Source organism: Nitratireductor mangrovi, from assembly GCF_007922615.2.
In the GTDB taxonomy this organism is placed as follows: domain Bacteria; phylum Pseudomonadota; class Alphaproteobacteria; order Rhizobiales; family Rhizobiaceae; genus Mangrovimarina; species Mangrovimarina mangrovi.
Genome location: NZ_CP042301.2, coordinates 2980475 through 3094745, shown reverse-complemented (window position 1 = coordinate 3094745; position 114271 = coordinate 2980475). Strand labels below are relative to the sequence as shown.

Here is a 114271-nt window from a genome sequence, read left to right as displayed (position 1 = left end):
GGTTATGCCGTGCGCAGCCATCTCGTTGGCCAGGGCGCGGGTTATCCCGGCGATGCCGTGTTTGCTGGCGGTGTAGGAGGCGACGTTGATGCCGCCCTGGAAGGACAGCATCGAGGCAACGTTGATCAGGCGCCCGGCGCGTCTCGTCTCAACCATGTGCCGCGCCACGGCCTGTGACAGGAAGAACGCCGAGCGCAGGTTCACATTCGTCACCGCGTCCCAGTCTTCGATCCCGACATCGAGCGCGGGGCTGCGCCTGATGGTACCGGCGTTGTTGACGAGGATGTCGATGCCGCCGATCTCGGCGACCGCCTTGGCGACCGGCGCGGTCAGATCCTGGGCAATGGAAAGGTCGCAGCCGATCGTGAGGAACCTCCGGCCAAGCCTTGCGACCATGTCGGCGGTCTCCGGCATCGGCGACGAGCCCAGGCCGGCAATGTCGGCCCCGGCCGATGCCAGCGCCAAGGCCATCGCCTGGCCAAGGCCGCCACGCGCGCCCGTTACCAGCGCGACCTTGCCAGCAAGGTCGAAGAGCGAGCCGGCCGCCGCCATCTTCACGTGACTTTTCCGCGCGCCGCGACCGGCCAGACGACCTCGATCATGCCGTCGCGCACGCCATGCACTTCATCGACCATGTTGGAGACGACGCAGCAATGGTTGGGGATGATGCTGACGACGTCACCAACCTTCGGCTTGTCGCGGCAGGCCGAAAGGTCGAGCATGCCGTGTTCTTCCGACAGGTTGGCGACGACCGCGTCGGGGTACTCGGCGACCCGGCCGAAATTCTCGACGTAATATTGCTCGCGGGTGAGAACCTTGGAGCCGGCATCGACGATGGCGCGGTCTGCGGTCGGCCGGCTCACCACGGTCGTGCGCACGGTCATCGCGCAGTTGTCCCACCGCGCGGCGCCGGAATGAACCATCATGACGTCGTTGTAGACGTAGGTACCGGCGCGGTGCTCGGTCATCATCGGATAGTCTTCGAGGGCGTTGAGCGCGGGCGTGCCGCCGCCGGAGAGGATCGGAAGGGGCACGCCGGCGGCTTCGAATTTCGACACCGCGGCCTCGAAGAACCCCTTGGTTCGCGGCGCGGTGTTGGGAAAGACCAACAGCCCGTCGAAACGAAGGTTCGGAAGCTGGGCAGCGAGTTTGGCGAGGTCGAGCGCCTCGTCGGGCGTCTGCAGCCCGTTGCGGCCGAAGCCGGAATCGCATTCAAGCAGCACCGGCAGGTCGCGCCCGTGGCGGCGCGCCGCCTCCGACAGCCCGCGCAGCACGACCTCGTTGTCCGCCACGACGGCCAGGCGCTTCACCCGCGGCACCAGCGCCATCAGCCGTTCCGTCTTGAGGTCACCGACAATGTTGAAGGTGACCAGGATGTCGCCGGTGACGCCCGCCTCCACGAACGCCTCGACCTCGCCCAGTTTCTGGCAGGTGATGCCAACGGCGCCGGCATCGATCTGCTTCTGCGCGATCGCCGGTATCTTGTGTGTCTTGACATGTGGCCGGTTGACGAGGCCGCAACCTTCGATGCGCCGCTGCACACGGGCGATGTTCTCGTCGACCCGGTCGAGGTCGATGGTGACCGCCGGCGTGTCGAGATCGGCGACCGATGAGCGGGATTTCTGCGGCTTCATATCCATTGTGGCACCAGGAGTTGCGGGAGAATGAGAACGATGGCCGGCACCAGCGCGCACAGGAGCACGACCACAAGCAGGGCAAGCATCATCACAAGCAGTTGGACGAGGATGCGCGTCACCGGGATGCCGGCGACCGAGCACGCGGTGAGCGCGCAAAGGCCGTAGGGTGGTGTCAGCAGGCCGAGCGCCAGCGTCATGATGACGACGACACCGAGATGCACCGGATGGATGCCGACTTGGTCGGCGACCGGCTGGATGATCGGAACGAAGATCAGGATAGCGGGCAGCGCGTCCATGAACGTGCCCAGGAGCATGAAAAGCAGAAAGATCAGGATGATCACAACCCGCCAGTCCTGGGTGAACGTCAGGATGAATTCGGTAACCGCGTCCGGCGCGCGGCAATAGGAGAGGATCCAGCCGAAGATCGAGGCGCCGGCGACGCAGAACAGGATCTGCGAGAACTGCACCGCTGTTTCCGAGAAGATTTCCGAAAGCCGCCGAAAGTCGACCGCGCGATAGACGATCACCGTGACGAACAGCGCGTAGACGGCCGCGACGGAAGCAGCCTCCGTAGGGGTGAACACGCCGCCGACCATGCCGGCCACGATGATGACCGGGACGCCGAGCGGCCAGAGACTCGCCTTGAACCCGGACAGAACGGCGCGGGTCCCGAGAAATTCCGGGTGCTCGCGCGGGAAGTCGTAGCGAACCGCATAGATGTGCGACTGGGCCATCAGCGCCAGGCCCATGGCGATGCCGGGCAGCGCGCCGGCTATGAACAGCGCGCCGATCGACACGCCGCCGGTGGCGCCGTAGACGACCATCAGGATCGACGGCGGGATGACCACGCCCATGGTCGAGGCGCAGGCCGTCAGACTGACGGAAAACTTGTCGCTGTAGCCGCGTCGGCGCATCGCGGGGATGAACACGGCACCGATGCCGGCGGCTTCGGCCGTGCTCGATCCGGAAATGCCGGCGAAGAACATGCCGACAACGACATTGACATGGGCAAGGCCGCCGCGCAGGTGCCCGACCAGGGCCATCGCGAGCTTGATCAGCCGTTCCGAGATACCACCGGCATTCATCACGTTGCCGGCCAGGAAGAAGAACGGCAGCGCCAGCAACGTGAAACTGTTCACCCCGTTGAACATCTGCTGCGTCACGACAGCCAGCGGCAGCCCCTCGTAGAGGATGACGACGAAGGACGCCGCGAGCAGAGCGAACCCGATCGGCACGCCGAGAAGCAGCGCCAGCGAAAGTGTGGCGAAGAGCAGGGTCAGCGGGCCCATCTCAACCCTCCCTGCCGAGGAGGATCGCCGCGTTGCGCGCCATGTGGATGAGCACCGCGAGGATCATCAGGAAACTGGCCACCGGTATCGCCAGCGTCGGCACGAAAAGCGAAATGCCGAGTGCGGGCGACAGGCGCTTGATGCTGAGTTCCGAGAAAGCCAGCCCCTCGCGCAGGAGCACGAGGCAACAGGCCAGAACGATCGCATCGACGATGAGGCGCTGGACCGCACTCCAGCGTCCGGGAAGCAGGTCGGCGAAAAATTCGAAGGCGAAGTTGGACCGCCGGCGCACATTGAGCACCGCGCCGAGGAAAATACACCAGACGAAAGCGAAGACCGACAGTTCCTCCCCCCAGAGGAATGACGCGCCCGCTGCGTAGCGGAGCACCACCTGGACGAAGATGCCAAGAGTCACCAGCGCCAGGAGCACTGCCAGAAGTCGCAAGATCGCCTGGTCGACGATCACCAGGATACGGTCCATGCCGCCGCCCCCCTTCCTAGCCGGCGTGCGAGCGGATGAGCGCCAGCATGCCTTCCATGCCGAGGCTTGTTGCGACCTCGTCCTGGATTGGCGCCACCTTGGCGGCGAACGCTGCCTTGTCGGGCAGGACGATTTCGGCGCCGCGTTCCTTCATGCGTTCGATCGCCTCGGCATTCAGCTGGGCATCACGGTCGCGCTCGGCGGCAGAGGCATCGCTCGCCGCCGCCAGCAACTGCTCCTGCAAGTCCGGCGCCAAGGCGTCGAACTTCGCCTGGCTCATCAGCAGGAGCGCGATCGAGCGCTGATGCTCGGTGAGGATGATGGTGCCGGCGGCCTCGAAATGCTTGTTGGATTCGATTACCGCGGGCGCGTTCTCGGCCGCATCGAGCACGCCCGACTGGAGCGCCTGATAGACCTCGCCGAAATTCATCGGCGTCGGTATGGCGCCGATCGTGCCCCAGATCTTGGCCTCCACGGGATTGTTCATGACGCGCAGCTTCGTGCCCGCCAGTTCCTCCGGCGTCGTGGCCGGCCCCCGCCTCGTGTAGATGTTGCGCACGCCCGCGGAATAGAAGCCGAGCAGCTTCAGCCCGAGTTCCTTGCTTGCGATCAGTTCCTCTACCTTGGCGCGAAAGGCCGGATCTGCGATCACGCGCTCGAAATGGTCGCGGTCCTGGAACAGGTAGGAGACGCTGAAGAACGCCAGTTCCGGCACAACGGTCGCGGCGTTGGCGACATGCGAGACGGCACCGTCGACCGAACCGAGGCGCATGCCTTCGATCATCGCCACCTCGTTGCCGAGTTGCGCCGCCGGGAAGACCTCGATGGCCAGCTTGCCACCTGTCCTTTCCGCCACCGCGGCCTTCAGCGCCTGGTGACCTGCGTCATACATGCTGCCGAGCGGCTGGTCGTGGCCGAAACGGAGCGTTTCCATGGCCGAAGCCCGAGCCGCCGGCAGCAGCGCTGCGGTGGCCATCAGGGCCATCGCCTTCCTTCTGGTCAGGATCATCTCACACCTCTTATTTACATATTATATGATTAATATACGCACGCGGTTCCGGCAGATTTTCTCCGGGAAGGAACCATTGCCGGTCCCGCGCCCGCCTGTTCCGATGCGACCCCGAGAGCCCGGAGGCGCGTCACCGGCCGCTTGGTGCCGGCCAACTGACAGCCGCGACCGTCAGAATCCCTTGCCGAGCCATTGGTCGACGTTGCTGGCATCGACCTGATGTGTCGGCAGGATGATTTCCTGGTCGAAGGTTTCGCCCTTGGCGACCTTGTAACCGTACTGCACGCCCTCCGGCGCGACGAAGTGGTAGGTGAACGTCGCCACCATCTTGCCTTCCTTGATGGCGTCATAGGCGGCGTTTTCGCCGTCAATGCCAACCACCTTGACCTCTTCGAGGCGGCCGGCTGCTTCGAGCGCGGTGACGGCCCCGAGAGCCATGTCGTCATTGTGGGCGTAGACCAGATCGATTTCGCCAGCGCCGAAGCGTTGCAACATATCCTCCATGAACTTGATCGCCGGCTCGCGCACATAGTTGGCGACCTGGTCGGCGACCACCTTCACGTCCGGGCAGTTGGCGGCGAGCGCGGCGTGAAAGGCGTCGTGACGGTCGATGGTCGCCGAGGCGCCAGCCGTGCCCTGGATTTCGATCACGTTGCCCTTGCCGCCGAGTTCCTTGCAGACGAACTCGCCCGCCGTCTTGCCGATCAGCACGTTGTCGGCGCCGATATGCAGCGTGACGTCGGTGTTGACCTTGCGGTCCAGGGTGACGACCGGGATACCGGCCTCCATCGCCTGCTTGACCACGGGTGTCAGCGCGTCCGCCGTCACCGGGCTGATGATCAGCGTCTTGACGCCCTGCGCCATCAGGCTTTCGACGTCGGACACCTGTTTGGAGGCGTTGTTTTCGCCATTGGTGATCAACAGTTCGACGTCCGGCAGGTTGGCCTCGGCCCATTTGCGGTTGCCCTCGACCATGTTCACGCGCCACGAGCTTTCCATCGTGCCTTGCGAAAAGCCGATCTTGATCTTGTCCATGGCCAGCGCCGAAGAGGCCAGTCCAGCCGCGACTGCCAGTGTGCCTGCCCCGGCCAGCAAGTTCTTCATTCGTGTGTTCATTTCCGTCTCCTCCTTGTCGGGATTTGTCCCGTTTGCCCACGCCTCACGACGCGGAACCGTTGCGCCGCCGGCGCTGTGCCTCGAAGAGCACGGCCGCGACGATGATGGCGCCCTTGACGATCTGCTGCGTGAACGGCGAGACCCCGGCGAGATTGAGGATGTTGGCGATGACGGCGAAGATCGCCGCGCCGATGACCGTGCCGATCACGCCGCCTTCGCCGCCGAACAGGCTGGTGCCGCCAATGACGGTGATGGCGATCGCTTCGAGCTCAAGCCCCACGCCGGCCACCGGTTCGCCGACGGTAAGCCGCGAGATGAAGATGAGCGCCGTCAGCGCGGCAAGCGCGCCACTGATCACATAGACACTGAAGATCGTGAGACCGACATTGATGCCGGAAAGTCTGGCCGCCTCCGGATTGCTGCCGACGGCATAGATGTTGCGCCCGAACGGAGTGAAGCGCAGCACGAAATAGGCGAGCGCGGCTACCGTAACGAAGAGCCATACCGGAACGGGCAGGCCGAGCAGGTGGCCTTGGCCCAACCAGGCGAAGTCGTCGGATGCATCAGGAAAGCGGATGGGATGACCATCCGAGATGGTCATGGCCAGTCCGCGGCCCATCACCATCATGCCAAGCGTCATGATGAACGGCGGCAGGCGCCCGAGCGTGACGCCGAGACCGTTGACGGCACCCATCGCCATGCCGACGGCCAACCCGGCAAGGATAACGAGCGGAACCGGAATCCCGATCTGCAGGAGCAGCGCGGAACTCACCGCGACAACGGCCACGATCGATCCGACCGAGAGGTCGATGCCGGCCGTCAGGATGACGAAGGTCAGGCCGATCGACACGATGCCGAACAGGGCGACCTGGCGCAGCACATTGACGATGTTGAACGGGTTGAGGAAGGCCGGCGAGATCAGCGCCGCGGCAATGCACAGTGCGACCAGAACCCACAGCAAACCCGACGTGCGCCAGAAGCGCCCGAGGCGCATCTTCTTTGCTGCCGTTGGCATCTTGTCGACGATGTTGCTCATCCTGCCAGCCTTCGGCCCCGCCAGGTCATCCATGAAACAGGATCCGTTCGCGTGGACCGGTCGTCAGATAGACCGATTTGACGCTCGTGAATTCCTCAAGTCCGGCTTCGCCGAACTCGCGCCCGAAGCCGCTCTCACCGACGCCGCCGAACGGCATCTGAGGAGCGACTTCGACGATGGTGTTGACCCACACGACGCCGCTCCGGAGCGCGCCGGTCAGCCGCATCGCACGGTCGAGATCGCGGGTCCAGACGGCGTTTGCCAGCCCGTAGCGTGTGTCGTTGGCGATCGCGATGGCCTGCTCGGTGGTCGAGAAGCGGGTCACGCCCAGCACCGGACCAAATATCTCGTCACGAAAGACCGTCATTCCGCTCTCGACCCGGTCAAGCACTGTCGGACCGAGGAAGAAGCCGTCGTCGTAGCGATCGCCGACGAGGCGTTCGCCACCACACAAAACGTCCGCCCCTTCCTGACGGCCGATCTCGATGTAGTTTTCGACCCGTTTCAGATGTCCCTCGTGAATGAGGGCTCCGATGTCGGTTTCCTCGCTGAACGGATCGCCGACCTTCAACCGTCGCGCCGCATCGCAGAAGCGAGCCAGAAAGGTGTCGGCGATATCCTCATGGACAACGAGTCGCGAACCGGCGCAGCACACCTCGCCCTGGTGCAGGTAAATGCCGCAAAGCGCGCCATCGATCGCATCGTCGAGATCGGCGTCCGGAAAGACGATATTGGCCGACTTTCCGCCGAGTTCCAGCGCCACGCGCTTCACGGAGCTGACCGCGTTCTGCATCACCCGCCGCCCCGTGGCGGTCGAGCCGGTGAAAGAGACGAGGTCGACGTCGGGATGACTCGTCAGGGCCTCGCCTACGGGGTCGCCATAGCCGGTGACGACGTTGAGCGCGCCCGGCGGCACGCCCACCTCGACGGCCAGCCGCGCAAGTTCAAGCGCCGTGCCGGAGGTGAGTTCGGAAGGCTTCACCACTGCGGTGCAACCGGCAGCGAGTGCGAACGGCACCTTGTGGCAGAAGACGAAGGCGGGAAAGTTCCACGGGATGATCATGCCGACAACGCCCGTCGCCTCGCGCAGGACCAGGCCGGTCTGCCCCTGCCTCAGCCCCGGATAGGCGAAACCATGCATGTTGGCGGCAAGCCCGGCCGCGTAGCGGATAACGCGCGCGGCGCCTGAGATGTCCTTTCGCGCGAAGCGGATTGGCTTGCCGACCTCTTCGGCCTCGATCCGCGCCAGTTGCTCCAACTCGGCGTCCATGCGGTCGGCGAAGGCGCGCAACAGGTCCCCGCGCTCCATCCCGGACATGCGCGGCCATGGCCCAGCGTCGAAGGCTTCACGCGCCGCTTCCACTGCCAACGAAACATCGGCCGCCGTCCCCGCGGCGAAACGTGCGACCAGCCTGCCATTCGCCGGACAATGCCGGTCAATCTGGACGCCGCTTTCGCCCTGGGCGGAAATTCCGCCGATGAAATGCCCGTATTCCCTCAATTTGATGCTCCTCTCCAGGTCAAGCGCCGTCAGCGCCGCATTCTTCGGCTGCTGGCGCCGACGGCCCTATGCGGCCTTTGCCGCAGGCTCGCCGACGGCTGCGGCGACGATCAGTTCTTCGGTGGCTTCGTCGTGATCGAACCGCGCTGCCACCATGCCGTCGCGCATGACGACGACGCGGTCGCACAGGCCAAGTATTTCCGGCAGCTCGGACGAGACGATGATGATCGCCGTGTGCTGGCGATCCGCCAGCATCGCGAGCAACTGGTAGATTTCGCGCTTGGCGCCGACATCGACGCCACGTGTCGGTTCATCGATGAGCAGGATCGCGCAGTCGGCGTTCAGGCTGCGCGCCAGCATGCATTTCTGCTGGTTGCCGCCGCTCAGATTGCTGATCCGCGTGCCCGCCTCTGGCGTGCGAATACCGAGCTGCCGCACGAGTTGGCCAACGACATCCCGTTCGCGCGCTTCGTTGAGCATGCCGCGCTGCATCAGCACCGACAGCCGCGACACGGTGATATTGAACGCAACGCTTTGCGGCAGGAAGCAGCCTTCGGTCTTGCGGTCCTCCGGCAACAGCAAGATGCCGCGGGCGATGGCTGCGCGCGGGTTTGCGGGTCTGCCCTCTGTCCCGTTCAGCCGGTAGGATCGGCACGCCGCCGCGTCGGCACCGACGAGGGCGCGCAGCAACTCGGTGCGACCCGACCCGGCCATGCCGCAGACCCCGAGGATCTCGCCAGCGCGAACGTCGATGTCGATGTCCCGCAACACGCCGGGGCGCGTGAGCCCCCGCGCGGAAAGCACTGTGTCACCGGGCTGCCTGTTGCGTTCAGGAAAAACGTCGGAAAGCTGACGGCCCACCATCATGCGGATGATCGTGGCGGCGTCGATGTCGGCCACCGGGCGCGTTCCGACCACCGATCCATCACGCAAGACGGTCACGACGTCACAGACGGCGAAGACCTCATGCAGGCGATGCGAGATGTAGATGAGCGCCACGCCCGCGGCCGAAAGCCTGCGGATAACCGCGAAGAGCTTGTCGAGTTCGGAACCTCCGAGCACCGCGGACGGTTCGTCGAGGATGACCAGTCGGGCGTCGCGCGAAAGGGCCTTGGCGATTTCGACCATCTGCCGCTGCGCGACGCTGAGCGTATCCAGCCGCGCCCTCGGGTCGACCGCAAATCCCAACCGCGTCATCACCTCCGCGCTTTGGCGTACGGCGCTCTGCCAGTCGACGGTGCCAAGTCCGGTGCGCGGCAGGCGCCCGAGGAAGAGGTTCTCGGCGACCGTCAAATGCCGCGCCTGCATCATTTCCTGGTAGATGACCGCAACGCCACGCCCGATCATTCCGAGCGGGTTCGGCTTGGCGATGGTCTCGCCGTCGACCTGTATTTCGCCGGTATCGGCCTGGTAGGCGCCGGAGAGTATCTTCATCAGGGTCGATTTGCCGGCCCCGTTCTCGCCGACCAGCCCGTGAACCTCTCCTGGCCGGACATCGAGGTCGACCCCGGCAAGCGCAACGACGCCCGGAAACTGCTTGCCGATGCGCCGCATCCGCAGGATTGGCTCAACCGCGCCGGCTTTCGTTTGCGTCATTTCAGGGCCTCCCCAGACCCCCGCGATTTGTTCGAGGTCGAGATTTTGTTTCTTATTATCATTTTATATGATAAATAGAGATGCTGCCTTGTCAAGCCGCTTGTGTGCCCTCTAGATGCAGATGTCATGAACGATCAGATCGCAACCAGCCTCGCCCTCAAGCCCGGCCGCCGGCGCAACCTCTTTGCGCAAGTCGTCGAAGAACTCGGCCTCAGGATCGTGCGCGGTGATCTGGGCCCGGACGATCCTTTCCCCAAGGAAGCCGACCTGGAGGCCGAGTTCGGCGTCAGCCGATCGGTGATCCGCGAGGCGGTCAAGACGCTGGCGGCCAAGGGTTTGCTCGAATCGCGGACACGAACCGGTATCCGCGTGCACGCGCCGATGCACTGGAACCTGCTCGACGCCGAAGTCCTGAGCTGGCGCTACAGCGCGATGCCGCCCCGGCAGTTCTTTTCCGAGTTGTTCGAGGTGCGCATGATGATCGAGCCGGAGGCGGCCGCACTCGCGGCGACGCGCGCCACTCCCGCCGACCTTGTCGAGATCGAAGACGCGTTCCACGCCATGGCCGAGGCGAGCCAGGCCAACGTCCCGGGCATCGAGGCCGATCTGAGGTTTCACCGCGGTATCCTGGCGGCCGGGCGCAACGCGCTGCTTCTCCAGATGGGCAACCTGATTGGTGTCGGTCTTTTGATCAGCCACCGCTTCTCGCGCGAGGCCTTCGAGATTTTCCTGCCGCTGCACGGCATCGTTTTCGACGCGATCCGAGCACGTGACGCCGACGGCGCCCGGGCATCCATGCGCGATCTCCTCTCCCGCACGCGGGAATACATGAAGGACCATATACGCGACTGATCGGGTGATGCAGATCCGGACCTCGCGTGCACGAAGGGCTCCGAAGATGAGCACCGCAACCGGGAAACGGTCGGACATCCTGTTCGTCGGCTGCGCAGACGTCGTGGTCGTCGCGTTGCTTGTTGCGGCGGTTTCTTGCGCGCTGTCCTTGTCCGCGGTGCTTCTTGCGAGGCACTTTGTGCCGTCCATTGCCGGCCCGGGGAGCGCAGGCCGGCTCGGACCTTGCGCCGATCGTGCCCCAATTATCGTCCTGCCGATGTTCTGATATCCGCTGCCACCTGCCCTTGGCGATTCGCCGCCATCTCGTATCCCTCCAAAACGTGACTGCACTCGCTGTCCCGTTGGCACTACTTGGCCAAGGCCTCAAATGTCCGCATTCCGGCCACCCGGAGGAGTCATTTTTACGCGTTGCCGCGAAAGATTGCTTTGGAGAACAGCAAAGGGCGCCATCGAAGGTCGACTTTGGGCGGGTGGGGGAGGGCCCAGAACTGCTGGGCAGGATCACACCTTCGTCGAGGTCGTTGTAACGTTCCGCCCGATCCCTACGAGCTGATTCGATCCAGCTGATCGACATGCCGGCCGGCCTGTGCTGCTGATCGCCCCAACCAGAGACGGGATTGGGATTTGCACCTGCGGACGGTGCGCCGCCGGCCTTGTACGAGTTCTGGTCGCGTTGCGGCGAGCGGCAGCGCCGTTCCAAGGTGAGCGATCATTCCGCCGCCTGCGGATTGCCGGGAAGCGGCATGCGCATCCACATGGCCGCGATGGCAAACCCGGCCGAAAGGTGGACGACGCCCCAGAGGATGGAGGTGATCGCGACGCCCGCCAGGTCGGGGAAGAACGCCACCGCCAGGCCGATGGCGAGCGCGACGTTCTGGAACGCGACCTCGAGGGTGACCGCCCGACGGTCGGCGGCGACAAGGCCTGAAGCCCGGGCGAGACCCCAGCCCAGCAGGACGGCTATCGCGAAGGTGACGAGGACCGGGGGGAGTGCGATGCCGGCAAAGCTGCCGAGGACGCTGATATTGCCCAGCAGCAGAACCGCCACCACCACGGCGAATACGAGGCCGGCGATGCGGCGCACCCAAAGCCGGATCTTCTCGGCGGTGTCGGGTCGCCTTGCGCGGATGATCATTCCCGCCGCGACCGGAACGACCAGCATGATGAGCAGCACCATGACCACCCGTTGGGGGTCGATTTCGATCCGCGCAATCACCGCGCTGGTCGCCGGGTTCATCGAGGCCCAGAACGCGAACAGGAAGGGCGTGACGACGATGCTGAACAATGTGGAGATCGCCGTCATGCTGACCGAGGTGGCCACGCTCCCGCGCGCCACGCCGGTCAGGTAGTTCGACAGCGCCCCGGCGGGACAGCAGGCCACGAGCAGCAGGCCGAGCGCGATGCTCGGCGTCGACGCCATCAGCATGCCGATGCCGAAGGCGGCCGCCGGCAGGATGAGGTACTGCGCCAGAAGCCCGACGCCGGGCGCCCTGGGGCTCTTGAGAACCCTGCGGAACTGGCCCCGGGTCAGGTCCAGCGCCACGGCAAAAACCAGAAAGCCGACCATGACGGCGACGGCCAGCCCGGCCCTTGGGCTGAAGTTGAACAGGGCCTGATCGATCGGTTCCATGTGTTTCACCTCTGAATACGTTGCATGGGCCGGCAGCGGGCGGGCGCCCGCGCTTCAGCCTTTGCTGGCGGCGATCCAGCCCGCGACGCGCCGCGCATCGCGGCCGACGCCGGCGACCATCGTCGAGGACACCGCGTACTGGAAATGCAGCCCGGCGAAATAGAGCCCTTCGATATCGGTCGCCTTGCCGAACCGCTGGCGCGGGTCGCCGTGCTCGTCCAGGACCGGCAGGTCGATCCAGTCGAAGCCGGAATGGAAGCCGGTGCACCAGATCACGCTCCTGAATGGCACCGACTTGCCATCCTCGGAGACGGCCTTGCCGTCCCTGATGGCGGTGATCTTGCCGATGCGGCGCACGCCGGCGCGCTTGAGTTGCCCGGGCCGCGTCCGGATCAGGGGCATGCCGTGACCGTGCATCCTGGAGCGGAACTTGCGCCCCATCGGCGTGCGCATGGTGAGAAGGTGGTGGAACATGCCGCGGATCACCATGCGGATCAGGAGCTTTCGCGCCATGAAGCTGCCGATGTCGAACGGAATGTGGCCGACGTCGCGCCCCGACAGATAGACCTTGTGCGTTTTCGCCAGGTCCATCGCGATCTCGGCGCCCGAATTGCCCGCTCCGACCAGGAGCACCGGGCCGTCCGGGAGCTGGGCCGGGTTGCGGTATTCGTGCGAATGCATCCGGAAGACATCGCTAGCCAGTTCGTTGGCGAACGCCGGCAGGCGCGGCTTCTGGTAGCTTGCCGCCGCCACCACCACCCGGTCCGCCTCGTAGACGCCGTCCGCGGTTTCCACGCGAAAGCGGCCATTCGCCTTGTGCAGCCTCCGCACCGGCTCGTTGACGCGTACCGGCAGGTCGAACTTCGCGGCATAGGATTCGAGGTAGTCCGCCATCTCGTCCTTGGTGGGAAAGGTGTCCTTGTGCGCCGGGAAACGATAGCCGTCGAGCGAGTCGAACTTGGCCGGCGTGAAGAGGCGCAGCGAGTCCCAGCGGTTGCGCCAGACGTCGCCGACGCGGGGCGCGCCCTCAAGGATGACGTGGCCGATGCCCCGCCGCTTGAGGTGGTAGCCGACGGAGAGCCCGGCCTGTCCGGCGCCGATCACCACCACGTCGTGACGTTCGGGCCCGGCATCGGCCGGTCGGCGGGAAGGTTCCGCCGGGAAAGTGTCCGGTTGGGTCCTGAGCAGGTTGCCCGGCTCCACCAGGTCTGCGGGGTGGCGGCCGGTGCGGGCCCTGTCGGTCATATGTGTGTCGGCCATGCTTCTTCTCCCGTCGTCGTTGTCGGGAGAAGCCTAGCCGCACCGCCAAACCGCTTTCATCGTGAGGATGACCCACGCCGCATCTTTCCGGGAATGGGGTATTCTACCCATGCCCGCGCGCGCCGATCGAGCCGGACTGCAGGCCCTTCGCCACCGCTGCGGCGCGCGAGGAAACCCCGAGCTTGCCGAAAATGTTCTCGATGTGGCGGTTGACCGTCTTGGGGCTGAGATCGAGTTCGTCCGCGATCGCGCGGTTGGTGCCGCCCTCGGCGACCAGAGCCAGCACCTGCCGCTCGCGCGCCGTCAGCCCGTCGGCGGCCGCTTTCGACGCGGTGCGCAGTTCGAGGATGCGCGCGAGATCGGGCTCGGCGCCGAGTTCCTCGAAGATCTTCCCGGCGGCGTCGAACTCCCTTTCGGCGCTTTCGGCGTCGCCCAGTTGCGCGCAGGCGTGCGCGATGTCGGCGCGCAGGCGCGCAACGAGGTAGGGCGCGCCGAACTCCGACCAGTAGCGCCGGGCGCGGGTGAGCGCGGGCAGGGCGTCGCCGAACCGGCCGCGCGCCAGCGCCAGCGTGGCGTGTCCCTGGTCGGCCACGCGGGCGAGGATCTCCGTGCCGAAGCGTTCGGCGATCTCCGACATTTCACCGCAAAGCCGCGCTGCCTCGTCCAGGTCGCCGCATGCGATGAAGATCTCGATGCCCGCGGGCAGCAGCGCCGCCTTGCGGGGCAGGTCGCCGGCTGCCTCCAGCGCGCGCCGGATCCCCGCCACCGCGTCCTCGCGCCGGCCCTGGGCAAGGCGCAGCAGCGCCAGCCCGGGCTGCGGGTCCACCCCGATCTCTCCGGCCAGGCGGTATTCGGCGTCGGACCTGTCGTACGCGCCGCGCAGGCGCAGGATCTCGCCGCGCCGGTAGGCGGCGTTGGCCATGGCGGTGTGCTCGGTCGTGCCGGTCAGGCCGTCGCCGGCGCGTTCGGCCTCCGCGAAGGCTTCGGCCCAGTTTCCTTCGAGCTGCAACACCTCGGCCCGGTGCACCTGGCAGACGCCGTTGAAGGCCTTGGCCTGCGGGTTACGCCGGCACCAGTCGCTGAGGATCGCGGTCCATTCGCGCGCGCGCACCATCTCCAGCACGCGGCAGCAGGAGGCGACGATCTCGCAATAGACGACGCCGCACACGACCGGCGAGAGCCGCTGGCTGCTGGCCAGCAGCATCGCCTCGTCGATCGGGACATAGCCTTCGTCGATCCGTCCGAGCCGGAAGAGCATGCCGCCCTTGAGGCTGCCGGCCATGGCGATCAGGTCGGGGTCCCCGCCGCTCTCTCCGATCGCGATCGCCCGGTCGGCCATGTCGATCGCCGTTTCGTAGTCGCCCTTGCCCCGGTGCATGTAGACCCCGGGCAGGAGCAGGTAGCCGCGCTGCACGCAATCGGGCGCCGTCTGCTCGGCATGCCTGGCGGCGCGCTGGAGCCAGCCCGACCCCAGCCCGACCTCGCCCGTCATCATGTTGCGCAGTCCGCACCAGAAGGCCGTGCGCGCGCATTCCACATGGTTCCCGCCGGCGGCGTGGCGGGCGTAAAGACGTTCGAGCCCCTCGATCATCACGCGATCCCGCGCGGAGATGGCCGCGGCCCAGACCAGCGCCTCGAGGTCGTCGGTCCGCAGTTCCGACTCCGCGTCCGCCTTCAGGTAGAATTCGGCCGCGTCCGCCCAGGCGCCCCTGCCATAGGCGGCTCGCGCAGCCTGGATCGCTTCGAGCGGGTTCGGTGACATCGCGCCGGAAAGGGTACACCACGGCGCCGAATACGGAAACCTGACAGGGTTTCAGGCGCCTGCCGCGGGGCCGCGATGGCCGCTCATCCCGCGAGCGGCGCCGAAACAGCGCATCGGGACGGGCCGGCAGCGTCCCTCTGCCCCGCAAGCTACGGCACCACCGCTCGATGTCGGCGGATGGATGGTCACGGCCGGCGCGCCAGGAAGCGCCGCTCGCAACGCCCGCGCGGCCCACGGTCCTGCCTGCCTTCTCCGGCCGGCCGGACCGCCCTCGCTCCGCTGGCCGTTCGTCGCGTCAGATCTGCGGCTTCTGCTTGCGATATTCCCGGTAGCCGAAGTTCCATACCCACGCCGTGAGGATGGCGAAGATGACGCCTCCGAAACGGTCCCCCTGCAGCAGGTAGAGAATGGCGACGGCCGGCACGACCGTGCAGGCGATGGCGGCAAGTGTGATGCAAAACAGGCTGTGCAGCTTGTCCATGCCGGCAGTCTACCACGGCTGTTTTCGGCCGGACTGGAAACGTTTCGCTAACCTTAACGGCGCGACCTCGGGCCGGGCCTGTGGCGAGCAAGGGCACGCATCAACGTTAGCCGGTCGCATCCGAAGGGATGAGGGAGTTCGAGCTCAAATCGGCGGTCTTCGGCCTCATCGAACGGCTGGAAGGCGAGGGCACCCATGTCCACATCCCGCGCGCCGACCGCGACTATGCCGTCGGCGCCGGGCTCAGGATGCTCACCCTGCGCCACATGGTGGTGATGAACGACGAATGGCTCTACCGCGCCAATCCCGACGAACGCCTGCTTCTGACCTACTACGCCAACTCCATCGCGCATCTGTTGAAGTGAGAATCCGGCTGCTGCCCCTCCTCACTGGAGCCGACGGTGCGCCCTCGTTGCCGCCATTCATCAGGCCAGCAGCGAAAGTCCGCTCGGAGCCCAAAGTGCCGGATGTCCTGAGACCGTAGTCACCTGACAGTTGGGCCACCTTCCGCAGGCATGCGACCGCAAGGGACAAGCGCAGTCGCGGAGGTGCGGCGATGCCGCTTTCGGGTGGGTTTGATGGTGTCGCTGAACATCAACCAAACCCGAACGGAAGGCGATCATGACCATGAAAGACAAGATATGTACTTTGAGAACCCTTTGCGGCACGAGTCACCTAATTTAAGATGAACGACAGGAAGCCATCAGACCTATCCGGTGTGATGGTGAAACGAGCACTCCACTGACAGTATCTAGTGTGATAGGCTAAGCCTATTGCCATCGGGAGTGAGCCGCTTTGGGCATATATCTATACAAAGAGTTGGAATTTGGAGGGCAGCAATTTGCTTTTCCTATGCCCGCCATGGCGGAATTGCCCCTGGAGATACGCTTTCAGATGAAATCGCTTAAGGTATATCCTGGGCATGCACCCGTAGCCTTCTTCGAGTTTCCCAACTACAAAGGCAAAAGATTTCTTGTCGGTGAGGCTCCGACTTTTATTGGCGATTTAGGTGAGTGGGCTGGTCGATTGAATTCTTTCAGTACTTCTGGCTATTACCCTGCCGATGAATAGAGCCTCGCTGCAGTCATATTTGATATCTATTGGCAACTGCATTTTGCATGCTGCTTGCAGTAATTGAAATGTGCGTCGTAAATGGCATTTGTGCATACTGCTGCCTTGCCAACCTTACAGATTATGGAGCAACCTTTACAGGTTCCAATTGCTTTGGATGAGCACGACGACCTGAAGGCGACTTCCCCCTTTTCGTCGTTGCCTCGCTCCGTCGTAAGAACCGTACCTCCGATTTCGATGTTCTCGATCGTCTCCACGTTATCGAGCGGAGCGAGTTGCGCGATGGCAGGCAAGGAAAAGGCAATAAGAAAACACGCCAAAAGTGATGATATACGCATGAGTGAATCCTCACAATTCTGCCGGGGAGGCTATTGAAACTGCACGGAGGTTAATCTATTTGATTGATTTTTGGAAGTCCTAAACAATGTTCCAAGTATTGATCCCGTTGGATCATCGAGGGGTAGCCTAGCGCATCGCTTCGTTTGCGGCATTTGACATCCAAAGATATCAACGCGCCTTGGTTTTTCGCGGCCCGTCCCTAATCCCTGCAACACACAGGACGACCGATCGGTTGTCGGCACGCTCCGCGGTCGCGGCCGGCGGGCGGTGCACGTGGCTCGCGATGTGCGGCGCAAACTCGTGCCTGTCCTCGAACCTGTTCCTCACGCGATTGACCGGCCGTCCCGTTAGGTTTGCGCCCTTTGCTTGCGATATTCCCGATAGCCGAAGTTCCACACCCACGCCGTAAGGATTGCGAAGATGACGCCTCCGAAACGGTCCCCCTGCAGCAGGTAGAGAATGGCGACGGCCGGCACGACCGTGCAGGCGATGGCGGCAAGTGTGATGCAAAACAGGCTGTGCAGCTTGTCCATGCCGGCAGTCTACCACGGCTGTTTTCGGCCGGACTGGAAACGTTTCGCTAACCTTAACGGCGCGACCTCGGGCCGGTACGTGACGAGCAAACGCGCGCATCGGCGTCAGCCCGTCGCATCCGAAGGGTCTGGTCGCCGCCATCGTGCCGGTGCTGCCGGTGGCGCTGGCCTCGCATGTATTCCTGGAAAGCGGCGAGCGCTGGATGAGGGAGTTCGAGCTCAAATCGGCGGTCTTCGGCCTGATCGAACGGCTGGAAGGCGAGGCCACCGGTCCACATCCCGCGCGCCGTCGGCGCCGGCTCAGGCGGCACGCGTCGTCCGGCGCGGATGCCGAGGGTCCGTATAGCCTGGCCAGGAAGCCGGACCCTGGAATGTCATCCACTGATTTCTCTTGCGCGTTTCTGCGGGAAGGCGCAGCATCCGACGCGGTGCAATGGCATGGCCTGCGCTCATGGACGACACCACCGCCTTGTTTGACCTCTTGCGTGAGTGCACGGATCACGCTTTCGCGGATGCACTTCGAGAAACGGTGAAAGGTGCTGAGGATCGCAAGCTCAACAACGTAAATCCCCTCGCATTTGCCTCGTCGGCTGGTCTGAATACCGAAGCGACCATCTCTGGCTTTTTGCACGCCACCCGTCTCGGCATCTTCGACTTGTCATGGAACGTGTTGTGTCCCGGGTGCGGCGGCGTGCTGGATGCGAATACGTCGCTCAGAACCGTTGAAAGCGAGGCCTATACCTGCGCGCTCTGCGCGGCCGGGTATGAGCCGACGCTGGACGAGATGGTCGAAGTAACCTTCACGGTCAGCCCCCGGATTCGGCGTATCGCTGCCCACAATCCGCATCAGCTTCCCCCGTTGGAGTATTTTCGACAAATCTACTGGGGCTCTGGGATTGACCTTCCGGAAGACAACTACGAAGCCCTGGTGGATGAGTTCGTCCTTGAGGCGTTGGAGCTTCCTGCGGGCGAGAAAGCCGTCATCTCGCTGCAATTGCCAGAGGCTTTCATCATCGTTTTTGAACCGGTCACCCACGCCGCGCAATTCATTGATGTCAAAGGGGAGCCTACTCGAGAACGGCAGTCGTTGACGCTTGTGATCGACCGCGGCCATCGCCATCACGAGACACTTGTGATGCGGCCCGGGCCAGTACGCATATCGATCGAAAATCAGATCGACGTCCGGGCGGTGCCGTCGGTGTGCCTCGCAAATGACGCTCTTCACGACGTGCTTGGAAAAAGGCGGCCATTCCTGACAGCCAAGCGGATACTGTCAAACCAGACTTTCCGAAACATCTATCACACCGGCACGCTGGACGTGGACCAGCGGCTGAAGGTCACCAGCCTCACATTCCTCTTCACGGATCTCCGCGGGTCCACGGCTCTGTACGACAAGGTCGGCGACCTCGCTGCCTACGATCTGGTTCGCGTGCACTTCGGCGTGTTGACGCAGATCGTTGCAGAGGAGGGAGGCGCCGTTGTGAAGACAATTGGTGACGCGGTGATGGCCACCTTTCCACTGCCACAACAGGCTTTGAGCGCCGCAATACGCATGCGTCGGGGGATCGACGAACTGAACTCGAGAAACGAGAATTCGAACCTCGTCCTCAAGATCGGCATTCACGAAGGGCCCTGCATTGCGGTGAGCATGAACGACCGCCAGGACTACTTCGGCCAGGCAGTCAACATCGCGTCCCGCGTACAGAACCTTGCGACCCCCAACAACATATTCGCTACCAACAACGTGATCACCGCAGCGAAAGACATCATCGTTCGGTCAGGCCTTCAGGCTTCCCCTCATGCTTCCGCGCTGCGGGGTATCGACAAGCCGATCGAGATTTACGCGATTTCCTGAGTGTGCTCTTGCGCCACTTCGAACTCGATAAGGCATCGAACTTCAATCGTCCGTTGACCGGGCGGGTGGCGTAGGCCAGACCCGACAATGCACCCTTAGAATAAGGCGTGCGGATCGGAGATGTCCCCAGACCTGGTGACGATCATTGCCGCGGCCTCCGACGAAGAGTTTACCCGACAGCCGGCAGCGGGCCGCCGAGCTTCGATATCCCGCTCGTTCTCAAGCCATGCCGGCGGGCAGTACCGTTGACGCCGCCCTTGTCCGCTGCGCCACCATTATGCCGGCGACCAGCCCCACCAGCCCCAGCGGCACAAAGGCCAGGAACAGCCAGGTCGCGACACCGGCCGCGGCCCCGGCACTCAGCCCGTGCGCAAAGCCGCTGGCATTGGCGATGATGCCGGCGCCGGCGGCGCCGACGGCATAGCCGATGCGCTGCAGGGTCGGGATCGCCGAGGAGGTGATGGTGGTCTCGGCCGGCCGGGCGGCCGCGACGATGATGCGGGTGACGAAGGGCCAGGCGATGCCAAAACCGCCGCCCTGCAGCAGCGCGCAGGCCAGCACCGCCGGGATCGAGCCGGCCGGCACAGCCCAGGCGAAGCCGGCCACGCCGGCGGCGATCATCAGCGCGCCGGTGGTGATGATCGTCCGTTCGTGCCGCGGCGCGGCATTGGCGACCAGGATCGACAGCACCGACCACGCGATCGATTCGGCCGCCACGATGTAGCCGGCGGTGAGCGGCGAGATGCCGTGCAGGCTGGTCAAAAGCAGCGGGCCGTAGATGGTGAAGCTGATGGTGGCGATCGAGAAGGAGAACACCATGACCATGCCGGCGCCGAGCGTCGTGCGGCGGTCGAACAGGCGCTCGGGGAAAAGCCGCGAGGCCGGCCGCAGCGCGTCGAGCCGGAAGAACAGCACCAGCCCGGCGAGCCCGGCGGCGAGCAGCGGTGCCGACCACAGGATGCCGGAGGCGACGCCGGCCCAGGCGATCAGCGTCACCGCCACCGCCAGGCAGGCCAGCGCCGTGGCCGGGAAGGGCGGCGCGATCTCGTCGCGGCGCCTGGTGGCGGCGGGGCCGGACAGCACGACAAAGCTGATCGCGGCCATGGCGAAGCCGGCGACGGCGAAGATGCCGAAGGCCCAGCGCCACGACCAGGCGTCCGCGAGCAGCGCGCCGAGCAGCGGGCCGGAAAAGGCCGACACGCCCCAGACCACCGAAATGATGGCGAAAAGCTGCGGCCAGATCAGGCGCGGAAACAGGCGCTCGACCGAGACGAAGGCGAGCGCCACCAGCGCGCCGCCGCCGAGCCCCTCGACCAGGCGCCCGGCAAGCAGCCAGCCCATGCCGGGCGCCAGCGCGCAGATCAGCGCGCCGATTCCGTAGACGAGCGCAGCACCCGCCATGTTGGAGCGCAGCGGCAGGTAGGAGATCATGCGCCCGGCGGCGGCGCCCGCGGTGATCGAGCCGAGCTCGTACATGGCCAGCGTCCAGCCGACGAAGGTGACGCCGGAGATCTCGGCCACCATCGCCGGCATGATGGTGGCGACCATGGTCTCGTTGGTGGCGTGCAGCAGGATGCCGAGGCTGATGAAGATGAAGCGGGCGAGGTCGCCGCTCGCCCACAGCCTGCGCCAGTCGATCGCCGCCGTCTGCTCTTCAGGCGGCATCGTCGCCTCGCGGCCGGACCAGATAGGCGCAGCGGCGGCTGCCGGCAAGCATGTGCTCGGCGCGCTCGACCGAGGCGAGCGGCGCGAAGGCGCGGCGAAAGCTTTCCAGTTCGGAACGGCAGAAACCCTGGCAGGCGCGCGCGGCCGCGCAGATCGGGCAATGGTTTTCGACCAGCAGGTAACCGCCTCCGTCCGGCAGCCTCTCCCATTCGGCCAGGTAACCCTCCTCCGAACGCAGCGCCGCCATCCGGTCTAGCCGCGCCTCGATCCCGTCCGCCTCCTTCAGCGCCTCCGCGTAGCGGTCGTCGGTGCGGCGCTCGCGATCCTCGATCAGCCTGTCGAGACCGTCGGCGCCGAACAGCCGCCGCACCGAACCGATCATGTCGAGCGTCAGTTCGGCATGGGTGTCGGGAAACCGCGCCTCGGCCTTTGCGGCGAGAAGGAAGAAACGGCGCGGGCGGCCGACCGCGCCGGCCTCGTCTTCGAAATCGACCAGCCCGGCCGCCTTCATCCGGTCGAGATGTTTGCGGGCTCCGGGAACGGAAATGTCGAGATGGCGGGCGACCGTCTCGGCGGTCTGGCGGCCGCGAAACTTGAGGAAACGGAGGATGCGTTCCTCGCTGGAAACCGACATTGGAAGGCACCTTCATAAAGAAACTATATGGTTATTTTATTGAACGCCAAGGAGTCAAGGGTTTTGCGGGGGAACGCCGGATTTTCCGTGGGTTCGGCGGAAAAACCTGCGAAAAATCCATGAAAAGCGGGGGCGGTCCCGCGCCGATTTGCCAATCGCTTGCAGGTGGCGCACACTGCCGCTAGGGACAGACGGACGCGGCGTCAGGATCATTCGCGCCGCCGAACCGGGGGCGCGAAACCACGCCATGGAACTGCCCGACTATGTCACCACCTATCTGCAGCTGGGCCTGTTCGGCGCGGGCGTGGTGGCGTTCATCGAGAAGCTGTCGCCGGTCGGGCCGTCCTTCATCATCCTGGTTTTCCTGGGCATGACAGCCGCGACCACCGGCGCCGAAGCGGGGCTCCTGGTGCTGGTGACAGCGTTCGCGTCGATGGCCGGCGCCCTGTTCTGGTACGGGCTCGGTCGCGCCATCGGCGAAGTTCGCATCGGCGAAGTTGTTGAAAAATATGGCAAATACATCCTGCTCCACGAGCCGCTGTTCCGGCGCATGACCGAAGGCTATCGCGACAGCCAGTTCTGGTACACCTTCCTCGCCCACACTCTGCCGACGGTGCGCATCTATGTCGGGCTGCCGGCCGGCATGCTGCGGCTCGGCGTGCCGACCTTCCTGCTGGCCGGGGTGCTCGGGACGTTGTGCTGGAACACGCCGCTGATCGCGGCCGGCTATCTTCTGCGCGGCACCACGGGCGATCCGGTCACGGCCGGCCTCCTGGTGGTGGCGGGCGTGATGCTGGTGCAGTTCTCGCTTATGTGGGTCCGCCGCCGGCTGAAGAAAAGCGGTTATATGTCAACGACTTCCACGATCGCCGGCGAGGGTGATCCGGCGGTCAACCGCTGACGCGGGAAAGCCCGGCCTTGGCGGGCCCGTATTCGGGATCGAGCTTCAGCGCCTGGCGGTAGGAACGCGCCGCCTTTTGCTTTTCGCCGCGGCGCTCATAGACCAGAGCCTGGTTTGCCCAGCCTTCCGCGATGTCGCCGTCGAGCTTGATGGCGGTGTTGAAGTCGGAGAACGCATTCTCCTCGTCACCGAGGGCCAGGTAGGAGAGGCCGCGGCCGTTGTAAGGCTCGGCGGCGTCCGGGGCCAGCGAGATGGCGGTCGAGAAATCCTCGAGCGCGAAATTGTGCTGGCCCTGCGCTTGATAGAGCAAGCCGCGATTGTGGTAGGCGCGCGGGTCGGTGGTGTCGAGCTGGATGGCGCGCTGGAAATCGTCGAACGCCTCCCGCGTCCTGCCGTTCAGCCGGTAGAGATTGCCTCGGCCTATATAGGCGGCGTCGTAGCTGGCGTTGAGCTGGATGGCGCGATTGTAGTCTGAAACCGCCTTGCCGCTCTCGCCGAGATAGCGATGGATCAGGGCGCGGTTGGCATAGGCCTGGAAATAGCTGGGGTTGAGGCGGATCGCGGTGTCGAAATCCTCGAGCGCCTCGCGATAGCGCCCGGCGCGGCCGAAGGCCGAACCACGGACGTTGTAGGCTTGCGGATCACGCGGGTTGCGCTCGATGACCGCGGTCAGCGAGGCGATGTTTTCTTCCGAGCCCTGCGCGGTATCGATCGCGGTGATATCGGTGCCCGATCCGGCGGTCTGGCATGCGGCCAGGGCGAGGCAGGCGAACAGCGCTGCCGCCGGCGCGAAGGGCCGCATGTTGCCCGAAAAGAACTGCATCGATACCCGGTCCCTCATTCTGGCTGTGATTCCGGCGCCGTTCACGACTGCCCGGCGCCACCAATACAAAAAGGTGGCGCGATTCGCATCGCCCCACCCTCGCTAACTGTCGAAATCGACGAAATAGCGGCGCGTCAGCGCGCCGTGGCGCCCTTCGGGCCGGCCAGCAGACCTTCGCGCTGGGCGCGCTTGCGCGCCAGCTTGCGCGCGCGGCGAACCGCTTCCGCCTTTTCGCGGGCACGCTTTTCGGAAGGCTTCTCGTAGTGTCCGCGCATCTTCATCTCGCGGAAAATGCCTTCGCGCTGCATCTTTTTCTTGAGCGCGCGAAGCGCCTGATCAACGTTGTTGTCGCGGACGAGTACCTGCACGGCCGTTCCTGTCAGTCGGGTTGTGATGATCGAGGCGTAGCCAATACTCTCCGCCTCTGCAGCGACGCCGCTGCAAATTGGAGCGGCTGATAGCAGAATCACCAAGTATTGTCTACTGCGAAACAGCGGCCCGAAGACCGGCCTGGCCTCGCCTCTTGCGGCAGGCGCAGTGAGAGCCGGCGAACTACTTGGTTGCGGCGATGATCAGGGACGGCATGGCGAATGCGATCCGGCCGTCTGCGTCCGTGAACGGCCGGAGCGCACGTTCGCTTTCCCGCCGCAGCAGCTCGAACTGGCCTTCGTCGAGGACGCCGCCCAGCGTCCAGACGCAGGCGCGTTCGGTCGAGACCAGTTCCGCAATGGAGTCGAAACGCACGCTGCCAGTGCGGCTGACGATGCGAGCGCCGGCAAGACCGGCCTTTTCGCAGATGGCAGCCAGTTTCTCCGCGTCCCCCAGCACGAAGGGTGCGCGAAATGCGTTGCCAACATCTTCACCGAAGAGATCGTCGAGAAGGCTTGCGAAGACAGCATAACCGGGCGAATCTTCCACCGCGCCACAGACGGCGACCGCGAGCCGACCGCCGGGCCGGAGCACGCGGTGCATCTCGCCGAGCGCCAGCGCCTGATCGTCGAAGAACATGAAACCGAACTGGCTTAGCACGGCGTCGAAAGCGGCGTCTGCGAAAGGCAGCCTCTCGGCCGGCGCCTCGATCCATTCCACAGCCAGCGGCTTGGCACGCGCGACCGCGAGCATCTGCGGGTTGATGTCGAGCCCGGTGACCCGCCCTTCCGGCCCTACCTTTTCCGCGACAACGGCCGTCAGGGCTCCGGTTCCGCAGGCAACGTCGAGCACCTTTTCACCCGGGCCGATGCCGGCCAGCTCGGCGACGATCGCGCCCCAAGGCGCGAAAAGGGCGGGCACAAACTTCTCGTCGTAGATTTCCGCGGGGTTGCGATCGGTGGTTTCGAGCATCATCATCATCGACCTCCGGGGCGGTTTCGTTCGCATTTGGGCGCGGCGAGGATAGGTGGCGAGATGAGCGCGGCCCATGACCGCAAGTCCGGAACTCTTGACGACGCGTCCCGAAACGGCGCGGCGAGGCCGTGGCGTGCGGCACTCGGGGAGACGGCACCGCCGCTCTACACGCGCGCGGCCAACGATCCGCTATCCGATGTGCTTCGAGCGGTGAGGTTGAGCGGCGCGCTGTTCTTCATGGTCGAAGCCACGTCGCCCTGGGGCGTGGCCGTGCCGCACGCCAGGAGGTTTGCGCCGATCATCCTGCCGCGCGCGCGGCACGTGGTTTCATACCACATCGTCATCGAAGGCGAGGGCTGGGCGAGCATCCCAGACGTCGCGCCGACCCGTTTCGAGGCCGGCGACGTGCTCGTCTTCCCGCACGCCGACCCCTATGCGATGCTTGGCGTCCACGACGGGACACCGGAACTCGGCGAAGAGGATTCGATGCTGTTCTTCCGCGAGATGGCGTCCGGCAAGCTGCCTTTCGTCGTCGAGGAAGGCGGTGGCGGCTTGCCACGTGCACGATATGTATGCGGTTTCCTCGGTTGCGACCTGCAGCCCTTCAATCCGGTACTGGCGGCGCTACCGCGCTTCATGCATGTCCGCCGTCCCGCAACGGGCGACATGCTCGACAAGCTGATCGGCCTGACGCTCGACCAGACGCGCAGACCGGACGCGGGCTGGGAGGGTGTACGCCTGCGGCTCAGCGAGTTGATCTTCGCGGAGGTGCTCTCCCGTTATCTGTCGACGTTTCCCGACGGACAGACCGGCTGGTTCGCCGGCCTGCGCGATCCTGCGGTCGGGCGCGCTTTGTCGTGCCTCCATGCGGAGCCGGTGCGGGCGTGGACGCTGGGCGAGCTTGCCGCCGAGGCCAACGTCTCGCGCACGGTGCTCGCGGCCCGCTTTGCCAAGCTCATCGGCTGTCCGCCGATGCAATATCTGACGCAGTGGCGTCTGCAGAAGGCGGCGCGCCTTCTGTCCGACGGCCACCAGAAGGTCGCCGTCGTGGCCCATGAAGCCGGCTACGAATCCGAGGCGGCATTCAGCCGTGCGTTCAAACGCTTTGCCGGAGCATCGCCGGCTGCCTGGCGCCTTCAAAACAACGCGGCGCCTTGAGGGCGCCGCGGCCGAAACCCGCTCAGGTCAGGTTGATGGAAACGCCGCCATCGGCCAGCATGGCCGTGCCGGTCACGAAACTCGACGCGTCGGAGGCGAGATAGAGCGCGGCCCGGGCGATTTCTTCCGGCTGGGCGATGCGTTTCAACGCGTGCAGACCTTCCACGAATCGCCGCTGCTCGTCGGTCTCGAAGGTCGCCATCGCGGTCTCAGTGCCGCCTGGAAGAAGCGCGTTGACGCGAATGCCGGCGGTACCCAAGTCGGCGGCCAATGCCTTGGCCAGGCCAACGACCCCCGCCTTGGCCGCGGCATAGGCGGCCATGCCTGGCATACCGGCGGTCTCGTAGCCGACGAAGCTCGAGGTGAAGATCAACGCTCCACCGCCGCGACGGCGCAGCGCGGGAACCTGATGGCGGGCGGCGGCGAAGGCCGCGTCCAGATTGGTCGCGACGGTCTCATCCCAATCTTCCTCCCGCAGTTCGTCCACCTGTGCGAGGCGGCCAACTGTGCCAGCATTGTTGAAGGCGATGTCGAGGCCGCCAAAACGTTCCTCGCAGAGCGCGACCAGAATCTCATTGTGCTTGTGGTCGCGAACATCACCGGCTAGCGCGACGGCATCGCCGCCTTCTTCGGTGATTTCGGCCACGAGCACGTCGAGCTCGGCCTGGCGGCGTGCGGTGACCACGACGCGGGCGCCTTCCTGCGCGAACAGTTTTGCTGTGGCGCGGCCGATGCCGGAACTGGCACCGGTGACGATGGCGACCTTGTTGATGAGTTGTGTCATTGCGAAGGCTCCTCGGATTGCGGGCCGGCGGAATGCCGGCGGAGGCGCGCTTTTTTCCAAACCGGGCGGGCACCAGCCACCCGAAACCGGACAGCGTTGCAGCTTGACGCAAAACGGCAAACGCCGTCGCATTTAGCGCAAGGCGTGAGGCGCGGACCCGATAGTGGTACGCCTCGAAGCATCGTCGCCGGTGGTGTGTCGGGCAGGTTTCGAGGCAGGCAGCCCATGCGCAAATATTCGGTTTTCGCCATCGCCCGCGAAGCATTGCGCGGCCACAAGGGCTGGGAAGCGCAATGGCCGTCGCCCGAGCCGAAGAAGGCCTATGATGTCATCATCGTGGGGGCCGGCGGCCACGGGCTGGCGACGGCCTACTACCTTGCCAGCGAGCACGGTATCACCAATGTCGCCGTGCTGGAGAAAGGGTGGCTCGGCGGCGGCAATACCGGCCGCAACACGACCATCATCCGCTCCAACTATCTCTACGACGAGTCGGCGGGCATCTATAACCACGCCATGAAGCTGTGGGACGGGCTCTCGCAGGAGCTCAACTACAACGTCATGTACTCGCCGCGCGGGGTCATGATGCTGGCCCACAACGTGCACGACGTGCAGGTGTTCAAGCGGCACATTCACGCCAACCGGCTGAACGGCGTCGACAATGAATGGCTGACGCCCGAACAGGCCAAGGACTATTGCCCGCCGCTCAACATCGCGAAGGACGCGCGCTACCCCGTCATGGGCGCGGCCTTGCAGCGCCGTGGCGGCACCGCGCGCCACGACGCCGTGGCCTGGGGCTACGCGCGCGGGGCGGCGGCGCGAGGCGTCGACATCATCCAGAACTGCGAGGTGACCGGCATCCGCCGCGGGCCGGACGGAGCGGTGACCGGGGTGGAGACTTCGCGCGGCTTCATCGGGGCCAGGAAGATTGGCGTTGTCGCCGCAGGCCACAGCACCGTGCTGATGGACATGGCCGGCGTGCGCATGCCGCTTGAATCCTACCCCTTGCAGGCGCTGGTGTCGGAGCCGGTCAAGCCGTGCTTTCCGTGCGTGGTGATGTCGAACACCGTGCATGCCTACATTTCGCAATCGGACAAGGGCGAACTGGTGATCGGTGCCGGAACCGACCAGTACACCTCCTATTCGCAGACCGGCGGCCTGCACATCATCCAGCACACGCTCGACGCCATCTGCGAGATGTTCCCGATGTTCACCCGCATGAAGATGCTGCGTTCCTGGGGCGGCATCGTCGACGTCACTCCCGACCGCTCGCCGATCCTGGCCAAGACACCGGTCAGGGGGCTTTACGTCAATTGCGGCTGGGGCACAGGCGGGTTCAAGGCGACGCCCGGCTCGGGCAACGTGTTTGCGCACACGATCGCGCGCGACGAGCCGCACCCGATCAACGCGCCGTTCACGCTGGAGCGTTTCCGCACCGGGCGGCTGATCGACGAGGCCGCCGCGGCCGCGGTGGCGCACTGACCATGATCGGGTTTGCCTATGCCGCGGTCGCGCTGCCGCTGTTTTTTGTTTCCGAGCGGGATTTCTTCCATTTCCCGAGCGAAGACGAGGTGCGGGTCCAGTCGATCTCGCGCACCGACAACGAAAGCGACTGGCCGTTCTCGGTGCCGTCGGGGAAGCTCGCCTGCCTGTGGACGACGGGCAAGCCGCTGGCGATTTTCGTCGAGGACGTGCCCGAGGGCGACCCTCAGGGGCGTCATGTCATCCTGTCGGTGGATCCGATCGAACTGACGGTCCTGAACATCGGCAACGGGACGCTGTTCGCGCCGGTCGACAGCGTCGAGGAACTGATCCGCCGTGTCGGCCCCTACGCCGTGGTTGGCGAAAGGCTGTGCGACCAGCCGCCCGGCACGGTGCTCGGGCCGGGCGAACTCTGACGGAAAGTGCCATGCTGCTCATCCATTGTCCCTATTGCGAGGAAGAACGGCCGGAGTTGGAGTTCCGCCATGCCGGCGAGGCGCACATCGCGCGGCCGGCGGACATCGCGGCTGAAAGCGACGCCGACTTCGAGGCCTATTTCTTCATCCGCAAGAACCCGCGCGGGCTGGCCTATGAGCGCTGGCGCCACATTCATGGTTGCGCGCGCTTCTTCAACGCTGTGCGCGACACCGTCAGTGATCGCATCCTGACCACATACAAGGCGGGCGAGAAGAAGCCGGACCCGGCGCGCTTCCGCGCTCCCGACACAGCCCAGTCCATCGACGAACAGGCGGCGCCGGAACCCTCCGCCAAACCGCGTCGCACAGCGGAGCGCGAGAGGAAGAAGGACACCGCACGATGACCGGGGTGAACCGTGTTGCCGGCAGCGGCCGGCTGTCGGGCGCGCGCAGCGTGTCGTTTTCCTTCGACGGGCGGGCGTTCGAAGGCCTGGCAGGCGATACGCTGGCCTCGGCGCTGATTGCGAACGACGTCCACCTCGTCGGGCGCTCGTTCAAATATCACCGCCCGCGCGGCGTTCTTTCGGCAGGTGCTGAAGAGCCTAATGCGCTGGTGGGCATCCACCGCGACGGCGCGCGCAAGACGCCGAACGTGCGCGCCACGGTGCAGGAGATCTATGACGGGCTCGCGGCTGTGTCGCAGAACCGCTGGCCGTCGCTCGGCTTCGACATCGGTGCGGTCAACGACCTGTTCTCGCCGTTCTTTTCGGCGGGCTTTTACTACAAGACCTTCATGTGGCCGAAGGCGGCGTGGAAGGCGATCTATGAACCCAACATCCGCGCTGCGGCGGGGCTTGGCGTCGCGCCGGTTCAACCAGACCCCGACCACTATTCTTCGCGCTACGCGCATTGCGACGTGCTGGTCCTCGGCGGCGGGGCGGCGGGTCTGGCCGCGGCGCTGGCGGCGGTCGAAACCGGGGTGCGCGTGATCCTGTGCGACGAGCAGCCGCTTTTCGGCGGTGCCATGCGCTACGAAACAGGCGCCCGCATCGACGGCAAGAGCGGCTGGGACTGGGCACAGGAAACAGCCGGCAAGCTGGCCGGAATGGACAATGTGCGGCTTCTGGCCCGCACGACGGCGTTTGGCTACTACGCCCAGAACTTCGTCGCGCTGGCCGAGCGGGTGAGCGATCATCTGGCTGATCCGCAAGTGCGGCCACGCGAGCGGCTGTGGCAGGTGCGGGCGAAGAAGGTGATCCTGGCGACCGGCGCGATCGAGCGCCACATGGTGTTTGCCGACAATGACCGGCCGGGAATCATGCTGGCCTCGGCGGCGCGCAGCTATCTGAACCATTTCGGCGTTGCCGTGGGACGCAATGTCGGCGTCTACACAAGCAACGATTCGGCCTACGCGGCGGCGATCGACCTGAAGAAGGCCGGCGTCGGCATCGCGGCCATCGTCGATCTGCGCGACAAGCCGTCGGGCGCCCTTTTCGAGGAAGCGAGAGACCTCGGCATAAACGTATTGCCAGGACGGGCGTTGACTGGTGTCGGCGGCAAGCTGCGTGTGCGCTCGATGACCGTCGAGCCCAAGGAGGGCGGTGGCGGACGGCAGATTGCGGTCGACGCGCTGATCACCTCGTCGGGCTGGACCCCGTCGGTGCACCTCTTCTCGCAGTCGCGCGGCAAGGTGGCGTTCGATGCGGCCAGCCAGCGCTTCCTGCCTGGTACTTACGCCCAGGACTGCGTGTCGGTCGGAGCCTGCAACGGCACGGACGATCTCGCCGCAGCGCTGAAGGAAGCGCTGGCGGCGGGCGAGCGCGCGGCCAAGGCCAGCGGCGGGGCGAGGGGCGGCAAGGTTTCGATCAAGGCGGAATCATCGGAGAGTTGGGCGGGCGGCATGCTCGGTTCGGCGCCCGGCGCAGGCGCCGACAAGACCGTGAAGGCCTTTGTCGACTTCCAGAACGACGTGACCGCAAAGGATATTCGCCAGGCGGTGCGCGAAGGCATGCGCTCGATCGAGCACGTCAAGCGCTTCACCACCAACGGCATGGCGACCGACCAGGGCAAGACCTCGAACCTGCACGGGCTGGCGATCGCTGCCGAGGCGCTCGGCAAGGAGATGCCGGAGGTCGGGCTCACCACCTTCAGGCCGCCCTACACGCCCGTGACCTTCGGCGCCATCGTCAACCATTCGCGCGGTGCACTGTTCGAGCCGACGCGCAAGACGCCGATGCATGCCTGGCACGAGAGCCGGGGCGCGGTGTTCGAGGATGTCGGTCAGTGGAAGCGGCCCTGGTATTATCCGCAGGCCGGCGAGGACATGCATGCGGCCGTCAACCGCGAATGCCGCACCGTGCGCCAGGCGGCCGGGCTTTTCGATGCCTCGACGCTGGGCAAGATCGAGGTGGTTGGTCCGGACGCGGCGGCCTTCATGGAGTTGCTCTACACCAACCCCTGGCAGAAGCTCGAGCCAGGGCGCTGCCGCTACGGCGTGATGCTGCGCGAGGATGGTTTCATCTATGATGACGGCGTGGTGGGGCGTCTGGCAGAGGACCGCTTCCACGTCACCACGACGACCGGTGGCGCGGCGCGTGTGCTCAACCACATGGAGGACTATCTCCAGACCGAGTTCCCGCATCTGAAGGTGTGGCTGACCTCGGTCTCGGAACAGTGGGCGGTGATCGCGGTTCAGGGGCCGAACTCGCGCGAGATCATCGCCCCGTTCGTCGAGGGGATCGACATTGCCGATGAAGCGATGCCGCACATGTCGGTGCGCGAGGGCAGGATCTGCGGAGTGCCGACGCGGCTCTTCCGGATGTCGTTCTCGGGCGAACGCGGCTTCGAGGTCAACGTGCCGGCCGACTATGGCGCGGCGGTATGGGAGGTGCTCTGGGCCGAGGCCGAAAAGCATGGCGCCTGTGCCTACGGCACCGAGACCATGCATGTGCTGCGGGCAGAGAAGGGTTTCATCATCGTCGGCCAGGATACTGACGGCACGGTGACGCCCGACGATGCCGGACTCAACTGGGCGATCGGCAAGAAGAAGACCGACTTCGTCGGTGTTCGCGGCCTGAAGCGTCCCGATCTCGTGGCCGCTGGCCGCAAGCAACTGGTCGGGCTGAAGACGCTCGACCCGAAGACGGTGATCGAGGAAGGCGCCCAGATCGTCGACGATCCCGATCAGCCGGTGCCGATGAAGATGATCGGACACGTCACCTCGTCCTACTGGTCGGAAAATTGCGGTCGCTCGATCGCGATGGCGCTGGTCGCCGGCGGCCGCGAGCGCATGGGCGAAACAATCCACGTGCCGATGCCGGAAGGCGTCATCCAGGCCGAAATATGCGGCACGATCTTTTTCGACGAGAAGGGAGAGCGCCAGCATGGCTGATATGGCCGTCGCGGAACGCCGGGAGAAGCTGGCCGGATCTTCGGGCGGCGGTTCCACCGTCACCGTGAAGCCGGCGCCACCAGCGGAGAGGCTGGTGCTCAGGGCGTCCGAGGATGCGCTCAATTCGTTGTCACGTGCGCTCGGCGTCACTCTGCCGAAAAGGCCCAAGCAATCGGCGCGGTCGAAGTCAGGCAAGCGCGCGGCGCTGTGGCTCGGGCCGGACGAGTGGCTCGTCATCGACGCCGACGGCGCCGGGCTGATGGGCGATGCGGCCAAGGCCAAGGCGCTGCATTCAGCCGTCGACGTCTCTCACCGCAATGTCGGGATTATGGTCGAAGGCGAGGGGGCGGAGGCCTGTCTGGCCGCCGGCTGTCCGCAAGATCTGTCGCTTGCCGCGTTCCCGGTGGACGCCTGCTCGCGTACCGTGCTGGGCAAGGTCGAGATCGTCCTGTGGCGCACCGACGAGCAGGTTTTCCGGGTAGAGGTTTGGCGTTCCTTTGCGGACTATGCCTTCGCGTTTCTGGCGGAAGCGGCGCGCGACGTGTAGATTTGCGGTCCCCGAGGATCGCACATGACTGAAGCTATGATGGATCACCGGGCGTTGCTCGCCTCGCTTTCGCAGGAGCAGCGCCGCGCGCTGACGGAAAAATCCGATCAGCCGGGCCTGGTCCGCCTCGTTTCTCATGCCAGCCTGATCGTCGTTCTCGGCGCGCTGATCCTGATGCGCGTTCCGGCCTGGCCGCTGCTGCTGCCGATTCAGGGGATCCTGATTGTCTTCCTGTTCACGCTGGAACACGAAACGATCCACCGCACGGCTTTTGCCAGTGAGCGGCTCAACGACTGGGTCGCACGCTTCTGCGGTTTCCTGATTGCGATCCCGGCCGAATGGTTCCGCTATTTCCACTTCGCCCATCACCGCCACACCCAGGACCCCGACCACGATCCCGAGCTCGGCGAGGGCAAGCCGGAAACGCTGCGCGACTACGTCATTCACGTTTCGGGCCTGCCGCTGTGGTGGTCGCTGGCAAGGACGCTTTCAGCCAATGCGATCGGAACGCGTCGCGACGGCTTCGTGCCCGAAAACGCCCGCAGGCGCGTCCGCCGCGAGGCCCGGCTGACGCTGGCGGGCTATGCGGCTCTGGCAGTACTGAGCATCGCCGTCGGCTCCACCGCACTGTTGTGGGTCTGGATCGTGCCGGTGTTGCTCGGCCAACCGTTCCTGAGGCTCTATCTGCTTGCCGAGCATGGCCGCTGCCCCTTCGTCGCAAACATGCTTGAGAACACGCGGACGACCTACACCAACCGCGTGGTGCGTTGGCTGGCCTGGAACATGCCCTATCACGCCGAACACCACGCCTATCCCGTGGTGCCGTTTCACAGGCTGCCCGACTTTCATCGGATCGCGCGTGAACATTTGCGCGAGACCGAGAATGGCTACGCGCGTTTCCACGCCGCATATGTTGCTGAGCTGAAGTCGTAGCAAGGGCGGCACCCGAGCGCCGCCCCTTTCTGGACGATCCTTGGACGGGCCCTAACCGGCCTCGCCACCGATCCGCAGCCGGCGCAGCACTGACGCGGCGACGATGGCGCCGGTGGCGGCGATTGCCACCGAAATTAATGCGGTGACCTCGAAGCCTTGCGCGAAGGCCGTGCGGGCGGCGACTGCCAGCGCCTCGCCGATCGCGGCCGGCAGACCCTCGGCGATCTGCAAGGCCTCGGCCAGCGTGTCGGAGGCGCCCGCCGCATGTTCGGGCGTCAGACCGCCGGGCAAGGTCTCTGCGACGGAGCCGCGATAGGCGGCGGTGATGATGCTGCCGAGCACGGCGATGCCGAGCGCACCGCCCAGTTCGCTGCTGGTCTCGGCCAGCGCCGCGGCGCTGCCCGCACGCTCTGGCGGCGCGGCGCTGATGATGATGTCGGTGGTCAGCGTGAAGACCGGCGCCAGGCCGAGCGACAGGATGCAGTAGGCTATTGCGACAGGAAGCGGGCCGTTGGCCGGGTCGACCGCGGCGAGCATCAGGAACCCGGCGGAGGAAACAAGCAGACCGCCCGCGAGGACATAGGCGGGACGCACGCGGGCTACGATCGCAGGCGCCGTCATAGAGCCGACGATGAAGGCGAGGCCGGACGGGGCCGACCACAGGCCGGCGGCAAGCGGGCTGAGACCGATCACCAGTTGCAGATATTGCGCGGTCAGGAGGAACGTGCCGAAGGCGATGAAGAAGGCGAATACGTTGGTCGCCAGCGACGCCGTGAAGGCAAGGCTCCGGAACAGGCCCAGATCGATGAGCGGGTCTGCGAGACGGCGCTGCCGGACGACGAAGCCAAGGCCGAGGGCGAGACCGACGGCAATGGTCAACGTCGCTGTCGCGTCGAAGCCTTCCACGGCGGCATGCTTGATGCCGAAGATCATGGCCAGCACCGCGACCAGCGAAAGCGCGGCGCTCGCGAGGTCGAGGCGGCCTGCATCGGGATCTCGGAACTCGGGCAACAGAAACGGTCCAAGCGCCAGAAGCAGGAGCATGATCGGGACGTTGATCAGGAAGACCGCTCCCCACCAGAACCAGGTGAGCACGACGCCACCCACCAGCGGCCCGAGCGCGCCGCCAGCCGAAAAACTGGCGATCCAGACTCCGATCGCAAAGGTGCGCTGGGCCGGATCGCGAAACATGTTGCGGATCAGCGACAAGGTCGACGGCGCGAGCGTGGCAGCGGCTATGCCAAGCAGGGCGCGGGCGACAATCAACATCGTTGGCGTGGTCGAAAAGGCGGCCAGCACGGACGCGACGCCGAAGGCGGCGGCGCCGATGAGGAGCAGCTTGCGGCGGCCGATGCGGTCGCCCAGCGTGCCCATGGTGATCAGCGAGCCGGCGACGAGGAAGCCATAGATATCGACAATCCAGAGCAGTTCCGCGCTGGTCGGTTTCAGGTCGGCGGCCAGATGCGGCACGGCGAGGTTGAGGACGGTGAGGTCCATAGAGTACAGCAGGCAGGGCAGGGCGATCACCGCGAGGCCGACCCATTCCCTCATGCCGGCTCTGGCCGGAGGCAAAGAGGAGTTGGCGGTTGTCGCTGCGATTTCGGACGTCATGACGGTTCTCCTCGTGCAGCTTCCGGTTCGCGTTCCGGTGGTGCACGGCGTTTCGACTTGCGGACAGATCGTCCTTCTGCGTGGCCTGCTCAAGCGGCTCGCGCGCGGGCTCCTGCCACCCTTGCGACAGGAGGAGATCGCGCATTCGACGCTAGAGACCCATGACCGGTCGCACCTCGATGGTGCCGGTTCGCCCCATCGGAATGCCGGCAGCGATCTCGACGGCTTCCTCGCGGCTTGCCGCCTCGATCAGGATAAAGCCGATCAACTGTTCCTTGGTCTCAGCGAAGGGACCGTCGGTAATGTGTTTTTGGCCCTTGCGCATCTTGACGCTGCGCGCTTCGCCGACTGGCTGCAGCGCATGGGCGACCACCATATGGCCGCGCTCCTCCAGTTCGCGATCATAGGCGAGCGAGTCGTCGACGCAGACCCGCATCTCTGCTTCCGACATGCCGTCGAGCACGGACTGCTCGTGATAGACGAGGCAGACAAATCTCATCGCGCCTCTCCCTCGAATGTGTTGGCGAGCGGAGCCGGCGTGTCGGCCACCTGGTGCGGCAGCCGCCAGAGCGTAACGGTGGCCACACTGCCGTCGGCCACCTTGATCGGTGCCGCGGGGCCGCTCGCCAGATCGAGCCCACCCACCATGATCGCGATCAGGGCCAGCGCCAGCAGGAGGCGGCCGAGACCGCCACGTGCTCGCCAGGCGGTGCTGTCGGCGTTCGTTGTTGATCGTGCAAAAGGGTCCATTTGTTGGTCTCCGGGTTTGGTCCGCCAGAGGCGGTCGTCCCGAGGACGTTTCGCGGCTTCAAGGGCCGACATTTTATTTTGCCTAGCTCGTCAACCACCGTTCGCAGGCGCGATGGTCTCTCCGTCGCGTTGGAGTTGGTCGAGATGGCGGCGGATATGCGCGGCCTCGGCGGGCGTGTGAGCCAGTGCGATCGCCCGGTCGAACGCTGTTCGGGCCTCCTCGGCGCGGCCGAGCTGGGTCAGAAAGGCGCCCCTGACGCCATGGAAGTGGAAATACGCCTGAAGCCTGCCGGCCAGCGGCTCGATCATGGTCAACGCGTCGGTCGGTCCCTTGAGCCGGGAGACCGCGACCGCCCGGTTGAGCGTCACCACGGGCGAAGGCTGGGCCTCTTCGAGCAAACCGTAGAGCCGGTCGATCTCTTGCCAGTCGGTTTGCTCGAAATCCTCGGCCTGGGCATGCATAGCCGAAATCGCGGCCTGCAGTTGGAAGGGGCCTGGGCGGCCATGGCGGAAAGCCTTCTCGACCATGACCAGCCCCTCGGCTATCTGCTTCCTGTTCCAGAGGCCGCGATCCTGGTCCTCGAGGAGTACGATTTCGCCTTCCGGGTCGAGCCGCGCTGCGGCGCGCGAATCCTGCAGGAGCAGGAGGGCGGTTAGTCCCATGATCTCGGGCTCGGCGGGAAACAGCGACAGGAGCAGCCGCGACAGGCGGATCGCTTCGGTACAGAGGCCGGCGCGGATATGCTGGTCGCCGCCGCTCGCCGAATAACCTTCGTTGAAAAGCAGGTAGATCATCGAGGCGACGACGGCGAGCCGTTCGGTGCGCTCTGCCGGGCTCGGCGTGGCGTAAGGCACGCCGGAGGCGCCTATGCGTCGCTTGGCCCGGGTGATGCGCTGTTCCATCGCGGCATCACTCACCAGGAAAGCGCGGGCGATCTCGGCGACTGTCAGCCCTGAAACGATCCTCAGTGCCAGTGCGATCTGCTGGGTGGCGGGCAGGTCGGGATGACAGCAGACGAACAGCAATCGCAAGACGTCATCACGGTAGTGCGCGTTGTCGAGTCGCTCGGCCATGTCAGCCTCGGCATCATCGAGGTCCGAAAGCTGTTCGTCGGGCGGCAGCGGCGCGTTTCGGCTCGTCTTGCGCAGCGCATCGAGCGCTGCGTTGCGGCCGACGAAGATGAGCCAGGCGGCAGGGTCGCGCGGGGGTCCGTTGACCGGCCAGTTCTTCAGGGCGCGGAGGCTTGCTTCCTGGAAGGCTTCCTCCGCCTGGTCAAGATCGCGGAAATAGCGCAGCAGCGCGCCCATGACCTGCGGACGGGCGGAGGTGAGCGCCGCGTCGATCCATCCGAGGTCCGTCACCGCGCCATATCCTAAGGGTTGAAAGCCAGCAGCGGTCGAACCTCGATGCCCCCAACTTCACGCTCGCGCGCAAGGTGCTTGCCGGCCTCGATCGCCTCTTCGTGGCTGTCACAGTCGATGATCCAGAAGCCGAGCAGTTGCTCCTTGGTCTCGGCATAGGGGCCGTCGACGACCATGGGATCCTCGCCGGCCTTGACAAAGCTCGCCCGCGTGGTCGGCATGAGCCGCAGGCTGGGGCCGATGGTGGCCTTCTGGCGAATCCTGTCCTCGGCGGTGCGCACGCGCGCCATCATCGCCGCTTCCTCGCCTTCGCTGAGGCAGCTCGTCTTTTCCTGCGAATTGTAACAAAGCAGGGCGTATTTCATCGGGGTCTCCGTCAGCCGTTGCTAAGGACGGCGGACTATGCCCGACACCGACAGCGGCGGTCGAGATTTTTCACGCGCCGATTGTACGGCTGCGGCCGCCTCCTGTCAGAGTGCCGAAATGCCGCCGTCGACGGAGAGCGTGTGGCCGGTCATGAAACCATTCCTGGGGTCGGCGGCAAACAGGATGACCTCGACGACCTCATCGACTTCCGCGACGCGCTTCATCGGCACGCCACGGGTGAGCTCGTTGATCGCCTCGTCCTCGCCGAGCCCGGTCATCTTGACGAATTCCTGCACCATGTTGGTGCGCGCATAGGACGGGCAGACGGCGTTGACGCGCAAACCCTTGGCGGCATATTCGGCGGCCGCCGAACGCGTCAGCCCGACCACGCCGTGCTTGGCGGCGGCGTAGACCGACAGCCGCGGCGCGCCGCCGATGCCGGCGACCGACGCGATGTTGACGATGGTGCCGGCGGTTCCCCCGCCACGGCGCTGCCTTTCCATCTGCGGGATCTGGTGCTTCATGGCGAAGAACACGCCGAGAAGGTCGATCTCTATGATGCGGCGCGCCTCGTCGGTTGGCACACTCGGCAGCTTGACGAAGCTCTGGGCGATGCCGGCATTGTTGACCGCGATGTCGAGGCGCCCGAACCGCTCGACGGCCAGTGCGACGAGCTGTTCGGAAAGCGCTTCGTCGGCGATGTTGCCGGCCAAAGTGGCCGTCTCGCAAGGCAGCTCGGAGGCAAGGGTTTCGAGGCTCGTGGCATCAAGGTCGGACAGCACGAGTTTCGCCCCCTCTTCGGCGAGACGCTCGGCGGTGCGTCGGCCGAAACCGCCGGTGGCGCCGGTGACAAGCACCACCTGATCTGCAAAGCGCGCCATCTATTTCCCCTCCTCGATACGTTGCATGGCCAGTCCGGCCAAGAGCTTCACCGCGTCGCCATAAGTGCGCGCCTTCTCCGGGTTCGACGCGTTGCCGTCGAGAGCGCGCTTGTAGACACCCTGGCAGATCGCCGCGAGGCGGAAGAAGGAGAAGCCGAGATAGTAGGTCCAATGGTCGATGCCGTTGAGCCCGCGCCGCTCGCAATAGCTGCGCACATATTCGTCTTCGGTCGGAATGCCGAGGGCGGCGCGGTCGACCCCGCCCAGGCCACGGAAGCCGGAGCTGTGCGGCAGGCGCCATTGCATGCACTGGTAGGCGAGGTCGGCAAGCGGGTGGCCGAGGGTCGACAACTCCCAGTCGAGGACGGCGACGACCTCGGGCCGGTCGGGCGCGAAGATCATGTTGTCGAGGCGATAGTCGCCATGGACCAGCGAGACCTGGCCGTCATCAGCCGGCTGCGAGACGGCGAGCCATTCGATGAGGCGCTCCATGTCATCGACCTTGTCGGTCTCCGATGCTCGGTACTGGCTGCTCCAGCGCCCGTATTGGCGCTCGAAATAGCTGCCGGGTTTGCCGTAGTCCGCAAGGCCGGCCTTTTCGATGTCGACCGTATGCAGTGCGGCCAGTGTCGCATTCATGGAATCGTAAATGGCGGCGCGCTCGTCGTTGCCCTTCGCCTCGGGCAGCGAGGGATCCCAGAAGATGCGGCCGTCGACAAAGGCCATCACGTAAAACATGCGCCCAATCGGCGAATCCTCGTCCGACAGGTGCAGCACCTTCGGGACAGGGAAGCCGGTTTTCGACAAGGCGCCGATAACGCGATACTCGCGGTCGACCTGGTGGGCGGATTTGAGCAGCGTGCCAGGAGGTTTGGCACGCAGGACGTAGCGCCCGCTTTTCGCCTTGAGCATATATGTCGGGTTGGACTGGCCGGTCTTGAACTTCTCGATCGCCTCGAGGCCGACAAAGCCGGCTACATGCTTCTCGAGGTAGGGCGCGAGCGCCGCGGCATCGAGGATGTTGGGATCGCTCATCACGCCTGCTCCGCGCGCTGGATCTGACTGAGGGTGAGCCAGCGCGCGGTGAGCGCCGGCTTCTTCCCGTTCTCGATCTCGATCGTCACGTCATAGGCGATCTCGACCCATCCGGACGGGCGGATGTTTGCATTTGCGAGGAAAAAGCGGGCCCGCACCCTCGACCCGGTCTTGACCGGCGCCTTGAAGCGCACCTGGTCGAAGCCGTAATTGATGTCGATCACCGCGCCCGCCAATGGCGGAACGGCCTCGAAGGCAAAGGTGGACAGCAGCGAGAGGGACAAAAAGCCGTGCGCGATGGTGCCACCGAACGGCGTCTCGCGCGCCGCCCGTGCCGGATCGACGTGGATGAACTGATGATCGTCGGTCGCATCGGCGAACTGATCGATCATCCGTTGCGTTACCTCGCGCCATGGCGAAACGCCGATTTCGGTGCCAACCGCAGCGGAGACATTGTCAGGGTGTACAGGTTCCAGTCTGGCTTTCGGCATGTTTCCCGCGGTCAATCGAGGCCCTTGAACAGCGACATGCCGTGCTGAACGGACTGACCGCCGTCAATCGGCAGGATGGCTCCGGTCACGTAGCTGCCTGCCTTGCCGCAGAGATAAAGTGTTGCGCCGGCAATGTCATCCGGGTTGCCGATGCGTCCGAGCGGGACGCGCGCGCCGACCTTGTCGGCCTTTTCATCGGTACCGGTGGCAAATGCGGTCATGCGGCTCTGGAAGGGGCCGGGCGCGAAAGCGTTGACGGTGATGTGGCGGCCGGCGAGTTCGTTGGCGAGCGTTTTCGTAAGGTGGTGCACCGCCGCCTTGGAGGCCGTGTAGGAATAGGCGCCGTCGGCCATCGGCTGGGTCCCCATGACCGACCCGAGATTGATGACGCGCGCGGGATCGGCGTCGTGGGATGCTGCATCGAGCAAGGGCAGCAATTCGCGGGTGAGATGGAAGAGGCCGGTCACGTTGACGTTCAGCACCCGCGCCCACGCGCGATAAGGGAATGTTTCGAGCGGCTCGCCCCAGGTCAGCCCGGCATTGTTGATGAGGACGTGGAGGCGATCCGTGCGGCGCTTTACTTCCTCCACGAGGGCCGCGACACCCTCCTCGCTGCCGACATCGCCGGCAAAGCCCTCGGCTCGGCCCGAACCGCCGAGCGCGTTGATCTCGTCCGCGACCTTGGCGCACTCCTCGCCCCGGCGCGAGGCGATGAAGACCTCGGCGCCAGCCTGAACGAGCGCGGTCGCAGCCATGCGACCGATGCCACTCGCGGCACCCGTGACCAACGCCTTCTTGCCGGCCACGGAAAACAGATTGTCGAGATATGCCATGGTTCCTCCCGATCGCGGCTTCTTGTGCGAGTCCGCATTGACAACATACTCGGTAGTATGTTCATGATGAGGCCGTCAGTAAAGAGCCCAATGGCGACAAGCCGAAACAATCAAGGGCGGTGACAGGGAGGATGTGCCGGCGATGTCGCTTGGCGTCAGGGAGCAGGTTGCCGACAGTTCGCGCGCGGACATTCTGCGGGCGGCGGCAAAGTGCTTCATGGAGCGTGGTTATGCGGGCACCTCAATCGACGATGTGGCACGCAGCCTCGGCGCGACGAAGGGCAGGATCTACCACCACTTTCCTTCGAAGGCAGACCTCTTTGCCGAAGTGTTCCGGGCTGGCATGGACATGAACTACCAGGCCGTCGAGCCGCTGGCCGATGTGCCCGGACCGGCATTGCCGCGCTGGCGCAAGATGGCCATGACGCATGTTCTGCAGATGATGGTGACCAAGCCGTTCCAGCGCGTGGTATGGATCGGCGTGGAGATGCATCTGCGCGGCGCCACAACGCCGGAACAGCGTGATGCGCTGAGAGAACTGATCGACTATCGCAGCAACTACGGCAATCTCTTCCGCGCCACCCTCCTGCAGGGGCGCGAGGAAGGCGTGTTCGAGTTCGGCGACATGAGCATCACCAACCAGCTGATGTTCATGACGCTCAACTCGCCGATCTTCTGGTACACGCCGCGGGTCGGAGAGACCCGGGCCGACATCGAGAACATCGCCAGCCAGGTCGTCGATTACGCCCTGGGTGGCCTTTGCGGAAAACGGGAAAAGTCCAGATGACCAACATGGATCTCGGCATGACCGAGCGGCTGAAGCCGATCCACGAAAAGGTATCGCGCATGGTGCGCGAGGAGATCATGCCGCTCGATGAGGAGTTTCACGCCGAGGTCGGCAAGAATGGCGACCGCTGGAGCTACACGGCGCGGCAGACCGAGATCCTCGAAGGGTTGAAGGCCAAGGCCAGGGAACGCGGCCTGTGGAATTTCTGGCTGACCGATTCCGAGCGCGGCTACGGCCTTTCAACGGTCGAGTATGCCTACCTCGCCGAAGAAATGGGCAAGGCGCATCTGGGCGCGGAGACCTTCAACTGCTCGGCGCCTGACACCGGCAATATGGAGGTTATCGAACGCTACGGCACGGAAACGCACAAGAAGGAATGGCTGGCGCCGCTGCTCGAAGGCAAGATCCGTTCCGCCTATCTCATGACCGAACCTGACGTCGCCTCCTCGGACGCGACCAACATTTCCATGTCGTGCGTGCGTGACGGTGACGACTATGTCCTCAACGGCGAAAAATGGTGGTCGTCGGGGGCCGGCGATCCGCGCTGCAAGATATACATCGTGATGGTGAAGACGTCTTCGGATGCGCCCAAGCACCAGCAGCATTCGATGATTTTCGTTCCTGCCGATACGCCCGGCATCACCAAGCTCAGGGCCATGAAGGTCTACGGCGACGACGATGCCCCGCATGGCCACCTGCACCTGAAGTTCGAGGATGTGCGCGTGCCGGCCGACAATTTGATCCTCGGCGAGGGCAGGGGTTTCGAGATTGCGCAAGGACGGCTCGGACCCGGCCGCATCCATCATTGCATGCGCGCGATCGGCCAGGCCGAAATGGCGCTGGAACAGATGTGCAAGCGCGCCATGCGGCGCGAGGCGTTCGGCAAACCGCTCGCGCAACTGGGCGCCAATTACGATATCATCGCGGAATGCCGCATGGAGATCGAGATGGCGCGGCTGTTGTGCCTCAAGGCGGCATGGATGATGGACCAGGGCGATCCGCGTGCGGCCGCCCCCTGGATCAGTCAGATCAAGGTGGTGGCACCCCGCGTGGCGCTGAAGGTCACTGACGAGGCAATCCAGATGTTCGGCGGGCAGGGGATCAGCCAGGATACGCGGCTGGCGCGGTCGTGGACCCATCTCAGGACGCTGCGGCTCGCCGACGGCCCCGACGCGGTGCATCGCCGGCAGGTCGCCCGCGTGGAACTGAAAAAGTACACGCAGGAAAAGGTGTAGGTCGAAAATGAAGGCTATCGTCGCCCGCGACTTCGCACCGATTGAGCAGCTCGAATATGCCGACTGGCCGGAGCCGGAAGTGGGCGAGCGCACCGTCGTGATCGAGGCCGACGCCATCGGCGTCAACTATCCCGACGGATTGCTCGTGCAGGGGCTCTACCAGATGAAACCGCCGGTGCCGTTCGTTCCGGGCATGGAAGTGGCCGGAAGGGTGACCGCGGTCGGCGACAAGGTGCACTCGGTCAAGGTGGGCGACCGCGTCGCCTCGGTGTCGTCACTTGGTGCCTATGCCGAGCGGGTCGGCGTCGACGAGACGCGGGTGATGCCGCTGCCCGAAGGCATGAGCGAAGCGGACGCCTGCGCGCTCCTGTGCGGCTTCGGAACGTCGCACCATGCGCTGAAGCAACGCGGTCAGCTCAAGAAGGGCGAGACGCTCTGCGTGCTGGGCGCGGCCGGGGTGACCGGACTCGCAGCAGTGCAGATCGGCAAGGCGATGGGCGCCAACGTCATCGCCGTCGCCTCCACCGAGGAAAAGCGCGCCATAGCGCGCGATGCCGGTGCGGATACGGTACTCGGCTACGACAACCTCAAGGACGCTTTGAAAGAGGTGACCGGCGGCAAGGGTGTCGATGTCGGCTATGACCCGGTCGGTGGAGAGGCTTTCGACGCTCTCGCTCGCGGCATGGGCTGGGGCGGGCGCCTGCTGGTCATCGGCTTCGCATCGGGGGCAATCCCGAAGTTCCCGGTCAATCTGGCGCTGGTCAAGGGCTTCAGCCTCGTCGGTGTGTTTTGGGGCGCTTTCACGCAGAAGGAGCCGCAGGTCTATGCGGACAACATGAAGGAACTGGTCGGCTGGTATCTGGCCGGGAAGGTGAGACCGGTGATCGAGGGCGAGTATCAGCTTGCGGAAGCGCCACAAGTGCTGGCGCGCATCATGAACAGGGGAGCGGCCGGCAAGGTCATCCTGAAGCCTGAGGGAGCACGATGACACTGCCGCCGCGCATGAGGGCGCTTCTGCTCAACGATGACGGTTATTCGTCCAAGTCGTCCGGCGCGTTGCTGGAGGACATGGGCTCCTACGTGACGCTTGGAGACATCGAGGTGCCTGAGCCGGGACCTAGCCAGGTACTGGTCAAGGTGTCGGTGGCGGCGATCAACCCGTCCGACGTCATGTTCGTGAAGGGCCTCTACGGCCAGCCGCGCCAAAAAGGGCAGCCCGCCGGCTTCGAGGGTGTCGGCACGGTCGTGGCAGCCGGCGCCGAGCCGGCCGCGCAACGCCTTGTCGGTCAGCGCATTGCTTTCCCGACCGGGCGCTCCAACTGGGGCTCCTGGGCCGAATACGCGATCGCCGAGGCGGCCGCCTGCATCCCGCTGATGGACGGCGTGAAGGATACGGATGGCGCGGCCATGATCGTCAATCCGCTGACGGCTCTGGCCATGTTCGGCATCGTCAAGGAGGAGGGCGAAAAGGCCTTCGTGCTGACGGCTGCGGCGAGCCAGCTCTGCAAGCTTCTGATGGGCGCGGCGCGCGAGGAAGGCTACCGGCCGATCGCCATCGTGCGGCGCGACGACCAGATTCCCTTGCTGGAGGCGGCGGGCGCGGCGCATGTACTGAATACGACGGCGCCGGATTTCGCGGACAAGTTGGCGAAGGTCATGAAGGCGGAGCAGCCGCGCATCTTCCTCGATGCGGTGACCGGGCCGCTCGCCGGACAGATTTTTGCGGCGATGCCGAAGCGGGCACGCTGGATCATTTATGGGCGGCTCGATCCGGAGACGACGCCGATCCCGGAACCGGGGCAGATGATCTTCATGCACAAGCGTGTCGAAGGTTTCTGGCTGACGGAATGGCTCCGCGCGTCGCCGCCCGAAAGGAGGGTGGAGGTCGTGAAGGAAGCGCAGAAGCGCTTCATCGACGGACGCTGGTCAACCGACGTGACCGCTGTAGTGCCGCTTGAAGAGGCGGTCGCGAAGGTGCCGGGCGAACTGGCGAAGCCGAACGGAAAGGTGTTCATCACGCCTTAGGGAGGTCGTGCGGCGCCGCTTGCCGGGAAGGGTAAGCCGCTGTTACGTTTAAAGAAAAATCGCGGCCAAGTCGCGGAACAGGGAGGAGACTTTCTTGGACGTCTTGCAGCTCTTCGTGAGCGGCCTTGCGAATGGCTGCGTCTACGGCTTGATCGCGCTCGGCTTCGTGCTCATCTACAAGGCCACGGAAGCCGTGAATTTCGCCCAGGGCGATTTCATGATGCTGGGTGCCTTCATCACGCTCGGATTGACCAACGAGCAGTTCTGGGGGCTGCCGTTCTGGGTTTCCGTTCCGATCGCCGTCGTCATGATGGGCATTTTCGGTTACCTGCTCGACATGATCGTGCTCAGGCGCATGTTCGGCCAAAGCCAGGTCGCCGTCGTCATTCTGACGATCGCGCTAGGTTTCGTCCTGCGCTTCGCCGCCGGGCTGATCTGGGGCCATCAGCCGATCGCGCTGGAATCACCGATGGCCGGCAAGGAGGTGCGCTTCGGCGGCCTGGTGCTGGGGCTGGACGAGGTGACGATCATCTTCGTCACCGTGATCCTGACGGTGGTGCTCTATTTTTACTTCAACCGCACCAAGCTCGGTGTCGCCATGCAAGCGGCGTCGCAGAACCAGCTGGCGGCCTACTACATGGGTATCCCTGTCAAGCGGGTCCACTCGCTGATCTGGGCGCTTGCCGGCGCGGTGGCCGCGATCGCCGGCGTGCTTTTTGCATCCAAGGGGTCGATCGACCCGTCCATCGGACTTCTTGGAATCAAGGCTTTTGCGGCGGCCGTCATCGGGGGCTTCGGCAGCCTGCCGGGCGCCTTGCTCGGCGGCGTCATCGTCGGCCTGATCGAGCCCTTCGCGTCTTACTACATCGCCGCCGGCTATTCGCAGATCATGCCATACCTGCTCCTGTTCCTGATCCTGGTGTTCAGGCCGCACGGTATCCTGGCGCAAGTCCACCGCAAGAAGGTCTGAGGCCATGAGAACCGTCTTCAAGACCTCCTACGACGCCGATATCAACTACTTCCAGCACGGCATGCAGGCCTTCTGGTACATGGCACTGCTGGTGTTCGCGCTGATCCTGCCGTTCATCCTCGGGACGTTTGCGATCGGCGAAATGACCAACATGCTGATCTGGGCGATCGCGGGAATGGGGCTGATGGTGCTGGTCGGCCAGACGGGGCAAGCGAGCCTCGGCCATGCCGCGTTCCTGGCAGTGGGCTGTTATGCCAACGTGCTCCTTCAGGAACGGCTTGGGCTGCCCTTCATCCTGTCCTTTCCGCTCGCCGGAGTGATCGCCGGACTGGCCGGGGTGTTGCTCGCGATCCCGACAACCAAGCTGCACGGCATCTATCTCGCGATCGGGACGCTGGCGATCTCGATCCTTGCCGACGACCTTATCGTCATCGCCGAGCCGCTGACCAACGGTGTCGTTGGGCTGTTCGCGCCGACGATCGAGGTTTTCGGTCTGAAGTTCGACCGGTACGCCAATCCGGACCGGTTCTATTGGCTGGTGCTTTTCGTGACCGTGGTGGTTGTTCTCGCCTATCGCAACCTTCTGCGTTCTCCGCTCGGGCGATCCTTCGCGGCGGTGCGCGACTCGGAGGTCTCGGCGCAGGCGATGGGCGTCAACGTGGCGCGCACCAAGGCAACGTCGTTCGGCATTTCGACAGCGATCACCGGGCTTGCCGGCGCGCTGATGGGGCACTTCGCCGGCATCTTCAACAACGAGACCTTCAACATCATCATCTCGATCCAACTCCTGCTGATGATCGTGATCGGCGGCCTCGGTTCGATCCATGGCGCCTTCTTCGGGGCGATCGTGGTTGCCCTGCTGCCACAGGCGATCGCCATCTCGCGTGACTGGGTGAGCGGCATCTTCGGTGGTGGAACGGTGGCGATCCCTGGGCTGGAATCGGCGATCTTCGGCGCCATCCTGATCGGCTTCATCCTGTTCGAGCCGATGGGCATCTATGGCCGCTGGATCAAGATACGCACCTATTTCCAGCTCTTCCCGTTCTATAGGCGCGACATGTTCCGCCGCCAGAAGAGCTATCTGAAGACGGAGCGCATGCGATGAGCCTGCTCGAGATCGACAATGTCACGCTGCGCTTCGGCGGCGTCGTCGCGGTCAACCAGGTCTCCTTCTCCGTCGAGGAGGGAGAGGTGTTCGCACTGGTCGGCCCCAACGGTGCCGGCAAGTCGACGATCTTCAACCTGATCTCGCGTTTCTACGACCCGGCCGAAGGCGACATCCGCTTCGAGGGCAAGAGCATCCTGAGCCGGCAGTCGCACGAAATTGCCGGGCTCGGGATCGCCCGTACCTTCCAGAACATCGAGCTTTTCGAGCATGCGACGGTGCTGCAGAACCTGCTCGTTGGTCGCCATCGGCACCGGCAGGGCAATTTCATGACGGAACTCCTGTTCACGCCGTTCGTGCGTGGCGAGGAGCGGCGCCATCGCTCGGCCGTCGAACATGTGATCGAGTTCCTCGACCTGCAGCCCTATCGCGAGAAGATGATCGCCGGCCTGCCTTACGGCGTCCGCAAGGTGGTGGAGATGGGGCGGGCGTTGGCCATCGAACCGAAGCTCCTCTTGCTTGACGAGCCGGCGTCCGGCCTCTCCGTCGAGGAAACGCAGGACGTGGCCTTCTGGATCGAGGATATCAAGAAGCAGATGGGGATTACCGTGCTGATGGTGGAACACGACATGCACCTCGTCTCCTCGGTTTCCGACCGCGTTCTGGCGTTGGCCGACGGCAAGACGCTGGCTCTCGGCACGCCGCAGGAAGTGCAGAACGACCCCAAGGTGATCGAGGCCTATATCGGCACCTCGGACGAAGAAGAAAGGGCGGTGGCATGAACGTGGCGGTGGCGCCGGACAACAAGACCGCGGCATCGGCCGACGCGCTCCTGTCGGTGCGCAACCTCGAGAGTTACTACGGTCCGATCATGGCGATCAGAGGCTGTAGTCTCGACGTGCGCGAGGGGCAGATCGCGACCGTGCTGGGCGCCAACGGCGCCGGCAAGACGACGCTGATGAAGACCATCTCCGGCGTCATGGACCCGGAGAAAGGCCAGATCTTCTACAAAGGCGAGAATATCGCCGGGGCCAACCCGGACCATGTTGTGCGCAAGGGTATCGTGCACGTGCCGGAAGGACGGGAAGTCTTTCCGCTGTTGACCGTTGAGGAAAACCTGAAAATGGGTGCCTTCACGCGCAACGACCCGGCAGGTGTGCGCAAGGACGAGGAGATGGTGTTTTCCTACTTCCCGATCCTTGCCGAGAGGCGGCGCCAGGCGGCGGGCACGCTCTCCGGTGGCCAGCAGCAGATGCTGGCCATCGCGCGCGGCCTGATGGCGCGGCCGACGTTGATGCTGCTGGACGAGCCGAGCCTCGGCCTGTCGCCACTGCTGGTGAAGGACATCTTCAAGATCATCCGGCGGCTCAACCGCGAACAGAAGGTGACGATGCTGCTGGTCGAGCAGAACGCCAAGGTGGCGCTGGAAGTCGCCGACTATGGCTATGTGATGGAACTCGGCCGCATCGTGATGGCGGACAAGGCTGAACGGCTCTTGCAGTCCAAGGACGTTCAGGAGTTCTATCTGGGCGTACAGGAAGAAACCCAGCGCGGGCAGAAACGCTGGAAGCAGAAGAAGACGTGGCGCTGAACAGCGTCCGATCCGGGAGGACTGAATGACGATAGCCGAAAAACTGCCTCCACAGCAGACGGTACGCGGCCATTCCTTCAACGCCGACCTGGCCAAGGGACCGTTCTTCTTCGACGGTTGCGACACGCTGGTGAAGCTTTTTCGCGAACGCTGCAAGGAGCTCGGCGGCCGTGTCGCGCACCGTGAAAAGCAGTTCGGCATCTGGCTGGCCTATACGTGGGACGATTTCTACGAGCACGCGCGGCTGATCGGTCTCGGATTGAAGTCGCTGGGGCTCAAGCGCGGCGAGGTGGTGTCGATCCTGTCGGAAGACAACAAGGAATGGATCTACACCGACCTTGGCGTTCAGTGCGTGGGCGGCATCGCCTCGGGCGTCTACACCACCGACTCGGCCAAGCAGCTCGAATATCTGGTCAATGATTCCGACAGCCGCTTCCTGTTCGTCGAAAACGACGAGCAGCTGGACAAATATCTGTCGGTCAAGAACCAGATGCCGGGACTGACCAGGGTCATCGTCTACGACCAGGAAGGGCTGCACGGCTTTGCCGACGACAAGGTCATCTTCCTTGACGAACTCTACCGGCTCGGGCGCGACTACCTGAAGGCGCACCCGGACGTCTTCGAGGAGGAGATCGCCAAGTCGAAGCCGGAGGACACCGCGATCCTTGTCTATACCTCGGGCACGACCGGGCCGCCCAAGGGCGCAATGATCAGCCACGAGAACATCATCAGTTCGATCGCCGGCGCGGTCATGACCCTGCCGGTCGACCAGAGCGACGAGCAACTGTGTTTCCTGCCATTGTGCCACATCCTGGAACGGCTGATCAGCGTCTTCACGCCGATCGGGCTGCGCTCGACGGTGAACTTCGCCGAGAGCCCGGAGACCGTGTTCGACAATGTGCGCGAGGTCTCGCCACACGTCTTCACTGCGGTGCCGCGCGTGTGGGAAAAGGTCTATTCGCGCGTCACCATCATGGCCAATGAGGCAACGCCGCTCGGCAAGTGGGCTTTCAAGCGCGCGATCGCGGCCGGCATGGCACGCGGCGAGGCGTTGGAGAATGGCGACCCGGTGCCGCTGGCCACGCGGCTTTCCTATGCCTTCTGGGACTTCATGGTGCTTCAGAACCTGCGCCGCCTGCTCGGCTTCGACCGGTTGCGGCGTGGAACGACGGGAGCGGCGCCGATCTCGCCTGCGCTGCTCAAATGGTACCGCGCGGTGGGCATCACATTGCTCGAAGGCTACGGCATGACGGAAAGCTCGGGCGTCATTTCGGTCAACCTGATCGAGAAGAACAAGACCGGCACGGTCGGGCAGGTGGTGCCGGGTGGCGAGATGCGCATCTCTCCAGAGGGCGAAATCCAGTACCGCGCGCCCAACGTGTTCAAGGGCTACTGGAACAAACCCGACAAGACGGCCGAGACGATCGACGAGGATGGCTGGCTGCGCACCGGCGACGTCGGCCGCATCGACAATGAAGGCTTCCTGACGATCACGGGCCGCGTGAAGGACATCATCATCACCGCCGGAGGCAAGAACATCACGCCGGCGGAGATCGAAAACAGGCTGAAATTCTCGCCCTACGTCTCCGACGCGGTCGTTATCGGCGACAAGCGCAAATACCTCTCCTGCCTGATCATGATCGACCAGGAGAACGTCGAAAAGTTCGCGCAGGACCGCCGGGTGCCGTTCAACGACTTCAAGTCGCTGTGCGCGGCGCAGGAGGTGCGCGACCTGATCGGCGGCGTGGTGGCCGAGACGAATGCCGAGTTCGCCCGGGTGGAACAGATCAAGGATTTCCGCTTGATCGACGTGCTGCTCACGGCGGAAGATGAAGAACTGACAGCAACGATGAAGCTGAAGCGGAGTTTCGTGGAGCAGAAGCACAAGAAGCTGATCGACGAGATGTATGGCCAGCCCGGCCATGCAGGGAACTAGGAACAATACCAAGGAGGAATTGAAATGAGGAAGACAATCACCAGATCGATCCTGGCGGCCGCCACGGCGGTCGGCATGGGGTCGGCCGCTTACGCAACCCAGGGCGTCACCGACGACGAAATCGTCATCGGCTCCAACGGCGACCTGTCGGGCATCTTTGCGGCGTTCAATGTCGGCGCGATCAAGGCCGCGCAGATGTTGTTCGACGAGGTCAACGAGAATGGCGGCATCCATGGCCGCAAGATCCGTTTCGTCGTCGAGGACCATGGCTACCAAGTGCCGAAGGCGGTTCAGAACTTCAACAAACTGGTCAATTCCGACCAGGTCTTTGCGATGATCCTCAACCTTGGAACGCCGCACAACATTGCCGGCTTCCCGATCATGGAATCCAAGGAAGTGGCGAATGTCGGTCCGCTGACCGCGGCGCGGCAGATGCTGGAAGGCGACATCGCCTACAAATATGCCGGCTTTTCGTCCTACTATGACCAGCTTCGGGCCGGCGTGAAGCATCTTGCCAGCGAGAAGGGCGCCAAGGAAGTGTGCGCCATGTACATCCCCTCGGACTTCGGTAAGGAGATCCAGGAAGGAGCCAAGGAAGAAGCCGAGGAACTCGGGCTGACCTGGGCCGCCGAGACGACCCACAAGCCTGACGAGCAGGACTTTGTCGGCTCGATACAGAAGCTGAAGGATGCCGGCTGCGACATCGTCGCGACCGCGCTCGGCGTGCGCCAGACGATCGTCGCCTACGGCACGGCCAAGAAGCTCGGCTGGACCGACGTGACGTTCATCGGCTCGTCAGCCGGCTTCAACACCGCCGTCGCCAAGGTGCCCGAGGGCGTGACCGAAGGCTATTACGCAGCCGCCGGCTGGGTGGACTTCGAAGACCGCCTGGACGTTCCAGAGGTCAAGGAATGGGCCGAGCAATATCAGGCCTATGCCGGCCAGCCGGCCGATACGGCCGCCCAGCTCGGCTACAGCGCGGCCAAGACCTTGGTCCTCGGGCTCGAGGCTGCGGGCAAGGATCTGACGTCGGCCACCTTCCGCACCGCGATGGAAGGCCTGAAGTATGACGACGTCATCAACGACGTGCCGATCGATGTCGGCGCCGACCATCAGGGTGGCGAACTGATCGTCATCTCGAAGATCGAAGGCGGCAAGTGGGTCGAGGTCGCTCGCGTCGACCCGGCAAGCTCGAACTGATCTGACATAATCAATATCGAGAATGACCGCGCGGCCCTCCGGGTCGCGCGGTTTTCTTATGTGGTACGCCGCTAGAGCAAACTCTAGGAAACGTGGAAAGCAGTTTTCCGTCCGGAATTGCGCAGAAACAAGCGGTTAGAGCCATTCGAACGTTTCTGTGAAACGATGAACAGCTCCAGGCCGTTATTCGCCAGGGACGGAAGACGACGAGCCGCGCGCCTGCTCGATCTCGCGGTGAAGGCGAGCTTCCTCATGCGCCTTCGGCGTCACCAAACGCCCAAGCAGCAGATAGGCGACAGGCGTCAGGAACAGTGTCGAGACGGTCGCGAGCCCGAGCCCGCCGACGATGACCCAGCCAAGCGCGATCCGAGCCTCGGCGCCGGCGCCGCTGGCCAGGATCAGGGGCAGGCCGCCGACTATGGTGCAGATCATGGTCATCATCACCGGACGCAGCCTGACATTGGCGGCATTCTCGACCGCTTCGCGCACATCCTGCCCGCGGTCGCGCAACTGGTTGGCAAACTCGACAATAAGAATGCCGTTCTTGGCCATGATGCCCACCAGAAGCACCAGACCGATCTGGCTGTAAACATTGAGCGTGGTACCAGTCATCAGCATGGCAAAGACGGCGCAGGCCAGACCGAGCGGCACCGTGGCCATGATGATGATGGCGCTGACGAAGCTTTCGAACTGCGCCGCCAGCACCAGAAGAATGATGATAATGGCGAAACCGAAGGTGGTCGACATGCTTTCCGACTGTTCGCCGAGTGTCGCGGTTTCGGCCAGCGGCAGGATGCGATAGCCGGGCGGAAGCAGCGGCTCGGCGATTTCCAGCGCGCGCTCATAGGCCGAACCAAGCGCGAAGTCCGGCGCCAGCGCCGACGTGATCGAGACCGTTCGCAACTGCTGCTCACGCTCCAGCGAGGGCGGCACAGCCTTCTCGCTCAAGGATGCAATCGTGGAAACCGGCACAAAACGCCCGTCACGCGTCTTCAGGAAGATGTTTTCCAGGTCGGTGGGATCGTTGATCGGATTGGTGGTCGAGACCAGCTTCACGTCGAAGCTGCGATCCTCGATGAAGACCGTGCCCACCTTGCGGCCGTCGAGCATGGCCTGCATCGCCTCGCCGAGACCGGCGATCTCGATGCCAAGGTCTGCCGCGCGCTCGCGGTCGATCACCACGGCAAGCTGCGGCTGGGTCGAATCGTTCGACAGTCGCGCCTGGCGGAACCGCGGATCTTTCTCCATTTCGGCGACAATCGCCGCCGCCGTCTCGTCGAGGACGTCGTAGTTGCCGCCGGCGACCGCGAATTGAAGTCCGCTGCCGGCACCGCGAATGCCGAGGCTGTTGGGTTGGAAGGCGAACGCGCGGACCCCGGTTATGTCGGCCACCATCCGGTTCGCGTCGTCAAGGATCTCCTGCTGCGAGCGCTCCCTGTCTTCCCAAGGGGCAAGCCGCATCACCAGAAATCCGCTATTGGACGTTCCGCCCCAGCCGGCGAGCGAGAAGATGCTTTCGACTTCGCCTGAGTCCCGCAAAGGGCCGATCCGGGCCTCGATGCGACGCATCTGCTCGGCGAAGTAGTCAAGGCTCACGCCTTGCGGAGCCGAAACCCGCATGAACGCGAGCGAGCGGTCCTCGGTCGGGGTCAGCTCGGACTTGATGGTCGGAAACAGCGTTGCCGCGGTCGCGGCGAACATGACCGAGATCGCCACCACCACCATTGGGGCATCAAGGCACCATTTGAGGAGGCGGCCATAGAGACCGGCGAGCATGCCGCCAAAGGCGCCGACCGGGCCGCTCTTGTGCTCGTGCTGGGTGCCGTCGCGCAGCATGCGCGAGGCGAGCATGGGGCAAAGCGAGAGCGCGACGATCGAGGACAGGAAAACGGCGATCGCCAGCACGAAGCCGAACTCGCGGAAGAGGCCGCCGGTCTGGCCAGGCAGGAACGATAGCGGCACGAAAACGGCAATCAGCGTGGCCGTGGTGGCGATGACGGCGAAGAAGACCTCGTCCGTGCCGAGCACGGCGGCCGCACGCGGGCCTATGCCCATGTTGCGCCTGCGGACGATGTTTTCGAGCACGACGATGGCGTCGTCAACAACGAGGCCGGTCGCAAGAACGAGAGCGAGCAGGGTCAGGATGTTGATCGAAAAGCCGGCCAGATAGATGGCGGCGACGGTGCCGATCAGCGCCACCGGGATGGCCACCGCCGGGATGATCGTGGCGCGCAGGTCCCAGAGGAAGATGAAGATGATCAGCAGCACGACCGTAACCGAGATCGCCAGCGCGATCTCGACCTCGTGGATGGCGCCATTGATGAAGGTCGCGTCGTCACTGGTCACCGCGATGTCGACGCCCTCGGGGAGATTTTCGCGAATGCGCTCGGCAGCGGCCCGCACCCCTTCGGAAATCTCCAGCGTGTTGGATTGAGCTGCGCGGACTATGCCGAGCCCGATGCCGGTCTTGCCATTCGCCCGCAACTGGCTTTCGCCGATATCGCCGCCGAGCGTCACCGAAGCGAAATCGCCCAGCCGGGCGCGGCCGCTGATGATCATGCTTTCGAACGCGTCCGGGGTCGTGACGGAGGCCGAAGCACGCACGATCAGGTCCTGCGTGTTGCTAGTGAGCGAACCCGCGGGAGCGTCGAAGGCGATCGAGGACAGTGCGTTGCGCACGTCGCCGACGGTCAGGCCGAGGCTCGACAGCCGCGCCTGGTTGATATCGATGCGGAAGATCTTGTCGCGGTCGCCATAGACCTGGACGTCGGCGACACCGGGGACCGAAGACAGCAGATCGACGATCTCGTCCTCGACGAAGATTGTCATGTCCTGGACCGTCATGGTGGCCGAGGTGACGGCAAGTCGCATGACCGCCTGGGCGTTGGCGTCGGCCTTGATGATCCGAGACGCTTCGGCGTCTTCGGGCAGGTCGTGCGCGATACGGCCGAGTGAATCGCGCATGTCGGACGCGGCGCCGTCGATGTCGGCATCGTCATTGAACTCGACGGTCACGTTGCTGCGGCCGAAGGAGGACGACGACGAGATCGCCTTCACACCCGCGATGCGCGAGACCGCGCCTTCGATCAGGCCGGTGAGTTCGCGATCAATGGTTTCTGCCGACGCGCCGGGATATTCGGTGCGGATTGTGATAACCGGTCGGTCGACTTCCGGCAATTCACGTACCTCGACGCCGAAGAAGGCCGCAAGACCGGCTACCGCGATCAGAGCGTTCATGACGAAAGCTAGCACCGGACGACGCACGAAAAGCGCCGTCATGCCGAGTTCGGGATCGGTTTTCACGCTCATGTGAGCTGATCCTTACGAGCCGCTGGCGGCTGCGCCGTCGCCCTGCTGTGGCGCTGCCGGCCGGTCGCGGCTTGCCAGCCGCACCTCGGCGCCCTCGCGTACGGCGTGGATGCCTTCGGTGACGACGACGTCGTCAGTCGCCAGTTGCGCGTCCACCAGCACGCTTTCGGCGTTGCGCTGGACGATGCGGACATGGACGCGTTCGGCGCGACCATTGCGGATCGCCCATACGAAGGCGCCGTCCGCACCCCATTGTACGGCAAGCGGATCGACGGCTGGATGCACATCGCCCGGGAAGCGCATGGTGACCTGGAACGACATGCCGGCGCGCAGGCGGTCGCCATCATTGTCGAGCCGGGCCTGAACATGAAGCGTACGGCTGGCGGCGTCGATGCGGTTGTCGACGGCGGAGACATTGCCCTCGAAAACTTCGCCTGGGCGGGCGATCGAGACGGCAGTCAGCGACGAGCCTACGGAGACCGTTCCGGCATACCGTTCCGGCACCCAGAAATCGACGAGGATCTCCGAGCGGTCGTCGACGGTCGCGATCTCGCTTTGCGCGGTGACGTAGTTGCCGGCCGTGATCGGCAGGATCCCCACGATGCCGGAGATCGGCGCCCTGATGGAACGACGCTCGAGTTCAAGCTCCGCGTCGCGCAGCGCGAGGCGGGCGTTTTCGACGGCCAGTTCGGCGTCGGTCTGCTGCACGGCGCTCGCCGTATTGGAAGACCTGAGTGCCTTGATGCGTTCCAGGCGCGCTTCGGCATCGCCGAGCGCTATCCGGGCGCGGTCGAACGCGATCTGCTCGGTTTCGGAATCGAGCGTTGCGATAATGTCGCCGCGTTTCACCGAGGCACCCGATTCGACAAGAATCTCGGTCATCCGGCCGCTGGTATAGGGCGTGATCGTAACGGAACGCGCTGCCCGACCAGTGCCGATCGCGGAAAGCCGGTCGTTGATGGTGCTCTCGATGACGGGAGCCGTTACCACCGAACCTTGGCCCCAGCCGCCGCGTCCGCGGCGATTGCCGTCCTCACTTTCGGAAGCGGCGCTGGTGGCCGCAACGGGGAGCCAGTCGACCCCCCAACGCGCGAGATGATCGCCGGCGCCTGGGTAGAAACGGGCCCAGATCGCCGCCGCGGCAACAAGGACCAGCAATGTCAGCGCTAGCTGTTTCCAGATGGACATTCGTCACTCCGGCTTGCCCGGCCGCTCCAGGTCGATCGGTGTTCTGCTTGTCGGTGGGCGTGAACGGCGACACAAAGCAGGCCCGGCTCCATGAGACGTCCCTATGCGTCCTTTATGACAATTCTCCGGACGAACTGCACGCGGAAAAACATTAAATGTTGGTCACATAAGGAGGATAGCGCGCGTTTGCTCAACCTTGCCGGAGCGCTTCCAGATCGCGTATGCGCGCTTCGCTTTCGGCTTCGAGCGCGCCTGTCAGTTCGCCGATCAGGCGCTCCGCGACAACGAAAAGTGCCGCGGAGGAATCCCAGGCGGATGGCACGGCGGTGCGCCCCGCGATGACATGGCGCGCAAAGCGCGCGATCGGCGACAGCCATTGATCGGTCAGGAGAATGATATGGATGCCGCGCCTGCTTGCCGTTTCCGCAAAGGCCAGCAGGCTCTCCTGGTAGCGCCTGATGTCGAAGACGACGAGCACATCGCGCCTGCCCATGTCGATCAGCCGGTCGCGCCAATTGCTCTCCTGACCGGCAAGGTGGAACACGCCGGGGCGGATGATGGTCATGTGCGCGGCCATGTAACGCGCAATCGGGTCGGTGAAGCGGCCGCCGATCAGGAAGATGCTCGATCGAGGGTTCGACAGCAGCGAGACAATCTCGGCAATCTGCCTGTCGGAGAGATGCAGGAACGTGCCGCGGATGTTTTCAAGCGTCGCGTCGAGCGTTTCGGACGAGGTGTCGGCCATGGTCGTGCGGACAAGCGGCGACTGCAACTGCGCCGCCAGTTCATCCTGAAGCGCGGACTGGAACTCGGCGTAGTTGTGAAAGCCGAGTCTCGCGACGAAGCGCAGGATCGTCGGCGAACTGACCCCAGCCTGCTGGGAAAAGTCGGCCACGGTCTTCAGCCCGATCAGCGGATAGTTGGCAACCAGCGTCTGTGCGGCGCGTCGTTCGCGGGCCGGCATCGTGTCCATTCTGTCGGCAATCAGTTCTGCAATGCTGGTTGCCATTCCGGCGTTCCTCCCGGGCGTCGAACCGATACGCAGACATTGCCGCGATCGGGTTTGACAAGCTCGCGAAAAATGTATGAAATCATTCACAACTGTGCAACTGCGCAGAAGACGTATCATTCATTACGTGGTCGAAGGGCGGCCAGGCGCGATGGGAACGGCGCAGGCAAGCGAGGTCGGGGAGGAGTTCGAGGCGGTGCGGGTGACGCGCGAGGACGCCGCCGGCCAGCTTGTGATCCTGTGCGATCATGCTTCCAATTTCGTGCCCGACGAATTGGGCTCGCTTGGCCTCGGCGCCGCCGACCTTGCCAGGCATATTGCCTGGGATCCTGGCGCGCTTCCGGTGGCCCGGCTGATGGCGGAGCGCCTCGACGCCGTACTCGTCGAGTCAGGGGTTTCGCGACTGGTTGTCGACTGCAACAGGGCCTGCGATGCGCGGGATCTTGTTCCGGCGATCAGCGAGGCTACGGCGGTGCCGGGTAATCTGGCGATCGACGCGGAAGAACGGACGCGGCGCATAGCGCTGGCGCATACGCCGTTTCACGCGGCGGTGGATCGGGTGCTGGCAGGGCGTGAAGCGGCCGGCAGGGGTGCTGCCGTCATTTCGGTTCACACCTTCACCCCAGTCTACAATGGGGTTAAGCGCCCTTGGCATGTCGGTATCCTGCACGATGACGACGAGCGCCTCGCGGGACCGATGCTCGAAGCCCTGTCGCAACTTGATGGCGTGGCGGTGGGTGACAACCAGCCCTACTCCCCGGCCGACGGTGTCTACTATTCGCTTGAACGACACGCGCGGGCGCGAGGGCTACCTTGCGCGATGATCGAAATCCGCAATGATGAGGTCGCGACCGGGGCGGGCCAGACGCTATGGGCCGACCGGCTCGTGGCAGTTCTCGCACAGACGGGATATGCGGCATGAAGCGGAGGCGGGGTTGATGACCGGCGTGACCTCCAGCGGGGAGGTGCCTCGTGCCTGACGTGCTGCGCCGCTACGTACGCATGGTCGACGCGGTCAATCGCGTCGTCGGCCTGTTCGCGATGTACCTGATTTTCGCGATGATGGGCGTTCTGCTCTATTCATCCGTGATGAAGGCCGTGGCCATCCCGCCGCTTTGGACGCTGGAGATGGCCCAGTTCCTCATGGTTGGTTACTACATGCTCGGCGGCGGCTGGTCGTTGCAGAACGATGCCCATGTACGCATGGACCTGGTCTACGCGCAATGGAGCCCGCGGCGGCGGGCGGCCATCGACAGCGTCACGATCCTGTTTCTGATCTTCTATCTCGGCATGCTGCTTTATGGCGGCATCTCCAGCACCGGCTACGCACTGCGGTATGGCGAGCAGAGCTATTCGGCCTGGGCGCCCTACATGGCGCCGATCAAGATCATCATGTGCATCGGTATCGTCTTCATGATCCTGCAGGCGGTGGCGCAGCTCATACGGGACGTCGCGGCAGCGCGCGGCAGGGAGCTGTCATGAGCTACGAGATGATCGCCATCACCATGTTCTCGGGGATGATGGTGCTGCTTCTGACCGGGCAGCGCGTCTTCGGGGCGATCGGCTTCGTGGCGGTCATCTTCGCGCTTCTGCTGTGGGGCACGGGTGGCTCGGAACTCGGCTTCTCGGCCGCCATGAAGCTGATGAAGTGGTACCCGCTGCTGACGCTGCCGCTGTTCATCTACATGGGCTACATGCTGTCGGAGTCGGGCATCGCCGACGATCTCTACAAGATGTTCCATGTCTGGTTCGGGCCGGTGCGTGGCGGGCTTGCCATCGGCACGATCGGGCTGATGGTGGTGATCTCGGCGATGAACGGCCTGTCAGTCGCCGGCATGGCGATCGGCGCCACGATCGCGCTGCCAGAGTTGCTCCGGCGCGGCTACGACAAGGTGATGGTGACCGGCGTGATCCAGGCCGGATCGTCCCTTGGCATCCTCGTACCACCGAGCGTGGTGCTGGTGCTCTACGGTATGATCGCGCGCCAGCCGGTGGGCCAGCTCTGGCTCGCAGGTGTGTTTCCGGGTCTGCTGATGGCGACGCTTTTCATCGTCTACATCGCGGTGCGCTGCTGGCTGCAGCCCAACCTCGGGCCGGTGCTTCCAGCGGAAGAGCGCAACGTTTCGCTGCGCGAAAAACTCCGCTTGCTGCAGGCAGGCATCCTGCCCTTCTTCATCTTCTTCATGATGACCGGGTTGTTCCTGATGGGTTACACCAGCCTGGTGGAAAGCTCGGCGGTGGGCGCGGTGGCCGCGACCTTTGCGGCGCTGGTCAAGGGCCGGCTCACACGCCAGGTTCTGCACGACACGGTGCGCAAATCCCTGGCGGTTTCATGCATGTTCATGTGGATAATCGTCGCCGCTTTGTGCTTTGGCGCCGTCTTCGACGGACTGGGGGCCGTCAAGGCGATCGAGCATTTCTTCGTCGACCAGCTCGGACTGACGCCGTGGGAAGTGCTGATCCTGATGCAGCTCTCCTACCTGATCATGGGCATGTTTCTCGACGATACCGCGATGCTGGTCATCGTGGCGCCGCTCTATGTGCCGCTGGTCAAGCTGCTCGGCTTCGACCTGATCTGGTACGGCGTGCTCTACACCATCACCTGCCAGATCGCGTATATGACGCCGCCCTTCGGCTACAACCTTTTCCTGATGCGCGCGATGGCGCCACCGGAGATCACGCTGGGCGACATCTACCGGTCGATCATTCCGTTCGTGGCAGTGATGGTGTTCGGGCTGATCGTCGTGATGGTCTTTCCGCAGATCGCGCTGTGGCTGCCGCAGCATGTCTATCTCCGCTGATCGAAGGAACATGATGAGGAGCGCAGATTGCGAAAGGAGGTGAGGCGGGCGCTGCGCCGCGAATGCCGGCCCTGAGGGGCGGCGAGAAGAGGGTGAACGAAGAGAAGAGAGGAACAGACGATGCAGAACAGACGCCAATTCATCAAGAAGGCCGGCCTCGCCGGTGTAACCGCTGCCGGCACATCAGCGCTTGCGACGCCTTATGTGCGTGCGCAGAGCCCGATCCGCTGGCGGATGCAGACCTATGCCGGCGTGGCGCTCGCGGAACATGTCATCAAGCCGGCGATCGACGCCTTCAACAAGGTAGCCGACGGCGAAATGGTGATCGAGCTCTACACGGCCGACCAGATCGTGCCGACCGGCGAGCTCTTCCGGGCCATGCAGGCCGGGACCATCGACGCGGTGCAGAGCGACGAGGATTCGATGGCCGCGCCTGTCGACGTTTCCGTCTTCGGCGGCTACTTTCCGTCGGCGACGCGCTATTCGCTCGATGTCCCGGTGCTGTTTAATCAGTACGGGCTCAAGGAAATCTGGGAAGAGGCCTATTCGGAGGTCGAGAACGTTACCTGGCTGAGCGCCGGTTCCTGGGATCCGTGTCACTTCAATACGACCAAGCCAATTCGCAGCCTGGAAGACCTCAAGGGCCTCAGGGTCTACACCTTCCCGACCGCGGGCCGGTTCCTGAGCCAGTTCGGTGTCGTGCCGGTCAATATCCCGTATGAGGATGCCGAGGTGGCGGTTCAGACCGGCGAACTCGACGGCATGGCCTGGTCGGGCATCACCGAGGACTACACGGTGGGCTGGGCAGACGTGACCAACTATTTCCTGACCAACAACATCACCGGGGCCTGGATTGGCTCGTTCTTCGCCAACACCGAGCGCTGGAACGCCATTCCCGAGCGGCTGCAGACCCTGTTCCGGCTGTGCATGGATTCCTCGCATTATTACCGCCAGCACTGGTATTGGGGCGGCGAGGCCAAGCTCCGGACCGAGGGAACGAAACTCGAGCTGACGACCATTCCGGAGGCGGAGTGGAAGCAGGTCGAGGATGCGGCCGAGAAGCTGTGGGAAGAAATCGCGGGCGAAAGTGAGCGCAGCGCCCGCGTCGTGCAAATCCTGAAGAATTATCGCGACACGATGCGCAAGGCCGGTCCGCCCTACCGCTACGCGTGATGAACCCGCCGGCCGGGCAACCGCGCCCGGCCGGAACCTCCTGCCGGCGTTGCTGGCCGGGTAGATATCAGACACCATGTTGCCGGCTGGTTCGGCGGAGTTTCAAATGCCCGGAAACCTGACTTTCGCGGAACTGAAGAAGGCGGTCGCCGCCGGCGAGATCGACACGGTGCTGGCGAGCGCTGTCGACATGCAGGGGCGGCTGATCGGCAAGCGCTTCATCGGCACCTATTTCGTCGAATCCGCGCATGACGAGACGCATGGCTGCAACTACCTGCTTGCCAACGACATCGATATGGAGCCCGTGCCGGGCTACAAGGCGGCAAGCTGGACCAAGGGTTATGGCGACTTCGTCATGAAGCCGGACCTTTCGACGATCCGCCGGCTGCCGTGGCTGGAAAAGACCGCACTCGTCCTGTGCGACATCCAAGATCACGCGACCCATGCCGACCTGCCGCATTCGCCGCGAGCGATCCTGAAGGCACAGGTCGAGCGGCTGAAGGAGCGCGGCTGGCTCGCCTATTTCGCCTCCGAGCTCGAATTCTATCTTTTCGAGGAGACCTACGACTCCGCACGCGGCAAGCGCTGGCAAGGCCTCGACACCGCCTCGCCCTACATCGAGGATTACGTCATCCACCTCACCACCAAGGAGGAAGGGGTGATGCGCGCGATCCGCAACGGGATCGCGGGCGCCGGGATCCCGGTGGAAAACTCCAAGGGCGAGTGGGGGCCGGGCCAGGAGGAAATCAATGTGCGATACGCGGAGGCGCTGGAGATGGCCGACCGGCACGTGGTGCTGAAGACCGGCTGCAAGGACATCGCCAACAGCCTCGGCAAAGCCGTGACCTTCATGGCAAAATATGATTACGGACTCGCCGGTAATTCCTGCCACATCCACAACTCGCTGTGGAGCGCGGACGGCAAGACCCCTCTCTTCCATGACAAGGCGGGCGAATATTCGATGACGCCGCTGATGCGCTCCTGGGTGGCCGGGCAGCTCAAATATGCGCGCGAGTTCACTTGGTTTCTCGCGCCCTACGTCAATTCCTACAAACGCTTCCAGGTCGGCACCTTCGCGCCGACCAAGATCGTGTGGAGCCGCGACAACCGTACCGCAGGCTTCCGGCTGTGTGGGGAAGGTACGAAGGGTATCCGGATCGAATGCCGGGTCGGCGGTGCCGATCTCAACCCGCATCTTGCCTTTGCCGCGCTGATCGCAGCAGGCCTTGCCGGTATTGACGAGAAGCTCGAACTGGACAAGCCGTTCGAAGGCGACGCCTACCACGGCGCGCGGCTCAAGGAGATCCCCAAGACGCTGCGCGAGGCGACCGAGGCGATGGCGAAGTCGCAGATGCTGAAGACCGCGCTCGGCGAGGAGGTGGTCGAGCACTATCTGCATACCGCCAAATGGGAGCAGTTCGAATATGATCGGCGGGTGACCGACTGGGAACTGCACAGGGGCTTTGAGAGATACTGAACGACTATGCGCCCTTCGCAGCGAAGGGTGCTTGCGCACAACCTTCAGGGAGACACCCTTGGAAACCGTGAAGCTGAAATCACCTGTCGACGGTTCGGTTTATGCGGAGCGGCCCGTCGCCTCTGAGCAGCAAATCAATGCAGCGGTCGAACGGGCGCGCGCCGCGCAGCTGGACTGGGCGCAAACGCCGCTCGGCGAACGCGGGAAATATCTGCTTGGCTTCCTCGACGCGCTTCTTGCCAAGAACGACGAGATCGTGCCGGAACTCGCCTGGCAGATGGGCCGGCCGGTGCGTTTCGGCGGCGAGAAGGGCGGGGTCGAGGAGCGCACCCGCTATATGGTCGACCTCGCCGAAAGCGCGTTGAGGCCGTTCGTTCCGCCGGACGAGAAACCCGGCTTCCGCCGCTACCTGAAACGAGAGCCGCTCGGCGTGGTGTTCACGATCGCGCCATGGAACTACCCGTATCTGACCGCGGTCAACTCGATTGTACCCGCCCTTATGGCCGGCAATGCTGTACTCTTGAAGCATGCAGCGCAGACGTTGCTGGTCGGCGAGCGTTTCCAGGCTGCCTTCGACAAGGCCGGTCTGCCAAAGGGGCTGTTCCAGAACCTGGTCATGAGCCATGGCCAGACGGAGAAGCTGCTCGGTTCGGGCAAGGTCGACCATTGCAACTTCACTGGCTCGGTCGGAGGTGGACGCGCGATTGAAAAGGCTGCCGCCGGCACCTTCACCACGCTTGGTCTTGAACTGGGCGGCAAGGATCCGGCCTACGTGCTGCCCGACGTCAAACTCGACCACGCGGTGGCCAATCTCGTTGACGGCGCCTTCTACAATACCGGCCAGTGCTGCTGCGGCATCGAGCGTGTCTACGTGCACGAGGACGTCTATGACGATTTCGTCGAGGGCTTCGTCGCCGAGACGAAGAACTATGTCGTCGGCAGCCCGCTCGACGAAGCGACGACGATGGGGCCAATGGCGCAGCCGCGTTTTGCCGATTTCGTGCGCGAGCAGAGGGCGGAGGCGTTGCGCAAGGGCGCGACGGCGCATATCGGCATGAAGGTGGATCGAGACCTTGAAGGCTCGCCCTATCTGGCGCCCGAAGTGCTGACCAATGTCGATCACCAGATGAGCGTCATGCGCGAGGAGAGCTTCGGCCCGATCGTAGGCATCATGAAGGTCAGGAACGACGAGGAGGCGATTGCGCTGATGAACGACAGCCCCTACGGGCTGACGGCTTCGATCTGGACGGCCGATGCCGATCATGCAGCCGCGATCGGCGATCGGGTCGAGACCGGAACGGTGTTCATGAACCGCTGCGACTATGTCGATCCGGGGCTGGTCTGGACCGGCGTCAAGGATACCGGCAAGGGCGGCGCGATGTCGGTCGTCGGCTACGAGAACCTGACCCGGCCGAAGAGCTATCACCTGCGGCAGGCAGTCTGACCTTTGCGGATGAGGACCGAACCCCCTCGTCCGGACCTTCGGGGCATCGTCTTCCCGCTGCAGGGAAGGGGCGGCCTCAACGCTGACGTCCTCCTCTCCCGATGGGGAGAGGGTGGTTTGCGAAAGCAAATCGGGTGAGGGGGCGTCCCGCAATCGGAATCTCGATCATGACCACGCCGACCGCTAACTGGAGCATTCCCACCGCCGTCCGCTTCGGCTGCGGCCGCATCGCCGAGTTGCCAGATGCGCTCGCCATAGCCGGGATCGGCAAGCCGCTTTTCGTCACCGATCCGGGATTGGCGAAGCTGCCGGTGGTCGCCGACACGTTGGCGATCCTCGACAAGGCCGGCATTGCGCATGGCGTTTTTGCCGAGGTGAAGCCGAACCCGGTGGAATCGAACCTGGCCTCCGGCGTCGACATGTTTCGCAAGGGCGGACATGACGGCGTCATCGCCTTCGGCGGCGGTTCCGCGCTCGATCTCGGCAAGCTGATCGCCTTTCAGGCCCGGCAGACGCGGCCGGTCTGGGATTTCGAGGATATCGGCGACTGGTGGACGCGCGCCGACGCGACGGCGATCGCGCCGATCGTCGCGGTACCGACAACGGCAGGCACCGGCTCCGAGGTCGGGCGCGCCGGCGTGCTCACCAACGAGGCGACCCACACCAAGAAGGTGATCTTCCACCCGAAGATGCTGCCGGCGGTGGTCATCGCTGATCCGGAACTGACGGTCGGGATGCCGCCCTTCATCACGGCGGGCACCGGCATGGACGCGCTCGCCCATTGTCTTGAGGCCTATTGCGCCCCGGGCTATCACCCGATGGCCGACGGCATCGCCGCCGAGGGCGTGCGGCTGGTGCTGGAGAACCTGCCGAAAGCGTTTGCCGACGGCAAGGATATTGGAGCACGGGCCAGCATGATGTCGGCGGCGGCGATGGGCGCCACCGCTTTCCAGAAGGGGCTCGGCGCGATCCATTCGCTGTCGCACCCGATCGGCGCGCTCTACGACACCCATCACGGCATGACCAACGCGGTGTTCATGCCTTACGTCCTTGCGGCGAACCGGAACGCAATCGCAGATCGTATCGAGCGACTTGCCGCCTATTGCGGCATCGCAGGAGGCTTCGACGGTTTCGCGACGAGAATCCTAGCGCTTCGGCAAGAGCTCAAGATCCCGCATGCGCTCGGTGGGCTGATCCAGGGGCTCGACATGAACGAGGCGCGCAAGGACCTGATCGCCGAGATGGCGATCGTCGACCCGACCGCCGGCGGCAACCCGGTCAAGCTCACCAGGGAATTGGCGCGTTCGCTGCTGGAGGACGCAGTTTCGGGCACCCTGTGACTGCAATTTCACCACCGGTCCCCCATGCTCTTGCCAGTGAAGGCCGGCTGTCGATACTGCGGCGATGGCGACACAGAAGCTCGGCGACTATCAGCGCAAGCGCGATTTTTCCAGAACCGGCGAGCCGGAAGGCCAGGAGACCGCTGCCTCCGGCAACCGCTTCGTCATGCACAAGCATTCGGCCAGCGCGGACCATTATGATCTTCGTCTTGAACTTGATGGCGTGCTGAAAAGCTGGGCGGTGCCGAAAGGGCCATCGCTCAACCCTGATGACAAGCGACTGGCGGTCGAGACCGAAGACCACCCGCTCGAATATATCGATTTCGAGGGGGTCATCCCCGAGGGCGAGTATGGCGGCGGTCCGATGATCGTCTGGGACACCGGCGTCTGGGCGCCGATGGATGATGCGGAGAAAAGCCTCGCCGCCGGCGCCTTCAAGTTCCGTCTTGCCGGGGCAAAGCTCAATGGCGGCTGGATGCTGACCCGGCTGAAGCCCAAGCCGGGCGAGGGGGCCAAGAAGAACTGGCTGCTTTTCAAGGAGCGCGACCGGGCCGCCGACCGCGAGTTGGACATTATCGAGGCACGGCCGGAGAGCGTCAAAAGCGGACGCCGCATCGAAGACCTGGTGGCGCCGGAACGATTGCCGGCGAAGCCGCCCAAGCTCGTGCCGGGGCGGCTGTCGGGTGCCGTCCGATCCGCCATGCCGGAACGAGTCTCTCCGCAGTTGGCGACGCCCGCCGAGCGGCCACCGTCGGACAAGGACTGGCTGCACGAGATCAAGTTCGACGGCTACCGTACGATCGCCCTCGTCGACGAGGGCAAGGCCCGGCTCATGACCCGCAAGGGGCTCGACTGGACCAAACGCTACGGCGACGTCGGGCAGGCCTTTGCCGGCCTGCCCTGCAAGGAGGCTGTCATCGACGGCGAGATCGTGGCGCTCGACGACAGGGGCGTCAGCCGCTTTTCCCTGCTGCAGCAGGCGCTTTCCGACGGCGCCGGCAACAGGCTCGTCTTCTATGCCTTCGACCTGATCCACCTCGACGGCTGGGACCTGCGCAAGGTATCGCTCGTCAAGCGCAAGGATTTGCTGTCACGCCTGCTCGCCGGGCAGGTTTCGGCTCGATCGCCGATCCAGTTCAGCGACCATGTCGCCGGCGACGGCGCGGCCCTCTTCGATCAGGCATCTGAGCTCGGGCTGGAAGGCATCATCTCCAAGGATGCGCGGGCACCCTACCGGGAAGAGCGCACCCGCTCCTGGCTGAAGGTGAAGGCGCTGCAGTCGGGTGATTTCGTGATTGCCGGCTACACCGTGTCGGAAGCCGCCGAGGGCCTTGCGGCACTGGCACTCGGCGAATGGGAAAATGGCGAACTGCAATATCGTGGCAAGGTCGGCTCCGGCTTCGATGCGGCCGCGCTCGCCGATCTCCTGAACAGGCTGGAACCGCTGAGCGACGGCGCCGCGAACCTTGACGGAGCTCCGAAGGATGTAATCGCGGTGCGGCCGGTGCTGACCGCGCATATCCACTACGCCAACCGCACCGCCGACAACATGCTGCGCCACGCCGTCTACAAGGGGTTGCGCGAGGCCGAGCTTTCCGGGACGAAAGCCGAGCCGCGCGAGAGGCTGATCACCGACGCCGACCTTGCCTCGATCTGGGTCACCAACCCGACCCGGCGCCTTTTTGGCAAGTCGGGCCCGACCAAGCTCGATATCGCGGTCTATTACGCACTTGTCGGCGACTTCATGCTGCCGCATATCCTCGGCCGGCCGGTGTCGCTGGTGCGCTGCCCGACCGGCAAGCCGCAAGACTGCTTTTTTCAGCGCCACGCCTTCTCCGGCATGCCGAGTTCAGTGGCGACATTCCAGTCGACCAATTCGGACGGTGAGACCAAGTCCTACCTGTCCGTCGAAGGAGTGAAGGGTTATCTGGCGTTGGCGCAGTTCGGCGTAGTCGAGTTCCATATCTGGGGCACGACGGCCAAGCGACTGGAGAAGGCCGACCGCATGGTCTTCGACCTGGATCCAGGCGAGGGCGTGGAATGGCGCGAGATGGTCGAAGCCGCGGTCCACATCAAGGGCGAACTGGAGGCGATGGGGCTTGCGCCCTTCGTCAAGACGTCGGGCGGCAAGGGCCTGCACATCACGGTGCCGGTGAAGGCGAAGCTCAGCTGGAAGCAGCTGCATCAGCGCTCCGGTGGCATCGCGGCTGCGATCGCGGCGACTGCCCCTGACACCTTCACGACCAATATGGCGAAGGACAAGCGCCGCAATCGCATCTTCGTCGACTTTCACCGCAACGCGCGCGGCGCGACGGCCGTGGCGCCCTACTCGCTTCGGGCGAGAACCAACCTGCCGGCCTCCACACCGCTCTCTTGGAGCGATCTGGAATCCATCGACGCCCCAGAGGATTTGAACTATTCTTCGCTTCCGGGGTTGTTAACCAGTTCAGGCGATCCTTGGGCCGATATCTCGGATTTCGCCCGGGAAATGCCGCCCCCGTCGAATGCTGGGGCGTAGTCGCGTTTGCGTAGGAGACGGTCATGGCGCCAAGAGCCAGTTGGAAGGGTTATCTGAAACTGAGCCTTGTGAGCTGCCCGGTGCGGCTCTACCCGGCGACAAGCTCCAAAGACCGCATCACCTTCAACCAGCTCCACAAGGACACGCATAACCGGATCAACATGAAGCCGGTGGACCCGGAACTTGGCCTCGTTGAGCGCAGCGATCTCGTGAAGGGCTATGAATATGAGGACAACCAGTACGTCATTATCGAGCCGTCCGATCTCGATGCGGTAAAGATCGAGTCCAACCACACGATGAATATCGAAGCGTTCGTCGATGAGGAGTCGGTCGACACGATCTATCTCGACACGCCCTATTATCTGGCGCCAGACGGGGCCATGGCGGAAGAGACCTTCGTCGTGTTGCGCGAGGCGCTCAGGAAGTCCGGAAAGCTGGCGATCGCGCGGCTGGTGTTGTCGAGCCGCGAGCGCGTCATCACCATCTCACCGCGCGAGACCGGCATGTTCGTGTGCACGCTGCGCAATCCCAACGAGGTGCGGGGAACTGCCGAATATTTCGGCAACATCCCCGTCGGCGAACCCGACAAGGAAATGCTGGCTCTGGCCGAGCAGCTGATCGAGCAGCGGTCGACGGAGTTCGATCCCAAGGACTATGAGGATCGCTACGAGATCGCGCTGATGGACATGATCAAGGAGAAGCTGAAGGGCCACAAGCCGATCGTGGCGGCCGCGCCGGAGCGCGGCAACGTGGTCAATCTGATGGATGCCTTGAAGGCGAGCCTGTCGCAGCAGAAGCCGCCGGCCAAGAGCAAATCCAAGGGCGAAGCCGCGTCGAAATCCGCCGGCAAGGCAGCGACGAAGTCGACGGCCAAGAAACCCGCCCGGAAGAAGGCGTGACGCCGCTTACCGGATATTCCTTAGGCATCGTCGGCGCATTGGCCGCCTTCCCGCGGCGGCTGGCCGCGCGGGAAGTCTCCCGGCGCAACGGGCGCCTGCGAAGCGGGATCAGCCGGCGTACAACTCATGTGGTCGTCGGACGCAAGCTTCTGGCGCGCGCCAGCGATGGCGACATCGAGGTGCGCATCAAGACCCTGCGCGAGGGCGGCCGCTCTCTCTTAAGCGAAAACGGATTCCTGAGGCTTCTCGGATTGCGCGAGGCCCCGGCGGCACCTGCGATGACGCGTGCGGCGCTGATCGAACAGTCGCGGCTTGCCGAGCGCGATTTCGAGCTTCTGGCCCTGTTCGACGCATTCGAACACGACGACGAGCCCTTCTCGTTTCGCGACCTGATCCTGTCGAAGAAATATGCCGGGCTGATCGCCGGCGGCGCCAGTTGGGGTGCGATCGTCCGGTCGATCCACCGCTCGCAGGGCGGCGTGACCTCGCTGACCGCGCTGTCGCTGGAAACGGAGGGCGGCGAAGCAATCTATGCGCGCCTCGGCGAACAGCTCAGCGAACTCGATGGTCAGATGCTCCTTCCCATCGATCCAGGCGAAGACGACGAGCTCGACGCGCTGTTCGAGCGGGCGGAGGAAGCCGAGGCCGAGGACCGCTTCGAGGAAGCGGCGACGCTGTATCAGCGCTGTCTGGCGATTGATCCGAAAGATGCCGACGCCGCGTTCAACCGGGCCAACTGCCTGGTCGAAACCGGCAACACGGAGGAGGCGCGCCGTTCCTTCCTGCTGGCGCTGAAGCTTGATCCGGGCTTCGTCGAAGCGTGGTTCAACCTGGCGGCGCTCTGCAAGGCACACGGACAGATTGTTGCGGCCCGCAAGCATCTCGAAAGGGCAGTAGCTATCGACGGTAGCTATGCCGACGCGGTCTACAACCTGGCGACGATCGCTTTCGAGGAAGGTGAATTGCCCGAGGCACGGCGGCTGTGGTCGCGCTATCTTGAGCTCGATTCCGGGTCGGAGTGGGCGCGCAACGCAGCCAGGGGGCTGCAATATGTCGATCTGGAGCTCTCACGCCGGAACGCCAGCTGAATGGCTACACGTTTTCTTATCGACGGGCCGGCGGATGCAGACACGACCGTTCTCTTGGCGCATGGGGCCGGTGCGCCGATGGATTCGGCGGTCCTAAACGCCACCGCCGCAGCTTTCGCCGAGGTCGGGCTGCGCGTCGCGCGGTTCGAATTCTCCTACATGGCGGCACGCCGCACGGATGATGCGCGCAAGCCGCCACCGCGCGCCGACAGGTTGACGGTCGAATATGAGGACGCCGTGCGTGAACTCGGCATCGCCGGCCCACTGATCATTGGCGGCAAGTCGATGGGCGCCAGGGTGGCGAGCATGGTCGCCGACGGACTGTTCGAGCGCGGGGCGATCAACGGCCTCCTCTGCATCGGCTATCCGTTTCACCCACCCGGAAAGCCGGAACAACTGAGGACGAAACATCTCGCCGAATTGAAGACGCCGACGCTGATCTGCCAGGGCACGCGCGATCCGTTCGGCGTGCCCGGAGAGGTTGCAGGATACCGCCTTTCGGACGGCATCGAGGTGCTGTGGCTGGAGGATGGCGACCACGATCTGAAGCCGCGCAAGAAGGTTTCGGGTTTGTCAGTGGCCGACCATCTGAAGACGATGGCCGGTGCAGTGGCGGCGTTCGCGGCCCGGTTGTCGCACTGACTGCGGCGGTCATGAAGATCGCGACCTTCAACATCAACGGCATCAACAAGCGCTTGAAGAACCTGCTGGACTGGCTGGCGGAGGCGGAGCCGGACGTCGTCAGTCTGCAGGAGCTAAAGGCCACTGATACGAAGTTTCCGGGGGCGGCGATCGAAAGGGCGGGATACGGCGCGGTGTGGCGCGGACAAACGGCATGGAATGGCGTTGCTATCCTGGCGCGCGGCACGGTACCGGTCCCGACCCAGTTGGAGCTTCCCGGTGATGGCGGTGACCGGCAGGCACGCTATCTCGAAGCGGCCGTGAACGGCGTTCTGGTGACGTCGATCTACGCGCCTAACGGCAATCCGCAGCCGGGCCCGAAGTTCGACTATAAACTTGCCTGGAACGACCGGCTGCTCGCGCATGCGGCGGAACTGATGGCAGCCGACGTGCCCGTAGTGCTGGCCGGGGACTACAACATCGTCCCGGAGCCCCGCGATATCTACGAGACGCGCTCCTATGACGACAACGCACTGGTGCAGCCGCAATGCCGCAAGGCGTTTCAGCGGCTTCTGGAGCTCGGCTGGACCGATGCCATCCGCGAAGCGTTCCCAGACGAGACCGTCTATACGTTCTGGGACTACAAGCGCAACCGATGGCCACGCAATGCCGGCCTGCGTCTGGATCATTTGCTCTTGAGCCCACAGGCCGGCACGCGGCTGGTCGAGGCGGGGATAGACCGTCACATACGCAGCAGGGATGGCGCGAGTGACCACGCGCCAGCGTGGATCAGGCTGGAATAGACGGCGTGTGATGATTACCGCTCACCGCGCGGCACCAGCCAGCCCGTAGGCTCCTCAATGACCTGGGGCCTCGTCCTCGGTGTCGTCTGTGCCGCCGCTGGGTTCGAAACGCGCTATCCACAAGCTGACGCGCCGGGCACGTTGCATGTCGCCGAAGTGTTCGGCGCGTCGCTTCTCCTGGCGCAATGCAGGACGGCAAGGCGACGCCCAGGGGATCGTTGCCGGCTGTAAGTGCGGTAGCCGCGCGCTTCTTCTCCGCGACCGCCTCGGGATGCCCGTAGGTGTCGAGGAGCCGCTGGAAACTCTCGAAAAGCTCAGCGTCGAAATCACGATCTTCTCCCATCGCACCAATCACTGGGCTGCCGGGGTGCAGCGAACCGAGCGGCATCGTCGAGCGGCTGACGCGGTGCTCGAAATGAAGCCATGCTGGATGATGTCGCCGCAAGCCGTTGCCCGCGCGACGTCATTTTCATCTCCACCGTATGGGGCCCTGGAAAGCCGGGCGATGCCGTGGCGCAGCGATTTGGTCCTATCAACGGGATTGCCGGGAGATTTGTACTCGGCCCGAAAGGAGTTATCTCGCCCCGCTAGCCCGTCGCGACCAGCCGGCTGGCCAGATTGACCGTGTCGCCGATGGCCGTATAGCTCAGTCGCTCGGCCGAACCGATGTTGCCGATCAGCGCCACCCCCGTGTGGATACCGATCCTGACCCGCGGCGCACCGTCGCCTTCGGGCCGGGGCAGCCGGTCGCGTATCGCCACGGCAGCCCGGCAGGCGCGCAGGGCGTGGTCGGGAACCTCGCCGGGCGCGTTCCAGATCGCCATCACCGCGTCGCCGATGAACTTGTCCACGATCCCGCCCTCGCGGTGGACAGCCTCGGTGGCGATGGTCAGGAACTGGGTCAGATAGGGCTCGACGTCGGGACCCAGCCGCTGCGCAAGTTCGGTGAAGCCCGGAAGGTCGGCGAACATGACGGTGACCTCACGCCAGGTTCCTCCGGGTCTCGGCTCTAGGCCCCCGTCGACGAGCGGGCGGACGATGTCGAGCGGCATATAGCGCGAGAACGCCGAAAGGCCGGCGGCCATGTTGCGCAGCGCCAGCGAGAGGTCGTTCAGTTCGGCAAGAAATGTCGGGCGATGTCGGATACGCTCGAACGCGAACCGCTCGACCTTGCGCAACTCTTCAACAAGCACCGCGACGGGGCGCGAGAAGAGCAAGTTGGCGAAGACCGCGGCGCTTGCGGCGGCGGTCAGCGACAGCGCAATCACCGTCGCAAAGACCACACGCGTGCTTCGGTCTATCTCAGCCGTAAAGGCGGAACGCGGGATAGCCGTTGCCAGACGCCATTTACCGAAGGGCAGCGGCATGGCCGAGACATGCACAGGCGAGGAGCAGATGTTTCGCGCGACGTCAGGCCCCATCGCTCCGCGTCTTGTCAAAAACGTTGCGGCATCATTTAGCGAAGCGCTAGCCGGTCAAGTGACTTTCGCTATCGGTGCACTGAGACCCGCAACATTTACTTTCACGGGAGTGCTCAGCATCTGCTGTCGTTTCCTACGCGGGTTGCGGCAGACAGTTGTCGGCAAGGAGTTTCTTGGTCATCACGGGTGCTGAATGGCAGCTTGTTGCAAAGCCCAGCCGATGACGGACAGTCCGAGGCCGGCCCCCAAGTCAACCGATCCGCTTCGCGCCCCCACTCTGGACATTAAGTTCAAGATCGACAGAGCTTCGAAGCACACATTCCGTAGCATGGAGCGCGAAGGTCGAGGGCACGGATGTTTCAAGAGCAGAAATCAGCCCGTTGAGTCGGTCAGTTTGCCGTGACGAGGCTCGACACGATTCGGGCAGTCGCGGGGGCAAGCGTCAATCCAAGATGGCCGTGGCCGAAGGCCAATATGATATCACTGCCTTTTTGCGATGGTCTGACAACCGGGATTGAGTCTGGCATGGAGGGGCGGAAGCCGAACTAGGTCCGGTCCGGTGACCCAATGTTCGGGAACAGGGAACGCGCGCCGCGCTCGAGCATCTTGTGGCGGTTCGGATCGGGTGGCAGCTTGAGGCTCCCAAGCTCGACCGTGCCCGCCATCCGCATGCGCCCGTGCATTGGTACTGCGTAGAACCCGCGAGAAACCGAACACACGACCCGTCTGATTGGCGCGGCGTCCATGTCATATTCGATGTGGTAGCCGCGCTCGGTGTCCAACGGGAGACGATCCTGCGCAGCCAACTGGCGCGAATGCGCAACCGCGGTGCCGAAACCACGCCGAGGCGGATTCCCGGTGCGACACATTTCGACAGGCTGGTGATGTAGACGGTGATGTCCGGGTGATTCTCGGCAAAGCTCGGCTGTGGATCGGCAAGAAGCGGGCGATAGACGTCGTCCTCGACGATCGTTGCCCGGTAGCTCCGCGCGATCTCCGCCAGCAAGCTTCGAGGCTGCGATCTGGTGAAGATCAAGATCGGCACTCTCGTAACAGGCCAGGAGGTGCGGAAATGGTCGTCCAGTAGAAAGCTGGGCGTCCTGTCCAGTTCGAGATTACGGCTGACGTAAGGGCAAGTTTGCTCGCGTGGCTTGAACGAAGAGGCGGCACGATCGATGACCTCGCCTTTCCCAGCCGGGTCGATCACGCCGATCATATTAGCACCCGCCAGTACGCAAGACTGGTCGATGAGTGGGTCTCTGCGATTGGGCTGCGCCGCGAAGACTACGGCACGCACTCACTACGTCGCACGAAGGCGGCAATGATCTACAAGGCTACTGGCAATCTTCGTGCGATCCAGAACTTGCTCGGGCCATACAAAGATCGAGAACACAGTGAGGTATCTGGGGGTAGACATCGAGGATGCTCTGGAATTGGCAGAGCACCACTGAAATTTGACGTGCGCGGCTTCGTGCCGAGCGGGCCGCGTATGTCGGGGACAGCAGCAAAGCGCGCCCGGTCCCGGACGTACAGGCGAACTTTGCCTTCGCCTCAAAGCGGCCGGTCGAACTGATGCAAATTCGATGGCCGATCCGCGCCATCAGGTCGCCGCGACGTATGGCCCGTTTGAACCGCTCGCTGGGCATGGCACAGGGCTTCATCGCCTACCGCATGACCATATTTGTCGTTGATGGTCTTGAAGTGGTCGAGGTCGATGATGAGCATGCTGGCTGGGGTTTCGTCGCGCTTCAGCCCGGTGAGTTTGTCCGTTACCGCCAGACTTTTCAGCTTGAACTCCATGAGCTTTTCTTGGCAGCCAACTGCTTGGTCATGGACATCATTCTCGACACCTTGGTCGGCGCGGATGCCAACGATTGGTTGATTACACAGATCGGTCGGTGCGAGGTCGGCCGGTAAGTGGTACAGCCATCCCGATCCCTTACGGCTTGATCACTTTGTGGTTGGCGCTCCCGATCGGCCTCTGTGATCATTTGTCAGAGAAAGACGGCAACAAGACCCGGCCACATCAACAGCACCAGAAGCGCCAGCAACTGGATGCCTATGAAAGGCAGGAAGCCCCTGAAGATGTCGGTCAGCGAGATATGCGGCGGAGCGACGGATTTGAGGTAAAAAGCCGCTGGTCCGAATGGCGGCGAGAGGAAGCTGACCTGCATGTTCATGGTGAAGACGACACCGAACCATATGGCGACATAGGCGGGGTCCAGCTCGCCCAGGAAACCCAACTCTTCCACCGGCAACGCCCTCACGATCGGCATGAACACCGGCATGATCAGGAGCACGATGCCGACCCAGTCCATGAACATTCCCATAATCAGGAATATCACCATCATGACCAGTATGACGCCCATGGTTGGCAGATCGGCGCCGACGATGAGATTTGCGACGTAGGTCGGGCCGCCGGCGAGCGTGTATGCAGCCGCCAGCGCGGTTGCACCCACCGTCACCCAGATAATCGTTCCGGTGGCCTTCATGGTTCGCATGAGCGAGGTCCAAACGACATCGAAGCTCATTTCGCCGCGCACCACGGAGATCAGAAACACGGCAACGACGCCCATTGCCGCTGCCTCGGTAATCCCGGTGATGCCGCCATAGATGGATCCGAGCACGACGCCGATGACGATCAGCGGCGCGGCCAGACCTTTTCCCAACTCCCATCCCCTGCGGACCCGGTCGCGGCCGATGACGAACTGGCCGTACAGCGCCACGGCGGCAAGGGTGCCGATAAGGTACGGCAGGTCGGATACCATGCCGAAGCGCATGGGGTCCTCGCCTTCCTCGATGACATTGGCGCCAGCCGCGGTGAGTACCAGCACACGGACGAGCAGCAGCCCGATCACGCCGGCGATCATAACGCTTAGAAAGCCGGAAAAGAGCAGCAGCTTCTCCGAACCCTGAGGGTCGTTCGGATCGGGCTCGGGCAACGGCGCCTGCTCCGGGTGCAGCCGGGTGCGGATGACGATGTAGATAATGAAGAACGATGCCAGCATGAAGCCGGGCAGAAACGATGCCGTAAAAAGCGCCTTAATCGACGTTTCGGTTACCAGGCCGAAGAAGATCAGAACGATCGAGGGCGGTATCATGGTGCCAAGCGAGCCGCTGGCGCAGATCGTGCCAATCGCCAGGTTCTGGTTGTAGCCCAGCCGCAGCATCTGCGGCAGCGCGATAAGGCCCAACAGCACTACTTCGCCACCGATAATGCCGGACATCGCAGCCATGATGACGGCCATGATTGAGGTCACGATTGCGATCCCGCCGCGTGTCCGGCTCATCCAGACGTTGAGAGACGAGTACATGTCGCGGGCGATGCCGCTTCGCTCCAGCAACGCGGCCATGAAGATGAACAAGGGAACCGATATCAGGACATAGTTGGTCATCTGTCTGTAGACCGCCTGGCCGAGAACCGCGAACGGCCCTCTGCCGAAGTCGCGAAACAGGAGGTCCGGTCCGAACTTCATCACCAGAACCGCGCACGCCAGCGCGGCCGAAGCAAAGCCGAGAGGCATGCCCATCGCCAGAAGCACGAAAAGGGCGAGCAGAAGGACGAGCGACAGAGTTCCGATATCCATCCGACTAGTCCTTGATGCTCTGGCGCATTTGCTCGATCTCGCTCTCGTCGATCTCATCGAGTGGCGAATGGTGTTCGGGCGCCTTGTCCCAGTCGGCGATCAGGTTGGAGAGGGCCTGGATGGCCACCAGTACGACCATGATCAGGATTGCCGGTTTGATGGTAGCGGGTAACGGGGGGTCCCACGCCGTTCCGAATGTTTCCCAGCGAAGGAACTTGTCGACCGCTTCGTTGTAGCCGCCCCAAACGAGCAGGAACGCGAACACCCAGATCAGCAGCACCGACACGATGTCGGACAGCTTCTGCATCCACCGTGGCATCAGGTCGTAGATGATGTAGATGCGGATGTGGCTCCGCTGCTGCATGGCGTAAAGGCCAGCGAAGAGGAAGATGAAGCCGGCGATCCAGAGCGACAGCTCGTTCGCCCAAAGCGTGGGTTTCACGAACAAATATCGTGACACGACCTCATAGAACATGACGATCACGCAGGCTGCGGTGGCGATCATCGCCAGCCGCGAGAAGACCAGACTGACAAAGTCAAAAAAGCCGGCAGGCTGCGGTTCGATCGGACCACGCCTGTCGGCAAAATAGACACTCGCCGAAAACAAGGCCACGGCACCGAAGATCATGGTCAACAACACGGATGGCGTGTCGGCGGGCGACAGAAATTGCTTAAGGCCTATACCGGAACCGAAAAACAGGCGGCCAGCTATCAGCCAGATTGCGAGCAGTCCGACGCCGGCGGTGCTCGCCAGCATGACGACACGCATCGGTTTTCGAACCGGCCCCAACCACACACTTTCAGCCCTCTCGGCCATTGCTGCACCGCGCGTTCCAACAGCGTCATTGACGGTATGGCGAGCCCTTTCAGGCCCGCCATATCCTGGATGTTCAAGAGATCGCGCGCCTAGTCGATCTTGCCGATGCGGCGCAGGAACGCCCGGTGAGAATCGACCAGCGCCTTGGCTTCAGGCGTCTTTGAGGCCCACCCGTCCCATGCGCGCTGCGCTCCAGCGCGGAACTCCGCGCGGTCTTCAGGCGACCAGTCGTAGAGTTTCACGCCTTTCGCCTTCAAGGCAGCAGCGGCTTCCTCGTTCGCGATGTTGATCGTCATCGCCGTCTGGAAAGCCAGTGCCTGCGTCGCGACCTCCAATATCGCCTTGATATCGTCCGGGAAGCTGTTCCAGACATCCAGATTGAAGGTCACATGGTCGATCGGCATGGAATGGAAACCGGGATAGGTCGCGTGATCGACCACGTCATAGAGGCCGAGCCCGACATTGTTGACGAGGCTCGAAGCGTCCGCGCCATCAATGATGCCGGTCTCAAGAGCGGTGAAGACCTCGGTGAAATCCATGACGATGGGGGAAGCGCCCAGTTCGGCGAAGATCTCGGTTTCGAGGCCGGGCGGAGAACGGAACTTCCAGTCCTTCAGATCTTCCGGGCCGCGGATCGGCTTGGACGAAGACATGGATTCCTGCCCGCCTGTCCACCAGCCGACCAGGTGCATGTTGTGTGCTTCGTAAAGTTCGTTCGCCGCTTCCTGACCACCGCCGAAATAGAAGAAGCTGTAAAGCTCCCAAGGCGTGTCGTAGCCGCCCATCGGATCGCCGACGAACTGGAATGCGGGGTTCTTGCCCGTCTGGTAGGCGCCGCCGTGCATCTCGCCGTCGAGGATGCCGGTGGCGGCAGCGTCGAATCCCTCAACGGTTGCAACCACCGCTGACGACCAGAACATCTCGATGTCGATGCGGCCGCCGGACATGGCCTCGACATTGTCGATGAACTGCTGAGCCAGTTTGCCCGATGCGGTCTCGGGCGCGTAGTGCGTCTGCATGCGCAGGTTGAAGTCAGCGGCATAGGCGCTCGACGCCAGCAGCGCGGCGGCGGCGGTGCCGGCCGCAAGTTTCAGAACTTTCATGATTTTTCCTCCCAGATACGCAAATTGACCGCGACGTATTCGTTCTCCAGAGGCACTGGCGAACAGAAGCGGCGACGCTAAAACACAATAGCGAATATACCAGAAAGTCAAGTTTGGTATACCAAATAACAAAGCGCATCTGCTACAGTAGCGCGAGCGCCGGAATCAGGCGAGGGTTGGGAGCGCGCGCCGTGAGATCGAGCAGGAAGGAACCGAGAATGCTGCCAACCATTCCGCGCCAGAGCCTCGGCGAACAGATCGCGGAAGTCCTGCGCCAGCAGATACTGCTGGGCCATCTGAAGCCGGGCGAAAACATTCCTGAACGGGAAACATCGGCAGCTCTTGGTGTCAGCAGGACACCGCTGCGCGAGGCGCTGCTAGTCCTCGAGGCCGAAGGCCTTGTTGAGATGGCGCCGGCGAAGAGCCCAATCGTGGCCAAGCCTTCATTTGTCGAGGTGACGCATCTTCTCCTAGTCCAGTCCGCACTCGAAGCCCTGGCTGGTGAATGCGCCTGCGACGAAGCGACAGAAAGCGAAATCGACGAGATCGAGTCATTGCATACGACCATGCTGACCGCATTCGAAGACCCAGATCCGATCGAGTTCTTTCAGATCGACATGAGCTTTCATGAAGCGATCGTCGCGTCGACGAAGAACCTTTCGCTGGTCAAGACCCACAAGCAGTACCGCGACAGGCTGTGGCGTGCGCGGTTCCTGTCTGCCCGGCGGCAGGCCGCCCGCGAGCGAGCCATGGTTGATCACGGGCTGATCGTCGAAGGGTTGCGCCGCCGTGACAAGGCGTTCGTTTCCACCAAGATGAAGGAACATTTGCGGCGGGCGATCGACAACATCAGGGGCGTCTTCGAAAAAGAGGAGGCCGGCGACGTCTCCGACCCCGACGGAGAGAAGAAACGGCAACTGGCCGATGGCTGACCGTCCAGTCATTCAAGCACCGCGCAGGAATAGACAGATGGCAACCAACCAGTTCGATGTTTCCGACACGGTGACCCTCGTTTCCGGCAGCAGCCGGGGGATAGGACTGGCGATTGCCAGAGCCTTTGCGGAGTTGGGCGCCAAAGTGGTCATCACGGGTCGGGACGAAGATGCGCTTCTGGCTGCCTGCGCTGCGGTTGCGCAGCACCCCAACCCGATGGGCCATCGGACTTGCGATGTCGCCGATACCGGCGCAATCCAGGCATGCGTCGAAACGGTCGTTGCTGAGTATGGCCGCATTGATACGCTGATCAATTGTGCCGGTATCAACAAACGCATGCCCGCCGTGGACTACACGCCAGACGACTACGATCGGATTATGAACACCAATCTGCGCGGTGCGTTTTTCATGGCCCAGGCGGTTGGCAGGCATATGATCGCGCAAGGCTCAGGCAGCCAGATCAATATCGACAGCCTGTCCACCTACGGGTCGCTGGCACAGGTCGCGCCCTACGGGATGGCGAAGTCCGGCGTGTCCAGCATGACCCGCGTGCTGGCGCTGGAGTGGGGCAGGCATGGCGTTCGCGTGAACGGTTTGGCGCCGGGGTTCATCCTGACAGACCTGACCGAAAAGCTGTGGTCCGACCCCAACCTTCTAGCGTGGAACCGGACAATCACACCTCTCTGCCGTATGGGTACGGTCGATGACCTCACCGGCACCGCGATCTTTCTCGCGTCGCCGGCCTCAGGGTTTCTGACAGGTCAGACCATCCGCGTGGATGGTGGCATTTCGGCCGGCATCAACTGGCCGATCGACGGCGGATTCGAAGTAAGGTTGCCCGATTAGGTATGCTGCAGAGTGGGCAGTTGGTGCGGACGAAGAGTGAGCGAGCACCTCTTGCTCATGGGACCGACCAAGGCATTGAGGGGCATGTCAGCGGAGACCTCTATCGAATCGGGTGGCCGGATTCCTAGCGGCCGACATACTTGACAGACCTTGCCTCCTGAGTTGCCCCGAGATTCCAGGTGCCGGCAAGCGGTCGTTCGACGATGGACCATCCGTTTTCCAATGGACGCTGGCACGGTAGGAGGCCGACGAACTGGGCGAGATGGCCTCGATCTACAATCGGATTCGCAGCTTCTGTTACCGGTTCCTTGCGCCCGGCATTTATCCGTGAGCGACCGAAACGGTGTCGGCTGCCGAACGGCAGCGATCGCCCTAGGATCTGACGGTCCGGAAACGGCCCCAAGTCAACCGATCCGCTTCGCGCCCCCATTGTTGCCGTTCAGACTGGTCGCCGCCGGAAAGCTGACATTCCTTCGAGGTGCGGATTGACGTACTTGTGCCCTTCTCGTCGCCGTGGCGATGGCAATGGCAATGGCATGGTTGCATTTGACGCGCCATCAGTCCCAAGGTGGTGTTACCAGCATATCGGCATCGAGGCTTTCCAGAATGGAACGCGCTCCGCTGCCAAGGTAGGGGCTAGCGGTTGGACCCCGGCGGTGCCTTCCGAACGCAACCAACTGCGGACCGAAACGGCTGACGTGCCTCCCGAGAACTTGTCGGACCGAACCGTTTTCGATGCGAATATCGACGGCACCCTCGTGCAACCCGACAGCTTTCGCGAGGCGCTCCAAGCAACCCTGTACTATTGTATTGATGCGGTCATAGGTGACGGTATCGGCCTGATTTTCGCACGCATGGGCAATGACGAAATCGGCCGTTGGCGCGACCTGCAGGGCGACTGCCAACGCGTGTATCGACGTTGGCGATGGATCCAATCCGACCAGAACCTTTTCGTAGTGATGCGCCGGCCTCGACTTTACGACGATCAGTGGGATTCCGCAGGTCATGAGCAGACTCTCGAGAACGGTTCCGGCAAGGGAGCCATCGGAAGGGGATTTTTCGCTGTGACCGGCGATGATGATTTCCGCTCCGTACGATGTTCCCGCGGCCCTGATCGCCTCCACGGGATCCCCCGTCGCTACATTGGTAGATGCCGGAGCAAACCCGGCGCCGAAATCATCCTCCAGTTCGGATTCGAGGCGATTGATGGCCTCCCGCACCTGCAACTCTAAAGGACGGGAAAGAGATACATCATCAACGACGGATACGTGCAAGACGTGCAGCGCTGCCCGGTGTATCTTGGCGACTAGCAGCGCACGCTCCAGTGCGTGCTGTGAGTTCGGGCTCAGATTGGTAACGAGAAGAATCTGCTTCATCCTGAGTCTCCCTCCGGTTCCGGTTTTCTACAAGCCGCTTGAATCATCGTTGTTCACCGGCACCGTCAGGATAGCCAGCCAAACCCCACGCTCGACGAAGTCTTGCCACGTTTGCCGCAAAGGCGTTACGCGTCGAACCTCCTGAAGAGCGGCTCGATTTGCTGGATTGCGGACCGTATCGCGTCGAATAGCCGGTGCCGGCTCGTGCCAACGAATTCCATACCTCTTGCGTGGATGAGAGTGTCGAGCATGATCGGTCTGTGCGACGCACATCAGCTTCCGCAGCTACCAGCGTACTGACCATGAGCGGGGATCAGTGCGAGAGAAGTACGGGCAAGCGCAAATCGGCGAACACGCCTCTTGTTGCGCCGCCGAGTATGAAGTCGCGGACACGAGAATGGCCAAAACCGCCCATGGCCAGCAGACGAGCTCCGTTTTTGATTGCATCCTCCTGCAATGCTTCAGAAATTGTCCGATTGCCGCGATCGACGGTGCAAACCTCCGCGCTAAAGCCACGCCGTCCAAGCGACGCCGCAAGTTTCTGGGCCAGGTCTGGTCCAGGCAGCGGTTTGTCGTCTCGAACTGTCAGCACTGTGATGCGGCAATCGTCGGTCAACAATGGAACCAAATCCGCAACTGCTCGCGCGGCAACCCGACTCCCATCCCAAGCGACCGCGGCATGCTTGATGGGCGTCTCGTCGACATCAGCAGGGACCAAGATTGACGGCCGTCCAGCACCGAACACGACCGACTGTCCGAATTCGCGGATTGCGGAACTGTCTTTTGACCAGGGTAACAAAACGAGATCAAAGTACCTGGCCTCCTCGGCTGCGTCGTCGCCAGTTGAACTGGGTTCTGACTGTTCCATCGAACACTGGACGTTCAAGGCGGCGGTCGCGTTGTCACGCACGAATGCCTGAATGCGGTGGCATCTCGCTCGGCTGTCATCTTCTGCGGCTCGGACCAATTCTGGAATGTTGACAAGCAATCCGCCGATCGGTGTCGACACGCGGGGGATGGCAACGGCGAAAGATGTCACATGGAGTTCGCATTCAAATGCGGCAGCAAGCGTGACGGCAACTGCGACAGAATCGTCTGGCGCGATATCAGGATATGTAGTCAGCGGCATGTATGCCAAGCGAGCCGGAGGCATCTTGTTCGTTCCTCTTCGGTGTGAGTTTGTCTGCCCTTTTCGGTAGCCCTGATATGGACGTTGATCATGCGACCAGCGGGGGGCGGCACAGTCAAAACGTCTATTTTCGATTCTCGAAGTATTCGCTCCGCGGTACTCCCAAGGAGAATTCGCTCCAGGCCTTGTTCGCTGCGTATTCCGGCAACGATAAGATCCGCACCCACCTCTTCGGCCACTTCGTTGTGAACCGGCAACGTGTCGTGGCGGAGCAGTGGCGCCAACTGGGAATCCGGAACCAAGAAGTCCAGAAGCATTTGTCGCGCTGTTCTGCGCTTCGCTTCGATGTGATCTCCTCATGCCGGATGTCGTGGGTGCCGCAAAGCGCAACATAGGGGCATGGAAGACCAGAAGCGCCCTTACGCGGCGCTACTGGGCGACATAGCCACCATCGACCGGGATATTGGCTCCTGTCACGAAGGACGCGCGGGGAGAACAGAGCCATACGATGAGCTCCGCCACCTCCTCCGGGGTGCCGATGCGCCCGATCGGATGCAAGGGGTCCATCATCTCATGCGTCGATTGCGCGCCGCCCGTCGATTGCTCGGCCAGCGAGTCCAGCATGCGCGTATCGATGCCGCCAGGGCAAATGGAGTTCACACGAATGCCTTGCTTGGCGTATTCGAGCGCCGCATTCTTGGTCAGACCATTTACAGCATGCTTTGATGCAACGTAAGGTGAAAGGCCGGGGAAGCCTATGAGGCCAGCAACCGAGGCTAGGTTGACGATCACGCCACCGCCATTCTTCAGCATCTGAGCGATTTCCGCCTTCAGGCACAGAAATGTACCTTTCGCGTTGACGCCCATTATGAGGTCGAAATTGTCATCCGGCTGATCTGCCAGCGGGGCAATCTTGCCCTCGACGCCGGCATTGTTGCAGGCACAATCCAGCCGACCATAGGCTTCGACCGTCTTGATGATGAGGTGCTCGACCTCCTTTGACGACGAGACGTCGGCCCTGACAAAAATTGCCTCGCCGCCGATCTTCCCGATCATCGCGACGGTTTCCTCCCCACCTTCCACGTTCACGTCGGAGACGACGACCTTGGCACCTTCCGCCGCGAATTTGAGCGCGGTCGCGCGGCCGATGCCAGCACCGGCTCCCGTCACGAGTGCGACTTTTCCAGCTACCATGGGCATGATTGGCATCCTTCAATGCAGGGGCTGTTCCAAAAGCCTATTTCAATGCCTGGATCCTGCATTGACTGAGGTCAAATAGGCCGACTCCCCTCGAGCGCCTCGTTCAGCGCCAGTTTTCGACCAGCGCGCGCAGTATGTCTGCGCGGCTGACTTGACCGACCAGCCCTCCCTCCCGAAGTACTGGAAACCGCCGGTAGTGGCTGTCGAGGAAGCGCTCCGCGGCTTCAACGATGTCGAGTTCTTCGTCGAGCGTCTCGACCGTACCGGTCATGTAGTCGCGCACCGCTCCGCCCAATTCCTGATAGTAGGACGCGTTCAGCGCTGCCTTCAGGCAATCCTTCTTGGACAGCACCCCCACCAACTGCCCCTGCGGGTCAACCACCGGCGCACCCGAAATCTTGTTTTTCAGGAGTAAACTCATGGCGTGCACGACTTCCATCTCGGGCGAGAGCGAAATGAGATCGGTTGTCATGTAGTCGCGAATTTTAGGGCGCTGCGTCATGATCCGGCATCCTGTCCTTACTTACGACAGCCGGCGCACTGGACACCTTCGACGCAGGCCAATCCGCCACACGAACCTTTCACGGGCTTGCGACCCATCAATACCCCGAGAGAGAGTCCCAGACCGGACAGAAGGATAATCGTCAGCGTCAAGATCAACGTCCCCATCAAAAACTCCTAAGCAAGGATTCGCGCGGCGAACGAACCGGTCGAGATTTCACGTATGCCCGCGCGATCGCGCACAAGAAAGACCGCGGGCAGTCCGAGAGTTTCCGCGAATTCCGGACCGGCTTCATGCCCCATTGCATACAAAGCTGTGGCCATCGCGTCGGCCCGAGTTGCAGTCGGTGCCAAAACCGAGACCGATGCAAGGCGCGAATCCGCCGGCCTGCGTCTATGTGGATCGACGAGATGGCTGTAGCGGCGACCGTTCGATACGTAGCTGTTGACGCGATCGCCCGAGGTGGCGAGCGCCTCGCCGTTTAACATCACGACCCGCTGAAAAGTCGATCCGCCAGTTTCGGGGTTTTCGATGCCCGCCCGCCATGGCCTTCCCGACGGATGTCTGCCACGCGCCGAAACCTCGCCACCGACTTCAACGATGAAATCTTTCGCTCCGGATGTTTCGATCTCAACAATCATTCTATCGAGTGCATGGCCTTTCGCGATACCGCAAAGATCCAGCGTGAGGTCGGGCAGCACCTTTCTCACGGCGCCCGTGCGTTGCGATATGCCAGTGTGGTTTCCCTTGGAACGGCGGGCGATCGGCCCGAACCCATATTGCCCGACGATACCGCCCACCGTCGGGTCGAACGCGCCCGCTGTTGCCTTCGCCGTATCGAGCGCTTGCGCGATGACGTCGCAGGTCGGCTTTGAAAGCGCATACCAATCGGTGCTGTCGCTGGTATTGAACCGCGTGATCTCGGAGTCGGTGCGGAATGGCGACATGGCCGCATCGACGGATGCAATGACCGCCTGTAGTGCCGCGCGCATTCTTATTGGATCGTGCGCGGGCTCGATCACGGCGCGCCACGTGGAACCGAAAGCCGGTCCTTCGATCGTCTTTGATCCGCTCGCCGCCGAGAGTGGCCCCCCAAGGGCTGAGCTTCCGGCACCAGCCAAGAATGCGCGTCGGGTGAACCGCATGATCTAGCTCCCGAAATCGTCGTTGAAGATGCAGTCGGCATCGACGCCTGCATCGTCCAGCATCGCCAGAACCGCCTTGATCATAAGCGGCGGTCCACAGAGATAGTATTCGCAGGCCTCCGGTGCCGGATGATCCCTTACAAGGCGCCGCAGTACGACATCGTGAATGAAGCCGGTCTCGCCCGACCATTGCTCGTTCGGTGCGGGATCGGAGAGCGCAACCGTCCATGTGAAGTTGTCATGCTCGGCTTGCAGCCGTGTGAACTCGTCGCCGTAGAACAGATCCACCTTGCCCCGCGCTCCGTACCAGAAGCTTATCTTGCGTTTCGTTGCGACGCGCTGAAGTTGGTCGGTGATGATTGCCCTCAGCGGCGCCATGCCGACCCCGCCGCCGATGAACACCATCTCGCGGTCCGTGTTCTTTGCAGCAAATTCTCCAAATGGGCCTGAGACATCGATTCTGTCGCCTTCGCGCAGACCGAATAGCCAGGAGGACACAACGCCCGGCGGCACGCCCGGCTTGTCGGGCGGCGGCAGCGCGAGGCGGATGAGCAGCATGATCCGGCGGTCTCCATGCTCCGGAGTGTTTGCAATGGAATAGGCGCGCGAGACGCGCTCCGCGCTGCTGGAAGTGAGGTTGCCGAGGCCCTGTCGTTCCCACGCCGCCCGATGTTCCGGCGCTATATCGTAATCGGCAAACGAAAGGCGATAAGCCGGTGCGGTTACCTGCACGAAAGAGCCTGGTCTAAATTCAAGCGCGTCGCCGGCCGGAAGCTCCAGCGCCAGTTCCCGTATCAGCGGCGCCAAGGTACGGCTCGATACGACGGTGCAGCGCCATTCGCGCGCGTTCAGCACGGCGTCCGGCACGCGGACACCCACGTCGCCGCGCACGGTAACCTGGCATGCCAGCCGATTGCCCTGAGCAATCTGCTTCCGGGTGAACAGCGCCTTCTCGTTTGGTAGGACTTCTCCACCGCCCTCGGTTACGGTCACGCGGCATTGGCCGCAGGTGCCGGCTCCGCCGCACGCGGAGGGGACCGCAATGCCGCCGTCGTTGAGAGCGCCGAGCAGCTTTTCACCCAGCTTCGCGGCCAGTTCCTGGCGGTCATTTACGGTGATCGCGGCAGTGCCGCCAGGCATCAGCAACGCCCTGGCCGCAAGCACGGCTGCCGAAAGCGCCAACACGATCGCCACAAAAAGGGCACTGCCGAGCACCATCTCCGTCATGGCAGTTGAACCCCGACGAAGGCCGAAAAACCCATCGACATCAACCCGGTGACGACGAAAGCGATGCCCAACCCGCGCAGGCCATCCGGGACATCAGCGTAGCGCAGCCTTTCTCGGATCGCGGCTAAGGCAACGATTGCGAGCGCCCACCCGACACCGCTTCCGAGGCCGTAGATGACGCTTTCGGCGAAGCTGTATTTGCGCTCGACCATGAACAGGCTGCCGCCAAGGATGGCGCAGTTCACCGTGATAAGCGGTAGGAATATGCCGAGTGCGCGGTGCAGAGCCGGCACGAAGCGGTCCAGTATCATTTCGAGTATCTGCACGATCGCCGCGATCACCCCGATGAAACTGATCAGTCTCAGGAATGTCAGATCAACCTCCGGCAAACCGGCCCACGCCCATGCGCCGTCGACTAGGAGCGTGTTGAAGATCAGGTGATTCACCGGGACGGTGATACCCTGAACGACGATCAGGGCGATGCCCAGCCCGACTGCGGTTTCCACGCGCCTGGAGACGGCCAGGAACGTGCAGATGCCGAGGAAAAAGGCGAGCGCCAGATTCTCCTCGAAGATCGAGCGGAAGAACAGATTGGTCATGGCTGCCTAACTGTCTCCGGCTGGGGAATGGCGAACTCCGCAGCCTCGACCTGAGCCGGACGAAGCGTCCGGATCAACCAGATCAGCATGCCGATGATGAAGAAGGCACTTGGCGCCAGCAGCATCAGTCCGAGCGGCTGGAACCAGCCCCCAGCTTCGACTGTTGGCAACACCGCGTATCCAAGCAGGTTGCCGGTGCCCAGGAGTTCGCGGACCGTACCCACTACGAGCAGAATGAGGCTGTAGCCGAGCCCATTGCCGATCCCGTCGAGGAAACTCGGCCACGGCGGATTGTGCATGGCAAAGCCTTCCGCGCGTCCGAGAACGAGGCAGTTTGTGACGATGAGCCCGACGAAGATCGACAGCCTTTGACTCATCTCGAATGCGTATGCCCTGAGGACCTGATCGGCGACGATGACCAGCGAGGCGATGAGCGTAATCTGGACGACGAGCCGTATGGATGAGGGCAGATGCCTGCGAATAGTGCTGATAACCAGGCTGGAGATGGCCAGCACGGCCGTCAGCGCCACGCTCATCGTTAGCGAAGTTGCTACCGAGGTCGTGACGGCCAAGGCGGAGCAGATGCCCAGTATCTGGAGCGTGACGGGATTGCTGTCGATGATCGGCGCCGTAAGATAGCGCAAATTGCCTCCCGCCATGTCTATTCCCCCCGCGCTTTCAGCCGTTCCAGGAAAGGGCCGTACCCGTGCGCTCCCAGCCAGAACCGGACGAGGTTCGAAACGCCCATGCTGGACCGTGTTGCACCGCTGATCGCGTCGACCTCGAATGGTCCGTCTGCGCCGCCTTGCACCACCGAAAGGCGTACGGCGCCGGTCTCGTCAGCAATCTGCTTGCCCTGCCAACGGTCCTGCCATGACGGATCGGTGATGCGCGTGCCGATGCCAGGTGTCTCGCCTTGCTCATAGATGCTGACGGCCGCAATTGTGTTGAGATCGCCTTTGATCGCGACATAGGCGCGGATGGTCGACTGGTAACCTGTTCCGTAGGTCGGGATCACCACCAGCACGAGCCGGTCTTCGTCGCGCAGCAGATACGCCGGCGCAAAGATCGGCCGGCGGCCGATACCGGCTACGTCGGCATCCTCCGGTATCATGGTCGTCAGTTCCGGATCCGTCTGCGCGGCAGCATAGTCAAACTGCGCGGGAGCGAACGCATCCGTGACATCTCCAGTGCCAAGGTTGACGATTACGGTATCCAGCGTATCCACTTCGGTCTCCCGCAGGATGTCCGCCATGCCGGGCAGTGCCGATATCATCTCGGCCATGCGCCTTTCGCGTTCGCGCTGAAGGTTGGCCTCCTGCAGCGGCTCCAGCGTGACGGCCGTGATCGAAACGGCCGTTGCGCAGACAAGAGCAACGAACAAGGCGACGCCGAGCGTTTTCGCCCGACTGTCATTAGGTAGCGCGAGGAAACGCTTCCAGAGCCTCCAAGGGTTGAACTCAGTCACGGCGTCGCCTCCGCCGCACATTGAGCCAGATAACGATCTGATCGATAAGCGGCGCGAATACGCCGGCCAGCAGAGCAGCGAAGACAATGGCCCGGAGTGAGCCGGGATCGCCGCCGGCATGGCCGAACACCACCATCAGCATTCCCGCCAAGAGGCCGTAGAGCCAACGGCCCGGATTTGTGGACGCCGCGGCGACCGGATCGGCGATCAGGAAGATGACGCTGATCATGGCGATGCCGGTCAGCAACGGGTGCCAATCGCCTTCACCGGAAACCATCAAACTGACGGTCGCGCCAATCGCGATGCCGCAAAGCACGCGCCAGGAGACTATACGCAAACCCAGTAGCAACAGTCCGCCCGCGCTCGCTGCGACGGCCAGGGCCGTGTGATCCGGTTTCTGATAATCGCCGGGAAAGGAAAACATCAGGAATGCGAGCGCGACGGTGGTCGGATGAAGAAAATTGCGGCCGCGGCCGCCGAAAATCTGCTCGCCCATGACCACGCCGAAGGAGAGCGCTAGGAGCTGCTGCCAAATCGGCACTGTGTCGGGAACCAGAATGGCAAAAGTCATGCCGGTCATGATCCAGTCCCATTCCAGCGGCCGTTGGCGGAAATGCGCGAAAAGCCAGCTCCATGCCAGAGCAGCCGCTAGCACCACCCCGAGCGCAGAAAGGAACAGGGTCGGCCGGCCATCGATGGACATACCGACTGCGGGCAGTAGCGCGGCAACCGTCACAAAGGTGATCCGCTGATGATCCCAGCGGGCCATGACAAACGGTGCCGGTGGACGCGCCATGCTTTGGGCGGACCTGCGCCCGACGGTCTCGTTCATCGCCCGCCGCCTTCCAGTTCGTCCAGTATCTGACGCAGCAATGCGCCGTAGTCGGCTCCGTCGGGGCAGAGATGCGAAAGCAGTGCGACGTCCTCCTCGACAAGTTCGAGACAACCGAGACGTTCAGCGGTTTCCACGTCGCCTATGGCGAGCGCGCGCATCAGCGGCAGGGGCAGGATGTCGAGCGGCATCGCGGCATCAAGGGATTCGATCGGGATGATCGGACCGCCGCTGGCAGCGCGCGGCAGCCAACCGGACACTGTGCCGAGAAGCGAGCGCGGCCGTGCCGGCCACCCGTTCTTCAGCACCGTTACTTGTGTGTGATAGCGGCCCAGATAGGCGGATGAGCGTCCCGACAGCACGGAGCCCGACACGAGCTGCACCGCGCCGTCCCGAGTCTCGCCGGCTATCAGATCCTCGATACTGGCGCCGAGCCGTGTCCTTGTCAGTCGCGGCTGGCGCATGCCGGGGCCGCCGAGGGCAACGGTGCGCTCCGTCCATAACCGTCCGGTTTCGAGCAAATGGCCGACAGCGATGACGTCCTGGTAACCGATGTGCCAGACCGTGCGCTTTGCAGACGCCGGCATCAGATGATGGATGTGCGTTCCAGGAAGTCCAGCCGGATGCGGCCCGGCGAAGCTGGCCACCCGAAGGCGCTCCTCGCTTTGCACAAGTTCTGGTCCGGGCGGCTGACACACAAAGACAGGGCCGTCGGTAAGGTGCGCTAGCGCACCAACACCTTGCTTGAAAGCCTCGATATGCCGGTCGAGGATGATCCGAGCGTCGGCCGCCAGCGGATCGGTCTCGATCGCCGTAACGAAGATCGCGGCGGGCATACTTTCCGGATCGGGTATCCTACCGAAAGGCCGGGTTCGGAAAGCCGGCCACGAGCCGCTGGACAGGAGAACCTCTCGCAGGGTCTCGCGGTCCCTCGCGGTTGCAGCCTGCCTGAACGTCTCCGCTCCGTCCCCTTCGACCCTAATGATGAGCTTATCGAGCATGCGCCGATGCCCAGCGACGATGTGCTCTACCGTCCCGCATGCCGGCGCAGCGAAACGTATTCTGGGCCGCTTTCGGTCGATGAAAAGCACCTGGCCCGCACAAACGCGATCGCCTTCCGCAACTCGAAATTCCGGCCGGACTCCGGGGAAATCCCTGCCAAGAACGGCTACCGACGACACGTCCCGCGTCGCGCCCACCACCTGTTCGGGCGCGCCATCGACTGCAATGTCCAGACCTTTGCGGAGACTGAAGTTCATCGAAACCGGTTGCCGTATTGCCGCTGCATCATCCGCGCCGTGCCGACACAAACGCGAATTTCTTAAATGGACTGCCATCTGTTCGGCGGCTTTGCGCTCGATCAAGTCAAGAGCGAACTACCATAGATGACAGCACCAATGCATCGACCTAGCGTCGTGCAACCTTATTGACGAAGATCAAAGCGGCAAGCACCAAACTTTGGGAGAAGGTCGATATGTGGTTACGAACTGCATGGTTCATTGTGGTGTCATTTGGAGCACTGATTGCGGTGTCCACCGCAAATGGTCAGGCGCTCCACGACATTCACGAAGGTGTCGGCGTTCCCTGCGCCGCTTGTCATCAAGGGCAGCAGGAAATGACCGCACCGCCGGATGCGATTTGCGTGGCCTGCCATGGAACGATGATCGGGGAAGAACATCCAGTGATGTCGCCTGATCCTCACCGGTCCCCTCATCTGGGACCGGACGAGATACCGGCCTGTAATGATTGCCACAAAATCCATGGCGAGTCCGAAGTGACATGCGTGATGTGTCACCGAAGCTTCGAATTCAAGATCAAGTAGCCGCCACGTGCGGCTCGAAACGGAGGCAGACATGACCGACGGTAAAAGCACGTTCAGCCGCAGAAGCATGCTGACAGGACTTAGCGCAGGTGCCGGGCTTGCCGGACTGAGTGCGATAAGCTCGGCCAAGGCGGCGAACCTTCCTACTCCCGAGATAGTAGAATCGTTCGACGTCGTAGTGATAGGCACCGGCTTGGCCGGCACGGCAGCCGCTCTGGAGGCGGCCTCATCGGGAGCACGCGTTGCCGTGCTCGACAAGGCGTCGGAGAACCGCGCAGGCGGGAATTCGGCGCTGTCTGCAGGCATCATTGCGATGCCTGCTTCTGCATCGTCAGCCGACAGCGCCGCCTATCTCGAGGATTTCGTGTCAAAGGGCCAAGGGCGCGGCAATCGTGCGATATATGAATTGATGGCACAGAATACGCGCGCGGATGTCGAATGGCTGCGGACCAACGGCGCCGAATTCACGGCCCAAGGAACGATGCCACCCTATCGCATCGCGACCGTGACCACCGCGCCGGGCCCCTATATGGGCATGCCTCGAACGTTGGCTGGATTGCGCAACAGGATTGAGGAACTGGGCGGCCACTTCTTCTTCGACACGAAGGCGAAGCATCTCGTCCTGAACGAGAATGGGGCGGTTGCGGGGGTCCGCGCGATCGGTTCGGACGGGGTGATCGAGTTGGCCGGACAATCGGTTGTCGTCACCACGGGCGGCTATGCCGCCAATCCGCAGATTATCGCGGCGTATTCGGACCCCAACGCCGAAGCTCTGATGGTGCGTGGCATCGACTGGGCGACGGGGGACGGCCTGCGTATGGCCGGTGACGTCGGCGCCGGGCTGCGCGGCATGGGCGGCATCATGGCGCTGCACATCGCAGCTGTCGATGCGGTCGAAACCGCGGCCGGCAACCCCTTCGCAGCGCTTCCCTATTGCATCTCCGTCAATCAGGAGGGCAAGCGCTTCGTCGATGAGTCGAGAGGATATGTCGCCCACGGCAAGGCGGTTCTCGGTCAGCCCGGTCAACGGGCCTCGCTGGTCTTCGATCAGACAATTGCGGAATTGCCCGCCACCCAGACGACGATGGCGACCTTCAGAAGGCTCGGCATCGACATCATCGAGGCGTCCACCCTCGATGAACTGGCCAAAGAACTGGGCGTACCCTCCGATACTCTCGCCGCGACAATCGCCGATTTCAATGTCGCCGTCTCGGGCGGCGCGGCCCCCGAAGCTTCTCCTCCGAAGGCTGCCCTCGCACGCAAGATTGAGAGGGCGCCGTTCTACGCTTTCCATCCGCTCGCGCCGGGCGTCACGCTGACATTTGGCGGACTCATGATCAACGACAACGCCGAGGTGCTGGAAGCGGACGGAAGGGTGATTGCGGGCCTGTATGCCGCCGGTGAAGGTGCCGGACATGTCTTCTACGACGACTATGTCGGCGGCGGTTCGCTAGCCAACTGCCTAGTTATGGGCCGTATAGCGGGTCGCGAGGCTGCGTTGGCCGGCTAAGGCATCACCCCGGGCCGGACACGATCCGGCCCGGGGCCGTCACATCTCGGAGCCGGCAAACATTGCCGGGGCGCGTGCTGGAAAATCACTTCGCCGAAAGGGCACGCATGGCAAACCTCGATCAGTTCCAATCCCGTATGGCGTGACGCGCGCAGATCGCGGCCGCTATCGTCCTGGTTCTCCTTGTCGAGGGCCGGTTCTTCCTGATCCCGCTCGTCGTCGCACTCCTGCTGTTCGTTCTGATCACGGCGTTGATCGACTTTGTCGCCGCCCTGCGAATTGGACGGCTGCGCATACCACTGTGGGTGGCAACGACCGTCACGTTTGCGGCCATTCGTGGCGGTATTGCTTGGCCTGCTTGCGATCGTCTCGCAGCAGATGGCCACCGTACCGGCGCAACTGCCGACATATGTCGAGCGCATGCAGGCGTTGCTTGCGAGGGGCCTGGGCTGGCTCGGCGCGGATACCGCCGCCTTCGTATTGGCGGCGATAAGAGAAATCGACGCCGGCGCGTATCTGCGGACGACAGCAGGCTCCGCGGGAAATCTGGTCGTGGCGACGGATCTCGTGTGCCTTTATGTCGGCTTTCTTTTTGTGGAACGCCACTGGTTCCTGCCAAGCTGCAGCGGCTCTTTCCGAACGATGACGATATCGACGATTCCGTGGTCGGCCTCATCAACTCGATCAATCGCAGCGTCCGCCAATCCATCTGGGGGATCCCCGGCATGTTCCTCGCCGTTCCGATGATGGTTATGCTGGCTATCGTCTGCGCCCATTTCGAAGCCACGCGGCCAATCGCCGTGCTGCTTTCCAGAGACGGAAAGCTACCAGCCGCGATTGCGTTTAGGCTGACTGGATCGTCAACACGAACCTTTGCCTCTCGGAGCAAAGTTCAACCTTCACCCGCCAATGATATCCGTTTGGCGTAGATCGGAACCATACCAGTCCTACCGCCCATGCCCATTCTTGAAGATTAGCGATCAATAGCTTCCGGACCGATTCCGGCCCCGGCCAGGACGTTCGCCTTCACTGGCGGTCATGCTGCAGACTGGAGCACACCAAGCATCTAACTTGCCTCCAATACTTCTCGGCCCGACCAAAAAAGACTGACTTCCTTTCGTATTGGCTTGGCCTATAGTCCTTAGGGCTTGGGAGCGATACCGGTGAGACACGCGTCGTTCTGCTTCGGGGTGGTCTTCATTGTGGCGCTGTTGGTAACGGCGGCGCGCGCGACCGAGGGGCGGTTTAGGGTCCTGCCAAACCTTAGCGATCCCTATGATCTCGCCGCCATCGCCGTCTCGCCCGACAAGCGGCTCGTTGCAAGCATCGGCAATACGCTGAGGGTCTGGGACTATGAGCGGGCTCGCCTGGTCGCGATCATCGACGTCGAGGACGATCCCGGCGACGCGGTGTTGTTTTCGCACGATTCCCGATATCTGATTTACGGGACGAGCCGCGGCAAGATCGAAGTCTACGAGCTGGAGACCCAAGAGCTCGTTCTTTCCTTCCCGGCACATGAGAGCAGCGTCGAGTCACTCGAGCTTGACTCGACAGGCGAAATCCTGCTCTCCAGCGGTGCCCTTGACAAACCGAAGTTCTGGCGGCTCGAAACCGGCGAGTTCCTCGCTGATCTCGATAGCGAGGATAGTTGGCCGGCGACGTTCCTGGACAACGACCGCCAGGTCGCGCTCAAGACCGGCGACGGTCAGATAGCGATCCATTCGACCGAGACCGGCGAAAAATTGCGACAAATTTCCTTCGGGGAAACCGCCTCTATCTCAACATTTGCCGTCTCGCCCGACGAGACCAGGGTGCTTGTCTACGATGCCGGCAAGGTCAGCGTCTGGGATCTCCGTTCGGGCAAAAAGCTGCGCGATCTTGAGGCACCGGACAACATCATCGACGAGGCCCTGGCCTGGCTGCCTGACGGCCGGCGGGCCGTGACAAGTGGCTATCGCAAGGGGGGCGATCTCGCGAGCGCTATCGTGTGGGATACGGAGACGGGAGAACGGCTGCAGGAGCCCGTCTCGCCTGCCGGCGCTTTCGAGGGTTTCGTTATCGGGCCTGAAGGGATGACCGCACTGAGCGGATCTGAGTTTGGCCCGACGCTGTTTGAATGGCCGCTGCTGAACGACGGGCCGGGGCGCATTTTCGGCGTCCGGCCCGCAAGCGTCGCCGCCGCGGCTTTTGTCGAGAGGCAGGACTTCGTGGTTGCGGCAAGCACCGACCGGCGCCTGCGGCTATGGGGGCACGACGGGCAATTGCGACATGTGATCGAGCTTGGGCTCACACCCCATGCGGTCGCCGTTGTACCGGGAGGCAAGGTCGTTGCCGTGGGAGGGTTTGGTGAAAATGACGTCGCCGTGCTGGTCGATCTGAAATCGCGTGCGATTGTCAGGCGCTACGGCAACGCATCGCTGCTAGGAGCTCTCGATCTGGCGTTTTCGCCTGACGGCGAAATCCTCTACGCCGGCTTGAATGACGGGACTGTCCGTGCCTGGCGGGTGCGCGATGCGACCGAGCTGGCTGTGTTCGGCTTGCCCAATCAAGGCATCGACAAAAGCGTGGACGCCATGGCGATCGCGCCCTCCGGCGAGGTTTTGGCCGTTGCCACGACAAAAAGCCTCAGCAGCGGCCGCCATAACATCGAACTCTGGAATACCGCGACGGGGACGCTGATCAGGACGCTCGAAACACCGATCGGCGGCGCCGACGATCTTGTTTTTGACCGCGAGGGCAAGAGGCTGCTCGGCGCCAGCGGTTGGCGGGAGGTGCGCATCTGGAATGTCGAGACCGGCAATCTGGAAAGAGTGATCGAGGACGTGCCGGGCAATCCGAGCGCGGTGGCATTGCAGCAAACGGGTCGTCATCTTTTTGTCGGCTCGTCATCGGGCAACATCCGCAAGTTTTCGCGCACGACCGGGCGTGTTCTGGCCGAGCTAGACGGCCATGCGGCCGCGATCGACAGCCTTTCGCTCAGCGCGGACGGATCACGGCTGCTCTCCGCAAGCCGCGACGGCACGGTCAGGCTCTGGGATACAAATGACGGCCGGGAACTAGTCAACATGACGGCGGGGCCGGAGGGGTGGCTCAGCCTGATACCCCAAGGTTTTTTCGCCGCGGCGGGTAATGGCGGCCAACTGTTGTCGGTTGTGACAATGCAGCACCCATATTCGGTCGAACAATTCGGCAAGGCGCTTTTCCGGCCTGATCTGGTCGCGCAATGGATTGCTGGCGATCCTGCACGAAACGTCCGCCGTTCGGCCGAACGACTGGACCTCGGCCAGATCCTGAAGTCGGGCACCGCACCCGACATACGTGTCCTCTCCTCAACCCAGAGCGAGTCGACGGTAGAGATTGCGGTTGCACTAAGAAATACAGGCGGTGGCATCGGGGAGATCGAATGGCGGGTCAACGGCATTGCGCAAGCCGCTCGCAGCGCTATGGCACTGAAACGGCCACCCCAGCTTGCTCGGGACGAGGTGATGGTGTCGCGCCGGTTTGAACTCTTGCCGGGCAGCAATCGCATCAGCGTGGCGGCTTACACCGCGAACAATTTGCTTGCCTCGGAACGGCTGCAGCTTGTCTTTGAGTTTGGCGCCAGCGGCGAAACCCGTGCCGGCCGCCTGTTCGTGCTGGCGATTGGCATCGATAATTATCGCAACCCGGCGCTGGCGCTTCGGTTCGCGGTGGCCGACGCATCGGCATTTTCGGCGGCGCTGAAGGCTGCCGCGGGAACGATCTTCGATGACGTTATCGTTAGGACCCTATTGAACGCGGACGCGACCGAAAAGCGCATAAGCGAAGTGTTTGCCGAACTCGAGCGCGAGATGGACGTCAATGACAAGTTCGTTCTGTTCGTCGCCGGACACGGCTACACGCTCGATGGCAGCTATTATTTCGTGCCACAAGACTTTGGCGACCCGGTTTCCGCCATCGGTCAGGAGCTCTGGCAGTCCTGGATCGACGCCATCCCGGCACAGGCAAGCATTCTGATATATGATACGTGCGAAAGCGGCACGCTTGTTGGCACCACGCGCGATCTTTCGGGTTCGCAAAGCGCAGCTTTCGACCGTCTCAACTACGCGACCGGCCGCAGCATCATCAGTGCCGCCACAGGGCTCCAAGCCGCAGCCGAGGGCTATCGCAACCACGGGCTTTTGACCTGGGTGCTGCTCGACGCCCTTGCCAGGGGTGACCGCAACGGCGATGGGCTGATCGATGTGAGCGAGCTTGGCAGCCATGCCGAGGAACAGGTCCCCGCGCTCAGTGTCGCGACCTTCGGCACCCGCCAGCAGCCGCGTAAGCTCATCACCGCCGACTTCCCGATTGCCCGGCGTCACACAGCCATACCTTGATCGACTCGAACGCGAACCGCGAAGTGGAGTACGCTTTCCAGGTTATCGCAAACCACAGCACCGCGCTGACTGCGGCAGCATCTGAAGGGGCGAAAGCCTTGTGCCGTCCGGCGACAAGTGGCTCACGACGTTCAGGCGCGGCGACGTGCTAGCCGTGGCGCTGCTGAAGTACATGTCTACTTTCCTCGGTCTGCTCTCGAAGAGCGGGCGGTCCGTTGCCGGCCCCACTTCAGGTCATCTTCGTCAGGGCGGAATGGTGGCGACGACTCTGTCGCCGTATTCATGATCCCATACGCCTACCTGACCGGAAAGCCCTCGTACCGTTCCAACGTACGACGTGGCTCGCTCACCGTAGCTAATCTGTAGCTTCGCTGTCGCCTCGGAGCTGAAATGGGGTGTGCTACGTCAGTGAAAATGTATTGAGATCAGTGCTTTGCGATGGTGGGCGTGACAGGGATTGAACCTGTGACCCCTACGATGTCAACGTCGTCGCCGCTCGTGAAATGCGCGGAATTCCGCGAAAAGACCACTAAATAATTCGGCTTTTCGGCGCCTGAAGTAGCCAGCCGCAAGTTCTTCAGGTTCAGTGAACCTAAGGGCCACTACGTATTTCGAGCGATGAAGCCAACTTTCGCAAAGGCGTCGGAGAGAAGCGCGCATAGACGCGAGCTGTTATCTTGCTGTCGCCATGACCGAGAAACTGAGCGATCTCGTCCATGCTGTGGCCGTCCTCAGCGAGCCACACGGCAGCACTATGACGCAACATATGCGGCGAGACATCCGACCGTCCTATGGCGTTGCCTGCTGCTTTCAGGCCACGTCTGATCGATCGCACGGGTTTGCCCGCCCATTCGATCACATAGTCCGTCAATGCGCCCTCCTTTGCGTTGCGAAGTGCTTCAAGCAGCCCGTCGTTAATAGGCACGGTCGCTCGGCCCTTGCGGCGCGCTTGGTCTTTGGGATCACGCTGAGTGATCCCCGTGAATAGCGAAAGCCTTGCGCGACAAGGATCTGCCGAATAGTTGAGCGACGACGACCGAGGATCGTGCCGTTCGTCGACTAGTATCGCGTGAGGCAAGAAGGAAGGCGTCTGCCGAGCAGGCGAGGTGCGGCTGGACGTGCAGGCGAGACAGCGCGAGCCTACGCAGGACTACCGCGAAAAAGCAGAACTCGCTTTCAGCGCCAACGCGGGGTCAACCTTCGGTGTCGTTCGTTGCTGGAACGGTTGTTCATCAGTCTGTCACTCATCATCCGCGCGTGTTGGCTGAACGAGCCGGCAAATAAGCTGTTTACGTGGGGTTGTCTGAAATACGGGAGCGGGGCGGCCGGCAGACGGATTTGCCGAGCGTCGGCGGCATCAAGGAACATCGCGAAGCTGATCGTGCCGGAGTTGCGCCTCTTTGCCCGGTCGGCCTCGTCTAGGCGACGAATGTGCGTCCAGTAACTCTTGGCGATTCGATTCATCTCGCGCGACATTGACAGCACGGATTTCACCCCTAACGCCTGCCGCGTCCGGGACGCGGTCTTCGTGCAGTAGCGGCCCCAACCAGCCGCGTTCCAGAGCTCACGAATATCGGCTTACTTTTCTGGCAGCCATGCATCCCATTTGCCGCCTGCGCATCTCAGCGCACTGTTGAGTTCGCTCCGCTCTCCTTCAGGCACGTGGATAACGCCGTGGAGATGCAGTCGACCAGCTTTGGTCAGTTCCAACACGAAAGCAAAAGGGATCTTGCGCGCGCCGAATCGGGCTTTCAAGGCACGGGTGATACGTTGCTGCAGATACGACTTCACGCCATCGCCTTGGCATCTAGCCTCCCGTTCAATGTCACGCCCGAGATTCAAGGAGAAAGCTTCGTAGCCAGCATCAGGCACAGCTCTCGTGCAAACTTCCATCTTGAGATGCTCGCTCGCATAGCGCCACGCTGGGAGGGCCCGTGTGTCGCGTGCAGCGGCTTTTCCCCGCTTGGAAAGGATACCTAGATCAGTCTCAACGTGGTCGGAGCGGAGCGTGTAGGGTGTTTTTTACTAAGGGGCGCTGACGCTAGAGTCTGAAGGTGGGGCTATGACGTCGAGTCGACTGGATGCACGCCTGTCTCTTTCCCTTGATTTGCGAGGTCTGCGTGACCTGCGACGTCGTTCCTGATCGCGGGATGTTATTTCGACGGGCTTTGTTGGCGATGCGCGGCAATCGGAAAATTGATCAGTTTCGCGGGCGCGTTTTTGCTCTTGCGCCGCGCGTGATTCCTCCGCAAGTTGTTCGAGGATTGCATACTGCTCGTCGGTCAGATCGGCGTAATCGTCGTTGGACGGCGGACTGCTGGTAGGGTATAATTTCGACATAGCGAACCGAATTTGACCGGCCGTGCGATCATCTCCGCGGCCGGTCTTTTTCTTGAGGATAGGCGCAGCAAACATACGTCAGTATTGACTGATTATCAATGGCCAACTGAAAAAATGCTGGGAAACATGCCGCTCAGATTGAGACATCAACCAAGAGCGGCACGTGATCGCTTAGCCTGGCCTCTACGTATGTGCGATAGTCGCCGACTGTAGCCGAACTGATCGCGATGTCTCGTGAGACGAAGGCGTAGTCGATATGGAAATGGCTCTTCGGCGTATCTTGCCATCGCCAAAGAGCGTCGGCTTGGATTCGGCGCCCATCTGTTCATCCTTGAAATAATGCCAGGCGCTACGAAACCGGAGTTCATCAAGTCGCTCGATTACGCGCGCAAATCGGCGCCCGGACGTCCGGCGCTCGTCTAATGCGACGGACTGGTTGAAGTCACCGGCCACGATTCCAGGTCCAGCCCGGAGGAAGCCGCCCAGCTGTTCTAGGGCGCTGAGTGTCGGGCCTACATAGTCAGTCGTCTTCTTCACGCACGTGCCCACAACGTGCAGCTTCAGGTCACCCCGCGACAGCCTGACCGGCAAGAACAGCCGCTCGGCGATTTGGACCTCTGCAGGTTCGATGCACCAGCCGTTCAGCGCCACAACGGCTAGGCCGCGGCGACCGGTTCCTATCCAGAAGCCGCCGCTCGTATCTGGCAGCGCGTCGGCAGCATCTTCCTCTGCCTCCGAAATGAGCACCACATCCGGCCTCATTCCCGCGATGATGGCGGACTTGCGCTGGAAGTTGCCGGCGCAGTTCCAGGTGATGAGTCGGATCTGCGTTTTGACTGACGGCGTCATTGGTTGCCAGTCTCGTTCGGGTCGCGTGAAGGGAAGAGGCTGGCAATTGCATAGGCGAAGAGGTCTCGCATGTCTTGGCACCAATGAGATTGCTCTCAGCCTTGGCACGCACCCGAGGATTCTTGCTGGCGCTATGCTGAAACGTTAATCTCGCCATGGAGTGGTGCCTGTCCAGGACAGGAACCCTAGGTGGTGGCCAAGACAGCTGTGGAGCGGCTCAAGCGGGAATTGGTGCTGGAGATGAATGGGGAAGAGTCTCGTAATGGCGACACCTGAGGATGCCGTCGACAAGTTCGGCGAAATCTCGCAGTTGGTCAACGAGAAGATCGAAGATCTCCGGCTGCGCCTGCTCGATCTGACGGCGCGGAACCCGTTGATCCGCGTTCGCCTGTCTCACGCGAGCAACTCCTATGTTCGCGTGGTCGACGAACTGCCTGATGTGCTCTTCTTCCGTCTGTCTGAAAGCCGGGCGATGCACTTCGCGCCTTTGCCGCCGTTGGAAGAAGATCCCCCGGACGAACAGACGCGAGACTTCCTGGACGCGGTCTCGGTGGCGCGTGCGACCGACGAAATCTATCGGGCTTCACTGGACAAGCTCGACCCGAACGGCACTGACTATCTCGACAAGTCACGCAATCTCGAACGCGCCCTGAAGGACCGAGTGCGGGAACTGGCCGGCTTGCCGCCGCGTCCAACGAGCAAGGATATTGCCAGTCTTGCGACACATGCGCGCGCACACGGCATCACGCCGGCATTTGATCTTCCCGATCCTGACGATGAACGGGAGGACGGCCGGCACACGGACGATGAAATCCAGACACTGCAGCTCCCACGTGACCTTGAACGACGGCTGAATTCGATCATCTCCAAAGGCAATACGTGGCAGCAGGAGACGGGCGTCAATGTCGTCCAAGCCGCGTTCGGTTTCCTTGAGTGGTCGGACCCCAATGGCCGAGACAACAACCTTTCGCCTCTCATCGTGCTTCCCGTGGTCCTTAAGTCGCAGAAGACGCCTCGTGGGGCCAAATTCAACGTCGTCGGTGCCGGCGAGAATGCGGAGTCCAATGGCGTCCTGGCAGAACGTTTGAAGCGTGACTTCGGACTGAAGCTCCCCGACTACGACGGCGGCTCGACAGAGGAATATTTCGAGCTGATCGACAAGCTCAAGCCGGACATCCCAACATGGAAAGTGCGGCGGCAGGTCGTGTTCGGCATTTTCCCGTCGGCCAGGATCGCGATGTATCATGACCTCGATACAACCGCCGCGGATTTCGCAAACAATGACATCGTCCGAGCCATCATGGCCGGGACCCAAACATCGGGCTTGTCCCCCTATGCCAAGGACCATGATGTCGACGCTGCCGATGATGAGGGCCGGTCGCCTCTCATGGTTATGGACGCGGATACATCGCAGGTCAGCACCATCCTCGATGTAGCGTCCGGAAAAAATATCGCGGTGGAGGGACCTCCTGGGACGGGCAAGTCGCAGACCATCGTCAACGTAATTGCTTCCGCGCTCGCCGATGGCAAGAAGGTCCTTTTCGTGGCCGAGAAGCTGGCAGCACTCGATGTCGTCCGGTCTCGCTTGGAGACGGTCGGGCTTGGCGAATTCATCCTGCCGCTTCAGGCAAGCCGCTCAAGCCGAAAGGACGTTGTCGCCTCGCTCCGCGACCGGCTGACGATGGGGCGCGCTCAGCGGCCACGAGATTTCGATACCAAGCATCAGCGGCTTCGAGAAACGCGCGCCAAGCTTGGCGAGTATGTCGAGATATTGTCGTCGATATTTGCCGGAACAGGCCGCACGGTATTCGAGATACTAGGCAAGGCGATAGCAACCGGCCCCGCTGTTGCGGACCTGTCGAGAGAAATTCGCGAGCTTTCACTGGTCCCGCATGGTGAATATGACGATGCCACCCTACAGGGAATCCTTGACCGCGCGCGTGCGTTCGACGCTGCCCTCGCAACTGCGTCGACAACGCCAGACTTCTGGCGGGGAACGCACCTCGTATCCCTTACGCCGATCGAAGCTGACGAGATCCTGGAGATAACGAGAGGGGCTGCCTCACGGGCTGCGCGGGCAGGTCAGTGCAGGAAGAGATGCCAGGAGTTCGGTATCGGTCTCCCGGAATCCCTTGCCCAGCAGAGAGACCACGCGGTAGCGATCAAGGATTTCCTGACGGCCGTCGATTTGGATCAGCTTGAAGAGTGGGCGCACCTTATTGCGGTCGACGACATCGAGCCGATGCGGCGGATCACGGCTTCTGCGGAGAATATGGCTGAGCTGACGGGCCGTATTTCTGCACAGCTTGTCGATTTGCACGCTAGAGATGCCGTCGAGCGAGCCCTTGAGATCTGTCAGCTGCATGGGTTGGCAAGCCCGGACCCTGCCGCTCTGGCCGGCAAGACAGAAAAGGTTGCGCGCACGCTGCAGGCGGTTTCGAGTGTGAGGCGTCGCATTGCCGAGTTTCAGGAGCATTGCGCGGAATCGGCCGGCTGGACGTTGCGGATGTTCCACGTCGCGCGGAAGCTCGTGACCGGCGCAGGGCGCGATGTCTTGCACCTGAGAACCGATGAACTCGCATCGCCCGCTGCCCTTCCGGCATTGAAGGCCCTTGTAGCGCGCGGCAAGGAACTTGCCGACGACAAGGACAAGCTGTCGACGATGTTCTTTCTAGAAGGGACGGTGTCAAGAGAGACTGTCCGGGGAGCGCTGGCGGCGATCAAGGGCATGGGTGCCCTCTCGTTTTTGTCGACGGACGCCAAGTCTGCCAAGAAGTTCTACATGGAAACTTCGCGGAACAATCGGTTTGATAAGGAACAGTCGATACGCGAATTGACGTCGCTAGCTGACTTCGTCGACCGTGAGTCTGACTTCAAGAACGATAGCCGGTGCAAAGATTTGTTTGGGCTCAATTTTAGTGGCCTGAGCACCGACTTCGTTCAATATGAGAAGCTCGTAGCCTTCCTTGAGAATGTGGACGCCTCCTTTCCGGGGCCGGAGCATCAGCGGATCCGGGCGTTCATCAAGACAGCAGATACGGAACTGCTTCTGTCGCTCCCAGACGTCGGCAGTCTCGACCAAGACATAACGCCATCAGACCTCGATCAGATAATGGATCGCGAGCAGGCCAAAGTCGACGAGTCGGGCAAGGTTCTTGAGGAGTTGAGGTCCGTAGCTGCCGCATTCTGCAACCCCGCTTCGATGGCGGTGCGCGACATGGAGAGACTGCTCGCCGACCTTGGCGCCCTTAAAGAGCACCGAGAGGCGATTTCGGCAGATTGTCATATCCTCGGGATCCAGTCCGACAATGGCGTGGGCAATTCGACGTTTTCGACTCTTGAGCGGTGGATTGCGCTCAAGGAGGTCGTGGGTGGCGATCGCCAACTCGCCGAAGCTCTCCGTGCTGCTGCGTCGTCTGGGAACTTGCCTCCCATTGGACAAGCTCTTGGCGATCTCGTCGAGGAATTGAAGGCGCTGGACCGAACCGTCGCCGATGTCACGCAAAAAACCGGGGTCGACCTTGAGGAACTAATGGGAAAGCCAGTCGATCTGGAAAGCTGGCTTTCCGGTGCGTCCGTGGATCGCACTGGTCTCTTGGCGCATTCCGACGTGAGAAGAGCGAGGACTGCTGTTGAAAGAGACGGCTTTGGGTGGATTGCGGAGCGGCAGCTAAGCCGTGAACTCGATCGGTCGACTGCCGAAATAGTGGACGCAGTGGTAGCGCGCTTTCTGGCGAGCCGGGTGTATGACCAGCATGGCGAAGCATTGAGCGGCTACACAGGAGAGAAGCTCTCTGAACTCCGCCGCCGTCTGGCGGAACTGGACAGACAGCTTATCGCCCTTTCGCGAGACAAGTTGCGTGCCGAACTCTATGACGCCGCAGATCCACCACCCGGCAACGGTGTCGGTCGCAAGGCGGACTACACCGACATGGCCTTGATCTGGTCCGAGATTGAGAAGAAGAAGCGGTTCATATCGGTGCGTGATCTGGTTCGTCGAGCGGCTGACGCGGTGCTCGAATTGAAGCCATGCTGGATGATGTCGCCGCAAGCCGTTGCCCAATTCGTTCCTAAGGGCAAGGTGCAATTTGACCTGTGCATTATTGACGAGGCGTCGCAGATGCCTCCGGAAGACGCCATCGGGGCTTTGTTTCGCAGCAGCCAGACGATGATCGTCGGTGATACCAACCAGCTGCCGCCGACAAGTTTCTTTCAAAAGATGCTCGACGACGAAGTTGACGACGACGAAAAGGAGACGGTTCTGCAGGAATCCGTGCTCGAAATGGCGAAGAGCACATATCGTCCTGCGCGGCGACTGCGTTGGCACTACCGATCGCAGCATTCGGGCCTCATCAAGTTCTCCAACCGGCTTATCTACGACGACGATCTAATCGTCTTCCCATCACCAGATGAGATTCGGGCGGACATGGGCGTTTCCCTGCAACAGGTCGGTGGAAGTTACAAATCTGGCCTGAATGCCGACGAGGCGCAGGCGGTAATGGAAGCCGTGGTTCGCTTCATGCGCGAGCATCCCGACCGTTCACTCGGGGTCGTGGCTGTCAACAAGCAACAGGCCGATCACCTAAGGGAGCTGTTCGACAACGACTTCCTGCCGGAGCATGCCCACGTCCGCCGCTATGTCGAGCAGTGGGAAGAGAATCGCGACGGACTCGAGAGTTTTTTCATCAAGAACCTCGAAAACGTTCAGGGCGATGAGCGCGACGTCATTTTCATCTCTACCGTATACGGCCCTGGAAAGCCGGGCGATGCCGTGGCGCAGCGATTTGGTCCCATCAACGGGATTGCCGGACAACGACGGCTTAATGTTCTCTTCTCGCGGGCCAAATTGCGCATCGTCACGTTCTCATCCATGTCCTCGGCGGACATCCGTGCCGAAGAGAACGGAAACAAGGGTGCCTGGATGTTGAAGCGTTGGCTTGAATACAGCGCGACAGGCATCCTCGAAAGCGGTGACATCACGGACCGCGAGCCGGATTCTGATTTTGAAAGGCATGTCATTGAACAGATAAGGTCGATGGGCTGCGAGCCCGTAGCACAGGTCGGTGTAGCGGGCTATTTCATCGACATTGGCGTCAAGCATCCGGACTGGCCGCATGGCTACCTGCTGGGCGTTGAATGTGATGGAGCGGCCTACCATTCGTCACGCTCTGCTCGCGATCGTGATCGGTTGCGGCAGGAAGTGCTGGAGCAACTGGGTTGGAAACTGGTTCGCATATGGTCCACCGACTGGTTTGCGGATCCTCGCCGTGAAGCAACAGTCTTGCGGCAGTCGATAGCGAACCGGCTCGAAGAGCTGAGGTCAACAACGATCGAGTTAGCGGGTAAGCCCGAAATTGGCGGCCTGGACCGCGACCAGCCTGCCGGCAAGGCAGAGGTAGAATTTGAGCTGACGCCACCGCCTGAGCCGGCCCGCACCAAGAGAGCAATTCAGCAGCGCTTCGACCTGTCGCCAACGAAGCCGGTTGCCGAACCTCTCGTTGAGCAATCCGACCGAATAGAGATCGGCGATACGGTGCGCTTGCGCTACCTTACCCACGGCCAGGACGTTATTCAGGTAACGATATCCAAGCACGGTAACGACCCCGAAAGGGGGCTTGTTGGGCATGCCATGCCGTTGGCGGAAGCCGTTCTCGATGCCCAGGAGGGGGACGAGATAGAGGTGCTCAACGGCAGCTATCTTCGCTCGGCCGTCATAGAGAAAGTAATCAAGGCGAAGGCGACGTTGTAGAGCGGCGTTCCGTGCTCCGGCTTATGGGCGGATAGGTGCGCGCCCCGCGCTCGAGTGAGATTTGAACTCGGCCCGAAAGGAGTTATCTCGCCCCGCTAGCCGACCTCGAAAACGACGACAACGTCGTTTCTCCCGCGAACCTTAGCATTGCCTAAGAGATGTGTGGGCAATGAGGAGCCGATGCGTTCGGCGGTCGCCGCGCTCGCAACGATCTCGGTGCCGAACTCCTTGGCCGTCGCGACCAGCCGGCTGGCCAGATTGACCGTGTCGCCGATGGCCGTATAGCTCAGTCGCTCGGCCGAACCGATGTTGCCGATCAGCGCCACCCCCGTGTGGATACCGATCCTGACCCGCGGCGCACCGTCGCCTTCGGGCCGGGGTAATCGTTCGCGTATCGCCACGGCAGCCCGGCAGGCGCGCAGGGCGTGGTCGGGAACCTCGCCGGGCGCGTTCCAGATCGCCATCACCGCGTCGCCGATGAACTTGTCCACGATCCCGCCCTCGCGGTGGACAGCCTCGGTGGCGATGGTCAGGAACTGGGTCAGATAGGGCTCGACGTCGGGACCCAGCCGCTGCGCAAGTTCGGTGAAGCCCGGAAGGTCGGCGAACATGACGGTGACCTCACGCCAGGTTCCTCCGGGTCTCGGCTCTAGGCCCCCGTCGACGAGCGGGCGGACGATGTCGAGCGGCATATAGCGCGAGAACGCCGAAAGGCCGGCGGCCATGTTGCGCAGCGCCAGCGAGAGGTCGTTCAGTTCGGCAAGAAATGTCGGGCGATGTCGGATACGCTCGAACGCGAACCGCTCGACCTTGCGCAACTCTTCAACAAGCACCGCGACGGGGCGCGAGAAGAGCAAGTTGGCGAAGACCGCGGCGCTTGCGGCGGCGGTCAGCGACAGCGCAATCACCGTCGCAAAGACCACACGCGTGCTTCGGTCTATCTCAGCCGTAAAGGCGGAACGCGGGATAGCGGTTGCCAGACGCCATTTACCGAAGGGCAGCGGCATGGCCGAGACATGCACAGGCGACGAGCCCGCCGTGATTGTTCGGAATGCCATCTGACCGTGGTCGAACAGTGATGCGATCACCGCCGAGGTCAGTTGACCAGGCGGATAGTCTCTCAATCGGGAAGCGCGAAGTGTGCCAGTGGGCACGGATGAAGCGAGCACGGTATCGTCGCTTCCGAGCAGAAAGACCTCCCCCATCTGGGCCAGCGAGAGTCGCTGCAAGTCGGCGGACAGTCTCTCGAGCGGCACCGCCACCATCACAACGCCGGCAAACTCCCCGTAAACCTCGACCCGTCGCGAAACAACGACGGATGGTTCGAATCCGGCGGGCAGGATGTCGGCCATGCTCCAGGATGTTTGCTTCGCCGCGAGGCCGTGCCGATACCACGGCGAACCCTCGGACACATAGGCGCTTTCGCCCTTCTGCCGTCGCACGAACATGACGTCGCCCGGGACTATCCGGTAGAGGTCGCGTCGCAGCGACCTCGGCAGGCCGGACCTTGCAGTTCCGATCTCTATCATTTCAACGCCGCCGTCATGCGATCGTGCGCCGAAGAACCGCCCGTCCGGGAACCCGAAGCCGATCCAGCCGACCCGGTGCTCGGATCGCAGTAGCGACAGGAACACATGCTCACGACGCGCCTCTTCCTCGGCACTCAGCGCCCCCTGGAACAGCATCGAGCGGACGATCTCGGTGGTCGCCTCGGCGCCGGCGAAGGTGCTTTCGAGATCGCGACGCACCGCGGCGACACTGCTGACTTCCAGGGTTGCGACTATGGTGTCGACATTTCGGGCAGCGGCTTGCCGCCAGAGAAGATGCACAAACAGGGCCGTTGACATGACGGCGAGCAGGAGAAGCAGTGTTACAGCCCGACCAAGCCCCACACGAGGCAGGCCTACGCGGGTGAGCGCCGTTGCAGCACCTAACTCAGCGCCGAGCGTCGGGCTGGTCAGTGATAAGCCGCGCGCTGCGGTCGAAGGTTGCATAGGCCCAGGCCCAGTCGAGAAAGACGATCATGCGGTTGCGGAAGCCGACCAGGAACCACAGATGTGCGAAACTCCAGACCAGCCATGCGGGGAAGCCAGAAAACCGTGCACGACCGAAATCGGCGACTGCCGCCTTGCGCCCGATCGTGGCGAGGTTGCCGAGGTCCCGGTACGCGAAAGCGGGCAGTGAACGCCCGCGCAGGCGAGCGGCGATGTGGCGGGCCACGTAGCGCCCCATCTGCTTGGCCGCCGGGGCCACGCCCGGCACAGGCCGGCCGTCGGGGCCTCGCGCATTGGCCGTATCGCCGATGGCGTAGATGTCGAGATGGCCAGGCACGCTGAGGTCGCCAGCCACCATGACCCGTCCGGCCCGGTCGGAGTGCGCACTGATCCACGTGGCCGCCGCGGACGCAACAACACCGGCGCCCCAGATGATGGTCGCGGCCGGAATGCGTTCGCCGGACTGAAGCGTCACCCCGTCGGCGTCGCATCCGGCGACGGCTTCGGACACTCTGACTTCAACCCCGAGGCCGAATAATTGTCGTCGAGCCTTTTCGGAAAGGTCTGGCGGAAAGGACGGCAGGACGCGCGGGCCGGCTTCGAGCAGGACGACCTTTGCCGACGTAGCATCGATGTTGCGGAAATCGGCCGCGATCGCCTTGCGGGCCAATTCCGCGATCGCCCCGGCCATCTCGACGCCCGTAGGGCCGGCGCCGACGACGGCGAAGGTCAGCAGCCGGGCCCGCTCCGTTTCGCTGTCGGATGCTTCCGCTTTCTCAAACGCGGTGAGGATGCGGGCCCTAATCGCCGTTGCGTCGCCGACGGTCTTCAGCCCCGGGGCGAACGCCTCCCATTCATCGTGCCCGAAATAGGCATGGCGAGCGCCGGTCGCGAGGATGAGGTAGTCCCAGCCTAGAGTGCGTGAACAGGTGGTCACCGTCCTGGCCGAAGGATCGACCGCCTTCACGGTTTCCATGTAGACGGTTGCATTGCGTTGCTTGGCGAGGATGCGGCGGATCGGAGTCGCTATCTGCGCCGGCGACAGGCCAGCGGTCGCCACCTGGTAGAGAAGCGGCTGGAACAGGTGGTGGTTGCGCTGGTCGATCACGGCGATGTCGACCGGCGCGTTTCGCAGACCGATCGCGGCATTGAGACCGGCAAATCCGGCTCCAAGGATGACCACCCGCGGGCGTTTTGGTGCCCTGTCGGCGCGGGCGGCGGGTACCCGCGACAGCGCCTCCGGCGCAACTTCGGAATGTTCGCGCCACATGATCAGTTCCTCAAGCGATAGGCCTGCTCGGCGACATGATCGAGCGAGAAGGCGCCGGCACCGCGCGCGAGAACAAAGAGAAGTAGCGCGAACCAGAGGAAATGCTCTCCCCAACTTTGTGGGAAGACGAAGAGCTGGATCACCGCGACAACGCCGATCAGCATGGCTGCACCAAGACGAGCCAAGACGCCGACCGCAATCATGACCGACCCGCCCAGTTCTGCCGCGGTTCCGAGAATGGCGGCTGTATTCGGGTCCAGAAGTGGCAGGTTGTATTCGTAGGTGAACAGCTGCTGGGTCACCTGCCAGGAAGCCAGCTTTGTCTGTGCCGATTTCCAGAAGACATGTGCCACCGCAAGCCGAGCTGAAAGCTGCACGAGGGAGAAAGGAATGTGCTCGGGCAGCTTGAGAATCTGGCGCACCCTGCTGGCGAGCCCGTTGCCGCTTGCGACGCGAAGGTCAGTCATCGCGGTCATGATGGAGGTCTCCTGTTGTTGGTTGGCCGTCATCTTCTTCAGTCACGGCCGTGACGAGGCCGTCTTGGAACAGGCGCAGGATTGCGCTGCCGAGATCGAAACGCGGATCGTGGGTCAGGGCGCGTGTTGCAGCACGGTTCAGGCCCTGTCCGTTGGCAAGCGCATGACGAAAGGCGAACTCAGCGGCATCGTGTAGTCGGAACCGGACGATCTCGCCCTCGCGCCACAAGCAGATCCGCTCGCTGTGGGTGCGGGCGAGGACAGACCCGTCAAAGTCGTCCGGCTTCTGATGTGCCGTCCAGATCGACAAGGCTGGCCGATTGGCAACGAACAGCCTCAGTGACGGCTGCAATTGAAGTTCCGGCGCAGCGGCATCCATCGCGGTAGCGATTGCAGACAACGGGCAGGATGGCTGCGCAGGGGCGTCGAGTGCCTCCGCAATGAACCATTCGAGCCGGGCGGTCTCAGCGACGAAAGGCATCTGCGTCAGTCCGTCGAAGGAACGCAGGAAACACGGAAAACGCTCACCGTGGCGGACGAGCCGTGGTTCGCCGGGTGGGTGCCGGCGAATGAACGCCGCTGCCGCGTAGCGGAAATAGCGCTCGTCGACGAGTCGTGCGGTGACCGGGAACACGGCCATAAGGGTTGTGGTCAATGAGGAGATTGTGTTGTTGCGATAAATGCGCAGTCGTGAATAGGCATCGGCGCGTCCCGCCGATACCAGGGCAGACAGCCCCATCACATTGCCGTCAAGGACAGATCGAGCAATTCGGCGCTGCAAGGCTTCAAGCGACAGCACGGCGGTTTCTCCTCTCAGGATAATTCGCAAGCGATGCCGCCGGCCTGACCAGATGAAACGCCTTCAGGACTGGGAGCCGAACGGGCGCAGCGCATTGGTCGGCCGTGACCGGTCCCAACTGTCCGCCGGCGCCTGAAGCACTGCCGGCACCGTCACGGGCCAGGGCACCCATTATCAGGTCAGCCCACATGGCCTCCCCGAGGAGCACGTCGAGGCTGGGGAGATCGCTGTCCCATTCGATCAAGGTCGGGCGCCGGCCGATCCGTTCGATCACCCGCGCATAGAGGGTCCAGACTGCTGGGGGCACCCGAGATCCGTGGTCGTCGATGAGGACCGGCCCGAAATCCGTGTCGTTGGCGGCGTGACCGGCGAGGTGGATCTCACCCACGGCAGCGCCCGGCAGGCCGGCAATGAACTCATCTGCGTCGAAGCCGAGGTTGTGCGCGGAGACGTAGACGTTGTTCACGTCGAGAAGCAGGCCGCACCCGGTGCGGGAGACAAGCTGCGCGAGGAATTCGGCCTCACTCATGGAGGCGCCCTCAAGCGCGATGTAGGCGGAGAGATTTTCGATAAGCAATGGGCGACCGAGGGCGCTTTGAACCTGGTCGACGTTCCGCACGACGAGCGCCAAGGCTTCATCGTCGTACCGAAGCGGCAGGAGATCGTTCAGAAAGGCACCGTCGGCCACGGACCAGGCGAGGTGTTCCGAGACAAGGTCTGGCTGAAGGCGATCACACAGGCGAACCAGTCGGGCAAGATGATCGCGGTCGATCCCATCGGCGCTGCCGAGCGACAGCCCGACTCCATGGACGGAAAGCGGATAGGACTGGCGCAGCGTCTCAAGGTTGGCGACCGCAGAACCGTCGCCCATGTAATTTTCGGCGTGGACCTCGAGCCACCCCGCGGCGGGCCGCCATTTCAGCATGTCGCCGATGTGGGGCGCGCGAAGGCCTATGCCGGCAGCTGCGGGGATCGGGAGAGGGTGGAACTGTCTCGGCATGCGGGCCTCCTCCGCGGGATGGCTCGAAGATGGCGGTTACGCTTTGGGCTGATTGCTGCCGCCGGCGAGCTTTGCGCAGGTGCCGGCGGGCACGTAGACCCAAGCGTCCGACTGGTTGTCGACGGTTGAAGTGCCGGCACAGGAGTGGGTCGCGGTCTGGCAGTCGTTCTGGCCAGCCTTGACGACACCGTAGCATTTCTCGAACGCAAAGTTGGGCTGCTCCGCAGGGGTCTGTGCCGCAGCCGTAGAGAGCGCGGCGGCCGCAGCAAACGCGGTGCCGATCAGGGTCTTGGTGTTGATCATGGTATTCTCCGTCTCGGTTGGATGAAGTCGCGGACCTCAGAGGTCCGTCCGGAACAAGATCGGCGATTGCTTCACTGATCTGAAATGCCGCTTCCGCATGGTTTCGATAGGTGCCCCCTATGCGCTGCCGGTGACAAAAAAGACCCTCCGGAGCGGGACTTCGGAGGGTCAGGTGCGCCTGCGGCGGGAGAGGGAGGATGCAGGCGGACTTCACAGGTAGCGGGCGGCGATATCGACGGTGGATTGTCGGCCGATGCTGTCATGATGGGCGCGCAACCACTCGTCGGCGCGCTCGCGGCCACGGTCCCGCAAGTCTGTGAGCGCCTCCCAGTCGGCGTTGAGCTTGCTGGAGACGGAAAGCTTGCGCATGGCTTCATCGTCCGAGATGCCGTGAACGAAGACGCGCTTCAGATCGAGGGTGCCGGCGGCGTCCATATCGATCAGCTTTGTTACGAACGCGATGGCGCGCATTTCTCGCAGGAGCGATGAATTGAAGCTGATTTCGTTGATCCTGTTGAGTATCTCGGTGGCGGTCCGTGGCACATCCTCGCGTTCGATCGGATTGATGTGGACGATTAGAACGTCTGGTGCCGCGCAGGAATAGATCAGCGGGAAGATGGCCGGGTTGCCCATATAGCCGCCATCCCAATAGGCCTCGCCGTCGATTTCGACGGCCTGGAACAGGAACGGCAGGCATGCGGACGCCATGATCGCATCGATGGACAGTTCGTCATTGCCGAAGACCTTGACCTTGCCGCTTCGAACATTGGTCGCGCAGATGTGGAGCCTGATCGGGCAACGGGCAGCGCGAATGGCGTCGACGTCGATCGACTGTTCGAGCACCCTTCGCAACGGGTTCAGGTTCAGAGGATTGAATTGGTATGGCGACATCAGCCGCGTGACTAGGTCGAAAGCCAGGAACGCCGGCGAGTTTTCAAGCGCGCGGGAGCCGGTTGCCCTGTCTAAGAGGCTTGGTTGCAGCGGACTGAACATGGCCGCGTGACTTACGCGGCGCCAGAAGTTCGTGAGCGCCTTTTGCGCCCCGGTCCGACCTCCCTCGGCCAACCCGTAGGCGAGCACGGCCGCGTTCATCGCACCGGCACTGGTTGCGACGACGCCTTCAAACGAGAGGTTTTTCTCATCGAGCAGCCGGTCGAGGACGCCCCAGGTGAACGCGCCGTGCGCACCGCCCCCTTGAAGGGCAAGGTTGACGGTCCTGGGTTCGCGCACTACCGGGGTTGCGGACGGTGCAGGAAGGGCTTCTGAAAGCCGGGTGACTTTGGCATGCGAATTCATGTGATTTCCTCCCGCCCCGGGTGGTGAGCGATGTCCCGGACGGATGTTCAGTGGGCGGTCCAGCCGCCGTCCACCGGCAGCGCCGTCCCGGTGATCGATGCCGCACAGTCGCTGCACAGGAATACCGTAAGCGCTCCCATCTCTTCCACCGTGGCAAAGCGGCGGGTCGGCTGGTTCTTCAGGAAGACGTCGCGGATGACGGAATCGCGAGCGATATTGTGTGACGTCGCCTGGTCATCGATCTGGCGCTCGACCAGCGGGGTCCACACATAGCCGGGGCATATGGCATTGCAGGTCACGCCATCCTCCGCGCCCTCCAGGGCGACCACCTTGGTTAGGCCGATGACACCGTGCTTGGCGGCCACGTAGGCGGCCTTGAAGGGCGAGGCGATCAGCCCATGCGCAGACGAGATGTTGACGATACGGCCGAAGCCGCGCTTGCGCATAGGCTCGAACGTCGCCTGGATCAGATGGAACGCGGACGAAAGGTTGATCGCAAGGACCGCGTCCCACTTCTCCGGCGGGAATTCGGCGATCGGCGCGACATGCTGGATGCCTGCATTGTTGACCACGATGTCGACCTGGCCGAAGCGCATGACGGCACGATCGACCATCAGCCGGATGGCGTCTGGGTCAGACATGTCGGCACCGTCATAGGCGATGTCGACGTCGTTCTCCTCAGCCATCGCGCCGCGGTTGTCCTCAATCTCGGCGGGATTGCCGAAACCGTTGAGCATGACAGCCGCGCCGGCACGGGCCAGAGCTTCGGCAATTCCGAGCCCGATCCCGCTCGTAGACCCGGTGACGATCGCACTGCGTCCCTCAAGCGGTCGGCGCCCGGTGTCCGGGGCCAGCGCGGTCTTCGGCATCTTGAGCATGTTCTGTCTCCGTAATGCTGTGGCCACCCAGAGCGGCCGATTGCCAAAGACACTGCCCAAATCCCGCTCAA

The 114271-nt window shown here is 63.1% G+C and carries 105 protein-coding genes and 2 pseudogenes (1 of these 107 only partly in view); 41 read left to right on the top strand and 66 right to left on the bottom strand.

What is annotated here, in order from left to right; genetic code table 11:
- From kduD to FQ775_RS15020, 9 genes are all read right to left on the bottom strand, one after another.
- Positions 1 to 552, bottom strand: the 5' portion of a protein-coding gene (kduD, locus tag FQ775_RS15060; RefSeq protein WP_146301967.1) for a 2-dehydro-3-deoxy-D-gluconate 5-dehydrogenase KduD. Its footprint begins 216 nt before the window's first position; only the first 552 of its 768 coding nucleotides appear in the window; the start codon lies at positions 550 to 552; its stop codon lies off the left edge, out of view.
- Between the two features lie 2 nt (positions 553 to 554).
- Positions 555 to 1640 carry an alanine racemase gene (locus FQ775_RS15055; protein WP_206064760.1) on the bottom strand — a complete coding sequence of 362 codons (1086 nt, stop codon included), beginning with the start codon at positions 1638 to 1640 and terminating at the stop codon, positions 555 to 557.
- The gene (locus FQ775_RS15050; protein ID WP_146299991.1) at positions 1631 to 2926 is read right to left on the bottom strand and encodes a TRAP transporter large permease; all 1296 of its coding nucleotides are present in this window, start codon (positions 2924 to 2926) and stop codon (positions 1631 to 1633) included. Before FQ775_RS15050 ends, FQ775_RS15055 begins: the two co-directional genes overlap by 10 nt.
- Before the next feature lies 1 nt (position 2927).
- On the bottom strand, positions 2928 to 3407 hold the full coding sequence (locus tag FQ775_RS15045; RefSeq protein WP_146299990.1) for a TRAP transporter small permease: 480 nt from the start codon (positions 3405 to 3407) through the stop codon (positions 2928 to 2930).
- A 16-nt stretch (positions 3408 to 3423) separates the two neighbouring features.
- A complete protein-coding gene (locus FQ775_RS15040; protein WP_146299989.1) occupies positions 3424 to 4416 on the bottom strand; it encodes a TRAP transporter substrate-binding protein in 993 nt (330 codons plus the stop codon).
- Positions 4417 to 4587: 171 nt separating this feature from the next.
- The gene (locus FQ775_RS15035; RefSeq protein WP_146299988.1) at positions 4588 to 5532 is read right to left on the bottom strand and encodes a substrate-binding domain-containing protein; all 945 of its coding nucleotides are present in this window, start codon (positions 5530 to 5532) and stop codon (positions 4588 to 4590) included.
- A gap of 43 nt (positions 5533 to 5575) precedes the next feature.
- Entirely contained in the window at positions 5576 to 6601 is a 1026-nt protein-coding gene (locus tag FQ775_RS15030; protein WP_246730146.1) for an ABC transporter permease, read from the bottom strand.
- The gene (locus tag FQ775_RS15025) at positions 6594 to 8069 is read right to left on the bottom strand and encodes an aldehyde dehydrogenase family protein (protein ID WP_206064759.1); all 1476 of its coding nucleotides are present in this window, start codon (positions 8067 to 8069) and stop codon (positions 6594 to 6596) included. The genes FQ775_RS15030 and FQ775_RS15025 overlap by 8 nt, the downstream gene beginning before the upstream one ends.
- A gap of 66 nt (positions 8070 to 8135) precedes the next feature.
- On the bottom strand, positions 8136 to 9665 hold the full coding sequence (locus FQ775_RS15020; RefSeq protein ID WP_146299986.1) for a sugar ABC transporter ATP-binding protein: 1530 nt from the start codon (positions 9663 to 9665) through the stop codon (positions 8136 to 8138).
- Between the two features lie 126 nt (positions 9666 to 9791).
- On the opposite strand from FQ775_RS15020, the gene FQ775_RS15015 reads away from it, so the two are divergent.
- A complete protein-coding gene (locus FQ775_RS15015) occupies positions 9792 to 10517 on the top strand; it encodes a FadR/GntR family transcriptional regulator (protein WP_146299985.1) in 726 nt (241 codons plus the stop codon).
- A gap of 709 nt (positions 10518 to 11226) precedes the next feature.
- Here FQ775_RS15015 and FQ775_RS15010 read toward each other — a convergent pair.
- The 4 genes from FQ775_RS15010 to FQ775_RS14995 all read right to left on the bottom strand — a co-directional run bounded on the left by FQ775_RS15010 (position 11227) and on the right by FQ775_RS14995 (position 15650).
- A complete protein-coding gene (locus tag FQ775_RS15010; RefSeq protein ID WP_146299984.1) occupies positions 11227 to 12147 on the bottom strand; it encodes a bile acid:sodium symporter family protein in 921 nt (306 codons plus the stop codon).
- Positions 12148 to 12201: 54 nt separating this feature from the next.
- Positions 12202 to 13407, bottom strand: a complete 1206-nt coding sequence (locus FQ775_RS15005) for a flavin-containing monooxygenase (protein ID WP_246730145.1) — start codon at positions 13405 to 13407, stop codon at positions 12202 to 12204.
- Between the two features lie 103 nt (positions 13408 to 13510).
- Positions 13511 to 15169: a LuxR family transcriptional regulator gene (locus FQ775_RS15000; protein WP_146299983.1), complete on the bottom strand. Its 1659-nt coding sequence runs from the start codon at positions 15167 to 15169 to the stop codon at positions 13511 to 13513.
- Positions 15170 to 15464: 295 nt separating this feature from the next.
- Positions 15465 to 15650, bottom strand: a complete 186-nt coding sequence (locus tag FQ775_RS14995) for a hypothetical protein (protein ID WP_167812999.1) — start codon at positions 15648 to 15650, stop codon at positions 15465 to 15467.
- Positions 15651 to 15778: 128 nt separating this feature from the next.
- On the opposite strand from FQ775_RS14995, the gene FQ775_RS14990 reads away from it, so the two are divergent.
- Both FQ775_RS14990 and FQ775_RS14985 read left to right on the top strand, forming a co-directional pair.
- The gene (locus tag FQ775_RS14990; RefSeq protein WP_167812997.1) at positions 15779 to 16015 is read left to right on the top strand and encodes a hypothetical protein; all 237 of its coding nucleotides are present in this window, start codon (positions 15779 to 15781) and stop codon (positions 16013 to 16015) included.
- A 430-nt stretch (positions 16016 to 16445) separates the two neighbouring features.
- Positions 16446 to 16721: a hypothetical protein gene (locus FQ775_RS14985; protein WP_167812995.1), complete on the top strand. Its 276-nt coding sequence runs from the start codon at positions 16446 to 16448 to the stop codon at positions 16719 to 16721.
- Between the two features lie 686 nt (positions 16722 to 17407).
- Here the strand turns inward: FQ775_RS14985 and FQ775_RS14980 are convergent.
- Entirely contained in the window at positions 17408 to 17593 is a 186-nt protein-coding gene (locus FQ775_RS14980; protein ID WP_167812993.1) for a hypothetical protein, read from the bottom strand.
- Positions 17594 to 18044: 451 nt separating this feature from the next.
- Between FQ775_RS14980 and FQ775_RS14975 the strand changes: the two genes are divergently transcribed.
- Positions 18045 to 19448, top strand: a complete 1404-nt coding sequence (locus FQ775_RS14975; protein WP_146301760.1) for an adenylate/guanylate cyclase domain-containing protein — start codon at positions 18045 to 18047, stop codon at positions 19446 to 19448.
- Between the two features lie 219 nt (positions 19449 to 19667).
- Here FQ775_RS14975 and FQ775_RS14970 read toward each other — a convergent pair whose 3' ends face one another.
- Positions 19668 to 21113, bottom strand: coding sequence for an MFS transporter (locus tag FQ775_RS14970; RefSeq protein WP_146301759.1), 1446 nt, complete (start codon positions 21111 to 21113; stop codon positions 19668 to 19670).
- Positions 21103 to 21747 carry a helix-turn-helix transcriptional regulator gene (locus tag FQ775_RS14965; RefSeq protein ID WP_146301758.1) on the bottom strand — a complete coding sequence of 215 codons (645 nt, stop codon included), beginning with the start codon at positions 21745 to 21747 and terminating at the stop codon, positions 21103 to 21105. Before FQ775_RS14965 ends, FQ775_RS14970 begins: the two co-directional genes overlap by 11 nt.
- A 247-nt stretch (positions 21748 to 21994) precedes the next feature.
- On the opposite strand from FQ775_RS14965, the gene FQ775_RS14960 reads away from it, so the two are divergent.
- Complete coding sequence (locus tag FQ775_RS14960; RefSeq protein ID WP_146301757.1) at positions 21995 to 22648, top strand: DedA family protein; 654 nt, start codon at positions 21995 to 21997, stop codon at positions 22646 to 22648.
- On the opposite strand, the gene FQ775_RS14955 is transcribed toward FQ775_RS14960, so the two are convergent.
- From FQ775_RS14955 to FQ775_RS14945, 3 genes are all read right to left on the bottom strand, one after another.
- The gene (locus tag FQ775_RS14955) at positions 22638 to 23489 is read right to left on the bottom strand and encodes a tetratricopeptide repeat protein (RefSeq protein WP_146301756.1); all 852 of its coding nucleotides are present in this window, start codon (positions 23487 to 23489) and stop codon (positions 22638 to 22640) included. The two genes, FQ775_RS14960 and FQ775_RS14955, sit on opposite strands and share 11 nt — an antisense overlap.
- A 116-nt stretch (positions 23490 to 23605) precedes the next feature.
- Positions 23606 to 23839 (bottom strand): 30S ribosomal protein S21, encoded by a 234-nt coding sequence (gene rpsU / locus FQ775_RS14950; RefSeq protein WP_146301755.1) that lies wholly within the window; start codon positions 23837 to 23839, stop codon positions 23606 to 23608.
- 184 nt (positions 23840 to 24023) lie between these two features.
- Positions 24024 to 24818, bottom strand: a complete 795-nt coding sequence (locus FQ775_RS14945; protein WP_146301754.1) for a methyltransferase domain-containing protein — start codon at positions 24816 to 24818, stop codon at positions 24024 to 24026.
- 57 nt (positions 24819 to 24875) lie between these two features.
- On the opposite strand from FQ775_RS14945, the gene FQ775_RS14940 reads away from it, so the two are divergent.
- The gene (locus FQ775_RS14940; RefSeq protein WP_146301753.1) at positions 24876 to 25973 is read left to right on the top strand and encodes an AraC family transcriptional regulator; all 1098 of its coding nucleotides are present in this window, start codon (positions 24876 to 24878) and stop codon (positions 25971 to 25973) included.
- A 22-nt stretch (positions 25974 to 25995) separates the two neighbouring features.
- Here FQ775_RS14940 and FQ775_RS14935 read toward each other — a convergent pair whose 3' ends face one another.
- Complete coding sequence (locus FQ775_RS14935) at positions 25996 to 26757, bottom strand: SDR family oxidoreductase (protein ID WP_146301752.1); 762 nt, start codon at positions 26755 to 26757, stop codon at positions 25996 to 25998.
- A 225-nt stretch (positions 26758 to 26982) separates the two neighbouring features.
- Here FQ775_RS14935 and FQ775_RS14930 point away from each other — a divergent pair, with 225 nt between their 5' ends.
- Genes FQ775_RS14930 through FQ775_RS14905 form a run of 6 tightly spaced genes read left to right on the top strand, consistent with a single transcriptional unit; the run spans position 26983 to position 33523 of the window.
- Entirely contained in the window at positions 26983 to 28236 is a 1254-nt protein-coding gene (locus tag FQ775_RS14930; RefSeq protein ID WP_146301751.1) for a sarcosine oxidase subunit beta, read from the top strand.
- A gap of 2 nt (positions 28237 to 28238) precedes the next feature.
- Positions 28239 to 28652, top strand: a complete 414-nt coding sequence (locus FQ775_RS14925) for a hypothetical protein (RefSeq protein ID WP_146301750.1) — start codon at positions 28239 to 28241, stop codon at positions 28650 to 28652.
- A gap of 11 nt (positions 28653 to 28663) precedes the next feature.
- Positions 28664 to 29056: a sarcosine oxidase subunit delta gene (locus FQ775_RS14920; protein WP_146301749.1), complete on the top strand. Its 393-nt coding sequence runs from the start codon at positions 28664 to 28666 to the stop codon at positions 29054 to 29056.
- Positions 29053 to 32043, top strand: coding sequence for a sarcosine oxidase subunit alpha (locus FQ775_RS14915; RefSeq protein WP_146301748.1), 2991 nt, complete (start codon positions 29053 to 29055; stop codon positions 32041 to 32043). Before FQ775_RS14920 ends, FQ775_RS14915 begins: the two co-directional genes overlap by 4 nt.
- The gene (locus FQ775_RS14910; RefSeq protein WP_146301747.1) at positions 32036 to 32590 is read left to right on the top strand and encodes a sarcosine oxidase subunit gamma; all 555 of its coding nucleotides are present in this window, start codon (positions 32036 to 32038) and stop codon (positions 32588 to 32590) included. The genes FQ775_RS14915 and FQ775_RS14910 overlap by 8 nt, the downstream gene beginning before the upstream one ends.
- 24 nt (positions 32591 to 32614) lie before the next feature.
- Complete coding sequence (locus FQ775_RS14905; RefSeq protein ID WP_246730144.1) at positions 32615 to 33523, top strand: fatty acid desaturase; 909 nt, start codon at positions 32615 to 32617, stop codon at positions 33521 to 33523.
- 51 nt (positions 33524 to 33574) lie between these two features.
- On the opposite strand, the gene FQ775_RS14900 is transcribed toward FQ775_RS14905, so the two are convergent.
- The 9 genes from FQ775_RS14900 to FQ775_RS14860 all read right to left on the bottom strand — a co-directional run bounded on the left by FQ775_RS14900 (position 33575) and on the right by FQ775_RS14860 (position 40852).
- Complete coding sequence (locus tag FQ775_RS14900; protein WP_432420072.1) at positions 33575 to 35122, bottom strand: MFS transporter; 1548 nt, start codon at positions 35120 to 35122, stop codon at positions 33575 to 33577.
- A gap of 163 nt (positions 35123 to 35285) precedes the next feature.
- Positions 35286 to 35633, bottom strand: coding sequence for a YciI family protein (locus FQ775_RS14895; protein WP_146301745.1), 348 nt, complete (start codon positions 35631 to 35633; stop codon positions 35286 to 35288).
- Positions 35630 to 35884 carry a hypothetical protein gene (locus tag FQ775_RS14890; protein WP_146301744.1) on the bottom strand — a complete coding sequence of 85 codons (255 nt, stop codon included), beginning with the start codon at positions 35882 to 35884 and terminating at the stop codon, positions 35630 to 35632. Before FQ775_RS14890 ends, FQ775_RS14895 begins: the two co-directional genes overlap by 4 nt.
- Positions 35885 to 35974: 90 nt before the next feature.
- The gene (locus FQ775_RS14885) at positions 35975 to 37246 is read right to left on the bottom strand and encodes an RNA polymerase sigma factor (RefSeq protein ID WP_146301743.1); all 1272 of its coding nucleotides are present in this window, start codon (positions 37244 to 37246) and stop codon (positions 35975 to 35977) included.
- Between the two features lie 11 nt (positions 37247 to 37257).
- On the bottom strand, positions 37258 to 37611 hold the full coding sequence (locus FQ775_RS14880) for a YciI family protein (protein WP_146301742.1): 354 nt from the start codon (positions 37609 to 37611) through the stop codon (positions 37258 to 37260).
- A gap of 105 nt (positions 37612 to 37716) precedes the next feature.
- On the bottom strand, positions 37717 to 38493 hold the full coding sequence (locus FQ775_RS14875; RefSeq protein WP_146301741.1) for an SDR family NAD(P)-dependent oxidoreductase: 777 nt from the start codon (positions 38491 to 38493) through the stop codon (positions 37717 to 37719).
- Entirely contained in the window at positions 38494 to 39528 is a 1035-nt protein-coding gene (locus FQ775_RS14870) for a phosphotransferase family protein (protein WP_146301740.1), read from the bottom strand.
- Positions 39528 to 40019: a MaoC family dehydratase gene (locus FQ775_RS14865; protein WP_146301739.1), complete on the bottom strand. Its 492-nt coding sequence runs from the start codon at positions 40017 to 40019 to the stop codon at positions 39528 to 39530. The genes FQ775_RS14870 and FQ775_RS14865 overlap by 1 nt, the downstream gene beginning before the upstream one ends.
- An 11-nt stretch (positions 40020 to 40030) precedes the next feature.
- Positions 40031 to 40852, bottom strand: a complete 822-nt coding sequence (locus FQ775_RS14860; protein WP_146301738.1) for an SDR family oxidoreductase — start codon at positions 40850 to 40852, stop codon at positions 40031 to 40033.
- 142 nt (positions 40853 to 40994) lie between these two features.
- Between FQ775_RS14860 and FQ775_RS14855 the strand changes: the two genes are divergently transcribed.
- The 10 genes from FQ775_RS14855 (at position 40995) to FQ775_RS14810 (ending at position 51701) form a co-directional block, all read left to right on the top strand.
- Positions 40995 to 41639 (top strand): TetR/AcrR family transcriptional regulator, encoded by a 645-nt coding sequence (locus FQ775_RS14855; RefSeq protein WP_146301737.1) that lies wholly within the window; start codon positions 40995 to 40997, stop codon positions 41637 to 41639.
- Positions 41636 to 42874 (top strand): acyl-CoA dehydrogenase family protein, encoded by a 1239-nt coding sequence (locus tag FQ775_RS14850; protein WP_146301736.1) that lies wholly within the window; start codon positions 41636 to 41638, stop codon positions 42872 to 42874. The genes FQ775_RS14855 and FQ775_RS14850 overlap by 4 nt, the downstream gene beginning before the upstream one ends.
- Positions 42875 to 42881: 7 nt before the next feature.
- Complete coding sequence (locus FQ775_RS14845; RefSeq protein ID WP_146301735.1) at positions 42882 to 43862, top strand: NADPH:quinone oxidoreductase family protein; 981 nt, start codon at positions 42882 to 42884, stop codon at positions 43860 to 43862.
- Entirely contained in the window at positions 43859 to 44899 is a 1041-nt protein-coding gene (locus FQ775_RS14840; RefSeq protein ID WP_146301734.1) for an alcohol dehydrogenase catalytic domain-containing protein, read from the top strand. Before FQ775_RS14845 ends, FQ775_RS14840 begins: the two co-directional genes overlap by 4 nt.
- A 94-nt stretch (positions 44900 to 44993) precedes the next feature.
- Positions 44994 to 45869 (top strand): branched-chain amino acid ABC transporter permease, encoded by an 876-nt coding sequence (locus FQ775_RS14835; protein ID WP_146301733.1) that lies wholly within the window; start codon positions 44994 to 44996, stop codon positions 45867 to 45869.
- A 4-nt stretch (positions 45870 to 45873) separates the two neighbouring features.
- The gene (locus tag FQ775_RS14830; RefSeq protein WP_146301732.1) at positions 45874 to 46974 is read left to right on the top strand and encodes a branched-chain amino acid ABC transporter permease; all 1101 of its coding nucleotides are present in this window, start codon (positions 45874 to 45876) and stop codon (positions 46972 to 46974) included.
- On the top strand, positions 46971 to 47756 hold the full coding sequence (locus FQ775_RS14825) for an ABC transporter ATP-binding protein (RefSeq protein WP_146301731.1): 786 nt from the start codon (positions 46971 to 46973) through the stop codon (positions 47754 to 47756). The genes FQ775_RS14830 and FQ775_RS14825 overlap by 4 nt, the downstream gene beginning before the upstream one ends.
- Positions 47753 to 48565, top strand: a complete 813-nt coding sequence (locus tag FQ775_RS14820; protein ID WP_146301730.1) for an ABC transporter ATP-binding protein — start codon at positions 47753 to 47755, stop codon at positions 48563 to 48565. The genes FQ775_RS14825 and FQ775_RS14820 overlap by 4 nt, the downstream gene beginning before the upstream one ends.
- 25 nt (positions 48566 to 48590) lie before the next feature.
- The gene (locus FQ775_RS14815) at positions 48591 to 50501 is read left to right on the top strand and encodes an AMP-dependent synthetase/ligase (RefSeq protein WP_146301729.1); all 1911 of its coding nucleotides are present in this window, start codon (positions 48591 to 48593) and stop codon (positions 50499 to 50501) included.
- 24 nt (positions 50502 to 50525) lie between these two features.
- The gene (locus tag FQ775_RS14810; protein WP_146301728.1) at positions 50526 to 51701 is read left to right on the top strand and encodes an ABC transporter substrate-binding protein; all 1176 of its coding nucleotides are present in this window, start codon (positions 50526 to 50528) and stop codon (positions 51699 to 51701) included.
- Positions 51702 to 51884: 183 nt separating this feature from the next.
- Here the strand turns inward: FQ775_RS14810 and FQ775_RS14805 are convergent, their stop codons facing one another.
- The 3 genes from FQ775_RS14805 to FQ775_RS14795 form a co-directional block, all read right to left on the bottom strand.
- Positions 51885 to 55010 carry an efflux RND transporter permease subunit gene (locus FQ775_RS14805; protein ID WP_146301727.1) on the bottom strand — a complete coding sequence of 1042 codons (3126 nt, stop codon included), beginning with the start codon at positions 55008 to 55010 and terminating at the stop codon, positions 51885 to 51887.
- Between the two features lie 12 nt (positions 55011 to 55022).
- Positions 55023 to 56198 (bottom strand): efflux RND transporter periplasmic adaptor subunit, encoded by a 1176-nt coding sequence (locus FQ775_RS14800; protein ID WP_146301726.1) that lies wholly within the window; start codon positions 56196 to 56198, stop codon positions 55023 to 55025.
- Positions 56199 to 56388: 190 nt separating this feature from the next.
- Positions 56389 to 57207 carry a MurR/RpiR family transcriptional regulator gene (locus tag FQ775_RS14795; protein WP_146301725.1) on the bottom strand — a complete coding sequence of 273 codons (819 nt, stop codon included), beginning with the start codon at positions 57205 to 57207 and terminating at the stop codon, positions 56389 to 56391.
- A 151-nt stretch (positions 57208 to 57358) separates the two neighbouring features.
- Between FQ775_RS14795 and FQ775_RS14790 the strand changes: the two genes are divergently transcribed.
- From FQ775_RS14790 to FQ775_RS14735, 12 genes are all read left to right on the top strand, one after another.
- Positions 57359 to 58129 carry an N-formylglutamate amidohydrolase gene (locus tag FQ775_RS14790; RefSeq protein WP_146302132.1) on the top strand — a complete coding sequence of 257 codons (771 nt, stop codon included), beginning with the start codon at positions 57359 to 57361 and terminating at the stop codon, positions 58127 to 58129.
- Between the two features lie 50 nt (positions 58130 to 58179).
- Positions 58180 to 58689: a TRAP transporter small permease subunit gene (locus tag FQ775_RS14785; protein ID WP_206064758.1), complete on the top strand. Its 510-nt coding sequence runs from the start codon at positions 58180 to 58182 to the stop codon at positions 58687 to 58689.
- On the top strand, positions 58686 to 60008 hold the full coding sequence (locus FQ775_RS14780; RefSeq protein ID WP_146301724.1) for a TRAP transporter large permease: 1323 nt from the start codon (positions 58686 to 58688) through the stop codon (positions 60006 to 60008). The genes FQ775_RS14785 and FQ775_RS14780 overlap by 4 nt, the downstream gene beginning before the upstream one ends.
- 120 nt (positions 60009 to 60128) lie before the next feature.
- Positions 60129 to 61181, top strand: coding sequence for a TRAP transporter substrate-binding protein (locus FQ775_RS14775; RefSeq protein ID WP_146301723.1), 1053 nt, complete (start codon positions 60129 to 60131; stop codon positions 61179 to 61181).
- 106 nt (positions 61182 to 61287) lie between these two features.
- On the top strand, positions 61288 to 62658 hold the full coding sequence (locus FQ775_RS14770; protein WP_146301722.1) for a glutamine synthetase family protein: 1371 nt from the start codon (positions 61288 to 61290) through the stop codon (positions 62656 to 62658).
- A 58-nt stretch (positions 62659 to 62716) separates the two neighbouring features.
- On the top strand, positions 62717 to 64102 hold the full coding sequence (locus FQ775_RS14765) for an aldehyde dehydrogenase family protein (RefSeq protein WP_146301721.1): 1386 nt from the start codon (positions 62717 to 62719) through the stop codon (positions 64100 to 64102).
- Positions 64103 to 64269: 167 nt separating this feature from the next.
- Complete coding sequence (locus FQ775_RS14760; protein WP_146301720.1) at positions 64270 to 65442, top strand: iron-containing alcohol dehydrogenase; 1173 nt, start codon at positions 64270 to 64272, stop codon at positions 65440 to 65442.
- Between the two features lie 64 nt (positions 65443 to 65506).
- On the top strand, positions 65507 to 67960 hold the full coding sequence (gene ligD, locus FQ775_RS14755; RefSeq protein WP_146301719.1) for a DNA ligase D: 2454 nt from the start codon (positions 65507 to 65509) through the stop codon (positions 67958 to 67960).
- A gap of 23 nt (positions 67961 to 67983) precedes the next feature.
- The gene (gene ku, locus FQ775_RS14750) at positions 67984 to 68859 is read left to right on the top strand and encodes a non-homologous end joining protein Ku (RefSeq protein ID WP_146301718.1); all 876 of its coding nucleotides are present in this window, start codon (positions 67984 to 67986) and stop codon (positions 68857 to 68859) included.
- Positions 68856 to 69947, top strand: coding sequence for a tetratricopeptide repeat protein (locus FQ775_RS14745; RefSeq protein WP_146301717.1), 1092 nt, complete (start codon positions 68856 to 68858; stop codon positions 69945 to 69947). The genes ku and FQ775_RS14745 overlap by 4 nt, the downstream gene beginning before the upstream one ends.
- Positions 69948 to 70589, top strand: coding sequence for an alpha/beta hydrolase family protein (locus FQ775_RS14740; RefSeq protein ID WP_146301716.1), 642 nt, complete (start codon positions 69948 to 69950; stop codon positions 70587 to 70589).
- 11 nt (positions 70590 to 70600) lie between these two features.
- On the top strand, positions 70601 to 71371 hold the full coding sequence (locus tag FQ775_RS14735; RefSeq protein ID WP_146301715.1) for an exodeoxyribonuclease III: 771 nt from the start codon (positions 70601 to 70603) through the stop codon (positions 71369 to 71371).
- On the opposite strand, the gene FQ775_RS24185 is transcribed toward FQ775_RS14735, so the two are convergent.
- From FQ775_RS24185 to FQ775_RS24000, 4 genes and pseudogenes are all read right to left on the bottom strand, one after another.
- Complete coding sequence (locus FQ775_RS24185) at positions 71358 to 71816, bottom strand: DUF6925 family protein (RefSeq protein ID WP_432420026.1); 459 nt, start codon at positions 71814 to 71816, stop codon at positions 71358 to 71360. The genes FQ775_RS14735 and FQ775_RS24185 overlap by 14 nt on opposite strands.
- A gap of 142 nt (positions 71817 to 71958) precedes the next feature.
- Complete coding sequence (locus FQ775_RS14730; RefSeq protein WP_349291480.1) at positions 71959 to 72654, bottom strand: adenylate/guanylate cyclase domain-containing protein; 696 nt, start codon at positions 72652 to 72654, stop codon at positions 71959 to 71961.
- 527 nt (positions 72655 to 73181) lie between these two features.
- Positions 73182 to 73322, bottom strand: a pseudogene (locus FQ775_RS24005) (FAD-dependent oxidoreductase); the annotation flags it as partial.
- 15 nt (positions 73323 to 73337) lie between these two features.
- Positions 73338 to 73574 (bottom strand): FAD-dependent oxidoreductase, encoded by a 237-nt coding sequence (locus FQ775_RS24000; protein ID WP_246730141.1) that lies wholly within the window; start codon positions 73572 to 73574, stop codon positions 73338 to 73340.
- 219 nt (positions 73575 to 73793) lie between these two features.
- Here FQ775_RS24000 and FQ775_RS14720 point away from each other — a divergent pair.
- Positions 73794 to 74243 (top strand): annotated as a pseudogene (locus FQ775_RS14720) (tyrosine-type recombinase/integrase); the annotation flags it as partial.
- 100 nt (positions 74244 to 74343) lie between these two features.
- On the opposite strand, the gene FQ775_RS14715 reads toward FQ775_RS14720, so the two are convergent.
- The 4 genes from FQ775_RS14715 to FQ775_RS14700 form a co-directional block, all read right to left on the bottom strand.
- The gene (locus FQ775_RS14715; RefSeq protein WP_246730382.1) at positions 74344 to 74517 is read right to left on the bottom strand and encodes a diguanylate cyclase; all 174 of its coding nucleotides are present in this window, start codon (positions 74515 to 74517) and stop codon (positions 74344 to 74346) included.
- 269 nt (positions 74518 to 74786) lie between these two features.
- Positions 74787 to 76379, bottom strand: a complete 1593-nt coding sequence (locus tag FQ775_RS14710; RefSeq protein ID WP_146300180.1) for a TRAP transporter large permease — start codon at positions 76377 to 76379, stop codon at positions 74787 to 74789.
- A 4-nt stretch (positions 76380 to 76383) separates the two neighbouring features.
- On the bottom strand, positions 76384 to 77148 hold the full coding sequence (locus tag FQ775_RS14705) for a TRAP transporter small permease subunit (RefSeq protein ID WP_246730140.1): 765 nt from the start codon (positions 77146 to 77148) through the stop codon (positions 76384 to 76386).
- A 137-nt stretch (positions 77149 to 77285) separates the two neighbouring features.
- A complete protein-coding gene (locus tag FQ775_RS14700) occupies positions 77286 to 78431 on the bottom strand; it encodes a TRAP transporter substrate-binding protein (RefSeq protein WP_246730139.1) in 1146 nt (381 codons plus the stop codon).
- Positions 78432 to 78517: 86 nt separating this feature from the next.
- Here FQ775_RS14700 and FQ775_RS14695 point away from each other — a divergent pair, with 86 nt between their 5' ends.
- Both FQ775_RS14695 and FQ775_RS14690 read left to right on the top strand, forming a co-directional pair.
- Entirely contained in the window at positions 78518 to 79231 is a 714-nt protein-coding gene (locus tag FQ775_RS14695; protein ID WP_146300182.1) for a GntR family transcriptional regulator, read from the top strand.
- 37 nt (positions 79232 to 79268) lie between these two features.
- Positions 79269 to 80078 carry an SDR family NAD(P)-dependent oxidoreductase gene (locus tag FQ775_RS14690; RefSeq protein WP_167812989.1) on the top strand — a complete coding sequence of 270 codons (810 nt, stop codon included), beginning with the start codon at positions 79269 to 79271 and terminating at the stop codon, positions 80076 to 80078.
- Between the two features lie 557 nt (positions 80079 to 80635).
- On the opposite strand, the gene FQ775_RS14685 is transcribed toward FQ775_RS14690, so the two are convergent.
- From FQ775_RS14685 to FQ775_RS14625, 13 genes are all read right to left on the bottom strand, one after another.
- Complete coding sequence (locus tag FQ775_RS14685) at positions 80636 to 81454, bottom strand: universal stress protein (protein ID WP_146300184.1); 819 nt, start codon at positions 81452 to 81454, stop codon at positions 80636 to 80638.
- 313 nt (positions 81455 to 81767) lie between these two features.
- Complete coding sequence (locus FQ775_RS14680; RefSeq protein WP_146300185.1) at positions 81768 to 82607, bottom strand: universal stress protein; 840 nt, start codon at positions 82605 to 82607, stop codon at positions 81768 to 81770.
- Positions 82574 to 82900: a universal stress protein gene (locus tag FQ775_RS24180; RefSeq protein WP_146300186.1), complete on the bottom strand. Its 327-nt coding sequence runs from the start codon at positions 82898 to 82900 to the stop codon at positions 82574 to 82576. Before FQ775_RS24180 ends, FQ775_RS14680 begins: the two co-directional genes overlap by 34 nt.
- Positions 82901 to 83012: 112 nt before the next feature.
- Positions 83013 to 83783: an SDR family oxidoreductase gene (locus FQ775_RS14670; protein WP_146300187.1), complete on the bottom strand. Its 771-nt coding sequence runs from the start codon at positions 83781 to 83783 to the stop codon at positions 83013 to 83015.
- 103 nt (positions 83784 to 83886) lie between these two features.
- Positions 83887 to 84285 (bottom strand): CBS domain-containing protein, encoded by a 399-nt coding sequence (locus tag FQ775_RS14665; protein ID WP_146300188.1) that lies wholly within the window; start codon positions 84283 to 84285, stop codon positions 83887 to 83889.
- Between the two features lie 17 nt (positions 84286 to 84302).
- Positions 84303 to 84452 (bottom strand): (Na+)-NQR maturation NqrM, encoded by a 150-nt coding sequence (nqrM, locus tag FQ775_RS24165; RefSeq protein WP_146300189.1) that lies wholly within the window; start codon positions 84450 to 84452, stop codon positions 84303 to 84305.
- Positions 84453 to 84461: 9 nt separating this feature from the next.
- Positions 84462 to 85430, bottom strand: coding sequence for an FAD:protein FMN transferase (locus FQ775_RS14655; RefSeq protein WP_146300190.1), 969 nt, complete (start codon positions 85428 to 85430; stop codon positions 84462 to 84464).
- Between the two features lie 3 nt (positions 85431 to 85433).
- Positions 85434 to 86657: an NADH:ubiquinone reductase (Na(+)-transporting) subunit F gene (gene nqrF, locus FQ775_RS14650; RefSeq protein WP_146300191.1), complete on the bottom strand. Its 1224-nt coding sequence runs from the start codon at positions 86655 to 86657 to the stop codon at positions 85434 to 85436.
- Positions 86654 to 87256 (bottom strand): NADH:ubiquinone reductase (Na(+)-transporting) subunit E, encoded by a 603-nt coding sequence (gene nqrE, locus FQ775_RS14645; RefSeq protein ID WP_146300192.1) that lies wholly within the window; start codon positions 87254 to 87256, stop codon positions 86654 to 86656. Before nqrE ends, nqrF begins: the two co-directional genes overlap by 4 nt.
- A complete protein-coding gene (locus FQ775_RS14640; protein WP_146300193.1) occupies positions 87253 to 87915 on the bottom strand; it encodes an NADH:ubiquinone reductase (Na(+)-transporting) subunit D in 663 nt (220 codons plus the stop codon). The genes nqrE and FQ775_RS14640 overlap by 4 nt, the downstream gene beginning before the upstream one ends.
- 2 nt (positions 87916 to 87917) lie before the next feature.
- Complete coding sequence (gene nqrC, locus FQ775_RS14635) at positions 87918 to 88745, bottom strand: NADH:ubiquinone reductase (Na(+)-transporting) subunit C (RefSeq protein WP_206064894.1); 828 nt, start codon at positions 88743 to 88745, stop codon at positions 87918 to 87920.
- Positions 88717 to 89556, bottom strand: coding sequence for an RnfABCDGE type electron transport complex subunit D (locus FQ775_RS14630; protein WP_146300194.1), 840 nt, complete (start codon positions 89554 to 89556; stop codon positions 88717 to 88719). The genes nqrC and FQ775_RS14630 overlap by 29 nt, the downstream gene beginning before the upstream one ends.
- Entirely contained in the window at positions 89553 to 90920 is a 1368-nt protein-coding gene (locus tag FQ775_RS14625) for an NADH:ubiquinone reductase (Na(+)-transporting) subunit A (protein WP_206064755.1), read from the bottom strand. The genes FQ775_RS14630 and FQ775_RS14625 overlap by 4 nt, the downstream gene beginning before the upstream one ends.
- 62 nt (positions 90921 to 90982) lie before the next feature.
- On the opposite strand from FQ775_RS14625, the gene FQ775_RS14620 reads away from it, so the two are divergent.
- Entirely contained in the window at positions 90983 to 91378 is a 396-nt protein-coding gene (locus tag FQ775_RS14620) for a cytochrome c3 family protein (protein ID WP_146300195.1), read from the top strand.
- A gap of 31 nt (positions 91379 to 91409) precedes the next feature.
- Positions 91410 to 92888 carry an FAD-dependent oxidoreductase gene (locus FQ775_RS14615; RefSeq protein WP_146300196.1) on the top strand — a complete coding sequence of 493 codons (1479 nt, stop codon included), beginning with the start codon at positions 91410 to 91412 and terminating at the stop codon, positions 92886 to 92888.
- Positions 92889 to 93206: 318 nt separating this feature from the next.
- Here FQ775_RS14615 and FQ775_RS14610 read toward each other — a convergent pair whose 3' ends face one another.
- Entirely contained in the window at positions 93207 to 93494 is a 288-nt protein-coding gene (locus tag FQ775_RS14610; RefSeq protein ID WP_146300197.1) for a hypothetical protein, read from the bottom strand.
- A 557-nt stretch (positions 93495 to 94051) separates the two neighbouring features.
- Here FQ775_RS14610 and FQ775_RS14605 point away from each other — a divergent pair.
- The gene (locus tag FQ775_RS14605; RefSeq protein WP_146300198.1) at positions 94052 to 97246 is read left to right on the top strand and encodes a WD40 repeat domain-containing protein; all 3195 of its coding nucleotides are present in this window, start codon (positions 94052 to 94054) and stop codon (positions 97244 to 97246) included.
- A gap of 592 nt (positions 97247 to 97838) precedes the next feature.
- On the opposite strand, the gene FQ775_RS14600 is transcribed toward FQ775_RS14605, so the two are convergent.
- From FQ775_RS14600 to FQ775_RS14585, 4 genes are all read right to left on the bottom strand, one after another.
- Positions 97839 to 98324 carry a tyrosine-type recombinase/integrase gene (locus FQ775_RS14600; RefSeq protein WP_146299442.1) on the bottom strand — a complete coding sequence of 162 codons (486 nt, stop codon included), beginning with the start codon at positions 98322 to 98324 and terminating at the stop codon, positions 97839 to 97841.
- A gap of 98 nt (positions 98325 to 98422) precedes the next feature.
- The gene (locus tag FQ775_RS14595) at positions 98423 to 98740 is read right to left on the bottom strand and encodes a hypothetical protein (RefSeq protein WP_146299441.1); all 318 of its coding nucleotides are present in this window, start codon (positions 98738 to 98740) and stop codon (positions 98423 to 98425) included.
- An 84-nt stretch (positions 98741 to 98824) separates the two neighbouring features.
- Positions 98825 to 99037, bottom strand: a complete 213-nt coding sequence (locus FQ775_RS14590) for a hypothetical protein (RefSeq protein ID WP_146299440.1) — start codon at positions 99035 to 99037, stop codon at positions 98825 to 98827.
- A gap of 732 nt (positions 99038 to 99769) precedes the next feature.
- Positions 99770 to 100435, bottom strand: a complete 666-nt coding sequence (locus tag FQ775_RS14585; RefSeq protein WP_146299439.1) for an endonuclease/exonuclease/phosphatase family protein — start codon at positions 100433 to 100435, stop codon at positions 99770 to 99772.
- A 262-nt stretch (positions 100436 to 100697) separates the two neighbouring features.
- Between FQ775_RS14585 and FQ775_RS14580 the strand changes: the two genes are divergently transcribed.
- On the top strand, positions 100698 to 106184 hold the full coding sequence (locus FQ775_RS14580; protein ID WP_167812987.1) for a DUF4011 domain-containing protein: 5487 nt from the start codon (positions 100698 to 100700) through the stop codon (positions 106182 to 106184).
- A 95-nt stretch (positions 106185 to 106279) separates the two neighbouring features.
- Here the strand turns inward: FQ775_RS14580 and FQ775_RS14575 are convergent, their stop codons facing one another.
- The 8 genes from FQ775_RS14575 to FQ775_RS14540 all read right to left on the bottom strand — a co-directional run bounded on the left by FQ775_RS14575 (position 106280) and on the right by FQ775_RS14540 (position 114191).
- Entirely contained in the window at positions 106280 to 108031 is a 1752-nt protein-coding gene (locus FQ775_RS14575; RefSeq protein WP_167812985.1) for an adenylate/guanylate cyclase domain-containing protein, read from the bottom strand.
- A gap of 88 nt (positions 108032 to 108119) precedes the next feature.
- Positions 108120 to 109448 carry an NAD(P)/FAD-dependent oxidoreductase gene (locus FQ775_RS14570; protein ID WP_146301435.1) on the bottom strand — a complete coding sequence of 443 codons (1329 nt, stop codon included), beginning with the start codon at positions 109446 to 109448 and terminating at the stop codon, positions 108120 to 108122.
- Between the two features lie 2 nt (positions 109449 to 109450).
- Entirely contained in the window at positions 109451 to 109924 is a 474-nt protein-coding gene (locus tag FQ775_RS14565) for a DoxX family protein (protein WP_146301434.1), read from the bottom strand.
- Entirely contained in the window at positions 109908 to 110723 is an 816-nt protein-coding gene (locus FQ775_RS14560; protein WP_146301433.1) for an HvfC/BufC family peptide modification chaperone, read from the bottom strand. The genes FQ775_RS14565 and FQ775_RS14560 overlap by 17 nt, the downstream gene beginning before the upstream one ends.
- Entirely contained in the window at positions 110710 to 111723 is a 1014-nt protein-coding gene (gene bufB / locus FQ775_RS14555) for an MNIO family bufferin maturase (RefSeq protein ID WP_146301432.1), read from the bottom strand. Before bufB ends, FQ775_RS14560 begins: the two co-directional genes overlap by 14 nt.
- Positions 111724 to 111759: 36 nt before the next feature.
- Positions 111760 to 112026: a BufA1 family periplasmic bufferin-type metallophore gene (locus FQ775_RS14550; RefSeq protein ID WP_146301431.1), complete on the bottom strand. Its 267-nt coding sequence runs from the start codon at positions 112024 to 112026 to the stop codon at positions 111760 to 111762.
- A 210-nt stretch (positions 112027 to 112236) separates the two neighbouring features.
- Positions 112237 to 113322, bottom strand: coding sequence for a patatin-like phospholipase family protein (locus tag FQ775_RS14545; RefSeq protein ID WP_146302101.1), 1086 nt, complete (start codon positions 113320 to 113322; stop codon positions 112237 to 112239).
- 47 nt (positions 113323 to 113369) lie between these two features.
- Positions 113370 to 114191: a 3-hydroxybutyrate dehydrogenase gene (locus tag FQ775_RS14540; RefSeq protein ID WP_432420071.1), complete on the bottom strand. Its 822-nt coding sequence runs from the start codon at positions 114189 to 114191 to the stop codon at positions 113370 to 113372.
- Between the last annotated feature and the right edge of the window lie 80 nt (positions 114192 to 114271).

Coding starts and splice junctions, on each gene's coding strand:
- FQ775_RS15000 (WP_146299983.1), bottom strand. CDS start 15,169: ATGTCACCGAACCCGCTCGAAGCGATCCAGGCTGCGCGAGCCGCCTAT.
- FQ775_RS14895 (WP_146301745.1), bottom strand. CDS start 35,633: ATGAGATTTGTCTGCCTCGTCTATCACGAGCAGTCCGTGCTCGACGGC.
- FQ775_RS14740 (WP_146301716.1), top strand. CDS start 69,948: ATGGCTACACGTTTTCTTATCGACGGGCCGGCGGATGCAGACACGACC.
- FQ775_RS14935 (WP_146301752.1), bottom strand. CDS start 26,757: ATGACACAACTCATCAACAAGGTCGCCATCGTCACCGGTGCCAGTTCC.
- FQ775_RS14805 (WP_146301727.1), bottom strand. CDS start 55,010: ATGAGCGTGAAAACCGATCCCGAACTCGGCATGACGGCGCTTTTCGTG.
- FQ775_RS14880 (WP_146301742.1), bottom strand. CDS start 37,611: ATGAAATACGCCCTGCTTTGTTACAATTCGCAGGAAAAGACGAGCTGC.
- FQ775_RS14780 (WP_146301724.1), top strand. CDS start 58,686: ATGAGCTACGAGATGATCGCCATCACCATGTTCTCGGGGATGATGGTG.
- FQ775_RS14710 (WP_146300180.1), bottom strand. CDS start 76,379: ATGGATATCGGAACTCTGTCGCTCGTCCTTCTGCTCGCCCTTTTCGTG.
- FQ775_RS15030 (WP_246730146.1), bottom strand. CDS start 6,601: ATGGATGACCTGGCGGGGCCGAAGGCTGGCAGGATGAGCAACATCGTC.
- FQ775_RS14965 (WP_146301758.1), bottom strand. CDS start 21,747: ATGTCGGTTTCCAGCGAGGAACGCATCCTCCGTTTCCTCAAGTTTCGC.
- FQ775_RS14585 (WP_146299439.1), bottom strand. CDS start 100,435: ATGACGCCGTCAGTCAAAACGCAGATCCGACTCATCACCTGGAACTGC.
- bufB (WP_146301432.1), bottom strand. CDS start 111,723: ATGCCGAGACAGTTCCACCCTCTCCCGATCCCCGCAGCTGCCGGCATA.
- FQ775_RS14545 (WP_146302101.1), bottom strand. CDS start 113,322: ATGAATTCGCATGCCAAAGTCACCCGGCTTTCAGAAGCCCTTCCTGCA.
- FQ775_RS15040 (WP_146299989.1), bottom strand. CDS start 4,416: ATGATCCTGACCAGAAGGAAGGCGATGGCCCTGATGGCCACCGCAGCG.
- FQ775_RS14925 (WP_146301750.1), top strand. CDS start 28,239: ATGATCGGGTTTGCCTATGCCGCGGTCGCGCTGCCGCTGTTTTTTGTT.
- FQ775_RS14975 (WP_146301760.1), top strand. CDS start 18,045: ATGGACGACACCACCGCCTTGTTTGACCTCTTGCGTGAGTGCACGGAT.
- FQ775_RS14815 (WP_146301729.1), top strand. CDS start 48,591: ATGACGATAGCCGAAAAACTGCCTCCACAGCAGACGGTACGCGGCCAT.
- FQ775_RS14980 (WP_167812993.1), bottom strand. CDS start 17,593: ATGGACAAGCTGCACAGCCTGTTTTGCATCACACTTGCCGCCATCGCC.
- FQ775_RS15015 (WP_146299985.1), top strand. CDS start 9,792: ATGAACGATCAGATCGCAACCAGCCTCGCCCTCAAGCCCGGCCGCCGG.
- FQ775_RS14760 (WP_146301720.1), top strand. CDS start 64,270: ATGACCACGCCGACCGCTAACTGGAGCATTCCCACCGCCGTCCGCTTC.
- FQ775_RS14655 (WP_146300190.1), bottom strand. CDS start 85,430: ATGCGGTTCACCCGACGCGCATTCTTGGCTGGTGCCGGAAGCTCAGCC.
- FQ775_RS14790 (WP_146302132.1), top strand. CDS start 57,359: ATGGGAACGGCGCAGGCAAGCGAGGTCGGGGAGGAGTTCGAGGCGGTG.
- FQ775_RS14865 (WP_146301739.1), bottom strand. CDS start 40,019: ATGCCGAAAGCCAGACTGGAACCTGTACACCCTGACAATGTCTCCGCT.
- nqrE (WP_146300192.1), bottom strand. CDS start 87,256: ATGACCAATCTGTTCTTCCGCTCGATCTTCGAGGAGAATCTGGCGCTC.
- FQ775_RS14855 (WP_146301737.1), top strand. CDS start 40,995: ATGTCGCTTGGCGTCAGGGAGCAGGTTGCCGACAGTTCGCGCGCGGAC.
- FQ775_RS14770 (WP_146301722.1), top strand. CDS start 61,288: ATGCCCGGAAACCTGACTTTCGCGGAACTGAAGAAGGCGGTCGCCGCC.
- FQ775_RS14630 (WP_146300194.1), bottom strand. CDS start 89,556: ATGAACGAGACCGTCGGGCGCAGGTCCGCCCAAAGCATGGCGCGTCCA.
- FQ775_RS14775 (WP_146301723.1), top strand. CDS start 60,129: ATGCAGAACAGACGCCAATTCATCAAGAAGGCCGGCCTCGCCGGTGTA.
- ku (WP_146301718.1), top strand. CDS start 67,984: ATGGCGCCAAGAGCCAGTTGGAAGGGTTATCTGAAACTGAGCCTTGTG.
- FQ775_RS14930 (WP_146301751.1), top strand. CDS start 26,983: ATGCGCAAATATTCGGTTTTCGCCATCGCCCGCGAAGCATTGCGCGGC.
- FQ775_RS15045 (WP_146299990.1), bottom strand. CDS start 3,407: ATGGACCGTATCCTGGTGATCGTCGACCAGGCGATCTTGCGACTTCTG.
- FQ775_RS14640 (WP_146300193.1), bottom strand. CDS start 87,915: ATGGCGGGAGGCAATTTGCGCTATCTTACGGCGCCGATCATCGACAGC.
- nqrC (WP_206064894.1), bottom strand. CDS start 88,745: ATGTGCGGCGGAGGCGACGCCGTGACTGAGTTCAACCCTTGGAGGCTC.
- FQ775_RS14995 (WP_167812999.1), bottom strand. CDS start 15,650: ATGGACAAGCTGCACAGCCTGTTTTGCATCACACTTGCCGCCATCGCC.
- FQ775_RS14970 (WP_146301759.1), bottom strand. CDS start 21,113: ATGCCGCCTGAAGAGCAGACGGCGGCGATCGACTGGCGCAGGCTGTGG.
- FQ775_RS14570 (WP_146301435.1), bottom strand. CDS start 109,448: ATGTGGCGCGAACATTCCGAAGTTGCGCCGGAGGCGCTGTCGCGGGTA.
- FQ775_RS14955 (WP_146301756.1), bottom strand. CDS start 23,489: ATGAGGGACCGGGTATCGATGCAGTTCTTTTCGGGCAACATGCGGCCC.
- FQ775_RS14845 (WP_146301735.1), top strand. CDS start 42,882: ATGAAGGCTATCGTCGCCCGCGACTTCGCACCGATTGAGCAGCTCGAA.
- FQ775_RS14550 (WP_146301431.1), bottom strand. CDS start 112,026: ATGATCAACACCAAGACCCTGATCGGCACCGCGTTTGCTGCGGCCGCC.
- FQ775_RS14820 (WP_146301730.1), top strand. CDS start 47,753: ATGAACGTGGCGGTGGCGCCGGACAACAAGACCGCGGCATCGGCCGAC.
- FQ775_RS14940 (WP_146301753.1), top strand. CDS start 24,876: ATGAGCGCGGCCCATGACCGCAAGTCCGGAACTCTTGACGACGCGTCC.
- FQ775_RS14690 (WP_167812989.1), top strand. CDS start 79,269: ATGGCAACCAACCAGTTCGATGTTTCCGACACGGTGACCCTCGTTTCC.
- FQ775_RS15035 (WP_146299988.1), bottom strand. CDS start 5,532: ATGAACACACGAATGAAGAACTTGCTGGCCGGGGCAGGCACACTGGCA.
- FQ775_RS14800 (WP_146301726.1), bottom strand. CDS start 56,198: ATGTCCATCTGGAAACAGCTAGCGCTGACATTGCTGGTCCTTGTTGCC.
- FQ775_RS24180 (WP_146300186.1), bottom strand. CDS start 82,900: ATGCTTCTGGACTTCTTGGTTCCGGATTCCCAGTTGGCGCCACTGCTC.
- FQ775_RS14615 (WP_146300196.1), top strand. CDS start 91,410: ATGACCGACGGTAAAAGCACGTTCAGCCGCAGAAGCATGCTGACAGGA.
- FQ775_RS14795 (WP_146301725.1), bottom strand. CDS start 57,207: ATGGCAACCAGCATTGCAGAACTGATTGCCGACAGAATGGACACGATG.
- FQ775_RS14695 (WP_146300182.1), top strand. CDS start 78,518: ATGCTGCCAACCATTCCGCGCCAGAGCCTCGGCGAACAGATCGCGGAA.
- FQ775_RS14990 (WP_167812997.1), top strand. CDS start 15,779: ATGAGGGAGTTCGAGCTCAAATCGGCGGTCTTCGGCCTCATCGAACGG.
- FQ775_RS14960 (WP_146301757.1), top strand. CDS start 21,995: ATGGAACTGCCCGACTATGTCACCACCTATCTGCAGCTGGGCCTGTTC.
- FQ775_RS14735 (WP_146301715.1), top strand. CDS start 70,601: ATGAAGATCGCGACCTTCAACATCAACGGCATCAACAAGCGCTTGAAG.
- nqrM (WP_146300189.1), bottom strand. CDS start 84,452: ATGGGGACGTTGATCTTGACGCTGACGATTATCCTTCTGTCCGGTCTG.
- FQ775_RS14680 (WP_146300185.1), bottom strand. CDS start 82,607: ATGCCTCCGGCTCGCTTGGCATACATGCCGCTGACTACATATCCTGAT.
- FQ775_RS15010 (WP_146299984.1), bottom strand. CDS start 12,147: ATGGAACCGATCGATCAGGCCCTGTTCAACTTCAGCCCAAGGGCCGGG.
- FQ775_RS14910 (WP_146301747.1), top strand. CDS start 32,036: ATGGCTGATATGGCCGTCGCGGAACGCCGGGAGAAGCTGGCCGGATCT.
- FQ775_RS14840 (WP_146301734.1), top strand. CDS start 43,859: ATGACACTGCCGCCGCGCATGAGGGCGCTTCTGCTCAACGATGACGGT.
- FQ775_RS14890 (WP_146301744.1), bottom strand. CDS start 35,884: ATGGACCCTTTTGCACGATCAACAACGAACGCCGACAGCACCGCCTGG.
- FQ775_RS14575 (WP_167812985.1), bottom strand. CDS start 108,031: ATGTCAACGGCCCTGTTTGTGCATCTTCTCTGGCGGCAAGCCGCTGCC.
- FQ775_RS14825 (WP_146301731.1), top strand. CDS start 46,971: ATGAGCCTGCTCGAGATCGACAATGTCACGCTGCGCTTCGGCGGCGTC.
- FQ775_RS14920 (WP_146301749.1), top strand. CDS start 28,664: ATGCTGCTCATCCATTGTCCCTATTGCGAGGAAGAACGGCCGGAGTTG.
- FQ775_RS14565 (WP_146301434.1), bottom strand. CDS start 109,924: ATGACCGCGATGACTGACCTTCGCGTCGCAAGCGGCAACGGGCTCGCC.
- FQ775_RS14905 (WP_246730144.1), top strand. CDS start 32,615: ATGACTGAAGCTATGATGGATCACCGGGCGTTGCTCGCCTCGCTTTCG.
- FQ775_RS14715 (WP_246730382.1), bottom strand. CDS start 74,517: ATGCTCATCATCGACCTCGACCACTTCAAGACCATCAACGACAAATAT.
- FQ775_RS15005 (WP_246730145.1), bottom strand. CDS start 13,407: ATGGCCGACACACATATGACCGACAGGGCCCGCACCGGCCGCCACCCC.
- FQ775_RS15055 (WP_206064760.1), bottom strand. CDS start 1,640: ATGGATATGAAGCCGCAGAAATCCCGCTCATCGGTCGCCGATCTCGAC.
- FQ775_RS14580 (WP_167812987.1), top strand. CDS start 100,698: ATGGCGACACCTGAGGATGCCGTCGACAAGTTCGGCGAAATCTCGCAG.
- FQ775_RS14860 (WP_146301738.1), bottom strand. CDS start 40,852: ATGGCATATCTCGACAATCTGTTTTCCGTGGCCGGCAAGAAGGCGTTG.
- FQ775_RS14670 (WP_146300187.1), bottom strand. CDS start 83,783: ATGCCCATGGTAGCTGGAAAAGTCGCACTCGTGACGGGAGCCGGTGCT.
- FQ775_RS14665 (WP_146300188.1), bottom strand. CDS start 84,285: ATGACGCAGCGCCCTAAAATTCGCGACTACATGACAACCGATCTCATT.
- nqrF (WP_146300191.1), bottom strand. CDS start 86,657: ATGACGGAGATGGTGCTCGGCAGTGCCCTTTTTGTGGCGATCGTGTTG.
- FQ775_RS14830 (WP_146301732.1), top strand. CDS start 45,874: ATGAGAACCGTCTTCAAGACCTCCTACGACGCCGATATCAACTACTTC.
- FQ775_RS14945 (WP_146301754.1), bottom strand. CDS start 24,818: ATGATGATGCTCGAAACCACCGATCGCAACCCCGCGGAAATCTACGAC.
- FQ775_RS15020 (WP_146299986.1), bottom strand. CDS start 9,665: ATGACGCAAACGAAAGCCGGCGCGGTTGAGCCAATCCTGCGGATGCGG.
- FQ775_RS14810 (WP_146301728.1), top strand. CDS start 50,526: ATGAGGAAGACAATCACCAGATCGATCCTGGCGGCCGCCACGGCGGTC.
- FQ775_RS14915 (WP_146301748.1), top strand. CDS start 29,053: ATGACCGGGGTGAACCGTGTTGCCGGCAGCGGCCGGCTGTCGGGCGCG.
- FQ775_RS14685 (WP_146300184.1), bottom strand. CDS start 81,454: ATGAAGCAGATTCTTCTCGTTACCAATCTGAGCCCGAACTCACAGCAC.
- FQ775_RS15050 (WP_146299991.1), bottom strand. CDS start 2,926: ATGGGCCCGCTGACCCTGCTCTTCGCCACACTTTCGCTGGCGCTGCTT.
- FQ775_RS14850 (WP_146301736.1), top strand. CDS start 41,636: ATGACCAACATGGATCTCGGCATGACCGAGCGGCTGAAGCCGATCCAC.
- FQ775_RS14875 (WP_146301741.1), bottom strand. CDS start 38,493: ATGGCGCGCTTTGCAGATCAGGTGGTGCTTGTCACCGGCGCCACCGGC.
- ligD (WP_146301719.1), top strand. CDS start 65,507: ATGGCGACACAGAAGCTCGGCGACTATCAGCGCAAGCGCGATTTTTCC.
- FQ775_RS14540 (WP_432420071.1), bottom strand. CDS start 114,191: ATGCCGAAGACCGCGCTGGCCCCGGACACCGGGCGCCGACCGCTTGAG.
- FQ775_RS14870 (WP_146301740.1), bottom strand. CDS start 39,528: ATGAGCGATCCCAACATCCTCGATGCCGCGGCGCTCGCGCCCTACCTC.
- FQ775_RS14705 (WP_246730140.1), bottom strand. CDS start 77,148: ATGCGTGTCGTCATGCTGGCGAGCACCGCCGGCGTCGGACTGCTCGCA.